General features: G+C 50.6%; 89 protein-coding genes and 2 pseudogenes (1 of these 91 running past the window's edge). 28 read left to right on the forward strand and 63 right to left on the reverse strand.

The window, feature by feature from the left end; all coding sequences use genetic code 11:
- A pseudogene (locus PsAD46_RS28750) lies at nt 1–1,079 on the forward strand (hypothetical protein); the annotation flags it as partial.
- Between the two features lie 400 nt (nt 1,080–1,479).
- Here the strand turns inward: PsAD46_RS28750 and PsAD46_RS18590 are convergent.
- Nucleotides 1,480–2,730 (reverse strand): site-specific integrase, encoded by a 1,251-nt coding sequence (locus PsAD46_RS18590; protein ID WP_063307583.1) that lies wholly within the window; start codon nt 2,728–2,730, stop codon nt 1,480–1,482.
- A gap of 875 nt (nt 2,731–3,605) precedes the next feature.
- Between PsAD46_RS18590 and PsAD46_RS18595 the strand changes: the two genes are divergently transcribed.
- The 4 genes from PsAD46_RS18595 to PsAD46_RS18610 all read left to right on the forward strand — a co-directional run bounded on the left by PsAD46_RS18595 (nt 3,606) and on the right by PsAD46_RS18610 (nt 8,858).
- Nucleotides 3,606–4,919 (forward strand): phosphatidylserine decarboxylase family protein, encoded by a 1,314-nt coding sequence (locus PsAD46_RS18595; RefSeq protein ID WP_153040784.1) that lies wholly within the window; start codon nt 3,606–3,608, stop codon nt 4,917–4,919.
- 84 nt (nt 4,920–5,003) lie between these two features.
- The gene (locus tag PsAD46_RS18600; RefSeq protein ID WP_208981916.1) at nt 5,004–7,049 is read left to right on the forward strand and encodes a ferritin-like domain-containing protein; all 2,046 of its coding nucleotides are present in this window, start codon (nt 5,004–5,006) and stop codon (nt 7,047–7,049) included.
- A 64-nt stretch (nt 7,050–7,113) separates the two neighbouring features.
- Nucleotides 7,114–8,007 carry a DUF692 domain-containing protein gene (locus tag PsAD46_RS18605; protein WP_084404483.1) on the forward strand — a complete coding sequence of 298 codons (894 nt, stop codon included), beginning with the start codon at nt 7,114–7,116 and terminating at the stop codon, nt 8,005–8,007.
- Nucleotides 8,007–8,858, forward strand: a complete 852-nt coding sequence (locus tag PsAD46_RS18610; RefSeq protein ID WP_063292503.1) for a DNA-binding domain-containing protein — start codon at nt 8,007–8,009, stop codon at nt 8,856–8,858. Before PsAD46_RS18605 ends, PsAD46_RS18610 begins: the two co-directional genes overlap by 1 nt.
- Before the next feature lie 11 nt (nt 8,859–8,869).
- Here PsAD46_RS18610 and PsAD46_RS18615 read toward each other — a convergent pair whose 3' ends face one another.
- From PsAD46_RS18615 to PsAD46_RS18640, 7 genes are read right to left on the reverse strand one after another with little or no spacing between them, the layout of a single operon-like run.
- Nucleotides 8,870–9,790, reverse strand: a complete 921-nt coding sequence (locus tag PsAD46_RS18615) for a hypothetical protein (protein WP_063307584.1) — start codon at nt 9,788–9,790, stop codon at nt 8,870–8,872.
- Between the two features lie 12 nt (nt 9,791–9,802).
- On the reverse strand, nt 9,803–11,311 hold the full coding sequence (locus PsAD46_RS18620; protein ID WP_193776971.1) for a metallophosphoesterase: 1,509 nt from the start codon (nt 11,309–11,311) through the stop codon (nt 9,803–9,805).
- Nucleotides 11,311–12,060 carry a hypothetical protein gene (locus PsAD46_RS18625; RefSeq protein ID WP_063307585.1) on the reverse strand — a complete coding sequence of 250 codons (750 nt, stop codon included), beginning with the start codon at nt 12,058–12,060 and terminating at the stop codon, nt 11,311–11,313. Before PsAD46_RS18625 ends, PsAD46_RS18620 begins: the two co-directional genes overlap by 1 nt.
- Nucleotides 12,053–12,793, reverse strand: a complete 741-nt coding sequence (locus tag PsAD46_RS18630; RefSeq protein WP_063292499.1) for a hypothetical protein — start codon at nt 12,791–12,793, stop codon at nt 12,053–12,055. Before PsAD46_RS18630 ends, PsAD46_RS18625 begins: the two co-directional genes overlap by 8 nt.
- Nucleotides 12,794–12,796: 3 nt before the next feature.
- Nucleotides 12,797–14,518, reverse strand: a complete 1,722-nt coding sequence (locus tag PsAD46_RS27720; RefSeq protein ID WP_084404473.1) for a hypothetical protein — start codon at nt 14,516–14,518, stop codon at nt 12,797–12,799.
- Complete coding sequence (locus PsAD46_RS27725) at nt 14,518–15,681, reverse strand: hypothetical protein (protein WP_084404474.1); 1,164 nt, start codon at nt 15,679–15,681, stop codon at nt 14,518–14,520. Before PsAD46_RS27725 ends, PsAD46_RS27720 begins: the two co-directional genes overlap by 1 nt.
- Nucleotides 15,682–15,693: 12 nt before the next feature.
- Nucleotides 15,694–16,857, reverse strand: coding sequence for a ferritin-like protein (locus PsAD46_RS18640; RefSeq protein WP_206599635.1), 1,164 nt, complete (start codon nt 16,855–16,857; stop codon nt 15,694–15,696).
- Nucleotides 16,858–17,631: 774 nt separating this feature from the next.
- Here PsAD46_RS18640 and PsAD46_RS18645 point away from each other — a divergent pair.
- Nucleotides 17,632–17,946, forward strand: a complete 315-nt coding sequence (locus PsAD46_RS18645; protein WP_063292498.1) for a hypothetical protein — start codon at nt 17,632–17,634, stop codon at nt 17,944–17,946.
- Nucleotides 17,947–18,477: 531 nt separating this feature from the next.
- Here PsAD46_RS18645 and PsAD46_RS18650 read toward each other — a convergent pair.
- A complete protein-coding gene (locus PsAD46_RS18650) occupies nt 18,478–21,138 on the reverse strand; it encodes a molybdopterin-dependent oxidoreductase (protein WP_063292497.1) in 2,661 nt (886 codons plus the stop codon).
- A gap of 152 nt (nt 21,139–21,290) precedes the next feature.
- On the opposite strand from PsAD46_RS18650, the gene PsAD46_RS18655 reads away from it, so the two are divergent.
- On the forward strand, nt 21,291–22,004 hold the full coding sequence (locus tag PsAD46_RS18655; protein WP_063307586.1) for a response regulator: 714 nt from the start codon (nt 21,291–21,293) through the stop codon (nt 22,002–22,004).
- A gap of 12 nt (nt 22,005–22,016) precedes the next feature.
- Here PsAD46_RS18655 and PsAD46_RS18660 read toward each other — a convergent pair whose 3' ends face one another.
- The gene (locus PsAD46_RS18660) at nt 22,017–24,863 is read right to left on the reverse strand and encodes an ATP-binding protein (RefSeq protein ID WP_063292495.1); all 2,847 of its coding nucleotides are present in this window, start codon (nt 24,861–24,863) and stop codon (nt 22,017–22,019) included.
- Nucleotides 24,864–24,882: 19 nt separating this feature from the next.
- Between PsAD46_RS18660 and torT the strand changes: the two genes are divergently transcribed.
- A complete protein-coding gene (gene torT / locus PsAD46_RS18665; RefSeq protein WP_084404475.1) occupies nt 24,883–25,956 on the forward strand; it encodes a TMAO reductase system periplasmic protein TorT in 1,074 nt (357 codons plus the stop codon).
- A 425-nt stretch (nt 25,957–26,381) separates the two neighbouring features.
- On the opposite strand, the pseudogene PsAD46_RS28430 reads toward torT, so the two are convergent.
- The 7 genes and pseudogenes from PsAD46_RS28430 to PsAD46_RS18705 all read right to left on the reverse strand — a co-directional run.
- A pseudogene (locus tag PsAD46_RS28430) lies at nt 26,382–26,636 on the reverse strand (transposase); the annotation flags it as partial.
- 1,768 nt (nt 26,637–28,404) lie between these two features.
- On the reverse strand, nt 28,405–29,733 hold the full coding sequence (locus tag PsAD46_RS18680; protein ID WP_153040785.1) for a hypothetical protein: 1,329 nt from the start codon (nt 29,731–29,733) through the stop codon (nt 28,405–28,407).
- Between the two features lies 1 nt (nt 29,734).
- The gene (locus tag PsAD46_RS18685; protein WP_063307587.1) at nt 29,735–30,292 is read right to left on the reverse strand and encodes a hypothetical protein; all 558 of its coding nucleotides are present in this window, start codon (nt 30,290–30,292) and stop codon (nt 29,735–29,737) included.
- 10 nt (nt 30,293–30,302) lie between these two features.
- Entirely contained in the window at nt 30,303–31,694 is a 1,392-nt protein-coding gene (locus PsAD46_RS18690; protein ID WP_063307588.1) for an FAD-dependent oxidoreductase, read from the reverse strand.
- A complete protein-coding gene (locus tag PsAD46_RS18695; protein WP_063292490.1) occupies nt 31,678–32,496 on the reverse strand; it encodes an FTR1 family protein in 819 nt (272 codons plus the stop codon). Before PsAD46_RS18695 ends, PsAD46_RS18690 begins: the two co-directional genes overlap by 17 nt.
- A complete protein-coding gene (locus PsAD46_RS18700; RefSeq protein ID WP_084404476.1) occupies nt 32,496–35,906 on the reverse strand; it encodes a multiheme c-type cytochrome in 3,411 nt (1,136 codons plus the stop codon). The genes PsAD46_RS18695 and PsAD46_RS18700 overlap by 1 nt, the downstream gene beginning before the upstream one ends.
- A gap of 142 nt (nt 35,907–36,048) precedes the next feature.
- Nucleotides 36,049–38,082 (reverse strand): hypothetical protein, encoded by a 2,034-nt coding sequence (locus PsAD46_RS18705; RefSeq protein WP_063307589.1) that lies wholly within the window; start codon nt 38,080–38,082, stop codon nt 36,049–36,051.
- Between the two features lie 507 nt (nt 38,083–38,589).
- On the opposite strand from PsAD46_RS18705, the gene PsAD46_RS18710 reads away from it, so the two are divergent.
- Both PsAD46_RS18710 and PsAD46_RS18715 read left to right on the forward strand, forming a co-directional pair.
- Nucleotides 38,590–39,738 (forward strand): iron-containing alcohol dehydrogenase, encoded by a 1,149-nt coding sequence (locus PsAD46_RS18710; protein WP_063292488.1) that lies wholly within the window; start codon nt 38,590–38,592, stop codon nt 39,736–39,738.
- Between the two features lie 149 nt (nt 39,739–39,887).
- Nucleotides 39,888–40,844, forward strand: coding sequence for an ornithine cyclodeaminase family protein (locus PsAD46_RS18715; protein ID WP_063307590.1), 957 nt, complete (start codon nt 39,888–39,890; stop codon nt 40,842–40,844).
- A gap of 21 nt (nt 40,845–40,865) precedes the next feature.
- Here PsAD46_RS18715 and PsAD46_RS18720 read toward each other — a convergent pair whose 3' ends face one another.
- The gene (locus tag PsAD46_RS18720; RefSeq protein ID WP_208981917.1) at nt 40,866–41,702 is read right to left on the reverse strand and encodes a transglutaminase-like cysteine peptidase; all 837 of its coding nucleotides are present in this window, start codon (nt 41,700–41,702) and stop codon (nt 40,866–40,868) included.
- A 6-nt stretch (nt 41,703–41,708) separates the two neighbouring features.
- A complete protein-coding gene (locus tag PsAD46_RS18725; RefSeq protein ID WP_208981918.1) occupies nt 41,709–43,052 on the reverse strand; it encodes an HlyD family type I secretion periplasmic adaptor subunit in 1,344 nt (447 codons plus the stop codon).
- Between the two features lie 171 nt (nt 43,053–43,223).
- Here PsAD46_RS18725 and PsAD46_RS18730 point away from each other — a divergent pair, with 171 nt between their 5' ends.
- Nucleotides 43,224–45,563, forward strand: coding sequence for a type I secretion system permease/ATPase (locus PsAD46_RS18730; RefSeq protein ID WP_063307591.1), 2,340 nt, complete (start codon nt 43,224–43,226; stop codon nt 45,561–45,563).
- A 9-nt stretch (nt 45,564–45,572) separates the two neighbouring features.
- Here PsAD46_RS18730 and PsAD46_RS18735 read toward each other — a convergent pair whose 3' ends face one another.
- Both PsAD46_RS18735 and PsAD46_RS18740 read right to left on the reverse strand, forming a co-directional pair.
- Nucleotides 45,573–45,971, reverse strand: coding sequence for a hypothetical protein (locus tag PsAD46_RS18735; protein ID WP_208981919.1), 399 nt, complete (start codon nt 45,969–45,971; stop codon nt 45,573–45,575).
- 11 nt (nt 45,972–45,982) lie between these two features.
- Nucleotides 45,983–47,410 (reverse strand): TolC family outer membrane protein, encoded by a 1,428-nt coding sequence (locus tag PsAD46_RS18740; protein WP_057462377.1) that lies wholly within the window; start codon nt 47,408–47,410, stop codon nt 45,983–45,985.
- A gap of 305 nt (nt 47,411–47,715) precedes the next feature.
- On the opposite strand from PsAD46_RS18740, the gene PsAD46_RS18745 reads away from it, so the two are divergent.
- Entirely contained in the window at nt 47,716–52,143 is a 4,428-nt protein-coding gene (locus PsAD46_RS18745; RefSeq protein ID WP_063307593.1) for a hypothetical protein, read from the forward strand.
- A 59-nt stretch (nt 52,144–52,202) separates the two neighbouring features.
- Here the strand turns inward: PsAD46_RS18745 and PsAD46_RS18750 are convergent, their stop codons facing one another.
- The 4 genes from PsAD46_RS18750 to tpiA all read right to left on the reverse strand — a co-directional run bounded on the left by PsAD46_RS18750 (nt 52,203) and on the right by tpiA (nt 56,126).
- Nucleotides 52,203–53,057 (reverse strand): VOC family protein, encoded by an 855-nt coding sequence (locus PsAD46_RS18750; RefSeq protein ID WP_208981920.1) that lies wholly within the window; start codon nt 53,055–53,057, stop codon nt 52,203–52,205.
- Between the two features lie 23 nt (nt 53,058–53,080).
- The gene (locus tag PsAD46_RS18755) at nt 53,081–54,709 is read right to left on the reverse strand and encodes a CTP synthase (RefSeq protein ID WP_057465503.1); all 1,629 of its coding nucleotides are present in this window, start codon (nt 54,707–54,709) and stop codon (nt 53,081–53,083) included.
- A 179-nt stretch (nt 54,710–54,888) separates the two neighbouring features.
- Nucleotides 54,889–55,254 carry a preprotein translocase subunit SecG gene (gene secG / locus PsAD46_RS18760; protein ID WP_063288990.1) on the reverse strand — a complete coding sequence of 122 codons (366 nt, stop codon included), beginning with the start codon at nt 55,252–55,254 and terminating at the stop codon, nt 54,889–54,891.
- Nucleotides 55,255–55,376: 122 nt separating this feature from the next.
- Nucleotides 55,377–56,126 (reverse strand): triose-phosphate isomerase, encoded by a 750-nt coding sequence (gene tpiA, locus PsAD46_RS18765; RefSeq protein WP_063292482.1) that lies wholly within the window; start codon nt 56,124–56,126, stop codon nt 55,377–55,379.
- 245 nt (nt 56,127–56,371) lie between these two features.
- On the opposite strand from tpiA, the gene PsAD46_RS18770 reads away from it, so the two are divergent.
- The 6 genes from PsAD46_RS18770 (at nt 56,372) to lexA (ending at nt 62,990) form a co-directional block, all read left to right on the forward strand.
- Nucleotides 56,372–58,258, forward strand: coding sequence for a SurA N-terminal domain-containing protein (locus PsAD46_RS18770; protein WP_063292481.1), 1,887 nt, complete (start codon nt 56,372–56,374; stop codon nt 58,256–58,258).
- 145 nt (nt 58,259–58,403) lie between these two features.
- Nucleotides 58,404–59,441: an anthranilate phosphoribosyltransferase gene (gene trpD, locus PsAD46_RS18775; RefSeq protein ID WP_063307594.1), complete on the forward strand. Its 1,038-nt coding sequence runs from the start codon at nt 58,404–58,406 to the stop codon at nt 59,439–59,441.
- A 13-nt stretch (nt 59,442–59,454) separates the two neighbouring features.
- Nucleotides 59,455–60,246 carry an indole-3-glycerol phosphate synthase TrpC gene (gene trpC / locus PsAD46_RS18780; protein ID WP_063292480.1) on the forward strand — a complete coding sequence of 264 codons (792 nt, stop codon included), beginning with the start codon at nt 59,455–59,457 and terminating at the stop codon, nt 60,244–60,246.
- 57 nt (nt 60,247–60,303) lie between these two features.
- On the forward strand, nt 60,304–60,807 hold the full coding sequence (gene moaC, locus PsAD46_RS18785; RefSeq protein ID WP_057465509.1) for a cyclic pyranopterin monophosphate synthase MoaC: 504 nt from the start codon (nt 60,304–60,306) through the stop codon (nt 60,805–60,807).
- Nucleotides 60,804–62,018, forward strand: a complete 1,215-nt coding sequence (gene glp / locus PsAD46_RS18790) for a gephyrin-like molybdotransferase Glp (protein ID WP_063305277.1) — start codon at nt 60,804–60,806, stop codon at nt 62,016–62,018. Before moaC ends, glp begins: the two co-directional genes overlap by 4 nt.
- Nucleotides 62,019–62,267: 249 nt before the next feature.
- Nucleotides 62,268–62,990 (forward strand): transcriptional repressor LexA, encoded by a 723-nt coding sequence (gene lexA / locus PsAD46_RS18795; protein ID WP_063288996.1) that lies wholly within the window; start codon nt 62,268–62,270, stop codon nt 62,988–62,990.
- Here the strand turns inward: lexA and PsAD46_RS18800 are convergent.
- On the reverse strand, nt 62,886–65,438 hold the full coding sequence (locus tag PsAD46_RS18800; protein ID WP_063307595.1) for a ComEC/Rec2 family competence protein: 2,553 nt from the start codon (nt 65,436–65,438) through the stop codon (nt 62,886–62,888). The genes lexA and PsAD46_RS18800 overlap by 105 nt on opposite strands.
- A 125-nt stretch (nt 65,439–65,563) precedes the next feature.
- Between PsAD46_RS18800 and gltX the strand changes: the two genes are divergently transcribed.
- The 5 genes from gltX (at nt 65,564) to PsAD46_RS18825 (ending at nt 70,628) form a co-directional block, all read left to right on the forward strand.
- Nucleotides 65,564–66,988, forward strand: coding sequence for a glutamate--tRNA ligase (gene gltX, locus PsAD46_RS18805; RefSeq protein ID WP_063307596.1), 1,425 nt, complete (start codon nt 65,564–65,566; stop codon nt 66,986–66,988).
- A gap of 231 nt (nt 66,989–67,219) precedes the next feature.
- Nucleotides 67,220–68,512 carry a citrate synthase gene (gene gltA / locus PsAD46_RS18810; protein WP_057465514.1) on the forward strand — a complete coding sequence of 431 codons (1,293 nt, stop codon included), beginning with the start codon at nt 67,220–67,222 and terminating at the stop codon, nt 68,510–68,512.
- 240 nt (nt 68,513–68,752) lie between these two features.
- Nucleotides 68,753–69,205 carry a hypothetical protein gene (locus PsAD46_RS18815; RefSeq protein ID WP_208981921.1) on the forward strand — a complete coding sequence of 151 codons (453 nt, stop codon included), beginning with the start codon at nt 68,753–68,755 and terminating at the stop codon, nt 69,203–69,205.
- A gap of 189 nt (nt 69,206–69,394) precedes the next feature.
- Nucleotides 69,395–69,880, forward strand: coding sequence for a hypothetical protein (locus PsAD46_RS18820; protein WP_063307597.1), 486 nt, complete (start codon nt 69,395–69,397; stop codon nt 69,878–69,880).
- Between the two features lie 262 nt (nt 69,881–70,142).
- Complete coding sequence (locus PsAD46_RS18825) at nt 70,143–70,628, forward strand: hypothetical protein (RefSeq protein ID WP_063307598.1); 486 nt, start codon at nt 70,143–70,145, stop codon at nt 70,626–70,628.
- Here the strand turns inward: PsAD46_RS18825 and PsAD46_RS18830 are convergent, their stop codons facing one another.
- Nucleotides 70,629–71,114 carry a GNAT family N-acetyltransferase gene (locus tag PsAD46_RS18830; protein WP_063307599.1) on the reverse strand — a complete coding sequence of 162 codons (486 nt, stop codon included), beginning with the start codon at nt 71,112–71,114 and terminating at the stop codon, nt 70,629–70,631.
- A 318-nt stretch (nt 71,115–71,432) separates the two neighbouring features.
- On the opposite strand from PsAD46_RS18830, the gene PsAD46_RS18835 reads away from it, so the two are divergent.
- From PsAD46_RS18835 to PsAD46_RS18850, 4 genes are read left to right on the forward strand one after another with little or no spacing between them, the layout of a single operon-like run.
- Nucleotides 71,433–71,888 carry a hypothetical protein gene (locus PsAD46_RS18835; RefSeq protein ID WP_063307600.1) on the forward strand — a complete coding sequence of 152 codons (456 nt, stop codon included), beginning with the start codon at nt 71,433–71,435 and terminating at the stop codon, nt 71,886–71,888.
- A gap of 12 nt (nt 71,889–71,900) precedes the next feature.
- Nucleotides 71,901–72,368 (forward strand): hypothetical protein, encoded by a 468-nt coding sequence (locus PsAD46_RS18840; RefSeq protein ID WP_063307601.1) that lies wholly within the window; start codon nt 71,901–71,903, stop codon nt 72,366–72,368.
- A gap of 46 nt (nt 72,369–72,414) precedes the next feature.
- On the forward strand, nt 72,415–72,870 hold the full coding sequence (locus PsAD46_RS18845; protein ID WP_063292470.1) for a hypothetical protein: 456 nt from the start codon (nt 72,415–72,417) through the stop codon (nt 72,868–72,870).
- A gap of 54 nt (nt 72,871–72,924) precedes the next feature.
- Nucleotides 72,925–73,374, forward strand: coding sequence for a hypothetical protein (locus PsAD46_RS18850; RefSeq protein ID WP_208981922.1), 450 nt, complete (start codon nt 72,925–72,927; stop codon nt 73,372–73,374).
- A 176-nt stretch (nt 73,375–73,550) separates the two neighbouring features.
- Here the strand turns inward: PsAD46_RS18850 and lpxB are convergent, their stop codons facing one another.
- The 14 genes from lpxB to rpsB all read right to left on the reverse strand — a co-directional run bounded on the left by lpxB (nt 73,551) and on the right by rpsB (nt 88,160).
- On the reverse strand, nt 73,551–74,747 hold the full coding sequence (gene lpxB, locus PsAD46_RS18855; RefSeq protein WP_063307602.1) for a lipid-A-disaccharide synthase: 1,197 nt from the start codon (nt 74,745–74,747) through the stop codon (nt 73,551–73,553).
- A 3-nt stretch (nt 74,748–74,750) separates the two neighbouring features.
- A complete protein-coding gene (gene lpxI / locus PsAD46_RS18860) occupies nt 74,751–75,620 on the reverse strand; it encodes a UDP-2,3-diacylglucosamine diphosphatase LpxI (protein ID WP_063292468.1) in 870 nt (289 codons plus the stop codon).
- A 17-nt stretch (nt 75,621–75,637) separates the two neighbouring features.
- A complete protein-coding gene (lpxA, locus tag PsAD46_RS18865; protein ID WP_057465522.1) occupies nt 75,638–76,438 on the reverse strand; it encodes an acyl-ACP--UDP-N-acetylglucosamine O-acyltransferase in 801 nt (266 codons plus the stop codon).
- An 8-nt stretch (nt 76,439–76,446) separates the two neighbouring features.
- Nucleotides 76,447–76,923, reverse strand: a complete 477-nt coding sequence (gene fabZ, locus PsAD46_RS18870) for a 3-hydroxyacyl-ACP dehydratase FabZ (protein ID WP_063289006.1) — start codon at nt 76,921–76,923, stop codon at nt 76,447–76,449.
- Nucleotides 76,924–77,046: 123 nt separating this feature from the next.
- Nucleotides 77,047–78,111, reverse strand: a complete 1,065-nt coding sequence (gene lpxD, locus PsAD46_RS18875; RefSeq protein WP_063307603.1) for a UDP-3-O-(3-hydroxymyristoyl)glucosamine N-acyltransferase — start codon at nt 78,109–78,111, stop codon at nt 77,047–77,049.
- A gap of 65 nt (nt 78,112–78,176) precedes the next feature.
- Nucleotides 78,177–80,534 (reverse strand): outer membrane protein assembly factor BamA, encoded by a 2,358-nt coding sequence (gene bamA / locus PsAD46_RS18880; protein WP_063292465.1) that lies wholly within the window; start codon nt 80,532–80,534, stop codon nt 78,177–78,179.
- Nucleotides 80,535–80,735: 201 nt separating this feature from the next.
- Nucleotides 80,736–81,872 carry an RIP metalloprotease RseP gene (gene rseP / locus PsAD46_RS18885; protein WP_063292464.1) on the reverse strand — a complete coding sequence of 379 codons (1,137 nt, stop codon included), beginning with the start codon at nt 81,870–81,872 and terminating at the stop codon, nt 80,736–80,738.
- Nucleotides 81,873–81,911: 39 nt separating this feature from the next.
- On the reverse strand, nt 81,912–83,084 hold the full coding sequence (gene dxr, locus PsAD46_RS18890) for a 1-deoxy-D-xylulose-5-phosphate reductoisomerase (RefSeq protein WP_063307604.1): 1,173 nt from the start codon (nt 83,082–83,084) through the stop codon (nt 81,912–81,914).
- A 56-nt stretch (nt 83,085–83,140) separates the two neighbouring features.
- A complete protein-coding gene (locus PsAD46_RS18895; RefSeq protein ID WP_063305290.1) occupies nt 83,141–84,031 on the reverse strand; it encodes a phosphatidate cytidylyltransferase in 891 nt (296 codons plus the stop codon).
- The gene (locus tag PsAD46_RS18900; RefSeq protein ID WP_063289012.1) at nt 84,031–84,804 is read right to left on the reverse strand and encodes an isoprenyl transferase; all 774 of its coding nucleotides are present in this window, start codon (nt 84,802–84,804) and stop codon (nt 84,031–84,033) included. Before PsAD46_RS18900 ends, PsAD46_RS18895 begins: the two co-directional genes overlap by 1 nt.
- A gap of 23 nt (nt 84,805–84,827) precedes the next feature.
- Nucleotides 84,828–85,385, reverse strand: a complete 558-nt coding sequence (gene frr / locus PsAD46_RS18905) for a ribosome recycling factor (RefSeq protein ID WP_057465533.1) — start codon at nt 85,383–85,385, stop codon at nt 84,828–84,830.
- 97 nt (nt 85,386–85,482) lie between these two features.
- Nucleotides 85,483–86,202, reverse strand: a complete 720-nt coding sequence (gene pyrH / locus PsAD46_RS18910) for a UMP kinase (RefSeq protein WP_057465535.1) — start codon at nt 86,200–86,202, stop codon at nt 85,483–85,485.
- A 65-nt stretch (nt 86,203–86,267) separates the two neighbouring features.
- On the reverse strand, nt 86,268–87,191 hold the full coding sequence (gene tsf, locus PsAD46_RS18915; protein WP_063289013.1) for a translation elongation factor Ts: 924 nt from the start codon (nt 87,189–87,191) through the stop codon (nt 86,268–86,270).
- Between the two features lie 171 nt (nt 87,192–87,362).
- Complete coding sequence (gene rpsB, locus PsAD46_RS18920; protein ID WP_063307605.1) at nt 87,363–88,160, reverse strand: 30S ribosomal protein S2; 798 nt, start codon at nt 88,158–88,160, stop codon at nt 87,363–87,365.
- A gap of 357 nt (nt 88,161–88,517) precedes the next feature.
- Here rpsB and PsAD46_RS18925 point away from each other — a divergent pair, with 357 nt between their 5' ends.
- Nucleotides 88,518–89,204: a hypothetical protein gene (locus PsAD46_RS18925; RefSeq protein WP_063292461.1), complete on the forward strand. Its 687-nt coding sequence runs from the start codon at nt 88,518–88,520 to the stop codon at nt 89,202–89,204.
- Between the two features lie 105 nt (nt 89,205–89,309).
- Here PsAD46_RS18925 and dnaE read toward each other — a convergent pair whose 3' ends face one another.
- The 22 genes from dnaE to PsAD46_RS19035 all read right to left on the reverse strand — a co-directional run.
- The gene (gene dnaE, locus PsAD46_RS18930; RefSeq protein WP_063292460.1) at nt 89,310–92,744 is read right to left on the reverse strand and encodes a DNA polymerase III subunit alpha; all 3,435 of its coding nucleotides are present in this window, start codon (nt 92,742–92,744) and stop codon (nt 89,310–89,312) included.
- A gap of 588 nt (nt 92,745–93,332) precedes the next feature.
- The gene (locus tag PsAD46_RS18935; protein ID WP_063289363.1) at nt 93,333–94,064 is read right to left on the reverse strand and encodes an ABC transporter ATP-binding protein; all 732 of its coding nucleotides are present in this window, start codon (nt 94,062–94,064) and stop codon (nt 93,333–93,335) included.
- Nucleotides 94,064–95,287, reverse strand: a complete 1,224-nt coding sequence (locus tag PsAD46_RS18940) for a lipoprotein-releasing ABC transporter permease subunit (protein WP_082597131.1) — start codon at nt 95,285–95,287, stop codon at nt 94,064–94,066. Before PsAD46_RS18940 ends, PsAD46_RS18935 begins: the two co-directional genes overlap by 1 nt.
- A 224-nt stretch (nt 95,288–95,511) precedes the next feature.
- Complete coding sequence (gene proS, locus PsAD46_RS18945; RefSeq protein WP_063307606.1) at nt 95,512–96,837, reverse strand: proline--tRNA ligase; 1,326 nt, start codon at nt 96,835–96,837, stop codon at nt 95,512–95,514.
- 682 nt (nt 96,838–97,519) lie between these two features.
- Nucleotides 97,520–97,798: a DUF1467 family protein gene (locus PsAD46_RS18950; RefSeq protein ID WP_057465597.1), complete on the reverse strand. Its 279-nt coding sequence runs from the start codon at nt 97,796–97,798 to the stop codon at nt 97,520–97,522.
- Between the two features lie 155 nt (nt 97,799–97,953).
- Nucleotides 97,954–98,358, reverse strand: a complete 405-nt coding sequence (gene mce / locus PsAD46_RS18955; protein ID WP_057465598.1) for a methylmalonyl-CoA epimerase — start codon at nt 98,356–98,358, stop codon at nt 97,954–97,956.
- Between the two features lie 234 nt (nt 98,359–98,592).
- Nucleotides 98,593–100,260: a ribonuclease J gene (locus tag PsAD46_RS18960; RefSeq protein WP_063307607.1), complete on the reverse strand. Its 1,668-nt coding sequence runs from the start codon at nt 100,258–100,260 to the stop codon at nt 98,593–98,595.
- 237 nt (nt 100,261–100,497) lie between these two features.
- The gene (locus PsAD46_RS18965) at nt 100,498–101,238 is read right to left on the reverse strand and encodes a biotin--[acetyl-CoA-carboxylase] ligase (protein WP_208860436.1); all 741 of its coding nucleotides are present in this window, start codon (nt 101,236–101,238) and stop codon (nt 100,498–100,500) included.
- Nucleotides 101,239–101,280: 42 nt separating this feature from the next.
- Nucleotides 101,281–102,723 carry an NADH-quinone oxidoreductase subunit NuoN gene (gene nuoN / locus PsAD46_RS18970; protein WP_057465600.1) on the reverse strand — a complete coding sequence of 481 codons (1,443 nt, stop codon included), beginning with the start codon at nt 102,721–102,723 and terminating at the stop codon, nt 101,281–101,283.
- A gap of 17 nt (nt 102,724–102,740) precedes the next feature.
- A complete protein-coding gene (locus PsAD46_RS18975; protein ID WP_057465601.1) occupies nt 102,741–104,267 on the reverse strand; it encodes an NADH-quinone oxidoreductase subunit M in 1,527 nt (508 codons plus the stop codon).
- Nucleotides 104,267–106,246 carry an NADH-quinone oxidoreductase subunit L gene (gene nuoL / locus PsAD46_RS18980; protein WP_057465602.1) on the reverse strand — a complete coding sequence of 660 codons (1,980 nt, stop codon included), beginning with the start codon at nt 106,244–106,246 and terminating at the stop codon, nt 104,267–104,269. Before nuoL ends, PsAD46_RS18975 begins: the two co-directional genes overlap by 1 nt.
- Nucleotides 106,247–106,253: 7 nt before the next feature.
- Entirely contained in the window at nt 106,254–106,562 is a 309-nt protein-coding gene (gene nuoK / locus PsAD46_RS18985; RefSeq protein WP_057465603.1) for an NADH-quinone oxidoreductase subunit NuoK, read from the reverse strand.
- Between the two features lie 112 nt (nt 106,563–106,674).
- Nucleotides 106,675–107,289 (reverse strand): NADH-quinone oxidoreductase subunit J, encoded by a 615-nt coding sequence (locus PsAD46_RS18990; RefSeq protein WP_057465604.1) that lies wholly within the window; start codon nt 107,287–107,289, stop codon nt 106,675–106,677.
- A gap of 76 nt (nt 107,290–107,365) precedes the next feature.
- Nucleotides 107,366–107,854, reverse strand: coding sequence for an NADH-quinone oxidoreductase subunit NuoI (gene nuoI, locus PsAD46_RS18995; protein WP_063289018.1), 489 nt, complete (start codon nt 107,852–107,854; stop codon nt 107,366–107,368).
- 122 nt (nt 107,855–107,976) lie between these two features.
- On the reverse strand, nt 107,977–108,213 hold the full coding sequence (locus PsAD46_RS19000; protein WP_057465606.1) for a hypothetical protein: 237 nt from the start codon (nt 108,211–108,213) through the stop codon (nt 107,977–107,979).
- Nucleotides 108,210–109,283 (reverse strand): NADH-quinone oxidoreductase subunit NuoH, encoded by a 1,074-nt coding sequence (nuoH, locus tag PsAD46_RS19005; protein WP_057465607.1) that lies wholly within the window; start codon nt 109,281–109,283, stop codon nt 108,210–108,212. The genes PsAD46_RS19000 and nuoH overlap by 4 nt, the downstream gene beginning before the upstream one ends.
- 13 nt (nt 109,284–109,296) lie before the next feature.
- Nucleotides 109,297–111,393, reverse strand: a complete 2,097-nt coding sequence (gene nuoG / locus PsAD46_RS19010) for an NADH-quinone oxidoreductase subunit NuoG (protein WP_063292454.1) — start codon at nt 111,391–111,393, stop codon at nt 109,297–109,299.
- Nucleotides 111,390–111,740 (reverse strand): pentapeptide repeat-containing protein, encoded by a 351-nt coding sequence (locus PsAD46_RS19015; protein ID WP_063307608.1) that lies wholly within the window; start codon nt 111,738–111,740, stop codon nt 111,390–111,392. Before PsAD46_RS19015 ends, nuoG begins: the two co-directional genes overlap by 4 nt.
- A 5-nt stretch (nt 111,741–111,745) precedes the next feature.
- Complete coding sequence (gene nuoF / locus PsAD46_RS19020) at nt 111,746–113,047, reverse strand: NADH-quinone oxidoreductase subunit NuoF (protein ID WP_063307609.1); 1,302 nt, start codon at nt 113,045–113,047, stop codon at nt 111,746–111,748.
- A 3-nt stretch (nt 113,048–113,050) separates the two neighbouring features.
- A complete protein-coding gene (nuoE, locus tag PsAD46_RS19025; RefSeq protein WP_057465611.1) occupies nt 113,051–113,851 on the reverse strand; it encodes an NADH-quinone oxidoreductase subunit NuoE in 801 nt (266 codons plus the stop codon).
- Entirely contained in the window at nt 113,851–115,035 is a 1,185-nt protein-coding gene (locus tag PsAD46_RS19030) for an NADH-quinone oxidoreductase subunit D (RefSeq protein WP_057465612.1), read from the reverse strand. Before PsAD46_RS19030 ends, nuoE begins: the two co-directional genes overlap by 1 nt.
- Before the next feature lie 14 nt (nt 115,036–115,049).
- Nucleotides 115,050–115,343, reverse strand: the end of a protein-coding gene (locus PsAD46_RS19035; RefSeq protein WP_063307610.1) for an NADH-quinone oxidoreductase subunit C. The gene runs 309 nt beyond the window's last position; the window shows 294 of its 603 coding nt (coding positions 310–603); the start codon falls outside the window, past its right edge; the stop codon is at nt 115,050–115,052.

Below are 115,343 nucleotides of genomic sequence, written 5' to 3' on the forward strand. Positions count from 1 at the left end.
GCACTGCAACCGATAAGATCTACATCTTTACGCCGGATGGTTCTGGTGGTTATACGGAAAGTAAGCTGGTTGCTGCGGGAAGTGATGGCTTCGGTGGTACGGTTAGCATCAATGATGACGGTGTTATTTTTGCAGATGGTCCGAGCGCTCTGGCTCGTGTGTTTACGCCGGATGGCTCTGGCGACTACACGGAGTTGCAGCTGACAGCTCCTGATTCCAATGCCAGCTTTGGCATAAGCGGTGCGGTACAGGGTGACGGGACCATTGTGGTTGGAGCCTCAGGCGTATTGTATATCCATGAGCCGGATGGCAGCGGCAATTACAGTGTTTCCAAACTGATCACCGGCCCTGGAGGTACAGGTTCGACACTTGCTGTGAATGAGGCCGGTGTCATCGTTACCGGAGCGACATCTGATAATGGAGCTGCCTATGTTTATGTTCCAGATGGAGCAGGTGGTTACAAGGAAATCGTTCTGACGGCTCATGATGGAGCAAGCGGTGATTACTTTGGACAATCAGTCTCAATCAATGAAGACGGTGTCATCACGATTGGTGCTCATGCTGACGACGATAAGGGGCAAAACTCCGGCTCCGTCTACGTGTTTACACTTGATGCTGACGGTAATTATGTCGGCGCTGACGGCACCGTTTATGAACCGTCAGATACTCCACCGGTGATTGAGAGTTTTGAAACCACATCGCTCACAATCAATGGCAGTGATGCTGCTGAAGTGTTGAATGGCGGGTTGGATGCGGATGTTATCGCCGGGAATGATGGGGACGATGTTCTCTCTGGAGGATCTGGAGATGATCAACTAACGGGAGGTGCTGGCAATGACACCTTTAAGTTTGCAGATGGTGAGAGCGGTCATGATGTGATTGCTGACTTTGAAGCCGGGGCTGGATCGCTTGATGTGATCGAGTTCGAGAGCGCTGTGTTCGCTGATTTTGACGCCTTGAAGGCAGCGGTTGAAGATAGCGGAGCCGATGCAGTCATCACCATTGACGACGACACTTCGATCACTCTGAAAGGTGTAAATTCTGCTGATTTACATCAGGATGATTTCACCTTTGTCTGATTAAACGCGTTCTTTCAGAAGGCTCTCAGAGCCTCCCTCATGAATGACAAAACCCCACTCAATTTGAGTGGGGTTTTTGTTTTGTCATTTGCGGGCAGAGCGGAAACGTTAAACAGGATAGCTGAAATAAGATCTGTCGGGATTACATCATCATCGTGCCCCCCTGCTCAGGGTGACGAAGTAGACCTTCGCTGCAAGTGCAATGAGTAATGCATAAATGATTACTCTTTAGGTGAGCGGGGCCACACTGCGACAAGCTAACTAAAATCGACCTATGGTTGAAACCACGCACCGGCTGTAAACAACTTGATTTAGGTTGAATGGCCGCAAATGGTCACACTACGACATACGGTGTTCGCGAATATTCAAGCAAATACCTCCACATTCATGCCGTCAGTTCTTACCCCCCTCCTTTCAACCCCGCCTCAATCCTCTCCCCAACCGTCTCTGACAACACCCGTATAGGATGTGCATCGTGGTTCACATAGCGGTTGGTGATGGTCACGTTGCGATGGCGTAGAAGGTGGCTGATGAGGAAAGCGTTGCTTCCCGATTGCGCGGCGAAGGTGCCAACCGTATGGCGCAGATCGTGGATGCGCACATCTGGGATGTCGGCATGATGGCGCACGCGTTGCCATGCGTTCTCCACCAGCTCCTTGGTAATATGCCGAGTGGGATCATTGATGCGGGCAAGCACATAAGGCGAGCCATCCAAGCGCGGTATATCGGAGAGGATGTCGAGCACATTCCCACTGACCGGATGAGGCTTGCGGCCATCCCCTTTCTTTGAAGGCAAGGCAATAGCCCCTTCTTCAAAGTCTACATGCTTCCATTCAAGAGAAGCGATCTCCATTAGCCGTGCCCCCGTATAGAGCAGCAATTTGAGACAATAAAGCGCCATGGGGTTCACAGGTGTCCGGCGCTTTTCAATATCGTGGCGCAAGTGCTTGCGGTTCTCTGGGCTAGCCTTGATGATCCATGGAAGCCCCTCTTTCTCTGCAAGCTCCAGCGTCTTACCCAAGCGCTGTAACTCATCACCAGATAAGAACCGGTCGCGCTCATTCTCCTTGTAACGCTTCACCAATCGCACCGGATTGCTGTGCTCAGGCCTCAAGCCCCATATTTCAGCCAGATTGAACGCTTTGGAGATGATTGCCAGCACATGGTTTGCTTGTCGCGGAGTTCTGCGCATGGAGCGATGTAGTTTGGAGATATCCTGCCGTGTAACTGAAGCCAGTTTCGCTTTGCCTAGAGGCTTACGCACACACCGTTCAAGAATGCGCCGTATCTCAACAGCCGACTTTGGGTTGTTGTGCACCTCAACATGTTCGCTCAGATACATGTCCAGCAGATCATCAACCGTTGGCGCATTGCGAATGATCTTGCGATTAACGGTCGGGTCTTCCCCAATACGCACCTTGGCCAGAACATCGACCGCTTGCCCCCTCGCCTGATCTGGTGTCAGCTCACCGTATTTCCCAAGGGTCAGACGGCGAGAACGCCCTTCTAGTGTGCGATATTGAACAATGAACGTTTTGCGCCCGGTTGGCGCCACCTGCAGCCCAAATCCCGAGAGCTTACCATCCCAGACGAAGTACTTCTTCGCCGTTGGCTTAGCTGCATCGACAGTCCGTTTCGTGACATTGGGCATCAGGCAAAACTCTCCCGCTGACGGCCCATAACAAGAACCACCATACGTGCGAAAATTGAAGTTAAAAGTAGTCCCCGATTACTGCTGTTTCTGACGGCCTGACAGCTTGTGACGACCTCTTGGGCTTCTCTTAAGGCCTTGTGTAAAACACAGCCTCATCCCCTTATAGATCGCTTGCTCAATGCCTACCGTTTCTTGTCAGCATATTGTAAGCAAATGTACGAGTTTCACGGCGAAATGCAAGGTAGGCAGAGGCAAATAATTTTCTACAACTCATTGATTCATAGTACTGAATCGTAGTAGAGTGTAAGTGGACGTGAGTTGCAAATTGCAACTTGTAATCAAGGGGTCGCGGGTTCGATCCCCACTGCCGGAATCACCATTTAACCTCGTCGTATATAAAGAGGCTTCGCAAAGCAAAGCTCCCAATTGAGAGCTTTTTGCGTTTAGACCTCGTGTCAGCGCAATGAAAGCAAATGAGAGCATTTGAAAAGCGCAATTTCACACCTCTTTTAGCTCTAGTAATTGTCCTTTCAAATTATGGAAATCAACACTGCAAAGAGAACTTCAATGGTCTGTTTGCTGATGCATTTTTAAATGCCAGTTGGCGCTTTAAAGTAACCCGGTAATTAAATTGGATTAGCTACAGAACTTAATTGAAACACCTAGAATAGCCGATAAAATATTTTACAAAGAAATATACTAAACTATTATATCGACAAAACTCTAAAACCACACATTTAAGTAAATTAAATTAATCCAACTCTGCTGTTGCAGGATTTGCTAAATAGTATTCAGAAGTTGCTCTTCAAAATCTGCTCTACCTATTGTCAGCAAGCATATCTAGTTCATGCATGCTGCGACAGGAGTTACAGATGCCCAAAGGACAGTTTCAATCTCATCATGAAAACAGGCCTGGTGTGATTGCAGGTTTTCTCCCGCGGGACTCAAAGCTTCTGGGGAAGTGGCTGGATCATATCAGTCAAAAATCCATATCAGCATATGGAAAGCAAATTGAACAAGGTTACTCTTTTTTGGAGCCTTCAGTTCAAGCCCTAGCCTTTTTGCTGAATAAAGACGATCACCTTCATGGTCTTGTAAGCGAGATGATTGAGCAAGGCTGGCAAGTTCACCAAGAAGAAGAACCAAAAGTGGCGTATGGAATTAAATCCATCAACGATATGCTATGCGCCCTCAATTACATTATCAAACATGCACCAATCTTTGACCCAGACTTGCCGCATTCAGCATTTCCAATGTCAGGATTGTTTGTCTACATGATGTGGACACCCGCAGGGAATTTTGTCTTTAAAAACAAGCTTTTCAATGATGCCCTGAGAAACATCCTTGATGCCTGGTGTGAGTTTTTAGACCCTCCGACCTCACTCAGTGTCGTTGTTACCTCAAAGGATGGTTGGCTTTCTGAAGCCTCATGGAAAGCGAACAGTCTGGATCAGTTCGTTACGAAAGAACAGATCGAGAAAGACCCTGTGCATTGGGGATACACGTCATTTAATGACTTCTTCCATCGTCAAATCATTACGATCAGCCGACCAATTGATGGGCCGGACAATGATCGAGTGATTACATCTGCTAATGATGGCACCGTTTATCGCATTGCACGTAATGTAAAACTGGACGATGATTTTGAGACGAAAGCCCAAAACTATTCTCTCAAGCAAATGCTTGACGGCAGCCCTCTCACAACGCGCTTTGTTGGCGGAGATATCGTTCAAACATTCCTAAGCGGCAACGACTATCACCGATGGAGAGCTCCTATCGCCGGTAAGGTTGTCGAAGCACGGGTCGTAAACGGATACATGTTCTCTGAGCTTTATTCAGAGGGGTTTGATCCGTCAGCAGGAACTAAGTCTCAAGGATACGAGGCGATGGTAAACACCAGAGCGCTTATCTTTATCGAGAGCGACAATCCTGCAATCGGTTGCGTATGCGTTATGCCCATTGGGATCACAGAGATCTCATCTATCTCAATTCAGGTTAAAGTAGGCGATAGAGTTGAAAAAGGACAAGAACTTGGATGGTTCAGCTACGGGGGATCCTCAATGGCTCTTGTTTTTCAGCCTAAAGCCATCAAGCAGTTTACGATTGTAAATCCTCTTTCAGATAACAACTCCGACAACGGGCCATTTGTCAGAGTTGGGGCACAAATTGCGATCTCAACTATTTAAGTCAGTCGTTGTTTTTCTCTTTAGCGCCTGGCGATAATGAAAATCAACGCCAGGTGTGCTTTCGCCAAACCGAAGGACACCTCAATGAAACACCCTCTCCTGGAACTGAATGATAGCGCCTGCGCGGCTCTGGTCGATGCATGCACAGATCGCAACCCCAAGTACATAGATGACGATCTTTCCTGTGTTAAAGCCATCGCTCAAGCAGCTATCAATGTAGAGTTGTTTACAATCCCCCTCTACATGACGTCGCTGTATTCAGTCCAAGGTACACATCAAATCAATAGTAAGGGCAGTAAGCTCTATGAAGGTCGCTGGTGGCCTGGCTCTGGTCCTGCCGCCGACCCTGACACAACAAACAAGCAAGTCTTCAACAAAGTCTACAGCGTGTTTATTGAAGAGATGCTGCACCTTCAACTCGCTTCAAACATGGCAACTTTGATTGGAGTGCAGCCATGCTTCACAAGTCCAGCCTTACAGAACAAAGAGTTTGGATGGTCCTGCTATAAGCATGGCAACACCATGATTCCACACATTTTGGATTTTAATAATTGGATAGATCACCCCGTCTTATGTTCATATGATCCCGACCTAATGAATTTAAAAGGTATGCAAGTGATCCTGCGCGCCATGAACAAAGATCAGGCAAAACTGTTCATGGCAATTGAAGAGACCGTTGAACTCGCCAAGCTCAATCTGGAAAATTCTGAAGTTCCCATACCTGATCCTCAGCCCGATGGTGATAAGACCCGACCAAAGTACTTTGAACCTGCACCATTTGATTGGTTCAAAGCCAACATGACGGAAGCAGATCTACCTCTGTTCGGCTCAATTGGGCATATGTACTTATGTTACTGGAGCTACCTTGAAATTACCTACTCAGATGGAACCAGTTTGCTTGGGCGTCTCTTAGGCTTGCAGCGAGATCGCTTCAATAAGCCAGTACAAACGGCTTCACAATATCCGTTGATTGATATGAATCTGGAAGAGCTTGATAGCCTGAAGCTCAAGCTCATTAACAACATCAATGCAATCACTGATCAGGGTGAAGGCGGGGATGTTGTCAAAGACATTGTGAGGGTTTGGGGCTTTAAGTCATGGGCCAACTCACTTGCAAAAGGCTCAGAAAATCCTCTAGGTTGCGTGAAAGAAAAGTTCCAGCCTAACAAAGAAGCGTTGATTCAAGATTATCCTCATTACGATGATCAAGGCAAACAGCTCCCAATGCTATCTGGTATAGCTCGCGCCAGATCTGACGCAGCGGATAAAGACCACTTCGAACTGTTTTCGGAAGTGCTTCAACTCGTACAAAAACCCGATTACATGACATGGGATAGGTGGCATGACAATCATATCTGGAAGCCAGACATGCTTGGTACTAATGGAGCCCCTAACGTGCCATGTGTTGAAGACATCGCGACAGCACTCAATAAACTAAAAACCAAATCTAATACCTACCAAATATTAAGCCAAGCTGCGGTTGGGACGATTAAGGGCATCACTACAGTCTTGAACAGTTACTGGAATAATAGCGATAACACCGAATTTCCCTCTCCTGCCATGGATGGGTCTGGTGATCGGGTTTCTATATGCTGGGCTGTGACCGGAAAAGTGCCCGATCTTGTGACTGGCATTGCCTCACAAAAGGAACATGTTCTTTATCATGCTTGTCAGGGTATGGCCTTAAACGGTTCAGATACCGAGACTTGTGCCAGTGTTTTAGCTTACCATAGCTGTAAAGGTTCAAACGAATGCAAGACCCAGGGTGGGTGCGGGTTTGTCCAAAGTGCCAGCGGTGGAGGTAGCTGTGGAGGTTCCGTTGCCAAAGGTCTAAAGAGCGCGCCAGCGGACAATAAATGCGGTGGTTTTGGAGGGTGTGCAGTACCAATTTCAGCCTCTCAGCTTTACCCGAAACAAGACGATGGTTGCTATGAGATGCAACTCTATAAATTTGGACCTGCTCCTGATCATAATTCAGAGGCTTTGAAGCAACATCTCCCCTACTCTGAAGGGGATGCCGTTTACGACATAGCATGGCAAGCTTACTGTCATGCGAAGGGGCTCGACCCTGATGCGCATAAAGCACCAAAAGCCAATGATTTACGGCTGGCGATGCCACCAAGCACATAAACGGGGTCAAATGAGTTCATCTGCTTCATCAAAACAAGGAGTCGCAGATTCAGCGGCTTCCGAATTGAACGAAAATACTGATTATTTAGGATTTGGGGTTGGCCTGCGTTCTCAGCACTTCCCTGAAATTATGGCTTGCGAGAGTTTACCTGTCGACTGGTTTGAGATCATAAGTGAAAACTTCATCGACAACCTCGGATATGGGCGGCATGTCCTAAAGGAACTTCGTAGCCGATGTCCAATTGTGATGCATGGTGTTTCCCTCAATGTAGGATCTTCAGATCCTCTGAACTGGGAGTATCTTCAAAAGCTCAAAGAGCTGGCTGAATTTGTCCAACCATCATGGATCTCTGACCACTTGTGCTGGACCGGTATACTTGGGCACAACACTCATGATCTTCTGCCAATGCCTTTGACGGAAGAGAGCCTCAATCATGTATCCGAGAGGGTGCTGCAAGTTCAGACCTTCCTTGGACAACCGATCCTTCTTGAGAACCCATCCACCTACCTTGAGTTTCGACAAAATGAGCTGAGTGAGTGGGAATTCCTGTCGTTGCTCGTTAAAAAAACAGACTGTCTATTGTTGCTTGATGTAAACAATGTCTTCGTTTCCTCCTTCAATCATGACTATAATCCGCTGGAGTATCTGAGGAACATTCCTCACAGCAGCATCCAACAAGTGCATTTAGCTGGTCCTACACGGGCTGGTAACTGTCTGGTGGATACTCACGATCAACCTGTCCCAGATCAAGTCTGGGAGCTTTACAAGGTGCTCCTGGAGAAAACCGGCCCGGTTTCTACGTTATTGGAATGGGATGCAAACATCCCGGGCTTTTCTGAGGTTGTCGCTGAGTTGAACAAGGCACGACTCATTTTTGAAGGAAAGCCCTACCAGCGACTAGAGAGTGTCGACATCAATCAAGCACCTGGTGCATTCTCGAGCCCGGTTGTTCGATAATGAAGGAAAGTTGTCTAAAGAAAGATACCCAACTAAGGCAACTACAAAACTGGCTACAGGAGGTATTGATAAACCGTGGTGACCTCTATCAAAAACTCTTAGGAGCTCAGCACCAAACAAACCTTACCCTCGAAGAGGCCATAAAAGAAACGGAACAGTTTCCTGCAATCGAACGCATCAACATTTATGCGTCAGGATATATTATTCGCTTGGTCGAAGCGTTAAAGGCAGAGTATCCGCTGCTGTGTAAGTTCATGGGAGATGAAGTCTTTGAGGGATTTGCGAAGGCGTACATTGTCACCCATCCTTCGCGTTATTCCAGTTTATATAAGTTAGGAGCTAAACTCCCTGAGTTTCTAGAGGAAACGCAACCGAAGGGAGCAAACTGCCCTGATCAAGTCGCTCTATTTAAAATCCCAGCTGAGTTGGCGCGATATGAGAGAATGCAGGCTGAGATACTGCTCCATTACGGTCTTGAAGAGTATATTTATTCCACTTCAAAAACGTCCATCGCCTTTCTGACATCAATCCACTCTGAGCTATTACAAGCATCGCCATGCCTAAGAGTTCTCAAGATGGAGTACCCAATCCGCTCGCTCGCCATTTCACTGCGTTTGAACGACACTGTGACAATACCAAAGCGAACTGAGAACTGGGTAGCTCTCACGCGAAAAGACTACAAGATCGTTTCTTTGCAGATCAATGATTGGCAGGCTGAGTTGTTGGAAGCTTTGAAGACTCCAACACCCCTTTATCGAGCGCTGGAAAATGTTAAATCTTCAAATATGGCTGAAGTTTTGCTTTGGCTTCCAACTGCGCTGGATTTTGGATTGGTCTATTACCCAAGATAGACCAATCTCAACTACATAAACAATGCATAGTTTTGCTCACCCAGCCGGTATGGAATAATTTGCGACACACCTGTTGCCGCGGTGACAGTTGCTTCTGTTGTCCAACCGATGCAATCGCCGTGTACGCGATTTAAAGTCACCTCACCATTACTCACCATATACGTCATAAAGTAAGGGTCACCCGGCCCAACCATAAATGGATGTACAATATCCAGCTCTTGGTCATCCTTCAGATGTAAATGTGAGCCAACCTCGTTGGTTCCTTCGCTTAGATCATCTGAAAAATGATCGATATTAACGTTGGGTTTCCATGTATTGGTTTTCAGGAAGAAGTTCTCCTTGCCCCAGGTAAAGAAGGCAAAACGTGTCCAGCCTTTTGCCCATTGGTGAGCCCAGACATTTTCTACAACAAGCGGAGGGCTTTTCCCTCCGGACTTTGCCGTGGCTGATATCGTCCAGGTATTCACGGCGCCATCTGTGTTGTTGTAACCAAATACAAAATTCTGCCCCAGATCGACAGCGCATTTTACTTCGCTCAGGTTCGTCGTATAGGGATAGCGTGTATGATAGAAATGCAATGGATATTCGGATTTTAGATCCTTAGTCAAAGGGAAGAAATACATGTGTCCGTTTTTGGCCTGATAGGCGAGCAGATGAGGCTTGTTCATCATGTAAAACGGCTGAATCGAATCCCAGTCTTTGCCAAGCTCAAATGTATTAGGCACTTGCTTGATCCAAGGTTCTGTTTCAAGAAGCTCGAATGTGTCACAATTTCCGCTGCCCTTATGGTATCCGACGAGGATCATGGTGCCGTAATTGTCGTAGGTCGTCAGCGCGTCATAGGTTTGACTAAAAACGGGCTGCCCGACCTCAGACCATTCCATTACGCCAGTTTGTTGGGTTGGTGTCATTGTATAGAGCGTTGCAGTCATTATTCCCGTCTCCTAGCGTATATCTTCGCTGTAAATTTTGAGGGGAGCCGGATCTGCGCCGGCAATCTGATAGTAAGAGCAATGAGCAGGTTGCCCTGCTCCGTTCAGCTTCAAAATCTCAAACCCTCGATTGTACCATTGCTCGACCATCTGCAGATGCGTACCAGGTATAATCGGGACCGGATACACTTCCTCATAGGGCGTTTCTTTCTGCTGCACCGGAATGGCTGAGTGACCTATGCAACGACCTTTTGCGAGCGTTTTGAGAGGATTATCCGGTTCTGAATTATTGGGAGGCCAGCCAATGGGCCTGAAGTTATCTTCAAATATGCAAAGGTTATGTTCATGCCCCCAGAACCATGCAGCGACCTTATCAAAATATGGTCCAAAGGCTTGCCAAAGAGCGGTGTTTACGCCGGGCCGATTGATGTCACCTTCATAATCTGAGGGCACACCTACAGCAAAACGACCTGAGTAAAGCTGATGGTGCCCGAATAACAATGTACGGCCAGAGAATTGGCTGAGGTGGTGTCGGTGCCAGTCCATTTCATCAGGACGCACATACACCATGGGCGGTGGGTTTTGAGGGTCATATGCATCACTCGGATTGACATGAAGTACACCCAGGGCTTCATCCAGTTTGTCTCCAGCCACCTTCAGATAGTGCCCATGGTACCCCGTATCCATGCCTAGGATCTGCCAGGCCCCGTCCTCTGTGGTTAGACGGAAATAACTGGCTTGCTGCTGCTGACTGGGATGGATTACGAGCCGACCTTCATCAAGACACCTGAAGTACGGAAATGCTCCGCAAAAGTATTCATGATTGCCAGGCAACGTGTAAACGGGAGGACGGTGCCCTGCAGCTGTAAAAGCCACATTAAGGAGCCCAAGGAAGTATGTATCAAACTCCTGTTCTGTACCGGAATAATAAACATCGCCGACGTGCAAGATCACATCTGGCTTGAACGAAAGTGCTGACGCTAGAACAGCAGCTGCCACATCCGTTCCTGTTCCGATATCACCGATCAAAGCAATGGTCGCGTCCGATGGAAGTTGCCAGCTCACGCAACCATAATCATAGCTCCCGCCTCCATACTTGGGATCTCGCCAACTCCGGTAATCCAACTTCCCGCCTGAATGCCCCGGATAGGACCAGAAGTATTTTACATACTCATCAAACATCTGCTGCCAGGCTGGGTTACCAAAGGTGAAGTTGTCCAGCTGCGTCTGCATCTGCGCTTCAATTTGCTTATTCCCGGTAAAAACCGCGTGAGCTTTATGATGTGTCAGATAAGTGAGGTATTCTGCTGCTTCCGGGTCACTGGCATTTCGCGTGGTCGGGATCTCAGGCGCTTTACCTTCCAGTGCTTTATGTGCGTATGCATCCACGCCCTCTAACATAGGATGAGCGACCGGAACCCCTTGGCGCGGGTCATGATCTGTCATTTTTGAAACAACGCTCGCAGCAGCGGATTTCAACCGAGCCAGATCCGCATTCTCATAATTGACAATGGGTTGCATCATATATCCAAAGTTCGATGAAGCTGAATGTTGAGACTGTTAGGTGCTGTCATGGGTATCCCGGTCCAGTCCTCCCACAACCCATGACCAAGTTCAAAATGCTCGGAAGCTCGGTCCAGCCACGTTGTCGTGAAATCCTTCAGCGGAGCAAAGCAGGTTGAGCTGCTTTTTCCCTTAGGCCAAAGTGTCCACGCGACTAGGTAATTCTCGCCAACGCACAACAGTCCCCCCTCTAGCCCACTCATAGGCAGCAGGTTCTTCGCCCATTTCAGGATGTGTGCTCTAAATATTTCTGGTGAGACGTTCTGGTTGCGCGCACCAATATAGTGCACCACGTCACCGGACATCCAATCTGCGGGAGCATTTACAAGGAAATATGGCGTCTCGACTAGCAGGTCTGCCTCAGGCAACAATACTGGGAACCCAGCGGAGCTTCGTGATGTGTCATATAGATCACCATGCAAATTCGTGTAGCAACGCACAGCGACACATTTGAAAGCATCGTGATAAGTTTGTTGCGAGGTCCAGAACATTAAGGCGCTTTGATCTGGCACCGTTGGTGGTTTGCCTTCATTTTGTGGCAAAGACGGTATGTAAGCATGCAAGCCCGCATTGGGTTGTAACAAGGAACATCCTGGCACAAACACAGAGCCTAGAAACTCTTCAAACTGCTGCTGTGTCTTATCTTTGCTTCGAAACCCTCGCCAGACATGTACAGCATCGGGTGGGACCTTACGAATTTCATTCATTTTCGAAAGCCCTTGTGAACTGCATATTGTATGTATCACCAGGCTTTACGTTCATGCCTGGCCAGTCATCCCAAAGGGCTGCTTGCGGTGGCAATGTTGTCGGAACAGGTTCAAAAACGTGAGACCAATCACAGTGTGATTGCAACTGTTCAAGCCCAGGATCAGTGCCGTCACCCAGTTCCCAATACACGATGTAATCTGCTCCGATGCAGACAATGCCACCTTGTATTTTTTCGCGCGCCTGCGTTTCGGCAAGGACACTTTGTATGTTCTGAAACAACTCTGCCGTGTTAGTGCTAGTTGGCAAAGCTCCCACCAGATGCCGTATCTTTCCTTTCATCCAGTCCTGCGGTTTATCGATAAGGTAGTAGCACTGGTTCAACACCAGGTCTCCAGCGAACAAGACCGGAAAGTCTGCACCACTTTCCGGCGTGTAACAACCACCGTGGGTCAAAGTGTAAGTACGACCTGCCAGAGTTTTGAAACCGTCCCAGTAGGTCTGCTGAGAGTTCCAGAACAAGATTGCAGTTTCGTCAGGTACTGTATCTGGCTTGTTGGCCATTCCGCATGGAATGGTCGGAACATATGTGTCCAAGCCATTTTCGATCTGCATCTGCACGGTTGAAGGAATGAATGTTTCTCCAAGTCTTTGAAAAAACTCTTCTTGCGGAAGTGTCGACTGGCGAAATCCTCGCCATATCCGGACTGCATCAGGAGGTATCTGGAAGGACATGGATCACGCTCCTTCCGACAGGATCTGGTCTGTCACCTGATTTAGAAAGCCGATTGGGAGTGGCTTTTCCTCTGGTTTGCCATAGGGGCAACCGAGAGGAAACTTCCAATGTTCATTGACACAGAACTGACATGGGCCTGCTGACCGAGACAGGTAGTCTCGTTTATCATCCCACGTCAACTTGCCTTCTCGGTACATAAATCCGAGCACATCGGCCATGGTGGCATGAGCATCGTAAAAGCACTTTTCTAGATCAGGCCACACTTCAGGCCATTGGGATTTTATTGCCTTCAGTACCTGTGGTGCATTTTCTGCAGAGAACTGGAAGGCATCATACCCATCACCATTACCGGGTACATATGTAATCTCCGGATTGGTCTCAAGATAATGCACAGATTCAGGAGACTTATCTTTCAGTTCAGAAAGCCAGTCAGGGCTGAGTCTGAACTGAGGTAAAAAATTCGTATCATAAGAAAAATGTGGTGTTACAACGATCCGCGTATTGATGGCATAAAGTTCCCCGTCGATCTCAGTAGAGAACTCAAACATTGTCGGATTGTCATTCTCAGTCGTGAGATAAAACAGAGTAAATGCATTATCATAAGGATCTGTCGGTAACTCTGGTGAACGTTTGATGTGTTCCTTAAAAGCATCTCGGAACATGTCCCAGGAACTTTCACCAACCAGAAATAAAACAGCTGGATTTGTCATAACCAACTGCTTTAAGGCCCATGCGTTTTTGGTTACGCAGTTGGAGATGATTGTATCTTCGCTCTTTTCTGTGCCGCCCAAGAAGGCAGGTTTCCAATGGGGGGATGCGCAAGCCACCATATCTAGTTGACAGACATCCTCACCGATCTTGAGATCAGCATTCTTATGGCCCTCCGCTCGCAGATAGTCAGAGAACTCATTCAGGCTTGGAACGAACTGTTCGTAATATGTCTGGAGTTCTTGATAAACTTCTAGATTAACACCGGCAGGCATTTGCATCTTGGAGATGACAATGTCGCCCTTTTCGAACTTGTTGTCCGGACTATCATGATTGAAGAGAAGCACATAACGCGGCGTTCCGGTAGGACGCTCTAATGTAAGCGTAATTTCCGCACCGCTTTCATATTCAATGATCACGTCGTAAGGAGAGCCTGCATGGTCTCTCTCAGCAGATTTAATTATGCCATCTTCAGCTGCGATAATCTGATCAGCTGTAACGGTTGTGTCTGCTGTCGGGGTAACGGAGCTTCCTGCAATCAGATATTTCTTGACCTCTTCAAAGGCAAATCGTTCCTGATACACATTACGGTAGCGATAGTAGTAGGCATACTTGTCATAGCCATCGGTTCCATCTTCACTGGTAAAGTCGGGATAGGCCCAGGACGTTCCAGTAATGCCCGGACTAAACGCAGTCAGGTTCGGGTTGATCCCTAACGTCATGATGGGAGCCTTTCGGCATCCATCCATAATCTCACCATTTGGAAAGCCGGAGTTTCGCGTGACCCCTTTCACCCAGGGATACATCTCGGGTGTTCCGGATGGATCCGCTGTTTTAGGAAAGTCCGACAAAAAGTCATAGGTTGGATAAGGACCGTAAACCTGATCCTTGGGATTTGGAGGCCAAAAGAATGAACAGGTGCCGCACGGGCGAACATTAAAGACCAGCTCTATCTCCATCGGGTTCTTTGGCTGGCGCGGACTGGTTTGCCGCGGTGGCGTATAAGAACTGGTCATCACGTGCCCTTTCCAGTGGCTGTTTGCCCCTTCAAATCACTATCAGCTGCAATGGTTCCCCAAGTGAGCAGAGCACCATTCATGGAAGTGTAGAAGCCGTAATGCTCATAGATTTCGCTGGACCAATTCTCGCGCAGCTCTTGCGGAATTGCTTTACCTGCAGGCGTTTGTGTTGGAATTACGGTGTCAGACATATTGCGAACAAACACATAATCGACATGATACTCCCCGGCAGCATAGCCAACCACAGCGTCATCCATCTCCAGCGCACTGTACTGCGCGGTATCGTCTCCATCTGAGATGAAGTAATAGTCTGTTGTGAGGAGCGGAATCCCCTTCTTGTCGAGACCTTTAGGTGCCCCCAGTTCTTCAAGAGCTGCGTTCATCATATCGGCAACGGTAAACTGTCCTGCCCAGTCTGGATTGCCTTTGTCTGAATCGTAAATTGCCTGACACAGAAGGTATTCAAGATAAGGCTGTGTCACGACAGAACTCAGCTTGAAGAGCAGTTTCTTTTCAATGATTGAGTTCATTGAAAGGTCCGGATACCAGTTGGTGCAGGCAACTGTTTTGTCATTCAATCCGGAACCAGTATTTTCAGACAATTTCAGCTTGATTTTGCCTGTATTTGTAATCGCCGCATCGCCGAGCTTTTCGCTTATGGTCGCTCCGCCAGCGGTGCCAATTGAATAAAGCCGTTGAGGGGATGCTTCTTTCAGTACAAAATGCACCATTGCAATCAACCCATCTGCAAAAGGAGGATGCGACAGGTGCGCATCTGACTTCCAAAGCAGTACCTTCAAGTCTGCTCCTGCAGCATTTCGGATAGATACGACCCGATAGAACCCCCAGAGATTGTAAGCTCCCTTCACGTACTCATCATTGGATCTTAGGAACCACCCTTTTCGGAACTCATCTGATGAGACGTAGGCCTCCTTATCAGAGGACACGAATACATGATCCAGCGCGTTCCACTCAGTGTCTGTCCAGGTCATCACAACGATATCGACTTTAGGCAGTGGTGAATTCTTGTCAGGATTGCCAATATCCACGTTGGTAGGAGCGCTTTGCCCCACTTTCGACCAGTCAATAACGGGAAGTGGAGGCAAAGCTCCCGGGCTTGTGCAAGCTACACTTTTAGCATCCGTATAACGGTTTTTCATAGCAAAGCCTCTCTAAGCGTTTTGATTTATAAAACGGGGACCGTAGAAAACCGGAGCAGACAAATCTGTGTAGCGTGCCATGATTTTGGCTTCATCACCGTACAGCTCTGACAGTCGGGCAATCAGGTTTGCAGGAATCTGAGAGCGCATGATGTTGAAGCAGGAAAGCACACGTAAATCTGTCATCGCAGCAACAGCTTTGCCAAATGTTGGCCAGGACTTGTCTGCTGGACCATTCCACATCAGATCCAGATCAGTCATGATCTCAGTGTATTTGTCATCAAACGCACAGAGGTTGGATTTGACCGATGCTCCCTCTGGATCAAGTTCGAGTAGTTTCTTATAACCATCACGAGGAACCACGAGCACATTGGTCACGTTTGGCCAGGGTATTTGGTGACCCTTGAAAAACTCTGTTTCTGTCTCAGGTGTGAGTTTGGGCTTGGGTGTTGGAACGAGAAGTTGTGCACCGTAGTAGATCTCAGCAAAACGCGCATAATGGCTCCCCTCTCCGTCAAAGTTCTGCGCATAAAGGTCCTGAGCATTACTTCCCTCACCTTGTTCGATGATCTCATCAATGCCATCAAGGAACTGCTGAACAGGTGATCGCTTGTCTTCAATGGAAAAGACAGTGAAACCAATGTTGTCTCCAACCTGGTTTGGATAGGTATTGGCCGGAGCTGAGAGGACTTTTTTCGCGGTGGCATTAATCTCACCTTTATTCGCCGAGATTGCAGCTTTTATTTTTGAATAGAATGCACCAATGGAAGGGTACTTCTCGTCTCTATATTTTGTAGCTAACAGACTGATCGGCGTCTCAAGTCGTAAGAAATTCCGCAACTGGTTCTTACTTAGCTGTGCAAAAACGACTGGAAGATCGGGTTCCACCCCACCAGGCAGTCCCTCAGACGGAGAAAGAGGATCCAACTTCTTTACTGAAGGCTTTTCTCCAAGTGCTGCCAATATATTGCATCCGATGGCCATATGAACCATCTCTTCCATCACGACGGAACGGATCAGGTTGTAAGTTGTGTAGTTTTGAACCTCTAAGGAAAACATCGCCGCCAGATAAAGCGGCAATGTTGCATGCTCCAAAGCAACGGCTGACTGCAGCGAAGCTTTAATCCATTCCAAGTCTCGATCTTGCGGTGGAACTGAAAGCAGTTGTTGATCCACAAGAGGCCTCCCTCTGATAGCAAAAGTAATGCATACGAGAAAAGCCGCACCTTTCCTTCTTGAGGTTGACCAGCAATCCTCATGTAAAGCAAATTTCCTTAAGCTGGGTGCCTTCTCTTCACGTGGCCGGAAATTGTGCTTGCAAAATACGTGACTTCAAAAATATAAATCAATCATGCAATTGGAACGTGGCAGTTATCACAGTTTTATATTTTATTAACTTCAAATAATTCATCTTTAATTTCCACATTAATTATAATATTACTTTAATTAATGATGTTGTTGCATAATACCCAACTTTGATGTGTATGGTTCGGTACTATTTTCAGATCTGTTACTTTTTATGCTATTCAAACCTAACTCCGCACGGCGTGATAAGTTTACTAAAGCAGTGCATCGGGTAATCAACTGGCCAGAGTGTTACGACAAACTGCACCCACGTGGTGATATGACAGTTTAAGTTGATGGTGAAATTGCCAGTTTCTAGCTTGTTGCACCTAGCAAACGCTGTGATCACCCTATCAAGTTTTCTAGCTTTGCGGCTCAAATCTATTTGCAGATGAAGCCAGCGTTCAAGCTCACATTTAGCCTGATCCAGGAATTTTGGCACTCTCTACTTTGCTTGATGGAATTGGAACTGATCGTTCCTGAATTATCAACGCAATCGCACCAAACAGATACTCTATAGCCAACACAACAACGTCAGCCCCTCAATGCCAAACCGATCCACCTCGTGGTCGCCAACTCCGGTTTGAAGATCTTTGGCGCTGGAAAATGACAGGAAACCAAACATGGCAACAAGGTGAAGCGCAAAAATTACGAGAGTTCTATTTTAGTCTAAAGCTTAACACGAGCGAGATTGTGAGCACTGAATTAACCAAAGACAGTGTTGACGAACTGAAAATATTGCGGGATCAGATTGAAGGTCCACTCGCGAAGTTTCTAGGTGATAGAGCCTACGATGGCGCTTCTATCAGACAAGAACTGAAAGATCGCTTTGCCAGATTTCAGGTCAATATGCTAACGCCCAAAACGGTAGTACTTAACCCAGAGATTGTCACCGACGCAATACACTACCGGATATCCTGATCATCGAAAGACGTAGTAAAATAAGATGGCATAAGTCGACTGAGTATGCTCAAAGGCATAGACAGTCCCCCTGACAGGGCGCTTTAAGCAGGTGATTGGCAACAAATTCAGATCACTTAAAATAAATAGTCAGAAAGTAATGGCAGAAATCGACACTTTCATTATTAATAAGATGATTACATACAGCGACCAGCGTTCAGGCGTATTTCATTACACCTAATTATGCGGGGATTAAATCACTATGAGCAGGTTTTGAATTGCGCAACAACACCGTGCAAATCAATTAGGGCAACGCATCAATCAAATTCACAAAGGGGATCAGTCTTGCAATGACTTTCGCTGCGTTTTTGTTATTTTTCAGATCTGTTCACATATCTGCATGTACTGCTAGAAAAATTGAGGCTTTCCTCATCTACATAGACAAGCTTGCTTCCCTAAACGTAATAAACCTCCACTTTGCTGGAAATTTATTACGTTTACTAAAAAGGCCAGAGAAACCCTGCCCCTTCGTTTCTAGATGCCCTCGACAGATTAACTAGCATCCTTTGCATTTTTGAGGAGGAAGTCTAGGACTTGGGCTTTTTCTGTGTCTTCTAGTCCTGCGCGTGGGAACATGGATTGGGTGATGCCTTTCCACTGGAGCTGTGTGAATTGGGATGGGTCACGAGGGCCGTGGCACACGGTGCAGCGTTGATAGAAGAGTTTTTCACCTTCACTCATGTCTGCGTAAAGAGCTTCCACAAGACCATCGATGCGATCAGAATTCACTGCTTCTTCTGTTACCGCGGAGAAAGTCATGTCCTCTAGAATTGCAGGTGGTTCATAGGCACGATTTGGACCTTCAGGATCTTCACATTTGCGCAAGGATACCAGACAGGTGTTTGCTGTGGTTGCCTGACTGAGACCACTTGAGCGCCGGGACGAGGTTACAAAGTTGATCAATCCAGAGTTACAACGACCTTTGGAATCGACTTGCGGCCAGCCACCTTCATAGATTGAGACAACACCCGGCATAATTTCATCGGAAACCACCGCGCCAGCGATCACGGTTCCGCGATCATTGTAAAGCTCTACCAAGTCACCATCAGCAATACCGCGTTCCTCTGCATCCTTAGCGCTAATGCGGACAGGTTCGCGGCCTTGCACCATGTAAAGTTCACGCAGGCGCTCGGAGTTGCCCATCTGTGAGTGCAAGCGATACCATGGGTGCGGGCTCACTACATGCAGCTGGCCTTCCTTGGCGTTGCCAAGATACTCTGCAGGTTCCATCCACACAGGCATGCCAGGGCAGTCATCCAGCTCCATTTCAGCAATGCTCTTACAGAACATTTCTACCTTGCCAGACGTCGTGTGCAGTGGATGTCCTTCTGGATCCTCATAAAAATCGCCATGACGAACCCATTTGCGAGCTTCTACAGGGACATCCATCCGTGCATAGCCTTTTTCCCAGAACTCTTCAAAGCTCTCGGTCGCAGAACTGCGTGCGTAGGCCGCTTTGATGTGATCCATGTATTCAAGGCTCTCAGTAAACTGAGTGTCGAGCACAAAGTTCTCAGCGAGGCGGGCGAAGATCTCGTAATCGCTCAGGCTCTCCCCAAGTGGCTCAATCACCTTTTTCATGGCGTAAACGCGGTCATTTGAATAAGTGCCGCCGGATGTGATGTCATCACGCTCAAGAGACGTAGATGCAGGCAACACAATGTCTGACCAACGTGTGGATGCGCACCACCATGGATCCTGACAAACAACCGTATTCACTGTTTGAAGTGCATTGATCAGTTCGTTTGTATCCTGCTGGTGAGACATGAAGTTGTTACCAGCGTTATAGATCATCTTAACAGTTGGGAACGTGCGCACAGAACCGTTGTGCGTGAACTCCTTGCCTGGGTTCTTCAGCATTTCAGAAATACGAGATGCCGGGCAAATTGCGCTGACCAGATTGCGGCCTTGAGCCAAGCCGGATGGTGTCGATTTACCAGAGGTTGGCATACCGCCATTGCCGTAATGCCAGGAGAAACCTACGCCTTGGCCTGGCTTACCGATTTTGCCAGTCAGCGCTGCAAAGTTAATGATCGCCCAGTGTGTCATTTCACCATGGTGAGCACGCTGGAGTGACCATGCACCGGCAATTTCGACTTTCTTGGAAGCGAAGAGTTCTGCAAGCTCTCTGATTTTATCAGCAGAAATGCCTGTGATCTCGGAAGCCCATTCAGGTGACTTTTCGACACCATCATCCGTACCCATCAGGTAGTGGATGAACTTGTCTGAGCCTTCTGCATATTTTGCAAGATAGGCTTTGTCGTGCAGATCCTTTTTCACCACGTGGTAAGACATGGCGTTGAACAAGGCGACATCTGTGTTTGGAATGATCTTGAGCCATTCCGCATCGAAGAATTCATCAGATGCAGTACGCTGCGGGTTGATGGAGATGAACTTCACACCGTTGTCGCGAATTTCTTCCCAATGTGCATACATGCCATGGTCAGCAACGCGGAATTCAACACGGTTGTTTTTAATCGGATCACAGCCAACAAGCAGGAAGATCTCGGTTTCATCCCGGATGACTTCCCAGGAAGTTTGTGCGGAATACACTTCCATGTCGCCAATAACATGAGGTAGGCTGATCTGAGAGGCTCCGCCGGAGTAATCGCCTGCAGTCATGGAACAACCACCGAACAGATTAAAGAAGCGACCTTGTAATACGTTTGGACGCATCACGCCCGCATGAGACCAACCGCCGTAAGACGAAGAGAAGATACCTTCGTTGCCATAGTGCTCAATGGTGTCAAGAATGGCTTTGGATGTGAGACGGAGCGCCGTGTCCCAATCAACCCGGACAAATTCTTCCTTACCACGCAACTCTGGTTTGATTTCGCCAGTCTCCCAACCCTCCAGATAGGATTTGCGGACCATTGGATAAAGAACACGAGTCTTGTCGTAAGTCCGGTCAATCACGCCGTAAGTCAGCATTTCAGTGGGACGAGCATCCAGTTCGATCATTGGCGCCATGCCAGAGATCTTGCCATCTCTTACAATGGCCTCGAATGGACCGTAGTGCGTTGCATGGAACACGCGGCGGCTGTGAGAATTTGGGTCGATTGAAGCCAATGCGGAACTGCTGAGCAAGCTTGATGCAAACAGAGCAGAACCACCTTTGAGAACTGACCGGCGACTGACGTTGAAAGTAGTCATTTTTCTTCCCTACGATTTGAATGACTGTGTTTTCAAAAGCATCGCAAATTTGATTGAACAGGTCCCACGCAGCTCATGAATGGATGGTTCGTTTTTGTAACAGAATGTAAATCCGCCTATCGTAATCAGGATGAGTTCGGTAAAGTCCTCTCATGAGTGACACTTTTCATATCGTGATTGTTGAAGATGATTTGGTGACCCGCAAGCGCCTGGGCGTGTTGTTACGTCAGCAGCGGTACACTGTAAGCGAAGCAGAAGACGCTGATCAGATGGAAAGGATTATCGAACGAGACAATCCAGACTTGCTGCTTGTTGATATCAATCTTGATGGAAAAGATGGCTTGCAGATTACGCGGGAGCAACGCGCTCAATCTGATATCGCGATAATTTTGCTGACAAGCCGCAGCGATCAGGTCGATCGGATTATCGGACTTGAGATGGGCGCGGATGATTATGTAACCAAGCCATTTGATGCACGCGAGTTGTTGGCCAGAGTGAAAGTGCTGCTTTATCGTGTGGGGCTGCATCGCAAAACACAGGCACAGCAACTTGAGCCATGTACGATGTTTGGTAGCTGGACTTTTGATCCCAAACGCCGGCGGATTGTACAGGAAGATGGAACAGCTGTTGTTCTGACACGCGGTGAGTTTGAGCTGTTAAATGCCTTCACTCAGCATTCCGAGCAAGTCCTCTCCCGGTCACGTCTCCTCCAATCCGTGACGCATCGACAATTCGTGTCTGACACTCGTATCGTTGATGTGCTTGTTGGCCGCTTGAGGCGTAAAATAGAACAAGATCCACCTCACCCAGAGCATATTATTACCGTTCATGGAGAGGGTTACTTGTTCATCGGGGATGATCCATAAGCAATCAGAAGATCAGTCTTCAAAGGGTTTAAGTCCGAGATGTAAAGCCGTCTCCTGTAAATGGCTCAGCTCCTCATCCAGCATTGACAATACCGGAGTAAGCTTGATTTGATCGGCGGGTAGATCTCCGGCCATCACTTCAAGATCTCCAAGTAATTGCACGCTTCGAGTAAGATTGAAGTTGGAGACAGCTCCTTTCAAGCGGTGAGCGAGATGCGCTAACTTCTTCATGTCACCAGCTGCGAAAGCCTGCTTTAGCTCTTCAACATCCTGGGGTGTCTTCGCGAAGAAGTCGGCAAGAATGGCCATAACATTGTCCTCGCCTATGTATCGAATGTCCTCAATCAGACCGGTTTTCACGGCATCGATAGAAGGAGCCGCGTCACCAATATCTTCTGAGAGCAGTTTATCTGAACTGACGTTTTGAAGAGCCGCGACAAGATTGCTCGGAGATATCGGTTTTTGCACAAACTGCGTGATGTTTGCTGCTTCCAGAGCACTCATATCTCTGAGTTTGTGAGCCGTAACCGCAATCAATCGAGGGAGTTTTTGATTGGCGCTTGTAAGCTCATGCATTCTGCGGGCGGTTTCAACACCAGTGATATCAGGCAGGTCCAGATCTAGCAGCACAGCATCAAACTGCTTTTCCTCATAAGCCTTCAAAGCTGCAGCTCCATCTTGCGCTTCGGTGACTTCACATCCCATCTTTTCCAGATAGCCACGAGCAACCATGCGACTGACAGAGTGGTCTTCCACGACCAGCACGCTCAGCCCCAAATTTTGCTCAATCTCATTCTCCTGATCACTGGCAATTTCTGAAAGTGTTCCCTCTTCAACAGGCACGATCAGTTTAAAACAAGACCCGACTTCAGGTTCGCTTTCAACGGTCAGAATACCCGAAAGCGCTTCGGTTAAACGGCGGCAAACTGTGAGCCCTAACCCTGCGCTGAAGCGTTTATTGCCGTAGCTGTTTGGTTTATGCTCATAAACATCGAAGATGTGCTCCAATTGGTCTGCTGCAATGCCGATGCCAGTATCTGTAATTGAGAAGATGAGTAGGAATGTGCCTTCTTCTTCACCGGGTCGTTGATCTATCTCCCAAAAAATCCGGCCAGACTCAGTGTATTTGACTGCATTGGAAAGCAGGTTAATCAATATCTGCCTCAACTTGGATGCATCCCCAAAGACAACGCGTGGGACGAGCGGAGAGATTTTGATATCTAGGTGCAGGCCTTTCTCTATCGCATCCGTTTTTGCCAGATCAGCCACCTGCGCAATAAAGTCATCCAGTGAAAAGTGTAGTTTGTTGATATCAACGCGCTCTTCTCGGTATCGCTCGTAGTTCAGAAGATCATTAGCAATCGCCAGAAGATCTTGCGCAGATTTTCGTGCGATAGTCATGCGACCTTTGATTGGATCAGATACGTCATGTTCGATAAGGCGGAGCATGCCAATCACACCATTCAGCGGTGTTCGGATCTCATGGCTCATCACTGCAAGAAATTCAGATTTAGACCGTGTTGCCTGCTCCGCCTGCGCCCGGGCTTCATCACTTTGTCGAGCTTCCTCTAAGTACTGCTGGGTGCGTTCTTCAACTTTGTCTTCCAGCTCTCGTTTGCTCGTTTGCAGGTCTAACTTCAACTGATGGTTATGACGTACCTTGCCGTAGAGAATTTCCACCGCACGCTCCAGTCCCCCAAGATCATCTCGGGAGGTTCTGTGAATCGCCTGCGTGAAATCATCTCTCGCAAGTGCAACAATTCCAGAAGCGATGGATCGCAAACGAGCAACAATTCTTCTATTGGCAAAAATGAATATGGAAGCTGCGATGCCAAGCACAATCAGCACAAGGCCCGAAAAACCAATCAGGATCCATTCCACCTTATAGCTCAGGCTCTTTTGTTGGCTTTCTGCGTATTCCTGATTGAGAACAATCAGTGATCCCAAACTGCGGGATAGCTCCTGAGACCTGATGCTCACGCTTCTACTTGTATTGAGCGCCTTTTGCCGCAAATCGATCTCACCCATCAGAATCTCTGTAAGTTCAGAGGGAGAGAAAATTTCATTGAGTTCACTCAATCGTCGCTCAACCTGATCGGCCCAATCCGGACCGCGAATGAGCAAGGCGCGCCCTTCAAGTCGCTTCAATTGCGCAGTTGCGTCTCTCAGGAATTGTTCGCGCTCCTCCTTAACAAGGGAAAAGCGTACGGTCTGCAAAAGGCTCTGAAGCGTGATTGCGGCCTGTCTGAATTCGATCATTCGTTCCAAAAGAAAGAAATCTTCATCAACCAGCTTATCAAGTTTCTGTTCTTTTTTTTCCTGACTTTGCTGGTCGTAAAGAGACGTAATGTCGATCGAAACACCCACTCGCGCGTTGGAAACCAGATTATCACCAATGACCGTCAGTTCAGACAGCGCCTCAAGGCCTTCCCGGCTCAAGTTTTGTAACCGGACATCGAATGCTTTGATTTGGCGGGACAATCCAAGAAGGTTTTGTGTTTCTGTAACAAGAGCTAGTGCGTTATCACGAACAACCGTTGTATTGAACTTCGTCGCCTCCAGAACGGAAACCGAAGCCAAATCTTGCTGTATGGTAACAACTTCACTTTCAAGCTCACCGCCAAGGCGAATAATCTCACCTTCATGTCGAGCAAGAGAAAAATCGCGAGACAGTTGGGCCACTGTTTCTGATGAACGCCCCAAAGCGCCACTCGCCGTGGTCAGACGAATATTGCTTTGCATCAACGCCTGATAGGTTTGGCTCAGATACAGTACACTTCCAAAAGCCAGAATGGCGGTAAGAAGGGAGAGGCCTGCAAGTGTTGAGAAGATCAGCTTAATCTGTCTATCAAATCTCACCTTAGGCTCCTGATATTCAATGAAGTTTCCAGTAACTCAATTTGGCCAGTGCATCATCGCGACTGCAACACTATTGCTGTGCCTCCTCTCATTTGTAGGCCAAAGTACAGCACAGGACTTTGATTTACCTATTGAAGCCCACAAAATACCATTTGATTTTTCAAGCCCTGCTCAATCGGCTACATACACTCCCTCCAAGGCTTCTGGAAAAGGCTTCTCCGTTTGCGTTCTCGTCCCTCATATGAAAGATGAATACTGGATAAGCGTTCACTCTGGATTTCAGGAGAAGGCAAAGCAACTACAGCTGAGCTTTGATTGGCATGAAGCAGGTGGCTACCTAAATCTAGACCGTCAGGTAGAACAAATCCGCACCTGTGTTTCCAAAGGACACGATGCAATCGTAATTGGTGCTGTCAGCGCAAATGCGCCTAAACTACTTAAAGCTGTTTCAAAGGCTACGCAGCAAGTACCGGTTATCGCTCTTGTGAATGACCTTGCCTCTCCTGATTTGAGTGCAAAAATAGCTGTCTCCTGGGAGCGTATGGGGCAGATGCTGGGAGAGAAGATCGTCAGCGACTTGCCCAAAGAACCAGACCGTCAGTTTACGGTCAGAATGGTGTCAGGCCCCTCATCTTCTGGTTGGGCTCCAATTTTAGAAAGAGGCCTTAGAGAAGGCTTGAAGTCTGATCGCATCACCGTCATCAAGAACTTTGAGGCAGACAGCGACTACCACAATCAGTTCCAGCAGGTAGAAGCTGCTGTTGCTGAGTGCGGCCCCAACGACATCCTGGTTGGAAGCGCCCCTGCCGCAGAAGCTGCCATGTCCCTCATCAATCTCATCCCCTGTGCATCAAAGCCAAAGATCTACGCAACCTATTACTCTCACGCAGTAAAACGCGGCCTCCGCTCAGGCAAAATCGCCGCATCAGTCGTAGACTTCCCCGTCCTCCAAGGCTGGCTCGCCGCCGACCAAGCAACAAAATTGCTGACTGGCTCTCTAAAAAACAAGCAAGTAGGCCCAACAATTCAAATTACGACACCCAAAACGCTTCCAGCAGACAAGTGGGCCATTGTTTCGGAAGCTTTTAGGTAGGCAATTGATGCATAAACTGATTGGTGATCGCAACATTGTGATGTCGTAATAGGTGATTAATGAGACACGCACTGTTTTCAGTTTGCACAACAAAGGTACTGTCAGAGTCGCGTAATTCGTAAGCACGAACCTCTAGGAATAGCCGCTTCTCTAATCGGGCGCTGAGGTCAAGCTCTTTTTCCATTTCATTCAGATCATATCCATCTCCGGGTCACGTTTCTCTTCACAGTCTGGGTCGTCCTTAATTTTGAGCGGCTGCATGCATATGCCAGAATGGTTGTCGAGAGCTACGCTAATGGATGCGCTTTTATGGTGCAGCAGCCATTTTCGGCTTTATCTACAAACCTCGTCCAGAGAGGACGATCCCATCGTGATTTTGAAGTGCGACTAAATCATGATGCAACCTCCAAGCCATCACGACAGAACTAAGTATCATCACCCCACATACGGCGCACCACAACTGCCAGTTTCCGAGTAACGGCCACGACTGCACGACGCCGCCCCTTGGTACGCATCAAACGCATCCCGCAGCTCATGATGCTGGATCCGCCGGTACAGCAGGTTAGCATCGCATCGGCAGCAGTATAAATGGCAGAGCGGACCCCCATGTCCCCTGATTTGGAGATCTGACCGCGGTTATCGATTTCTCCTGACTGAATCCGCCTTGGCGTTAAGCCGAAATGGGAAGCAACCGTTCACGAACTCCTTAACCGCGCTGGGTCATCTAACGCAGCGACAAATGCCAGCGCGGTCATTGGGCCGTCTCCCTAGATTTCCAGCAGTCCAAGCAAACTGAGTTGGTGTGTGCAGCGTGTTTAACGCGCTTATCTAACTCTTGATACGTTTGCAGTAAAGCAAACCGCGCGTCCAGCAGCGGAACCTGAGCCAGGCTCAAATCTGGATTGGCTTCGATAAACGGTCGGACTGTTGCATCAAAGCGTGGGTATTTAACCTGTTCCGGTAGGCATAGGCCATAAGCCTTTAGGTGCCCGCGTACCTCATTTGCCAGATCTACGCATTTACGCAAGCATACCTTGCGACTACTATGGGCGTGCGCATTGCATGCGAGCAACAGCTCTTCATATGCACTGGGTTATACCAGCCAGAGCGCAAGACTTGCGCTATGCCGCGCGCATCATTCTTGTAGGCCATAGAACAATGGTTGGCTTATTGTTCCCGCTTCAAAAGCCAATACAAGTGATCGGAAGCCATGCTTTTGCCAAACAGCTAGCAATGATATTAACCACACAGCCAACCTGGCATTAAAATACAATGTTACCTTCGCCGTCAATCACACAGATCGAAATAGACCGCAAAGACACATCTAAACCAGCATAGTATTCCATGGTTCTCTCCCATCCTTGTAGCAATATACTGCTATTTAACAGGAGCTAACCTCTCGTGAAGGACGCCCCCGATTATGTATAATATCGGACTAAAAGGCCTTCCGCTTTGAAACACATTTGTACAAGTTCTCACTGGTTTCTTTCCTGGCCTTTATGATCCAAGGCAAACCATCGGTCTCGGCAAATTCAATGCTTTGCATCAGATTTTACATATCTTCTGATAGGAAACTCTTCTTATTATTTTCTCTATAGCGTTTGGCCTATTAAACAGGATTATTGTGCTCAGCCATAATCTTTACACCTCAGCCAAGTTGAATGCCTTCGATAGGATCACTATAATTTATTAAACTTGTTGAAGAAATATACTCAACGAATGGTGCCTTCCTACCGCCCAATAGAGTGAGTTTTATTTGCCTCAGTCGCAAATACACCAATTGATGAAGCGTTCAACGTCTTTCTTCCTTTGGGCTTGTTATGAAGTGACCCATGTTTGCTCATATCCATATCCAAAAAGTATCTACCGCTAGAGTTGTTTGCAGTGTTTCACAACTTACTAATGGATCATCTCCATCACGAACCTTCGCCAAAACAGCCAACACGGCCTTCATATATGCGGTATTGCGCAATAAATTGTACCATTTGGTAAAACTTACAGCCCCTTTTTAAGCTTGCTATCCCGAAGTAAATGCTTTTTGCTGATCTTGCCACACTCACTGTTTGTTTTCTAACATTCAGGCGTAGGCATGCCTCTTCATCTGAAAACCTGACAGATTGCACCAACCTTGGTAGCTCTTTTTTAGGATATGAGCTAGACAACATTCAACTCCTCATAAATTGTAAACTAAATGTCTACTGTTCTGTGTCAGCACATGTAAGTGAGTGCATGATATCAAGCACGAAAAATGTTTCTTCTCAACGCAGTAATTTCTACAATCCTACAATTAGTATTCATAAAACACTTATATCGTAAATCAATGCTCCACAACAACTAAAGAGACATCAAATCAGCAACCCACTGCTCGGTACACATCTTGATACTTAACATTATCAATATTTATCAACTTAAACCTTGTTTCTTTAAGTGCACTTCAATCAACACTTCTTAGTAAATATAATTTTTATTTAACTTTAAATATTCCGCTTGGGCGATTAAAAGACAATAAACATTATCACCCAAAATACGTGTCCTATAGCAACCTTTGATGTCGGGAGGCTCTCCTTTCAAGTTTAAAGAAAACAATCGCCAGTTCGGTTGTGTCGGGGCAATCGATATTTGAGCTTCCGTGCTGGCGATGAAGTAGGCATCAAGAACTTGATGTTGTTTCAAGTGATCTTGCAAAAAAGATACTCCATGATTTGTCACCAGTAGACCGCTAGGTTGGAGAAGAAGGTCATTTGTAACACGTTGTAGTGGGGCTAGTGTTGGTGATTGAAAGAGAAATTGCGACCATAAGCCAAGCTGTAGTAATGAAATAGCTAGCAGGGAAAGAGTGATGGGGCTCAGGTTCGAATTCACCAACCAAATCACCAGCAAAATGGCAGGTAGGAGCACGTGGCGGAGGTTTTCGGGGTTTTGGGCAAGTAGTGTCCAGAGTACGGCAGCTGCTGCTGCTATCAGCAAGGCTGTGAGTTTGGGGCGGGTTATGAAAGCAAGGGCAGCTATGAGGAGAAGAGAGAGCAAGCTTGCAAGAGCAATGGGTTCTTTTTCAAAGGCATCCAACCAGCCTTCACGTTCGAAGGTTTGCTCAAACGACGTGTTACCCCAGACGGTGAAATGACCTTCGGTGAACCGCAGCGCTTCAATCAGGTAAGCCTCGCCTTCTAGCAGGAACACCCCTCCGAAGAATAAGAGCAGCGTGCTGGCACTTGCGATAAAAAGTTTTGTGCGAGCCTCTTTTTTCAAATACCACTCAGTGATTAAGGCCAGAGCAACTGGAACAATGAAAGATGGCCGGCAGGCTAGGGCAAACCCTGCAAAGCACCCTGCCCTGATGTGTTTGCCTCTACCCATAAAAGCCAAGGCTGCAAGAAAGAATGCAATACCTGTTGCATCACTCATCATACTTAATGCGACAAGCGGAAGGAAAGGCTGCGTTAAAACTGCGAAGAAGGCCAGCAGCACACCTCTATGAGATGCTCCCCAGGCTTGGGTAGTCCATGCTGCAAAAGGAGGTAAAGACAGTGCAGAAAATAGGCTCAGGTAGAAGACTGCTTGCTTCGCACTCAAGCCGATCAAAACAAGCAGTTTGCTCAGCACTATAAATCCCGGATACCCCGGAAAATGTGGCCTGAACTCAAGTACACTGAAGCGAACTGTGCCATTAACAAAGAAATAGGCGTCATCACTTGGGATGCTTGGTGTGTGGCGGAGCAACCAAATGGACAAAGTCACGTAGCAAAAGAGAGCTGCGCCCCAGCCAAGTCGCAACATACTAGTTTGCCAACGCCTTTAAGACGTCCTCAACAGCAGCATTGTAAGCGGCAGGATCTGCCTCTCGTTTACCAACTCCAAACACGCCAGGATTCCCAATGGCTTCAAGTGCTTGGCGAAGGCTTTCATCTACAGCTTGACGTCGCTTGCCTGGTAACTCCCCCGCCATGGCATCGAAGAAGCGTTTTGATTTGACAACAAGAACTTTAGCGGTCTGATAGTCTTTCAAGTTTTCGGAACCTGCTTGCAAACGACGGGTAATCTCCGCAACAAAAACGCGATTGATAGCAACTGCGATTGTCGCTGTATCTTGAGAGGCTAAGGCGTTTTCAAATGCTTCAGACAGCCCACTGTCATAATCAGTCGTCAAATAGGCAAGTTCCTCTGAGATCTCGTTGGCAGCTAACTTCGCTGCTTCAAAGTCCCCGGCGTTCACAGCTTTATAGATGGCTTCCCGCGCATCAATCAGAGGCTCCTTGCCAGCAGCAGCATAAGAGTAAGCATGCGCCTGACCAGTAATAAGCAAAGACATAAGCAATGCATAAAATATTCTCACCACGACTGGTCTCCTAAGCCACACTTTCCGTTTCAATAACGGTTCTTTCACTACGATGCTCATAGATGGTAGAGCGCTGATCCTTTTCGCTAATCAACGCATCAGCAGCCATCTGCCCCATCTCCATAGAGGTGTCTGTGAAGATGTAGCGGAAGGTACCTTGCCGCCCACACTGGATCAGATTTTGAAACTGATTGAGGTGGGCAATTGCGTTAGCACGGTTCTTCTCATATCCCACTGTCATCAGCGGATAGGCCTGCCGCTGATAAGTAGAGAAGTATTCACCTGTGGCTGCTGCGCTATTGATGCCAAGCTTATTCAAGACACCACACGCTTGAGCAAACATCTGCTGGTTGTCCATCTCCCACAGTTCGCTCCCCGGGTCGCATGGGATCTCTAACATTGCAGAGGTGTGCCCCTTGGGAGCCATGAACGGTGAGCGTCGTTTTGGCTCCTGCAATCGCGTTGCTATTATGTCGGGATCTGACAGATACTGCCATGTGCAGTCTGAGAGGTTGTCCATTTCAAGAGGCATATTAAAGAACCGCAATCCTCTGAATGCTAACGCACTCTCGCCACCTGTCATGTTAACCATGTAAGGCAAGGAGAGCGTGGAGAGCACAGCATCTGCTGGATAGGAAGAGCCCCCTGCTTTCACGGCACTAATTTTATTTGCTGCGTAGTCAAAGCCATCGACAGCTGCATCAAAGATAATCTCGCCGCCAAGCGCTTCAACCTTTTGGGCCATGCGTTCAAAAATGGCACCAAATCCATACTTAGGGTAGCGATAGCTTCTGGCATAGGTGCGAGGGGTGTCGTTCCCGATTGGCAAAAGTCGTTTGGCAACATCTTTCAAGTCCAACAGACTTATGCGTTGACCAGCCCAGTCTGCGGACAGGTCGACCGGATCCATACCCCAGAGTTTAGCTGTGTATCCTTCAAAGAAGTTTTTATAGAGCGTCTTACCGAACCGACTGGTGATCCATGTTGCGAAGTTATCGTCCATGGGCTTACCGAATGGCAAAAGTGCCAAGTCTTTTACCGCACCAACCAATAATGAGGCTGGCGCCGTTTTCAGGATGTTGCCCATGGCTAATGGATAATCGTAGGTACGATCCTGAAAGCGAATGACGCTTTTGCGTTGGCTGGTCAACAGGTCATCGCCAACCAGCTCTTCAACCAGTTTTAGCAATTGCGCGTTGTGAGTGATAAAGCGGTGGCCGCCGTAGTCAAAGCGATAGGTCCCATGGCGACCTTCAAACGTTGTTGTGCCGCTTTGGCCCCCTTCTTTTGAAGCCTTTTCAAGCACGGTGACCTGAATACCAGCTTCCAGCAAGCGGATTGCTGCTGTCAGACCAGCAGGCCCCGCCCCCAACACCAAAACATGTTCAGGCTTTTTGAGCATAGCCGCGGCTCCAGAAACTCAGGAATAGTCCAAGATAAAGTACCCAGCTCGTAAACTGGATCAGCGTTGGCGACGCGTTGTACCCAAACAGCGCCCGCATGAAAGTGCCAAAGGTGCCCTGATCATCCAAAATAAACGAGATGTTGAAGATCTGCTCCATCAAAATCGGAACAACATCAATCGCCTGCAGCATATTGATGGCAGACGAGAACAATCCGGCTGCGATGATAATGATCAGCAAGCTGGTGTATTTGAAGAACGGAGCAATCGGAACTTCGCGGGTGCCACGCATCATAATCCAAACCAGCAGGATGGATGCAACAAGACCGATAGTTGCCCCAATCAGACCGTTCTCCAATGTCACGCCCTGCCCTGAATACATGAGAGCAGAGAAAAACAATACGGTCTCAAACCCTTCTCGCAGCACCGCAATGAACGCAAGAAACACCATGCCCCACAGGTTGCCCGAGGAGATGTGGAATTCCAGTTTCTTTTTTACATGGTCGACCTGTGCCTTGGCCTGTTTATGCATCCAGATCGCCATGTAGCTCAGCACCAGCGTGGCGAAAAGTAGAATGAAGATCATCAGCAGGTGCTGATAGTGTTGATTGGAAAACTGGTCAATCACCACCTGGAAAACAAAGGCCAACGCCAGTGATACGATCAATCCAAGTACAACACCAAGATAGACGTATTTATTGAAATGCCGCACGCCAAGTTTGTGCATGTAAGACAGGATGATGCCAACCAACAGAAAGGCTTCCAGCCCTTCGCGAAATGTGATCAGAAAACTGGCAAACATTATGGCCGCTCCAGTGTTTGAGTAAGTTCAGCCATAACAACAGCTTCTGGATTTGGTAGATCTGGGTAGGATTGGCGTACTGCATCGGTCACCCACTGCGGATAGATGCGGAACATCATCTTTACTTCCACGCTGAGCGGATAAGTAGCTTCTTTTGGCAATGCAAAGGCTTCATCCCGGTAACCATTCGCTGGGATCTTGGTATCTTTCAGCATTTTTTCATAACGCCAGAAGAGCAGGCCGACGGGCTTGCCATCCTTGTCGCCAAAGACCTTCTGGAACATACGAGCATCGGTTGGTACGACGCCCTTATCATCCATCTTGCCATCTTCCAGAACAACCTTGCCACTTGCGTCTTTCACGGTCACATCCAGCCAAAGCTGACGAAAGTCAGCAACGCCGGTTGGTAAGGCATGCCCTGCTCCGACATTTTTGACACGAACGATCAGTTTCCCGTTTTCGTCGATGTAGCTTTCCAACTCAGCAGCAGTTCGCAAAAGCTCAATGCTCATGTCTGAGAGCTTCTTATTGCGCAGGCCGACAAGATGGTGATTGGCACCCGTGAACTGGTGTGTCACCACATTCTCTTTCACCTTGCCCCCATCTGTAGAAATGCCCGGGACATTCTCACCGATCTTTTGCACGTCAGCCATCATGTGACAGCTGATGCAAGTGCGGTTCTTGGAGGGATCTGCTGGATTGTTGTAGGAGGATTTTTCCCACTCACCGTAGGTGTTCACGATGACACTACCTGTGCCTGGAGCCACCTCATTATGGCAGGTGCTACACAGAGCAGAATCCTTGTAAAATGGCTGAGAGTACGACTTGGCATGCACTTCGGGCTTGGCGTTGATCTGACGGTTACCCACCCAGTGCAGCAGTGCGTTGTCGTTGTCTTCAAAGATATACTTTTCTCTATCTTTCACATTGACGGTAAAGCTGGCGTTGGTGCCTGCCGTCTGCCCCATAGCTGCTTCAATACGAGTGATACGATGGCAGAATAAGCAGCCCGTGCCTTCATCTGAATCCGGTACGCCCGTCTCAAGGGCTTCAAAGAGGCTGGCACCACCCTTCTCAAACATATGTCCTTCTTGCGGAACCGCCTTTGGCTCGGTGAACTGTTCCTGCGGCTCATGACAGCCAAGACACCATTTGCCGAAGTCCTTACCTTCCGTCTGTTCTGCAACGGATTTCACGACCATGAAGTATGGGTTAGATTCTCCCATCAGACGGTGGTTTGAATCTGCCCATTGCTCAAACATGTCAGAATGGCAGGACGCACAGGCGGCTGAGTTCACCCAATCCTTCTCATGTAGAACCTTCCGATCATCATCAAGGCGTATCCAACTTGCATTCAGCGGTAGGTTTCCACGTGATGTGATGAAAGCTTGCAGAGCCTCCATATCGCGTTTGACCGGTTCTGACGGTTCATCCGGATTGATCTGCAAGGCTCCATCACGGTCGTCATGGCCCATACCACCTTGCGTCTTTTGCATGATGCGCAAGTAGTCACCAATGAAGTTACCGGAGATCATATTGTTTAAATTGTCGTGGCCAATTGTGGCGCGATCAAACTTTTTGGTTGGTGTGGATCGATAAAGATAGCCATTGGTGAAGTTGAAGCCATCCACGTGGCAACTCTGACAGCTCATCCAAAAGTCACCAGTGGTCGGCGTTAGTTTTGAATCATCTGTGTTGCCGCTGTTGAAAAGGGTCTTACCTCTGCGTAGCTTGGCCTCAACCGGATCGCTCTGCACCAGTGGAACTGGAGCTTGCTCACTCAGAGTGACGCGCGCAAACGGGCCGTCCCCACCTCTCTTCAGCGCTACAAGATCAAGCGTCATTGCGTTTTGTATGAAGATGTCCTGCCCCGAAACAACCAACCCGCGCGGATTGTTGCCCGGAATGTGGCGAAAGATCTGCATGACTTTTGCCCCACCTTGGTTCAGTTTGCCCTTGCGGCGCGCTCGGCGCTTCTTCTTGCTGGTCAGGGCTGTTCTGCGGGTCAGATCAAAGACCATCAAGTCTTCGCTTCCAGCCAATGTAACGTAAACTTTTTTACCGTCCTCGGAGAATTCAGCATCATGAGGGTTTGAAACAATGCGGGTGCGATTGTTGGTATCAATAATGTTGATTTGCTTGAAGAGGTGCTTGCGGCGCTCAGCAACTTCTGTCTCTTGCCCTTGTTCAAGGCTCAACAATGAGACACTCGGAAACACGGTGGATTGAAACTGGAAAGGATGGTCAAAGTTCCAAAGAACGTGTGGCAACCAGGCCTCGCTCTCATCCGGGCTTACTGCAATATCATCCAGAATGCGCGGAACACCCTGCGAAACAGCTTCGTCGTTGTCCTGAGTTTCAGCCAAACTGATCGTCTTCAAAAATGTAAGCTTAGCCCCTGAGGTATCCCAAATGGAGACCTTGCCAACCATGGCATGCGTTACGATCAGACGACCATCACTGAGCAAAGCAAGACCACGCGGGGTCTCTTCGCTGTCGATTTCCTGAGTGATGCCTTGTCTCGGATCAACTGCAATGATCTTGTGCGCTTCAAACAATGAAACCCAGAACAGGTTGTTGATCTTGTCATAGATAATGCCAAATGGACGATAGTCAGTCTTGAACTCAGAGAGAACTTTGCTTGTGTTCAGATCAATGAAAACCACACGGTCACCCGTGTAGTCCGTTACACCTGCAATATGCTGTTTTTCATCCAACGCGATGCGGCGTAGCTCACCACCGATCTTGATCTCTTGCAGCACTTCGTTAGAGCTGCGGTCAACAACAGCGACACTGCCTGCATCAAAGTTTGCTGAGATGAGTTTTGTGCCCTCACTACTGAGAACAAGGGAGCTACTTTCATCGGCAGCATAGGCTGGCAGCATGAGTGCGGCCAGCGCCAGAAGAAACGGGAAGATCCAAGCTGCAACCTTAACCATCGAATAGCGCTTGGCATGGTGAAACACCAATAACGAAACCGGCAGTGCTGGAACCAGATGGAGCCAATATGCGACCTGCCCCATCATGTTGCCGCGATTGCCAAAAAACGCGAGATAAATGCCGCTGAGAACCAACAGTACCAGGGCAATCTCAATCATCTGGCCTGTTCTACGAAGAAACGGGCGTCCGTTCTTCTTGATCAGGTCACGATGAGAAAACCAAAATGGAAGAACAAACAATGGAAAGAGGATAAGGGAGACAATGAAATGGATGGCAAGTGAAGGTTGGATGAGTTGCCAAGGAAGGCCAACAACATCCCACAGCATCAACCCACTGAGAGTGAGGAAGTAAAGCACAAACTCAGCATGTTTGCTCTTGTAACCGAGACGCTTCCAGAACAATTCTATTGCGCTGGGTTGTGCTGGCTTAGGTCCATTGACTGGTACGCTATTCTTGCTTGCATCATCCATGACTGCGGATCGATTCTTCGTCAGATTATTGTGATTGTTGTCTCTATAGTCAAATGCGAATGCCTCGCATTTGACATAGGTTAACAGGCAGAAGAAGCCGGGATGTTTTACACCCCGGCTGTTTCAAATCGCGGTAAACTACTTATTTTACAGCAAAAACTTTGACCTTACCGGCCATCACCATAGCTGTGCCAGCTTGCACAATCTGCGGAACACCATCTGCATCCGTGTCCAGATCTTCACTACCAGCTACAACGTTTTCGCCACTGTCTCCCAGCCATTCAGCAAGCTGCATGCCCTCGTCCACATTGCGACCGTTAATGACAGTGCGGAACCAGCCTTCATAGCGTTGCGTCAGGCTTGCCAGGTCCAATAGAGGTTCATTCTCCCCTTCACTGTTGCGCAGAATAAGCATTGCACTACGCAGTCCAGCACTGATTGCAGCAGCGGTGTATGGTGTGTGCTCAGTTGGTTGGCCTGGCACAGCAGCGTATGTGCCAATCGTATTGTCATACATCTTCGCTTCAATGGTCAGGAACAGCTTACGTGCTGCTTCTTTGTAGCTCTCATCCTTTGTTGCAAGGAATGCCGAGGTTAACCCATGAACAACAGCGAACTGCGTACCCAGGCTTTGCTCCGTGCTCGCGCCTTTACCAATCTCAAACCCATCAACTGCGAGGCCATTTTCAGAGATCAAATTCTTCAGAATAAAATCTGCCTGCGCTTTAATCAGTTCGAGCGCCCGCTTGCCGCGTGCAGTTTCCAGGCTCTCACCCGCATCAGCGGAGTCATAACCAACGGCTAGTGCATCCTGAGAACGCTGAAAAATGTTCAAGGCCTGAAGAGCGTATGCCGCATCATAAGTGGTAACTTTGGAGCCCTGCTTGCCATCATAACGATCAACCAGAGTGCCCGCTTCTTTGTTGAAGTGCAGCGCATCAAGGTTTTTGAAAGTAGCGTTTGTGAGAACACTTGCAGCGGAGAAGACATCATCAGAAGCAATGTCATTCACTAGATCATTGTCTTTGTTCAGGTCAGCAGCTGCAGCAAATGGTGCACCGTCAAACACGGCGATAAAAGCCGGGTTCTGGTTTGTGTTTGCAGTACGTTGGTCGCTATATGCGTAAATCTCAGAAAGCGGCCACAACATCAACCATGTGTCACGCAGAGTGGATGCTCCGTCAATGACTTCTAAAGACCCGATGGCTTTCACGGCATTCTCGGTCTTTTCAGTCACAGCAACCTTACGTGGGAACCAGATTGGGCCCTGAGCAGGATCATAAGACGCGGTCAGCTTTGCGCCAAGCATCTTACCGTCATAACCAAACTGATCACGAAGTGTTATCATACGGTCATTGAGCATTTCAGTTAGAATAACGCCGTTGAAACCATCTGCCGTGGATACTCCGAGCGCGTGTATGCCATCCAGATCCATGACAGAACTTTCAGCCTCAACTTCCAGATCCTCTGCTATTATGTGCATACCGCCGAGGAAATCCTGTGCCCACATGACATCCTTCAACATGATGCCTGCCGCAGCTCCGGGATTGAAAGACTTGTCCATGCCTTCCTCTTTCCAGGAGAGCGAAGCATAATCTCGGAAGTACGCCGGAATATCGATTTTTACTGTTTTAGATTTTCCGTGAGCAGTCAGAATATCCGCCTCATCGCTGGAGACGACAGAACTGTCAATTGCCTGACCAAATTCAGGAAGCGCTGAGATGTATGGGAAGGTGATCGGGTACATGTTGAGCGGAATTTCTTCCACTGGGAAGGCAACAGATCCGGCCAGTTCAATCACGCGTTTGCCAAGGCTTTCAAGTGAACCGCCACGCGCTTTGTTTAGTGGACCGTTTACGATATGTGGGCCCATCTTGGACTGATAATTGACCGCATACATAGCCTCCTCAGAGTATTCATAACTCTCGATGCCGGCTGTGTAATCAAAAGCGGTTGGCTGATTGACGAGATTTGGGTCCAGAACATCCAAATCCAGCCCCAGACCTTCCGCTAAAGGTTCGCCAGAAAGCTCAAACTCTGTGTAAGCCAGGAAACCACCCGCTGGATCAAAAGTTTTGTCTAAAACCTCGACTTTAACTTCAGTAGAACCTGCAAGAGCTGCAGAGCTGATTGCCACTGCTGATGCGAATGATAGAAGTACCGTTTTATTCAACATGCTTAAACTCGGAATCTCTTTTGAGGGGGATAGCCCAACATGAGCAAACCTCCCCTATCCCCCTCCAATGCAATAGGATCACCAGGGCAAAACTGGCGCCTTCTCGCAATTGAGAATGATTTGCAATCCGAGAAATAGAAAACAGAACACCTTTCGCAAATGACAAAAGTCAAATATGATTTAAATATTCATGTTTTATAATTATTCAAAAAATCAAAGAGTTATATGGAATAGTGACTACGCTGCATATTCTAACTATTTGCACATTTCACCATTCTCAAAGCCGAAACAATTCGTTAAGTCCTAAAGAGCACTGCCTATAAACAATACAGGGCGAAGAGCGGCATTCCATGCATAAGGGAACACAGGAAGGAACTCTCAACAACCTGTCCAGTCTCTTTCATCATTCAACAAATTATTTAAGTGAATTAGTTTCACTTCGGCCCTTCAAACCCGAGAAAAGTGCATTAAGTTCGGTATGCACAATTCAATTGTCCGGGCAATCAAATGAAATTCAATTATCAAAACCCAACTAAACTTTTGTTTGGTCAAGGGAAAATATCGGAAATTAGGGATCAGATCCCGACTGGAAGCCGCATTTTGTTGGCCTATGGTGGTGGATCGATCAAAGCGAACGGTGTTTACGAGCAAGCGTTAAGCGCGCTTGAAGGTTTCACCGTGGTTGAATTTTCTGGCATCGAAGCCAACCCACACTTCGAAACCCTAGAAAAAGCCGTAGAGCTAGTGAAAGAACAAGATCTGGACTTCATCCTCGCAGTTGGGGGAGGATCTGTTGTCGACGGCTGTAAGTTTGTAGCAGCAGCTGCACACTATGACGGAGATCACTGGGACATTCCAAGCGGTAAACATCGCATTCAAAAGGCAACACCGCTCGCGTCTGTATTGACCCTTCCTGCAACAGGCTCTGAATCCAACGGCAACTCAGTCATCACCCGCAAGTCGACAGGTGAAAAACTCGCTTTCGGCTCTCCTCTTGTTTTCCCTGCATTCTCGGTTCTCGATCCAGACACCATGAAAACACTGCCAGAACGCCAACTCAGGAACGGGTTGATCGATGCCTTCGTGCATGTCTGCGAGCAATATTTGACCTTCCCGACCGGCGCATTGGTACAGGATGGATATGCGGAAGCATTACTGCGAACGCTCGTTCAACTGGGCAAGAGCTATCCCGAGCGCGATACTGATGAATGGCGCGCAAATCTGATGTATACAGCAAACCAGGGCTTAAATGGCCTCATCTCATGTGGTGTGCCGCAAGATTGGGCAACACACCAGATTGGACATGAACTGACAGCGTGTTTCGGCATTGACCACGCCCAAACACTGTCCATCATTCAACCAAGCCTCTTGCGCAGTCAGATTGAACTGAAGCGCGCAAAACTGGAGCAAATGGGAACAGCAGTGTTCTCACTGCCTCCATCTGAAGATCTGGCTGAGAAGACGATTGATGCGATCGAAGAGTTTTACCAACAACTGGCCATGCCAATTCGTCTGTCAGATGCCAACATTACGGATCAAAACGACATCGACACGCTCATGCACATCATCGAAAGCCGCGACTTTTTAAAAGCCATCGGTGAGCATGGAAAGATCACGCCGAATGTGATCAAAGACATCGTGTACTCAGCACGCTGAGCCAAAAGACAGCCCGCCGTACAAACGGCGGGCTTCTTTGTGCATACAACCCGTTTCTCGCGAAAACTCAAGTGACAAACACATCCGTCGCCCGCTAGTCCTGTGAGATATCAGAACATCCTTTCGCAAATTATAAGGGAGAAACGGGTATGTTACAGTTATCCGATACCCAAACTAAAAACGCCCTGCCCTTCCGGCCACTGGTCGAGGCTTTGAGAACAATGTTCAAAGAAGGCTGCGAAATGCCGGTTCGGCACCATCACACCATGGGCGTGCCGGATAAAGCAGATGCCACCTTACTGCTCATGCCTGCCTGGCAATCAGGTGCCTATTTCGGCGTAAAACTCGCAAGCGTTTTTCCAAGTAATGCAGATGCCGGTCTTCCTGCAGTCTCCGCCACTTATCTGCTCTCCGACGGCAAGACTGGTGCACCGTTAGCGTTGGTTGATGGCGGCGAGCTTACAGCGCGTCGCACAGCGGCAGCCTCTGCCCTTGCTGCTGATTACCTTGCTCGCAAAAATGCAACATCCCTGACAATGGTCGGCACGGGCCGTCTCTCGGCAAACCTCATTGAGGCGCATTGCACAACAAGGCAGATTGAAACTGTAACCCTCTGGGGCCGGAACTTCGAAAAAGCCAGGGATAATGCGCAAGAACTAAGCGCAAAACTTGGCGTCAAGGTTGTAGCTGAGCAATCCCTTCACAGAGCTGTTGAGCAGGCTGATATCGTTTCCGTTGCAACACTGTCTAATGATCCCCTCATACAAGGTGAATGGTTGTCCGATGGCTGTCATCTTGATCTTGTGGGCGGGTTCACTCCAAACATGCGCGAGGCTGATGATGCGGTGATCTCCCGCTCACGAATTTTTGTCGACACCCGCGCAGGTGCGATGAAAGAAGCCGGGGACCTGACCATCCCGCTTGCGAATGGCACGTTGAAGCCTGAGGATGTTCAAGCTGATCTTTATGATCTCACCAGAGGCAGCAACAATGGCAGAACAAGTGAAACCGAGATTACGTTCTTCAAATCAGTTGGAGCTGCATTAGAGGACTTGGCAGGAGCAATCCTTGCCTATGAGAACTCAAAAGAGTTGCTAAACGCATAGATAAGTCTTCGCTCAGCACGGTTATCCATTCCTGTGCTGAGCCCAAAACCGTTGCCGCATCTCTGCTGTCCTGAAGTGTGTAAAGTGCAGATCCCGCTGCATAGACACCAATGGCTGATAATGAAGCAGGTCGATCTCCTTGGTCGCAACTGGCCTTAAACTATCCAGCACATAACACGCACCTTGAAACTGAACCGTGGTCACTGCATGTATGACTTGTCTTATGCTATCCTTCACCACAACAACTCGCAGATCCGTTTCTTCATAGCCCAGCGCTAACAAACTGAAATACTTAGCAATCGCGTAATCCTCACAATCACCGCGCAAGCCCAGAAACTGCAATGGCGCGCGCCAGACGTCCGCCCGCCCAGCGGCAACCGCTTGAGGATCGTATCCGGCACTTTCATTGATGTAAGAGTTGAGCAGCGAAAGCTGCCGCAGTGATTTATTGTTCCCGACACCCCGGACAATGCGTGACCAATAATCAACGGAGCCTGCACACCGCAGATTTCCGGCAAAGCACTCTTTCAAGGAGGCCAGTTGTTGGTCGCATTCAGGCAGTACGGCCTGCCATTTCCTGAAAGCTTGGCTGTTGCCACCACTAATTTCAACCGAACCAAACAACCCAAAGCTTTCCCTCTTCTTTATAGCGTTTGGCCCCGTAAACCTCATTAGGGAAAACAGACGGCGGCGGCGCACTTTGCTCTGATAGCTAAACCGCAGATTATGAGCTTGCGCAGTGGACATGCTGGCCACAATGCCAGTCAGAAAAGCGGCTTTGACCACCATCCCTACAAAGCTTCGTCGTAACAAACCACGTTTTCTACGGTGCTTGCCCCGGTATTCCGGAAGAGCCATAACGCATTACCGTTCTCTTAGCGCCTCCTCACGTGCACGATTAACTGGCTTAAGAATGTAAGAAAGCACACTCTTTTCTCCAGTGAGTATATCGACGGAGGCGACCATCCCCGGAAGGATGGGAAGACTCTTGTTGCGACTTTCTAACTCAGTTTGTTTCGTTTTGATAATTACGGAGTAAAACTGCTCACGAGTATTTTCGTCGTAAACAGTGTCTGCAGAAATTCCCTCAACTTGCCCATCCAGTCCTCCATAAATGGAAAAATCATAAGCGCTGAGTTTAACAAGCGCCTGCTGTCCTTGGTGAATAAAGGCGATATCCTGAGGTTTCACCTTTGCCTCAACAAGCAAAACATCTTCAACGGGCACGATGGTCATAAGCTGCTGAGAAGGTGAAGCCACGCCGCCAATTGTGCTCACATCAATCGTGTTGACGATGCCATCCATGGGGGCGCGAATATCTGCGCGATCGACTTTATCACCAGCCCCTTTGGAAGCTTCTGCAATAATATCCAACTGAGCCTGCACCTCACTCAGCTCTGCGCGGGCTGCCTGCCGGAACTTGGTGTAAACACCTTCAATTTCCTGTTCAGCCTCCTCAACAGCCGCCTGCAAACGTCCTGCTGTGACCTGAAGCGTATTGACCTGCCCTTCCAGATCACCAATCTCACGCTGAAGTTTGAGCATATCTGTACGCGGAATGATCTGCTTTTCAGCAAGCGGCGCTTTCAACTCTTTTTCTTCATTTGCAAGACGCAATAAATCAAGAACCTTCCGTCGCTGGTTCTCAGAGGCTTCAAGTTCCGCCATACGCTGTGCAACGCGCGAACGGTTGATTGCAACTTGGCCCTTCAATCCTTCCAGATTGGCTTGAAAAAGAGACAACTCCGAAGCAACAATCTGCTGAGCATTCTCGTGATAGTGGTCACTATAAGCTAACTCCTCCCCACGTTCAGGCCAGACGGACTGAAAATCCAACCGTTCACGAGCTATCTCCAATGCTAGCTGCTTTGCCACCAGTTCACCCAGGTTGGAAGAAAAGCCCGTATCATCTAAGCGGATCAGGACATCTCCCTTACTGACGAGGTCACCCATTTTCACGAGCACTTCTTTAACAATCCCACCTTCAAGGCTTTGAATAACCTGTATCTTCGCAGATGGAATGATACGTCCGTCTCCACGGGTAACTTCTTCCAGCTGTGCCCAACCGGCCCAAAGGACGAACGAAATCAAAAGCAATCCAATCATCAGGACCAATAAGCGCGTGCGTGCAAAAACGGCATTTTCCAAACCAATTGACACCTGCGCAGCACCACGCGGAAGCCGTGTGGTTTCAGATCCAAGCCTCATCCAATTTGTGACCCGTTCCATCAGATGCAATAGGCGCAAAGATAATCCCCCTAGAAACTCCCCAACAAGTTCCAGAGGCACGCGACCAGCCGGAATCAAGTTATCCTTACCAAAGGTAACTCTCCTTGGTTTTTCTGAATACTACGGGGATCTATTGCGGAGAATTGCAGGTTGGAACTGACAAAAACGGCCAAGCCGAAAACAAGAAAAGAAAAGACGCCACCTCCCGTAAACGAGGAAGACACTACAACGACTAAAATGTCTTCCACGCATGAAGAGAGTGACCCAGTCATCGAAGCCTCAGTTTCGACTGTTACGTCAGATAAAAATCAAGATGCAAAACGGGAACCTGAAAACACAAAACCTGCAGAGGACGCGACATCAAACGCTCAACTGTCAGATTTAATCGAGATTGATCCACTGCGGGGATGTCTCGAAATTCTGCTGGTTCAACACAACATGCCAGCAAATTCAGAAAACCTCATCGCAGGTCTTCCCCTGGAGAAGGGCAAACTCACTGCTGACTTACTACAAAAAGCTCTCAAACGCGCTGGCTTTTCGACCAAGGCTCTCCATCATAAAGTCACAGATCTCTCCTCACTTTTGTTTCCTGCAATTTTACTCCTCAAGTCCGGTGGTGCATTGGTTGTTCTGGAAAAGTACGATGAGAAATCCTATGCTGTCGCCCTCCCGCATGCAGATGGCGGCGCCGTTCTGGCTAAGGTGGATGAGCTTCAAGCGCTCTGCAGCGGAGAAATCATTGTTGCAAAGCCCTTTTACAAACCAGAGGGTTCACAGGAGCAAACAGCGAAGGAAGACAATTCCCATTGGTTTTTCAGTGGCATTAGAGCCGTTGCACGAGACTACGCCTTCGTTGCACTTGCTGCTGCCTTCATCAACTTGCTAGCGCTGGCCTCACCGCTTTTCACCATGAACGTATATGACCGTGTCTTACCCAACTCGGCCTTCCCTACACTCTGGGTTCTCACTCTTGGCGTAGCGGGCGCGTTACTATTTGACCTACTATTGAAGTCACTGCGTGCGTCCTTAATCTATTTTGCAGGTAAACGAGCTGATCTGATAATTTCCTCCAGACTGTTTGATCAGGCAATGCACTTGAAAATGGCGCATCGCCCTGCGAGCACTGCAGGCTTCCTCAACGAAATGCGTGAGTTTGAAACCATTCGCGAGTTCATGACCTCAGCAACAATCGCTGCCATCACGGACCTTGCCTTCCTCGGTATGTTCCTTGGCCTGATCTGGTATATCGGCGGCCCCATGGTTTATCCGCTTCTTGCAGCAATCATGAGCGTGGTCACAATTGGACTGCTGATGCAGTTCCCTCTCAAAAGAGCCGTGGAAGCAACAGTTGCTGATGCTACGCTGCGAAATGCACTGCTGGTAGAAAGTCTCTACGGCTTGGAGACAATCAAACTCCAACGCGCAGAAGGACAGCTTCTTGGCAAATGGGAGAGTGCCACAGCCGCAGCAGCCTCAGCGCAAAACAAAGTCAGATCGCTTTCTACCTGGGCTTTAAACCTAACGGGCTTTTTGCAGCAACTCACCACAGTCGCACTTCTGGTCACAGGCGCATATCTGTTCTCAGAAAAGCTTATCTCCATGGGCGGCATTGTCGCCTGTGTGATCCTTGGGGGACGAGCTGTTGCCCCACTAGCAACACTTTCCAGCTTTCTCGCACGGTTCCAACAGGTCAAAGCCGCTTACAAAAGACTGGACGCCATCAATCAGTTACCACGAGAAACACCGTGGGCCTCCAGGCACCTGAGCAAAACCATTGATCACGCTCAGGTTTCGCTAAAGAATATGAGTTTCACCTATCCGCAGGCTGCAGAACCAACATTGAAAAACCTGAACCTATCCATTTCTGCAGGAGAGCGCATCGCAATACTCGGGCCTGTCGGTTCGGGCAAATCCACTCTGGGCCGAATATTAAGCGGTCTTTATTCTCCAGAGTCAGGAAGTTACGCCATCGACAATTTGGATCATCAGCAATTTGCACCCACGGAACTGCGAAGATCCATATGTTACATCGGGCAGGATGCTAGCCTTTTCTCTGGATCCATCAGAGACAACATCAAATTAGGTCGCCCTGAAGCCTCAGATGCAGCGCTGGTCAAAGCAAGTGAGCTTTCCGGAGCATTGGAGTTTATCGATGCCCATCCGCACGGATTTGCCAGATTGATTGAGGAAGGTGGCCGTGATCTATCATCCGGGCAAAGACAAAAGCTCATCCTGGCCAGAGCATTCATAGGCACCCCAAAACTATTGTATCTGGATGAACCAACAGGCATGATGGATGGCCAGACCGAACAGCAGTTCATCAATGCCCTCTCATCCTCGGTCACCCCGCAGCAAACTTTAGTCATTGCCACACACCGCACCGCGCCACTTTCTCTGGTTGATAGGCTGATCATTCTGGATAAGGGCCGTATTCTCGCTGATGGCCCAAAGGAAAAAGTCATCCATATCCTTTCAAAAGGAACTGGATGACCTGAAGACTTAGTACTCTCTCATGTATTCGCGAAAACAAAGACAGCGATTGACGGCTTCATCATCCCAAACCGCATCTTTCATGTAGCCAATGGCAACTCCACACCAGTCTCTTGTTTCCAACGCCCAATTAAATCGCAACTGCACGATTGAGCTGCGCTGCGCAGAGACAACAACGGTATTCGCCTCCTCAAAATAATCACGTACCCGAACAGAAATTTCGCTGTGCAGCTCCTCAGGGTGTCGCAGATTGAAGTTGTAGCACACACCACCGCGATAATAATCAGAGGTGGCAACGGCAAGGTCCGCGCTGACAGCATCCCCAGCCCAAACCGAAAGAGACATGGCAGCCCCCCAGATGAGGAGTGCAGGACCGCTCAAGCCCGTTGCAAATTTAAGTCTGCCCAAAGTCCTCTCCCTCATTGTTTCGGTTTAGGCATGGCAACAGGTGTCCCACGCGCCCACTGAGCTGAAACGCCTGGCAACACTTTGCCCGGCAGCCAGCCCTCTGTTTCCTCATCATCCCGTACTTTGCGATAGCCCGCTTCGGCTTGGGCAGGAGGTTGAACATCAAACGATTCCAGCAAACCGCCCATTGCTGCCAGCAATCGGTAGTTGGCAAAGGTTTGCGCATAGCGGGCAGAAATCTCGGAGACTTCAGTAAAAAAGACTGTATTTTGTGTATCCAAAACATCCAGCAGAGTTCGTTGTCCAACGGTGAACTGGCCTTCATATGAAATGAGAAGCTGTTGTGATGCTGAAAGCTGTTTTTTGATGATTGCAAGCTGCTTGGAAAGCTCAACACGCCGGATCCAGGAAGCACGCGTTTCCCGCTCAACTTCACGGAAAGCACGCGCCGTTCTCATCCGTGCCTCACCTGCCCGCTCAACTTGCTCAGCTCGCCTGTTCTTCGTGATATTGCCATTAAAGAGGTTCCAACGCATGACAACCAGTGCTGTTGCCTGATTATTGACGCCAGGAAATCCGTTCAGGTTTTCGCCTACACGCGAGGAAAGCTCCAAATCCAATCTTGGATAATAATCTGCCTCTGCAATCTTAATCTGCGCATTCGCAGCATCTACATCGGCTTTGCGCAACGCAATCAGCGGATTGTTCCGCCGTGCTACATTCAACACATCCGGAAGCGTGCCAGGAATACGCCGAGAGACACTAGGGACGCCCCCCAAGCGTCCTACAGGCTTGCCCACCACCTCAATAAATGTGGCTTCAGCAAGCTCAAGCTCTTCAACAACCTCCTGTAATGCAAGCCGTGCAGCAAACACCCGTTCACTTGCCTGTTGAACGTCTGCAACGGAGACAACCCCGCGAGACAAACCTGCCCGCATATCCGAGGCAACTTTGGAGTGATAAGCAATATTGCGTTGAGCAGACTGTTTCACTTCAAAAAGACGGGAAACTTCCACATAGGCACGCACTGCACTCAGGCCGATGAACTCAGAACGCTCCCAAACTCGGAAAGACGTGGCATCCAGACGAGCTCTCTGACGTTCAATCTCATAGGTCGTCGCAAATCCATCAAAAAGTTTTTGCCGACCTGTCGCTCTCACTTCATAAGGACCATAAAAAAACTGATCCCGCTGACGGGTAAAACTGCGATCAGCCCATTCTGCGCCCCCGCGAAATTCAAGATCAAGACGCGGCAACCATTCGCCTTTAGCTTGTTTCAGCTCAAAGCCAATCGCATTGCGGTCAAAAACCGCTTCTCCAATTTCAGGATTGCTATAGACAGTAAGGTTAACTGCATCTCTGAGAGACATCGCGTGGCCTGCTCCGCTCAACAAGCCAACGGCAGCAACGCCAAGAATAAGTGGCGCAAACAACTTCATACACACGCCCTCTACGCAATACTTGAGACAACCGGGCAACTGAAGCTTTAATTTACTTTATTTTAATATAATGTCATTCCTCACGCAATTAAGTGTAATAAATATCAATAACTCAAAAAGTAATAGCAACATCGACTCAACAGACACGACCTCTAATATTGTCAGTTATGCGTATTGTATAATGTATATATAAATTTGAACTCCATTTGATTTAGAATTAAGCAGCACAATTTCAGCGAGACGTTGTCTTCTCATTCAGAAAAGGTGCGCTTACGCCCTGTTCCAGTTTGCAAAGGGAGTCTTGCATGCCGAATACCAGAACCGGTGAACCTCAAGCGCTTCCAACCAATCAACCAACACCTGAACAGGTCCCCGAGCCGGAGAGTAGGCCTCAACAACAGGCCAGCTCAGCAGCGCCAAACATCAGCCAGCTTATCATCGAACTTCCTGATAACATTGAAACAACGTCAGAAACGCCGTTAGATGGTCAACCACGTGGCATGAACCTGCTTCTTAATGAGATAGAATGGGATCCTGTCAGAGAAATTCTGCTGCTGCCATCAGGCCTGGAGCTTGCAGACATCCAGACCGCCAATGGCACCACCGAAATCACCTTGTCAGATGGCACACGTCTGATCATTGAAGGTCACAGCAACAATCCACCTTCTATTGAGATTGAAAATCAACTCCTCACCGCTCAGGAAATTCAAACAGCATTTGCAGCTGCGCGAAACGCAGAACCAAGTGCAGGTCCAGAGACCTCATCAGGTACATCAAGCGCCTCTGAGCCCTCAAGCGGCAACAATGAGCCTCAGTCTCCATTACCTGCCAACGATGAGCTCATTGGCAGCGGAAATGATTTCGAACCAATCTCAATCGTCGTCCAGCCGGCTTTCCCAATCACACCACTCCTGTTGCCCTCAGAGCGCGATAAAGAGGTTTTAGAACGTGATTTAGGAGATGGCGCATTCGAACCTGACCAACAAACCACATCCACGCCAGACCTATCCGATCCGCAAGTGACACCTGCTTTTTTCGCAGGCAACACTGATGATGTATACGAATCCGGCCTCGCGTCTGGCACCGAAGCTGGACAGACCATCACTCAAACTGCCGGACCGATGAATATCCAGAGTGGCTCTTCCCCGCTCCAGACACTCGAGGTTTGCGATCCCTCACAAAATATCTGGATAGATGTCACCAGCGGCGGTCAGATCACCACGCCCCACGGCACCTACACAATCACAATTAATCCAGACGGAACCTACAGCTGGGCCTACACGCTCAACGCATCAGGTGATCACAGCAACAGCACACCGCAGGATCTGCTGAAAGTCCGCGTGACCAATGAAGAAGGCAATCAGGCAACTGGTGACATCACCATTAACATCATCGATGACGCACCTTTGATCGACATCACAGACACACCAGCCTCAGTCGCAGAGGGCAACACCTTATACGGAACGTGGTCGCTCAACCCCGGTGCTGATGGCGTCACACAGATCACTGTCTCAGTCCCTGGAGAAGTCGACCAGACTATTTCTCTTTCCGGCAACACATCTGCCATATTCACGCTGCCTAAAGGTACGCTCACCGTCAATCCGGATGGTACTTACTCCTTTGAAGCTGCGACCAATCTGGACAACGATGATCCACAAGAGCAAACCTTCACCATCACCGCAACAGATGCTGATGGAGACACCACGTCAGACACACAGACCATCACGATCACCGACGGAGCCTCACCGACACCGCCAGACAACTTGCCCGGTGAAGCGGTAGATCTGATCCTCACGGTCAATGAAGCAGCCCTTGATACAACACAGGATCAAAATGATCTGGCTGTTGGCAGCACCACAGGCTCTGATCCAACCAGCACAACTGAGACAGACATCTCCAGTACCCTCACCTTCACAGCAGGCTCTGATGAGCTCACCACATTCGCTTTTGGTGATCCTTCAGGCATTACAATCACCAATGGAGATGCGGCTCTCGATATCAGTTGGGCAGTCTCAAATGGTCAACTTATCGGCTCAATCAACGGCACGCCTGCAATCATTCTGGCACTGGATGCTTCAGCCATCCCAGCAGGTCAACAAGGCTCGGTTCAGGTCACAGCCACACTGACGGATGCCTTTCCCCATGATGCAAGCGGAAATCCCATCAAGATCAACGGCATCACCATAAACGCTTCAGATCATGACGGAGACACAGTCAACGCTGACATTCAGGTCAACATCATTGACGACGCACCACAACTGGACATCACAGACACACCAGCCTCAGTCGCAGAAGGCAACACACTCAACGGCACGTGGTCGCTTAGCCCTGGTGCCGATGGCGTCACACACATCACTGTCTCAGTGTCTGGAGAAGCCGACCAGACCATCTCTCTTTCGGGCAGCACAACTGCCACCTTCACGCTGCCCAAAGGTACGCTCACCGTCAATCCGGATGGTACCTACTCCTTTGAGGCTGCTACCAATCTGGACAACGATGATCCACAAGAGCAAACCTTCACCATCACCGCAACAGATGCTGATGGAGACACCACGTCAGACACACAGACCATCACGATCACCGACGGAGCCTCACCGACACCGCCAGACAACTTGCCCGGTGAAGCGGTAGATCTGATCCTCACGGTCAATGAAGCAGCCCTTGATACAACACAGGATCAAAATGATCTGGCTGTTGGCAGCACCACAGGCTCTGATCCAACCAGCACAACTGAGACAGACATCTCCAGTACCCTCACCTTCACAGCAGGCTCTGATGAGCTCACCACATTCGCTTTTGGTGATCCTTCAGGCATTACAATCACCAATGGAGATGCGGCTCTCGATATCAGTTGGGCAGTCTCAAATGGTCAACTTATCGGCTCAATCAACGGCACGCCTGCAATCATTCTGGCACTGGATGCTTCAGCCATCCCAGCAGGTCAACAAGGCTCGGTTCAGGTCACAGCCACACTGACGGATGCCTTTCCCCATGATGCAAGCGGAAATCCCATCAAGATCAACGGCATCACCATAAACGCTTCAGATCATGACGGAGACACAGTCAACGCTGACATTCAGGTCAACATCATTGACGACGCACCACAACTGGACATCACAGACACACCAGCCTCAGTCGCAGAAGGCAACACACTCAACGGCACGTGGTCGCTTAGCCCCGGAGCTGATGGCGTCACACAGATCACTGTCTCAGTACCCGGAGAAGCCGACCAGTCCATCTCCCTTTCCACCAACACATCTGCCACGTTCACGCTGCCTAAAGGGACGCTCACCGTCAATCCGGATGGTACCTACTCCTTTGAAGCTGCGACCAATCTCGACAACGATGATCCGCAGCAGCAAACCTTCACCATCACCGCAACAGATGCTGATGGCGACACCACCTCAGACACACAGACCATCACCATCACCGATGGCACAAATCCCTTTGGTGGCGACATTATCGCTTTAAGTCTTGATGAGAGCGCTTTGGGAGATCAGATCAGCAACAATGAGCCGACGGGTGATGTGATTGGCTCAAACCCAGCAAGCACGGCAGAAACACAAAGCGATACCCTGAGTTTCACAGCTGGCTCTGACAATATTGTCAGCTTCACGATTGGAGACACATCCAATATTGAGGTCCGTGATGACAGTGGCGCAGTCGTCAATTCCATCAACTGGGCCCTTTCAGCTGATAAACAGACACTCACAGGCTCAATTAATGGCCAAAACATTATTCAGTTGGCCCTGACAGGCTCATCCATTGCAGCTGGATCCACGGGTTCAGTTCAAGTAACTGCCACACTGCTTGCAGATTTTCCGCATGTGACCAACGGAACCAGCGATTTCACAATATTAGGTGTCTCTATTGTCGCAACGGATACAGATGGCAGCACTGCTCTAGGCATCACCAACATCTCAATCAAAGATGACAATCCAGACATCGACATCTCAGACACACAGAACGTCGTAACTGAGGGAGAGACAATCAGCGATACATTCTCCCTCAGCTCTGGCGCGGATGGGTACGCGCAAGTGACCGTCTACACAGACGTAAACGATCAACACATCGTCAATCTGGCTCCAAACACACAAACCACGCTCTATACGCAGCAAGGTGAACTCACCATCCATTCAGATGGCACATGGGAGTTTACCGCCAACACAGGGCTGGACTTTCCCCAAAACCAAACATTGCAGTTTTTCATTTCAGTTGAAGATGGTGATGGCGATACAGATACGGATAGCCATCTCATTTCCATCAAGCAGGCAGCACCACCTATCCTCGGCACATCTGGGAATGATGTGCTTACGGGAACTCAAACCAGCGAGCTCATCAAAGGGCTCGATGGTGACGATCATATATTCGGCATGGAAGGGCGAGACAAGATTGCAGGAATGGCTGGCAGGGACACACTTGAAGGTGGAGCAGACAGCGATACATTTGTGCTCGATCTCTCCAATCTCACAATTGCAGATCTCATCACGGACTATGATTCATCTGGAGATGACGCTGATCGGTTGGATGTGACAGAATTGATTGGATCAGAACAAGTCACGCAGCAAAATGTGGGAGACTACTTCCAGCTATCAGGAGGCGTTCTAAGTTTTGATCAGGATGGAGCTGGAACAAACCACAACATGGTGCAGGTCATGGAGTTTTCATCTCCACCAGCTCAACTGGAGCTGATCGTGGATGAAAATCAGGCACCACTCGTTGTCACTGCATAACTCATCAGGCTCAACGCAAAGAAAAACCCCGAAAGCGATAGCCCCGGGGTTTAAAAGGATCAGCTGCAGATCACGGCAACACCGGCCATTCGTTCTGGCTCAATCACCCAGAAATCACCGTATTTGCGTCCGCCAAGCGCTTCAGCATATTCCCCAAAGCTCTCAAGATTTGCAGCAGAAAAGCCAAAGGCAGCCAGTTTAAGGCCTGCCCGGTTAGCTGGAGCTTTAACCCCATAAAGGCTCTCATAGGCGCTTGGGGAAAGAACTTTGACCACCCCGCGAGACGTTTCAATCTCAACACCAAGACTGGAAAGCCGTGCAGTACGCTCACCAATAAACGCCTTCAGGAATTCATGATGATCTGCAGGGTCATCTGCAACAAAAATAACTTCACTCAGATCGCGTACAGTGTTCGGATGGGATTGATACTCTGACTTCCAGAAGTTTTCCGGAAATTTGTTATGGCAGGTAAAAAAGCCAAGTTCCGCACTGAGTGGATCTGTCGTGAACGTCAAATCAAAGGCAACCTGACGCTCATCGCCTTCTGGAGAAACAGCAATCCGCTCAAAGGAAAATGGCGCATACTCAGGAAGACCGGCAGCAGTGTATGCTTTACGGTCGTCCGCCGCGCTCGTGCTGTCCATGACGAACATGGAAGCACCTTCTCCCTTCAGCAGGAAGTCGCGATTGAACGCGCCAAAGGAGAAAACACCTTCACTTGGTTCTGACAGCTCAGCACCTTCGCCAATCGCCAAAACCTCAAGAAAACTGCCGTTCAGCTGAACGAGGCGATTTTCCGTGCCCCAAGGATGACGCGCAATTGGCGTCACCTTAAATCCGAGCTGTTCCCAAAGCCCTGCTGCATCCTGCAAAGAGTTTACAGCAAGTACAATGTGGTCGATTCCCTTGGTCAAAGTGTTTCCCCCAAAACAGCAGATTAAACCAGACGGCTATTATCGCGCGCAGCACCTACAAAGGAGGAGAACAGCGGATGCGGTTCAAACGGGCGTGATTTAAGTTCTGGATGGTACTGAACACCGATGAACCAAGGATGGTTATCAATTTCTACCGTTTCAGGCAGAACACCATCAGGAGAGGTGCCAGCAAAGATCAGACCAGCTTCTTCAAGCTTATCACGGTACCCGATGTTCACTTCATATCGGTGACGGTGACGCTCGGAGATCTCAGTGGAATCGTAGATCGCAGCAATCTTACTGTCAGCTTTCAAAACTGCATCATACGCACCAAGACGCATGGTACCGCCCAGATCACCTTCTGCCTGACGCTGTTCTTTTTCGTTACCGCGTGTCCACTCAGTCATCAAGCCAACAACTGGCTCTTTGGCTGGGCCAAACTCGGTGGAGCTCGCATCAGCAATACCCGCAAGGTTACGCGCAGCTTCAACAACAGCCATCTGCATACCAAAACAGATACCGAAGTAAGGAATGTTGTTCACACGCGCATAATGTGCAGCAGCAATCTTGCCTTCAGAGCCGCGCTCACCAAAACCACCAGGAACGAGAATACCATTCACATTGGCAAGGAACTCGCTTGGGTCTTCTTTTTCAAATGTTTCAGATTCAATCCACTCAAGATTGACCTTCACACCATTCGAAATTCCGCCATGCACAAGCGCTTCAATCAAGGACTTATATGCGTCTTTGAGAACGGTGTACTTGCCAACAATCGCAATGGTGACTTCACCCTCTGGATTGAACAGAGAGTTTACAATGCTTTCCCAACGGGAAAGATCTGGAGCCGGAGCACCCGTGATGCCAAATGCATCCAGAACCTGCTCATCAAGACCTTCCTTGTGGTAGGCCAGCGGCACTTCATAAATGCTCTTCGCATCATATGCCGGAATAACAGCTTCTTCGCGTACATTACAGAACTGGGAAAGCTTACGGCGCTCATTCTCAGGGATCTGACGATCACAGCGCACCATAAGAATGTCTGGCTGAATACCGATAGAACGCAGCTCTTTAACAGAGTGCTGTGTCGGCTTGGTTTTCATTTCACCAGCACTTGCAATGTAAGGCAGCAGTGTCAGGTGGATGTAAACAGCCTGTCCGCGTGGCAAATCATTGCCCAGCTGACGAATAGCTTCAAAGAACGGCAGACCTTCAATGTCACCAACGGTGCCACCAATCTCACACAGCACGAAGTCATACCCTTCGTTGCCATCCAGCACGAAGTTCTTGATCGCGTCAGTCACGTGAGGAATCACCTGCACGGTACCGCCAAGGTAATCACCGCGACGTTCCTTCGCAATAATATCCTGATAGATGCGACCAGTGGTAATGTTGTCCTGCTTATTTGCCGGACGCCCCGTGAAACGCTCGTAGTGGCCAAGATCCAGATCGGTCTCTGCGCCATCATCGGTCACATAACACTCACCATGCTGGTAAGGGCTCATGGTACCCGGATCAACGTTCAAATAAGGATCGAGTTTACGGAGCCGAACCTTATATCCGCGCGCCTGTAAAGCCGCACCAAGAGCTGCGGAGGCAAGTCCCTTCCCAAGAGAAGAAACAACACCACCGGTGATGAATATGTACCGTGCCATGGATCGCTACCACGTTTGAAAGGGTGGAATTTATCAAATAGGGAAGCACGCCGTGGTGGGTGCCTGATAATCCAATACCCTGGATAATTGAGTTATGTCTGAACGCACGAATGACGGACACTGCACAAGTGTGCGGTGCCGTCAGACGTATATTTCAACTGTTTCTGCTTTACAGCAGATTACTGAGCAGGTGGAACCTGCGGGCCAGTTGGCTGACTTTGCTGCTGAAGCTGGTCAAGAAGACCATTGCCAGCGCCCCCTTCTGTACCCTGCGTTGCTGAACCGGCAGGAACCTGATCAAGCAGAGAGCCTGGACGCTCGTCATAACGAGCCAACAGAGAAAGAGCGAGTGAAGTAGCAAAGAAGCAGACAGCAAGAATCGCAGTACCGCGAGTCAGCACATTAGCTGTGCCGCGGCTGCTCATCACACCACCGCCGCCACCGCCGCCAATACCCAATGCGCCGCCTTCAGAGCGCTGTAGTAGAACCAGTGCTACCAGCGCCACGACGACCATCAGGTGGATAACAATCAGAACGGTTTCCATAGGTATCCGTAGGTTTAATGAATTCGTTAGTCGGCCTTCTAACCGAATTTGCTGCGCCTTTCTACCCTAAAGGCGCAGCAAATTGGTGGACTGCTAAGAATATTATAAAAAACCGGCTATTATTAGCCGCGATAAGCTTCGGCAATTCCAAGGAAATCCGTAGCTTTCAGGCTTGCGCCGCCAACCAGAGCACCGTCAACGTTTTCAACCGCAAGCAGCTCTTTTGCATTGGTAGGCTTAACAGAGCCACCATAAAGGATGCGCATTTTACCGCCAACATCACCACCAAACTGCTTGATGAGAGTCGCGCGAATAGAAGCATGAACCTCAGCAACGTCTGCTGGAGTTGGCGTCAATCCAGTGCCAATCGCCCAAACAGGCTCATAAGCAATTACAGTGTTTTCGGCAGTTGCGCCTGCTGGTACGGAACCCAGAACCTGTTTGGTAACCACGTCAAGTGTTGTGCCTGCGCGGCGCTCGCTCTCAACTTCACCAACACAAACAATAGCAACAAGGTCAGCGCGGTAAGCAGCTTCAGCCTTCTCACAAACATCCGCATCAGATTCGCCATGATCTTCGCGGCGCTCGGAGTGACCAACAATCACAAACTTGCCGCCAGCATCACGGATCATTTCCGCAGAAATATCGCCAGTATGCGCACCGCTCTCATTTGCGTGGCAGTTCTGTGCGCCAATTGCGATTTTGTCTTGGGAAGCCAGCTGCGCAACCAGCAATGCAGGTGGACAAATCAGAAGCTCTACATTTTCGGCAAGTGCTGAGTCGTATCCCGCGCCCATAGCTTCCAGCTCTGCAGCTGAAGCCTTGGTACCATTCATTTTCCAGTTACCAGCAACAAGTGGCCGATTAGTCATATGATCCGTTCCCCAAATATGAATTCCAAATTCCCAAATGGAATGTGTGCTCACTAGCAGAAAAAACACTTAAGTCCCATAGCGGATTACCGCTAGTACGATGAACTTCGTATCTCCTGTCGAATCTCACAGCCTTTATGGCGTGTAAACTTGCCCCAGGGCGAAAGGAACACTATTATCCGGCGGCCTTGCATGTGTGCGCGGGGAGACTGTCCCTCGCCTTCAACAAGAGAACGGATAAAATTATGCTCGACGCGCTGCGTAATAGCGTAGGTTCCTGGTTTGCAAAACTGCTGATCGGCCTTCTGGTCCTCAGCTTTGCAGTTTGGGGGATCGCTGACGTCTTTACTGGAATCGGCTCCACATCTGTTGCCTCAGTTGGCGACAAAGAAATTTCGGCTCAGGATTTCCAACGAGCTTATTCACGCGAGCTCGACCAGCTGTCACGCCGCGTCGGCCAGCCTGTCACTCAGGAACAGGCCGCTGCATTTGGCGTACCCGCTCAGGTTCTGGGCCGCCTCATCGCCGAAGCTGCGCTTGATTATGAAGCATCTCAGCTGCGCATCGGTGTATCTGATGAAGCTATCGTCAAAACCATTCAGGAAACACCTGCATTTCAGGGTGTAAACGGCTACGATCGTAACCGCCTGAGCCAGGTACTTTATAATCTGGGCATAAGCGAAGATGAATTCGTGATGCAGCAGCAGTTCGTCGCAGAGCGTCAACAGCTTGCAGAAGCAATCATTGGCGGCATTGTTGTCCCAAAGACAATGCTCGAAGCCTTCGACAAATACGCAATGGAAGAGCGCACTGTTGAGTACCTCGTCCTGCCGCAAAGCTCCCTGACAAACGTTCCTGCCCCAACCGACGAAGAGCTCGCTAAGTTCTTTGAAGAAAACAAAGGCAATTACAAAGCGCCTGAATACCGCAGTGCTACCTTGATCGAGCTGACAGCAGACAAGATCGCGAAACCGGAAAATGTGACAGAAGCGGAACTCGCTCAGGAATATGAGCGCACCAAGAACCGTTATCAGTCTCAGGAACAGCGCCGCATCTTCCAGATCTCCTTCCCAACCAAGCAAGAAGCAGAAGCTGCTGTTGTTGAGATGGAGTCCGGCAAAACCTTTGAAGACCTGATGAATGAACGTGATCTGACAGAAAAAGACGTCGATCTCGGTCTCATGAACAAATCCGGCTTCCTTGACCAGAAAATTGCAGATGCAGCCTTTGCCCTCAAAGAAGGTCAGGCAAGCAACGTCGTTGAAGGCCAATTCACCAACGCGGTTCTCTTTGCCAAAGAAGTCAAGGCAGCTGCGGTACAGCCACTGGAAGACGTTAAAGACGAACTACGCGGTATCGTTGCTCAGGCAAACGCAGCCGATGAAGTAGAAGACCTCTTCAACGAAGTCGAAGACGCACGCGCAGGCGGCAGCACCTTTGAAGAAATCGCTGAGCGTTTCGATCTGGCTTTGATCAACACACCTTCATTTGACGCTTCTGGCAAAAACGAAGCGGGTGAAACTGTTGATCTTCCACAAGCAAGCGCACTGACCACGGCAGTCTTTTCAACCGATGTTGGCGTTGAAAATGATCCGCTGGAGATCGGCCGCACGGGTCACCTTTGGTACGAAGTGAAAAATGTCACCCCTTCCCGCGACAGAGAACTCTCTGAAGTGAAAGAAGCCGTGACTGCTGACTGGACTGCTAACCGCACAGCGGAACTGCTGGAAGAAAAAGCTCAAGCTTTGATCGCAGAAGTCGAAGCAGGAAAGCCTCTTTCCGAAGTCGCAACTGCCGAAGGCCTGACAACAGCCACATCTGCACCGTTCACCCGCAACGGCGGCATTGCGGAGCTTTCCGGCTCTGCTGTGACAGCAGCATTTTCCGGACCAAAAGGCACCGCCTCTCAGGTTCCTGGCAACAACGAAGACCGCATTCTTCTTGTCCTCACCGACACGACGTCTCCAGCCTTCATGACAGAATCTGAAAACGTGCAGCGCATTGACACTCAGCTAACAGGCGCACTGGAAAGTTCCTTGCTCAACCAGTTCATCTCTCAGCTGGAGCAAACAGAAGGTGTCCGAGTAAATCAGGCAGTCTTCAACCAGCTGACCGGACTGGATCGCCAGTAGACAAATCCTTGTCGAAAAAAAGCCCGCCACACTTATAAGTGTGGCGGGCTTTTGTTTATCTCCTAGACAGCCCTCCGAAAGCTATCTAATAGTTAGCCCTTGTGTATGCTAAGGAATTACCTGAGAGATTGAGGGGGTTTTCGCCGTGAGCAATTTGAAAAATCTCATTGGAATTGTCGCTGACGGAAACACGTTGGACCGATCTCAGGCCCGTGAGGCCTTCGAGATCATCATGTCAGGCGCTGCAACTCCCGCACAGATCGGCGGCTTCCTCATGGCCTTGCGCTTGCGCGGCGAAACCATCGACGAAATTTCCGCAGCTGTAGAAACCATGCGCGCCAAGATGATCCCGGTGAAAGCACCAGATCACGCCATCGACATTGTTGGCACAGGTGGCGACGCATCCGGCTCCTATAACATTTCAACCTGCACAGCCATTGTTGTGGCAGGCTGTGGCGTGACTGTTGCTAAACATGGCAACCGGTCCCTGTCCTCCAAATCCGGTTCTGCAGAAGCGCTTGCCGAGCTTGGCATCAATCTGGATCTGGATGCGAACGGCATCAGCCATTGCATTCATGAGGCCGGTATCGGCTTCATGTTTGCGCCAAATCACCACAAGGCCATGCGCCATGTCGGCCCGGCCCGCATTGAGCTGGGCACCAGAACAATCTTCAACCTGCTAGGCCCGCTCGCCAACCCGGCAGGCGCAAAGCGCCAGATGACAGGCGTATTCGCACAGCAATGGGTTGAACCACTCGCCAACACCCTTCAGGAAATGGGCACCGAAAAAGCCTGGATCGTCAACGGCTCCGATGGAATGGACGAAATCACCACCACCGGAACCACCTTTGTCGCCGAACTGAAGAACGGAAACATCAACACCTTCACAGTGTCTCCTGAAGAGGCGGGCCTGCCGCTTGCAAAAACAGAAGATCTGAAAGGCGGCGATCCAAAAGAAAACGCTCAGGCATTACGCGAAGTGCTACAAGGAGCAAAAAACGCTTACAGGGATATCGTCCTGCTCAACTCAGCTGCCTCCCTTATCGTCGCAGATAAGGTCTCCACCCTCACTGAGGGTGTCCAGATGGCTGCGCAGGCGATTGACCAAGGTGCAGCCCTTTCCCGACTGGACAAACTTGTTGAAGCCTCCGACGCTGCAACAGCTGCCAATATGAAACTCTAAGACCACGGATCCCATGTCAGATATCCTTAAGAAAATCGAAGCTTACAAACGTGAAGAAATTGCTGCTGCTAAAGCGCAAACTTCATTGGCTGATCTGAATGAGGCGATTAAAGCAGCAACACCAACACGCGGCTTTGCAGATGCTTTGAAAGCCAAGCATGCGAACGGTGAGTACGCCCTGATTGCAGAGGTAAAAAAAGCAAGTCCATCCAAAGGGTTGATCCGTGCTGACTTCAACCCGCCCGCACTCGCCAAAGCCTATGAAAACGGTGGCGCAGCATGTTTGTCCGTATTGACAGACACACCATCCTTTCAGGGCAAACCAGAATATCTCGTCGCAGCTCGCGCTGAAGTCTCTCTGCCTGTTCTGCGCAAGGACTTCCTTTATGACACCTATCAGGTTCATGAAGCACGTGCATGGGGCGCTGACTGTATTTTGATCATTATGGCAGCTGTTGACGACCAACTGGCCAAAGAGTTGGAAGACGCCGCATTTGAACTGGGCATGGATGCGCTTATCGAAGTTCATGACGAAGCTGAGTTGGAACGCGCACTGAAGCTCTCCTCTCCGCTTGTTGGCATCAACAATCGCAATTTAAAAACCTTCGAGACATCTCTGGAAACCAGCGAGCGGCTCGCACCACTGATCCCGCAAGATCGGATCATCGTTGGCGAGAGCGGCCTGTTCACTCCGGAAGACCTCTCCCGAATGGAAAACTCCGGCATCTCCACCTTCCTCATCGGCGAAAGCCTGATGCGTCAGGAAGATGTGGAAACCGCAACCAAAGCTTTGCTTAAACGCTAAAAATCAACTGCTTGGCAAAAGCAGACACCTGAACAAACTGTGTCCAGAGGCAAGAAAATGTCAGAACTTTCTCCAAAACTCACTCACTTAGATGACAGCGGTGCGGCTCATATGGTCGACATTTCGGAGAAAGAGGTTACCTCACGCATTGCCCGTGCAGGCGGTCAGGTAAAAATGCAGCCTGAAACTCTGGACATGATCCTTTCAGGCAACGCCAAGAAAGGCGACGTGCTCGCAACGGCGCGCATTGCTGGCATCATGGCGGCCAAGAGAACTCACGAGCTGATCCCGTTGTGCCATCCTCTGGCGCTTTCCAAGGTTCAGGTGGACTTCACACCCAATCCTGAACTGCCGGGAATTGAGATCGAAGTCTTCGCAAAGGTATCCGGCCAGACTGGCATCGAGATGGAAGCACTTACAGCCGCCTCCGTTGCCTGCCTGACAATTTACGACATGGCAAAAGCCGTTGACCGTTCTATGGAGATCGGTGAAATCCGGTTGCTGGAGAAGAAGGGCGGCAAGTCCGGTCACTATCTGGCTGAGGAGGATAACTCCCAATGAGCTTGATCAGTATTGAAGAAGCGCTGGACCGCCTCCTGAAAGATGTGAAGCCAACCAACACCGAGCAGCTTCCACTACTTGAAGCTGGAAAACGCATTCTGGCAGAAGATGTTGCCGCAACACGAACGCAGCCTCCATTTTCCGCCTCAGCGATGGATGGATATGCCGTCAAAGCTGCTGATACGGTCGATCCAGAGACTGCCTTGAAAGTTATTGGAGAAATTGCTGCCGGGCATAACTTCGATGGCACGCTGCAAGCCGGAGAAGCTCTGCGCATCTTTACAGGTGCACCTGTTCCAGCAGGCGTCGACGCAATTTTGATGCAGGAAAACGCTCGCCGTGACGGGGATAACCTGTTTTGCGAGGAAGCCGTTTCTATTGGTAAGTTCATCCGCCCAGCAGGCCTCGACTTCAAAGAAGGCCAGACCCTCCTGAAGGCGGGCGCACCACTCGGCTTCCGTGAATTGTCTCTTGCAGGCGCCATGAACCACGCAACCTTGCCAGTGCGCAAAAAGCCAGTCGTTGCGATCCTCGCAAATGGTGATGAACTCGTCGAGCCAGGTCAGATACCAGGTCCGAATCAAATCATAGCGTCCAATCAGGTCGGCATCGCAGAATTCGTCAGAAACTGTGGCGGAACGCCAATGATGCTGGGCATTGCACCAGACCAGCCTGAGGAAATCACGGCACGCGTGAAACAGGCTATTGAAGCAAAAGCCGATGTACTGGTGACACTCGGCGGTGCCTCTGTGGGCGACCACGATCTCATTCAGGACGTACTGGGCGCTGAAGGCATGGAGCTAGGCTTCTGGCGCATCGCCATGCGCCCGGGCAAGCCCCTCATGGCCGGAGCCCTTGGCCCCATGAAAGTCCTCGGCCTTCCTGGCAATCCAGTCTCCAGCCTTGTATGCGCACTCCTCTTCCTTGGCCCGCTTCTGGATAAGATGCTAGGCCGCACGGTCTCTGTGACAAATCAAGGCGTTACCAAAGCCACATTGGCAACTGATTTGCCTGCAAATGATATGCGCCAGGACTACCTGCGCGCTAGCCTGAGTACAGATGAACACGGAGATCTGATAGCAACGCCGTTTGGCAAACAGGACTCTTCCATGCTTGCCTTGCTGACAAAAGCAGATGCCCTGATCATTCGCCCACCACACGCACCAGCTGCAAAGGCAGGTGAAAAAGTGGAGCTGCTCAAGCTACGCTAAATCCAGTCATCAGGAGTGGGCAACCCCTGCCCACTCACCCACCAGAAACCAAATCCCCCAGTTCTAGCAGGGCTTAACCTCAACAAACCCATTGCAGAACACAATGAGAACAGGTAGAGTACGTTCGTGTTTTGTCCTTCCAATCGCAGAAGTTGAAGTCTTTCAGCTTCTTGGAATTACAAAACCGCGATTGGTCAGGAATGGCCGCTCACTTTCAATCAGCGCCTTAGGAGCGAACGGGGATAAAAGATGCTTACACAGAAGCAACACGAGCTTTTGATGTTCATCCATCAACGCTTGAAGGAAGCCGGTGTTCCGCCCTCCTTCGATGAGATGAAGGACGCGCTGGACCTCCGTTCCAAATCCGGCATTCACCGGCTGATCACAGCTCTGGAAGAGCGCGGCTTCATTCGCCGCTTGCCGAACAGAGCTCGTGCACTTGAAATCCTCAAACTGCCAGACTCCATTTCTCCGGGCCTGAAGCCTGCCGCCAAGGAAAAAGGCTTTGCACCTGAGGTGATTGAGGGCTCCCTGAGCAAGAAAGTAGCAACGCCGCCACCTCCACGCGCCACATCACCAGACGAAGTGCCAACGCTGGAAATCCCGGTCATGGGCCGCATTGCTGCAGGCGTCCCAATCGAAGCAATCCAGACACAAAGCCATACCATCGCAATGCCTGCTGATCTGATGGGTCGCGGCGAGCATTATGCGCTGGAAGTCAAAGGCGATTCCATGATCGATGCCGGTATCTTCGATGGAGATACCGTGTTGATCAAACGTGGTGACACGGCTGATAACGGCGAGATTGTTGTGGCGCTGATTGATGAAGAAGAAGCAACCTTGAAGCGCCTGCGCAAAAAAGGCGCCTCAGTCGCGCTGGAAGCGGCCAACCCCGCCTACGAAACTCGCATCTTCGGCCCGGGCCGCGTCCACGTGCAAGGCAAGATGATTGCGCTCTTCCGCCGCTATTAAATCATTGGTTGCCTGAGGCAATTTCGGATTCCAAGGCCTGCGCTGAGCATCATATGCCCAGCGCACTTTTTTTATTCTTTCCCCGCCCTCAGCACCAACAGAAAGCCAGATGTAAGCTGAACCGCGCTCTCCGAAAACCTTCTGGTCAATAACCAGCTCAGCCCGGCAAGCCGGAGGCGCCTGAACCTGCGTGATGACGATGGTGGCAAGATGGCAGTCAGCCTCCAAAACATCAGCCACTTTGGACTGTGCCAACAGGATCGGCGCAGAGCTTATCCTCCCTCCCTCTGCAGGCTGCTGAGGGAATATCTCAATCACACAGCCGCGATCATCACAGGACCGATCTGAAGCCCTCACCTTGTGTTGCTTGAACGAACCCGCCGAAACTCCACCAGCGCGCAACAGGCTGTCAGCAGCAAACGACATACGTGAGGACGTCAGTCGAAACGCACCATCCTGCCCATAATAAGCAATGTGCTTGCCCGCATCCGCAATCATCAGATCAGGCGCCTTGCCACCGGCAAACATCAGGACACTCACCGTAAATGCCGGAAGTGAAAGCCATTTCAGGCGCAGCGGCATCACACACAGTACGACAATCGCTAGGATCACGAGCAGATACCCTGGAGCACTGGAAACCCCGAGACTGGTCAGCCCCTCACTGAGTGAGCTCACCCAGTAAGCAGCTTTCAGCACCAGCGCCAACCCAGCCTCCATCCCTTGCAGAAAGAACGCATCCGCACCAAACGGGATCGCCAACAGACTCAATAACCCAAGGGGCATAACCACAAAAGTCACCAATGGCATAGCAAGAATATTCCCCAGAACTCCATAAGGCGCAACCTGCTCAAAATGCATCGCCGCAACTGGCCCCGTGGCAGCACCTGCAATCAACGAGGTCAACGCACAAGCTAGAATCCACTTTAAGATTACACGACTAATCCTATGAAACCATGAGGTATTCCGTCTTCGCGAACTATCTCGATTACCGAGCAACCAATCCTTCCCAAGCATATAGGCTGAGAGCAAGGCGAGCACTGCAATGAAGGACATCTGAAACCCGGGAGCCAGAACCTCCTCCGGCCTCAGGCTTAAAAGCACAAGGCAAGCCAGCGCCAGACCACGCAGACTGAAGGCCCGCCGACCAAGCAGACCCGCGCATAAAATCATCGCCGCCATCAAAAAAGCCCGCTGCGTTGCCACAGAAGCTCCTGACAAACCAAGATAAACAATCGCCGCAATCAGTGCTGCCACGCTGGCATAAACGTGAATATGTCCTTTCAGCGCAAGCGACTGGCTGAGGGATAGGATCAGGCGGGCACCAAGGAAGACCAGAGAGGTCACAAGTCCCATATGCATGCCGGAGATAGCGAGCACATGAGCAAGCCCTGCATTGCGCAAGGCATCCTTGTCAGCGGTGGCAAGATAGTCTCGCTTGCCCACCAGAAGTGCAACAGCAAACGCACTTTCCGGGCTGTTATCCAACACCCGCCGGATCCGCTGTGCTATCCCACTGCGCACACGCTCTATCCCTTGCAGAAAACTTGTGCCCTCTACCTGTGCCACAACAACCGGTTTGGAAAGCGCATAGCCGACCGCACCAATCCCACTGAAAAACGCAGTTCGGGCAAAGTCATACCCACCGGGGCGCACCGCACCTCCCGGCGGCAACAACCGAGCCTTCAGCTGCATCCTGTCCCCCATCACGGGTGCCTCTTTCATCCCCTTGATGCTAATCCGGATGCGATAAGAAAGAAGAGTTACGCCCTTCTGCGAAAGTGTTGTCACATCTGCAAAAATGACGGAGTAAGCCCCTTTGCCAGAATGCTTCACTCCAGCAACCACACCCTCCACTTTGCGTGTAACCGGGCGCTCCAGCGGGTCACCGCGCGCATACTCCACGCGCAAATCAGCAAGGAAGAACCCGGCAGTAAAGAACAAAAGCGCGGTCAGCCCAACCGTCAATCGCCCACCTCTCCAACGGTGAAAAACAAATAATCCCAATAAGATAAAAGGAGTTCCGCTTAAAACACTGTAAGGCTCGGCGGGGAGTGAGAAATAAACCAGCACACCAGCTAAATGGCAGAGCGCATACCAGAGGATGCCATGCCCCTTGTTCCAATCCTGCACGAGAGCAGAGCGGGCATAACTCATGACAGCTGGCCAATCCGGCCTCAGCACGAAACCCAGCAGCTCACGTATCTTTTGGACCACATCACGAAGCCTAAGGCGCTGTTTCTCTTCAACAAAACGCGTGCTTGCGTTGCTATGTGCGTTTTTTGCATTGGTTTGCGTTTTTGTGCGTTGCTGTGTGGCTCGTCCAGCAAGCGCCGTATCGGTCTCAAACAGCACAGAAGAAAACTTATCCTCCTCAAGGCAAAGCTCACCTATTCTGGGAGCACAGCCACCAGATTGCGTCTTGTCTGAGGATGATTGCCCCTCGCGCACCCTTAAGTCCCTTTCTGCCACTTGGGAACTTTTCAATGCTATGGTACACAGCCCGCAGAGGTACGGCGCCCCGCCGTAATTACCCCAAACTATTCGAAGTAACTTGAAACTTTTCCGGAACACCTATGACTAAACCTGTTGTGACGCGCTTTGCGCCTTCTCCTACTGGCTACCTGCATATTGGCGGCGCCCGTACAGCCCTGTTCAACTGGCTTCTGGCAAAACACAGCGGCGGTAAAATGCTGCTGCGCATTGAAGACACCGATCGCTCCCGCTCCACTGAGGAAGCCGTAGATGCGCTGCTGGACGGTCTGTCCTGGCTGGGCATGGACTGGGACGGCGAGCCGATCTCCCAGTATGGCCGCGTTGACCGCCACCGCGAAGTTGCTGAGCAGATGGTCAAGGACGGCACTGCGTACTACTGCTACTGCTCCCCGGAAGAAGTGAACGAGATGCGCGAGAAGGCCCGCGCAGAAGGTCGCCCGCCGCGCTATGACGGCACCTGGCGTGATCGTGACCCATCTGAAGCACCAGAAGGCATCGCCCCTGCCATTCGCCTGAAAGCACCGCTTGAAGGTGACACCATCGTGGAAGATCAGGTTCAGGGCACCGTCAAGTTCGCCAACAAGGATCTGGACGACCTGATCCTCGTGCGTTCTGATGGCAACCCAACCTACATGCTGGCCGTTGTGGTAGACGATCACGACATGGGCGTCACCCACATCGTTCGTGGCGATGACCACCTGACCAACGCAGCACGCCAGTCCCTGATCTACAAGGCTCTGAACTGGGATGTCCCGGTCATGGCGCACATTCCGCTGATCTACGGACCAGATGGCGCAAAGCTCTCCAAGCGCCACGGCGCAGTAGGTGCAGAAGCGTACCGGGCTATGGGCTACTTGCCATCCGCCATGCGCAACTATCTGGCACGCCTCGGCTGGTCCCACGGCGATGACGAGATCTTTTCTACCGATCAGATGATCGAGTGGTTCGGTCTGGACGCTGTAGGCAAATCCCCGTCCCGTTTCGACTTCAAGAAGCTGGAAAACCTGAACGCTCACTACATGCGCTCAGAAAGCGATGAGGAGCTGCTCGGTCACTTCCTCACCTATCTGATGGACGTGGAAGGCGGCGCAGACGTCATGGCGTGGATTGCAGGCGATGGAAACCAGGACAAACTGGTTGAAGCTCTGCCTGGCCTGAAAGAGCGTGCAAAGACCCTTGTCGAACTGCAGGAATCTGCTCGTTACCTCTGGGTTCAGCGTCCGCTGGATCTGGATGCAAAGGCTGAAAAGATCCTCTCTGACGAGGCACGTGCTGTTCTTGGCAAGGTTCTGGTTGCTCTGGAAGCACTGGACGAGTGGACCGTGGAAAGCACCGAGACTGCCGTTAAGGCAGTTGCTGAAGCAGAAGAGCTGAAACTCGGCAAAGTTGCTCAGCCATTGCGCGCTGCACTCACTGGTCGTGGCACATCCCCAGGCATCTTTGACGTGCTCAAAGTGCTCGGAAAAGACGAATCTTGCGCACGCATTCGTGATCTTTCAGCTTAATTCGCTGAATTCTAAAAGAAACTACCGCTGCAAATACTAGTCATTCGTAGCGGTAGTTACACTTATAGCTAAAAGCATTGGTTGCGGGCGCTTGCCCCATCGCGGCAAATGATATAGGCAGTTCCACGACAACACTCTCCTCCGGGCGGAAACGTCAGATCATGCAGTGTATTCATTTGTACACAAATGAAGCAAGTCGCATGAGGAGATACAAAATGGGGGTTGCCTGATATGAGCGACAAAACAGCGAAACTGACTATTGGAGACAACAGCTGGGACTTTAACGTCCACTCTGGCTCCATGGGCCCTGATGTTCTGGACATCGGTTCGCTTTATAAGCAAACTGATCACTTCACACTGGACCCTGGTTTCACATCAACTGCCTCATGCGAATCCAAGATCACTTACATCGACGGTGACGCAGGCGTTCTGCTTTACCGCGGTTACCCGATTGAACAGCTCGCCGAACACGGCGACTTTTTGGAAAGCTGCTATCTGCTGCTGTACGGCGAACTGCCAACACGCGCAGAGAAGGACGATTTTGTTCATCGTGTAACTTATCACACCATGATCCATGATCAGATGAGCTCTTTCTTCAAGGGTTATCGTCGTGACGCCCACCCAATGGCAGTCATGACCGGTACCGTTGGAGCTCTCTCTTCCTTCTATCATGACAGCACCGACATCTCTGATCCACACCTGCGCATGGTTGCATCCCTGCGCATGATCGCAAAGATGCCGACCATTGCTGCAATGGCCTACAAATATCACGTTGGCCAGCCATTCGTTTACCCAAGAAACGATCTGGACTACGCATCCAACTTCCTGCACATGTGCTTTGCAGTTCCATGTGAGGAATATAAAGTAAATCCGGTTCTGGCACGTGCCATGGACCGTATCTTCATCCTGCACGCTGATCACGAGCAGAACGCTTCCACGTCCACCGTACGTCTTGCTGGTTCTTCAGGCGCAAACCCATTTGCATGTATTGCAGCTGGTATTGCATGTCTGTGGGGTCCATCTCATGGCGGTGCGAATGAGGCAGCTCTGAACATGCTCTCCGAAATCGGTTCTGTTGACCGTATTCCTGAGTATGTAGCACGTGCAAAAGACAAGAATGATCCGTTCCGCCTCATGGGCTTCGGTCACCGCGTCTACAAAAACTACGACCCACGCGCGCGCATCATGCAGAAAACCTGTCATGAAGTGCTTGCAGAGCTGGGCCACCAGGACGATCCGCTTCTTGAAGTGGCAATGGAACTGGAAAAAGTTGCTCTCACCGATCCTTACTTCGTTGAGAAGAAGCTTTATCCAAACATTGACTTCTACTCCGGCATCACCCTGCGTGCTCTGGGCTTCCCAACCACCATGTTCACCGTGCTCTTCGCACTGGCTCGTACAGTAGGTTGGATCGCACAGTGGAAGGAAATGATTGAAGATCCTTCCCAGCGTATCGGTCGTCCACGCCAGCTGTACACCGGCTATTCCGAGCGTGATTATCAGCCAATCGACCAGCGCCGCTAAGAACATTCTCCGAAAAACGGATACCGGTTTTCGGGAAGTGTAGCAAAGCTGATTGAGCTGATAGACAGACTTTAGAAAAAGGAGGCATTTTGCCTCCTTTTTTATTTGAATAGCGCCCATTGCGTTCAACACACGCAAACCATGAGGCGGCTTAATCCTGTTCATGCCTCACCACATCCCTATCCTTGATGTTTGACCAAGTGCCCGGCACTGCCACCGGCATCAGAAAAGGATGTATTGATGCGCCTCGTCCCCCTCCCTGTTTTTGCAGCTTTCACGCTCCTCTTTGCTGGTCTGGCAAGCTATTCCTTAGCAAACACCGACACCACACAAGCCTCCAGGGACGTTGTCTTTTCAAACCTGAGCATGCAGGACGGCACATCAGACAATTCCATCTGCGTTGAGCGTTATGGTGACGGGTACACAGTCTCCCCCTCCAAGGAAGCCCCCAAGCGCACCTACATCAGCGATAAGGGGCACACGGTAACGCTGGTAGATACAAACGAGATCCTGGGACACGGCATTTTTGCAGAGCACGACAGGTTCATGATGACATTCCCCGGCAATAAAGAGGAAGAGATCGAGGTCACTCAGTTCGTAACCGGCCTGATTGGCGGCGACAACTACAGTGGCGTATTCACAGACGGCACATGCACCGGAAAGGTTTCTGTTGGCCCATTGGAATACAAATAAAAACCATTCACCACAGTTGAACTGAACACCCTGAACCACACCGCCGGAGATGTTTCTCAAACCTGTAAAGGTTCGGTACAACAACAAACGCAGCATGCCAAGCTTATCATCCAACGCCTTTGGCATCAGCGCCAACGCTAGGAGTTCAGGTACAAGAGGTGGGACAACAGGCCTGAAACAGGAGTGCACATGCGCCTTACAAAACTGAGACACCCCGGTGTGGTTCTCCTCATCACATTCGCAATGCTGGGGGCAGCCAGCAGTCATGTCATCAATCGCGAGAATATAGCCAATCCGTTCTCCGACATGAAACGCGTGCTCCCGTCACGGCAAGTCATAGTTGACAATCTGACAGTCCAGACTGATGCCGTGGGAGTTGAGTTTTGCAAAGAACGTTATGGCAGCGGAACCACCTTTTATCCCGACCAAAACGGGAAACAAGGGCAGTTTATCAGCGACAGGAACGACAAAATCTCCCTCTACGACCGAAGTGAGTGGCGCCAAGACGGCATATATACAGAACACTCAAAACTGCTCATCACCTTCCACTACGACCCGGACGTAGAGGTCGAGGTCACGATCTTCATCACCGGCTTCATCGACTCCAAGCCGTTCAGCGGCGTCTTCTCTGATGGCATCTGCACCGGACACTTTTCCGTCGTCGAAGCTAAGTGATCCCGCAAAACGCTGCTTCGAGAAATTGACTAAATCCGGACAGTCACGCGAAACACATTCTTCATCCTAAAGAAAATCAAATTGAACCCAGAGCATTTACATTAACGCAGCAGGACTATTCTTTGCGGGTCGTGAGGCCTGAACAGCAACGAGTGGAAGCTCCCCATGAAGAAGATTTTCTGTGCAGCAACAAGCCTCAGTCCTGTCGTCGACAGATCCGGGACGAGAGGTCAGGCACAGCAGGTTTGAAATGGGAGTAGACATGCGCCTTACAAAACTGAAACAGTCCGGTGTAGCTCTCATCCTCACCATTGGAATGCTGGGGCAAGCCAACGCTCAGATCACCCACCGCGACAACCGGGGCAATCCCTTCACAGACCTGAAACGCCTTTCTGTATCACGGCAGATCGCCATCCAGAACCTGACAGTCCTGACCGATGCAGTTGGGGTCGAGTTCTGTAAAGAGCGCTATGGCAACGGATACACTGTCTACCCCGATCCAAACGGACGGCGCGGGCAGTTTGTCAGCGACAAAGGACACAAATTCTCCCTCTACGCCCGCAGTGAACTGCGCGGTGACGGCATTTATGCCGAACACTCGCAAGTCCTCATCACGTTCCCCAATGATCCGGATGAAGAAGTCGAGAACACCCAGTTCATAACCGGCTTCGTGAACTCAAAAATCTTCACCGGCGTCTTCTCAGATGGCATCTGCTCCGGAAGGTTCTCTGTCGTCGGCGCCAAATGATCATTTCTGGACAGGCGCAGTTGCCTCAGTCAGATCAAAGCATTTACTGACAGAACTCTCGTTGGTCTTATAGGTGCGAAAGCCAACCGCCTCATAATAACCCAGCCCCTCCGGGTTGGAGGCACCAATCGTGGCATCAATCTTCTCAAGCCCGGCTTGTCTTGCAGCATCAAGCGTTGCAGCAAACAAGGCCCGCCCGACACCGCGGCGCCCTGCACTCGGGCGCACATGGGTGCCGATCATGCCCCAACCCGGCGTCACACCATAAGTGTTGCCCTCTGATGCCCGCTTCAGGACCTGCAGCCCAAGCAGGGTCCCGTCCACATCTTCAACCACAGAACAGCGGATATTATCTGCATGAGCAATGTACTGAGAGATCACATAGGTCTCATCACTCGGCAAACTGCGCTTTCCCAACGCAGCAAGTTCCTGCAAAAAACTGCTGATTTCTTCAACATCGGCCAGAACCGCGTCTCTGACTTTCATAAAAACCTCAAAATCTGTAGCTGACCTGCACACTCATTCTCAAAACAAACACGACAGGCGAAAACCCACGATGCATCAATGCAATGAAGAGCATAGCCTATCATAAGCCCTGGATTTTCCAGCCCCTACACTGCGTAAATCTTCAGTTTTCACGGATGTTTATGCGTAGTGCATTAGAAACTGGCTAAATCCAGCAGTATCCCCAAAACCCATTCTTCATCCTAAAGAAAATCGAAGCTCAGCAAAAACATCTACGTTAACGCAGCAGGACTACTCTTTGCGCGGTTTTAAGCCTGAAAATAACAAGTGGTGGCACCCATGAAGAAATATCTCTGTGCAGCAGCAAGCCTTGGCGCAATTGCCTATGTCAGCAGCACGGCTCTGGCAGACGATCACAGTCTGGGCAGTGACAATGAATCCGTCACATTCTCCGAGCTGACATTGGCAGACGGCACGCCTGACGACGGCACCTGCGCAAAACGCTACGGAACAGGTTACAAAACCGCAGACCATCCCGACACATCTTCACCAAACGCTCAAAAGACGACGACAGAAGGCCACGACATCATCATCTCCTCCACCGGAGGCACCATTGGGGATGGCATCCTGTCCATCGAAAATGAATACGAGATCATCTTCCCCAATGACGAACACAAAGAAACAATTGATGTGAAGATGTTCGCAACCGGTCTGATTGGCAGCGGAACAGCCTCAGGCGTGTTCTCGGATGGCACGTGCCGCGGCAAGGTCACCATTCAATCGGCCCAGCAGTAGGACCCGAGCCCGATGAAAGCCGCCCTTTGCACAGCCATATCCCTGACAGCCCTGACGCTCACAAGCATCAGCGCAGACGCGATGAGCCTGCGATTGGGGCGCGGCGACAAGTTTTCCGCATTCACCGACCCGTCACTGATGGACGGAAGTCCGGACAACGGGATCTGCGCGAAAAGATATGCCAATGGCTTCACGGTTAAGAAACATCCAGGCTCCCTCGCAGAGCTCCGCAATTTCATCACCTATGAGGGGCATGAGATCAAAATGATCCATATAGGCGGCAGCTTGGAAAATGGCCTGTACTCAGAGGAGAATGAATACATCATCACCTTCCCGCAGGACATACAAAGCAAACCTGTCAACTTTCAGCTGATGGCAACAGGGATCACAGGCGAAACGCAAGCGACTGGGGTCTTCTCTGACGGGACGTGTCGCGGCTCAACAGTGATGACACTGCTGAAGAAAACACAACTGCAATGATACAACACCGCGTCATACCACCCAACGATACGGGACGGATAGAACAATGAAAACACTGCTCCTGACCACAATCGCCTTCACGGCACTGGCCATCACCAGCACTGCTGCTCTGGCCGTCGCACAAAGGCTGGGGCCCGGCGATAAAACAATCACCTTCTCCAATCTCTCGATGACAGACGGCAGTCCAGATGATGGAACCTGCGAAAAGCGCTACGGTGAAGGCTTCACAACCAAGGACCATCCGGACTCCACCAATGACACGCTTAAACGCGGCACGGACAAAGGCCACGACATTCTGGTCATCGCCATTGGTGGCAGCGTCAGCGGGGGCATCTTCTCAATCGAGAACGAGTACGAGATCATTTTCCCGGGAGATGAAACCAAAACACCTGTTGACGTGGAACTCGCTGCAACAGGTCTGGTCGGCACTCAGGAAGCGTCCGGCGTTTTCTCCGACGGCACCTGCCGCGGAACACTGCACATCAAGGTATTGGAACCATAAGTGTAATGATACGGGCCATCTCAACTCACCAATAATGACGTAATGGAGCGAACGTTGAAAATACTCTTCCTGGCCACTTTCAACGCACTGGCGCTGATCATCGCAAGCACCTCTGCACAAGCGATAATCGAGAAGCTGCATTTCAATGACAACATAATCACCTTCTCCAATGTCTCTATGATCAATGGAAGCGCGCCAGACGACATCTGTTTGAAACGATACGGTGAGGAGTTAGCAACAAGAGATCACCCCGACTCTACAAAGTTTTCCATCAAACGTATGACCGACAAAGGCCATGACATCACAGTAGCTTCACGAAGCATCAATGTGACCGAAGGCATCTTTTCCATCGAAAGCCGATATGAAGTTCTCTTTCCAGATGACGACAGCCAAACACCCGTTCACCTAACCATAACGACGACCGGACTGATCGGAGACAAAGAAGCGACTGGACTGTTCTCAGATGGCACCTGCAGAGGGGCCATCAAGGTCAAAAATAAATAAATTGATTAATACACTCGAGAAAAACTAGATAAGCCGTTCGAGGTGTACTCTTTCACTGCATTAAACAAGCACTGAGGAGAACACCCTGCGCTTAAAGCATCACTTTAAGCACAACACCAAATGACTCTTGGTTTTCAAAGAGCTACACCCATTTAATGAATCACTTTCAAAAGCACCTAAGCTGAAACTCCAGCCGTTTCCAAAATGATCCGGGCAGCCTTGCCTGCCTGACTTTCGCCTTCAGGCAAACGCATCTTTTCATCAATACGAGAGAACGCGTCCAGCTGCGCCCGCCGCTCTGGACTGTCAGACAGCAGCGCAAGTACAGCCTGACTGAGCACTTCAGGGTCCGCTTCGTCTTCAATATATTCCTTGATGCTGTGATCCCCAAGCACAAGGTTGGGCAGCACAATGGTGTCCACCGCAACAATCTTGACGAACCGGTTGATCTGCTTCAAACGGCGGAAGAACCAGTCCAGCTTGTAAGCTATAACCATAGGCACCCCAGCAATCGCCAGCTCCAAAGACACAGTACCGCTGGCCGCAAGCGCTGCATTTGCCTGTCGCAAAGCCGCAAACTTTTCCGCTTCACCCGTCACAATACGCGGCTGCACCTTCCAGGAAGCCACACCATCGCGAATGCGCTGTTCCTGATGAGGCACTGCTGGAATGATCACATCCACATCCGGGTCTTGCGCACAAATCAAAGCGACTGCTTCACCAAACGGCTCCAGCAACCGCGAAACCTCGCTGGTTCGGGAGCCCGGAAGCACCACCAACTGCTTTCTGCCTGTCCCGAGCTCTGCGCGCTCCCCCGGAGCAGGCCGCAAATCCGCAAGCCGTTCAATCAACGGATGCCCTACATAGTCACAAGGCGGCCCACCAAGGCGCTTGTGGGCCTCAGGCTCAAACGGCAACAGAGCAAGCAGCTGATCCACATATGCCGCCATCTTCTTCGCACGTCCCGGACGCCACGCCCACACAGACGGGCTCACATAGTCCACCACTCGGATATGAGGCGCTTTTTTGCGCACGCGCTTTGCCACATTGTGAGTGAAATCCGGAGAGTCGATGATCAGCAGCAAATCAGGTTGCTCGGCAATAACCGCATCAACGGTTTGATGTACACGTCGAATAATTGTCGGCAAACGTTCCAGCACCGCCGTAATGCCCATCACAGCAATATCATGCAGCGGAAAGATCGACTGCACACCTTGAGCCGCCATGCGCTCACCGCCCAGACCACAGGCTTGTAGACGATCACCAATCGAAGCCCGCAGAGCTTTTATGACTTCCGCGCCGAGCTGATCACCTGATTCCTCGCCAACAACAAAGAAAACCTTGAAGGGTTTGACAGCTTCCAAATCGCTCATACCTTAGCGCTCACCAGATTCAAAATCTTCATCACGTGCGCAGCCATAAAGGAAAACACCAAGTTCATCGCAAAGGCGCTCAACCTCATCACGATGAGCAACCAGCACACGCCCAGCCTCAACACACACGCCTTTTAACTGTGCGACAGAAGCTTTCTGTATGGTTTCTGGCCCAACGGTCGGCATATCAAGGCGCAGATCCTGTTGCGGCTTAGAACACTTTACAAGCACACCCGCAGCCCCCTTGGACCGGACACGGCCATTTGCACGCAAGCCAGCAACTCGCTCAAGCATGGCATCCGTGCCTTCAGCCCCCTCAACAGCCACAACACGCGCGCCAACAGCAACAGCACCCTGCCCGATATCCAATCGGCCCACAGCATCGACAGCCTCAATGGCAAGCTTCATATCACTCAGAGCCTTAGCATCCGGCTTCGGCCCTGCCACGTGGCCTGGGCTGGCGACCAGCCCCGGAGCAACTTCATGAGCACCAACCACGTGCAAACCCTCTCGTTCAAATATCCCGGCTACTTTCACCAGCAAATGATCATCACCACCAACAACAGCCTTGATGATACGCGGCAAACGCCAAATCGTTCCAAAATCACCGAGGATTGATGTGAAATCTGGCCGCTTCCGCACAGCGCCGATCAACACCACATCCTGAACACCGTTAGATTTCAGCGTTGAGAACAGTTTGCCGATCTGCCCCCAGCCAAGTTCAACGGGATTAAACGCAGAAAGGGAGGCATCTGCCTCCCCCTTGATTGCGATGGTCACCACATCGCGACCTTGTTCCATAGCGGACCGAATAACCAGACCGGGCAGATCGCCGCCGCCAGCAATCACAGCAATAGGTGCCTGTTTCACCATGAATTCAAAACAGACCCTTATTCACCGGTGTTGCGCGGCGTACAGAACCGGCGCTTTTCATCTTCCAGCATGAACGACGTCATCGTCTGCACACCTTCAAATTCAGCGTACTTTGTCCGCGCAATGTCCGCACGAGCACGCAACGTACCCTCTTCACTGTTGAAGACTTCCTTATACGCACCGCGCAGGGCGTGGATTTCTTCGCGAGAAAAGTTGCGGCGCTTCAAACCAATTAGATTCAGCCCTGCAAGACGCGCACGATCACCAATCACAGATCCATAAGGGATCACGTCAAACTCAACACCAGTCAGACCACCAATGATGGAATGAGCACCCACACGGCACCACTGACGCACAGCAGACAGTCCGCCAAAGATCACGTGATCTTCAACCTCAACATGCCCGGCAAGCGTTGCGTTGTTGGCCAGAATAACGTTGTTGCCCACAATGCAATCATGCCCGACATGAGTACCCATCATGAACAGGCCACCATTCCCAACGCGCGTCACACCACCACCGCCGGCAGTGCCAGGGTTCATGGTGGAGTGCTCGCGGATCTGATTGTCTTCGCCGATTTCCAGTAGCGTGTCTTCGCCGGAAAACTTCAGATCCTGCGGCTGATGCCCCAAGCTGGCAAACGGGTAGACCTTCGACCGGGCGCCGATCGTTGTCCGTCCAGCGATCACCACATGGGAAACAAGCTCTACATCATCGCCAAGTGTTACCTTGGGACCCACCATGCAGTAAGGACCGATCTTGACATTCTCTCCAAGTACGGCCCCATCCTCGATAATCGCGGTGGGATGAATCTGTTGCATCAATGACCTCAATTCGCCTCGTCAGAATCGACAAGCATTGCGCTGATTTCCGCTTCAGCAACCTTCTGCCCGTCTACCATTGCAACACCTTCAAACTTCCAGATGGTCGCGCGGTTGCGGACTTTTTTCACATGAAAGTGCACCTGGTCACCAGGAACCACAGGCTTGCGGAACTTACACTTATCAATGGTCATGAAGTAAACCAGAGAAGGCACATCTTTCTTTTCACGACCATGGACGCAAAGCGCACCAGCAGTCTGAGCCATCGCTTCGATAAGCAACACACCTGGCATTACAGGCTGGCTTGGAAAATGCCCCTGAAAATGTGGCTCATTGATGGTTACATTCTTAATACCAACACCTGAGTTGTCGCCGTCCATATCAACGATACGGTCAATCATCAAAAACGGATAACGATGGGGCAAAAGCTCCATAACCCGCATGATATCAGCGCTTTCAAGTGTTCTGGTCTCTACATCACTCATAATAATGCCTCAGCAATATCGGTTTGACTGGCATATGTCTCACTTGGAGCATCTGAGGACACGCCCTCCTCATTCACCAGCCAATCTAGTTAACTATCGGGATCAGATCCCGGGTCTAATCTGTTATTTCTTGCCGCCTTGAGCGGTCAGGCGGCGAAGCGCCGTCATTTCCTTGAACCACTCACGGATCGGCCGTGCCGGTACACCACCATAACGCCCACCTGGCGCCAGATCGTCGTGTACAGCACTTACGCCAGCAACTTGCGCGCCCATTCCAATGCGAACGTGCCCGGAAACACCGGTCTGTCCGCCAAGAACCACATAATCCTCAAGGCTGGAACTTCCAGAAATCCCTACCTGAGAAACAATGACGCAATGCTTTCCGATATTAACGTTGTGACCAACCTGAACCTGATTATCAATCTTGGTTCCATCACCCACAGTCGTATCACGGTTTGCACCGCGGTCTATACAGGAGCCAGCGCCAATTTCAACATCATTTCCTAGCACAACTCGGCCCAGCTGGGGAACCTTGATATGTCCACCTGGCCCCATCGCAAACCCAAAACCATCCTGCCCTATGCTAACGTTTGGGTGAATAATGACACGGTCACCAAGCACTGCGTGCTGCAAACTGGAATTTGCTCCAATGGAGCAGTTCTCGCCCAGCTGACAATTGGCAGCGATCACTGCATTGGGACCAACACGAGATCCAGCCCCAATCACCACATGCGCGCCAATGACAGCACCAACTTCAACAACAACACCTTCACCCAGCTGCGCGCTCTCATCAACAAAAGCACGCGGACTGACAGACGTCTCGCTGGTTACCGGAAGTGGCCGCATTGCGGTTGGGTAAAGCTCTGCCAGAACTTTCGCCAGTGAGCGGTACGGTTCCTTGGCGAGCAAAGGCACAACGCCGTCAGGCACCTTGTCGACATGCTTTTTGCTCACGAGACAAGCTGTTGCCTTCGTGCTCTCAAGCTGATCCAGATATTTTGGATTATCGATAAACACAAGCGTTCCGGGAACGCCTTCATCCAGAGGAGCAACACCAGTAATGGCAAGCTCACTATCACCACGAACAATCTCCGCCCCAGCCCATTCAGCTACTTGTTTCACTGTTATTGATCGAGCTTCAGGGAAGAAAACCGGGCTAACTTCAGATTGATTTGATGGTTCTGTCATAGGATCCTACAAAAAAACGGCCGCCGAGGGTATCGACGACCGATTATAATCAAATTTTCGCTAGATCAGAAGCGTGTACCACCACTGAGCTTGAATACCTGCGTTTCATCAACATCGTTTTTGAGCACAGGCCAAGCAAAGTCAGCACGCAGCGGCCCAAACGGCGACTGCCACAACACACCAACACCAACAGAGGCACGAAGATCGAAGTCTTCAGACTGGATACCGCTTCCGATTACAGAAGACAGTTCACTATCCACACCCCAGAGAGAACCCGCATCAGCGAAGACTGCGCCCGACAATCCAAGTTCTTCAGGGAAGACTGGGAATGGGAACTGGCCTTCAACAGTACCTGCAACGTAGTATTTACCACCCAAAGCATCGCCACCGTTTTCATCACGAGGGCCATAACCATTGGTCGCAAAACCACGAATTCTGTCAGGTGAACCCTGGAACTGATCAGTTACACGCAAACGGTTACCGATAGATTCGATGTAACCGGCAGAACCCTTCACAAAGCCAACAAGACCCCATTCAGCGTAGAGCTCTTCAAACGCACTACCCTTAAACTGACCACGCAGATACTGCGACTGACCACCCAAACCAGCAATTTCCTGCTCGTAGGATGCAACATAACCATCACGTGGGTTCAGATTGTTGTCCAGAGTATTGTAGACCAGTGAGAAGCCGGCAAGAGATGTTGTGTACTCACCAAGAGAGTCACAAACACCCAGCGAAACACCATCTGCACAATTACTAATGCCAGTAGAATCGCTACGGGTCAGATCACGCTGGTAGAGCTTGTAGAACAGGTTAAGCGTCAGCTCATCTTCGCGAAGTGGAAGACCGAAGTTAACAGCACCACCAGTTGTCTGCTCTTCATAAGCACGGGAGCTGTTCTGATCGTATACGCGGCGGTACACATCCAGACCTGCAGAGATACGGCGCCCCATGAAGAACGGCTCAACGAATTTGAACTCATACTTCTGGTTGTCGGTACCACCACCAACAGCAGCTTTAACGTACTGACCACGACCAAGGAAGTTGCGCTCGGTGATGGAGATATCACCAATCACACCGTCAGAGGTGGAGTAACCCACACCGAATGAAACTTCACCGGTTGGCTGCTCTTCAACATCCACGTTGATGATCACACGGTCAGGCGCACTGCCCTGCTGACGCGTAATACGCACATTTTGGAAGTAACGCGTGTTGCGCAGACGACGCTCAGCCTTATCCAGAAGGATACGGTTGTAAGCATCACCTTCAGCGAGATCGAATTCGCGGCGGATCACGTACTCACGTGTACGGTCATTACCACGAACGTTGATACGCTCGACATAAACGCGTGGACCTTCTTCGATCAAATAAGTGATCGAGACTGTCTTGTTCTCATAATCACGCTCACCACGAGGGCGAACCTGAGCAAACGCATAGCCTGCCTTGGAAACTTCCAGCGTCAGAGCTTCAAGCGTCTTTTCAACTTCTAAAGAGTTGTAGGTATCACCAGACTGAGTGCGCAGATACTGGCGCATCGCCTCTGGGTCAACAGCAGACAACGATGTATCGATTTCGATATCGCCGAACTCGTACTGCTCACCTTCATCAACAGTGAACGTCACGTAGAAGATGTTTTGCTCACGGTCCAGATCTGCAACAGCAGAAACAACGCGGAAGTCAGCGTAACCCTTCTGGTAGTAGAACTGACGCAAAGATTCTTCATCTACATCGAGACGGTCAGGATCATAAACATCAGTTGTACGCAACCAGCCGAGGAAGCCACTTTCGCGGGTCTGGATCTGCTCACGCAGGTAGCCGTCGGAGAAGGCTTGGTTACCGATGAAGGAAATACGGGCAACACCCGTCTTATCCCCTTCTTCGATTTCAAAAACCAGATCCACACGGTTATTAGCGCGCTCAATAATCTTCGGCTCAACAGACGCACGATAGCGACCGGAGCGACGATAAGCTTCCAGAAGGTTCTGAGCATCAGACTGAACACGCGCACGTGTCAGCATGGACCGTTCAGAAGAACGAACGACTGATTGCAGAGCTTCGTCTTTCAGTCGCTTGTTACCCTCAAAGGAGATTTTGCCGATAACTGGATTTTCTTTAACATCAACAACAAGAGTGCCGCCGCGTTGCTCGATGGAAACATCAGCAAACAGACCGGTCGCATAAAGCGTGGTCAGGCTCTCGTCGATATCAATTGCAGAAAACGATTTCCCTGGACGGATAGTCAGGTAGTTGCGAACTGTTTCGCTTTCGATGCGCGTTGCACCGTTAACGACAATCTTGTTAACCACCGCGGCCTCGGCAACCCCTGCTCCGATAAACGGAACACCAACCGGAGCAACTGTACTAGTAGCTGCAACGGCCATTGCCAAAAGCGACACACGTGACAGGTTCTTAAATGACTGCATAGAACTGCTATGCCTTTTATTTTCAGCCTAAAGTTGCATTAGTCCCCTGATCCTCAGATCACTAATGCGCCTCAGGGTAATGGATAGAATCTGAAACACCTAGGAACTTTGTACAAGGTTTTCAGAGTAAAGCAAGGCGACACAACTGGATTTAATGCAATTTGCCCAATCCTTTGCCCAACCTTTGGTTACGCAACTTACCTAAGAGCCGATTATCGACCGCAGATCATTCCAGGTCGCAAAAACCATTAGAAGCAGAACCAGAGTGATTCCTATCCGGAACCCGAAATCCTGCAGTTTTTCACTCAACGGCTTACCCCTTACGATCTCGATGATGTAGTATAGCAGATGCCCGCCATCCAGCATGGGAACAGGCATAAGGTTGAGTAAACCAATAGAAATTGACAAAACTGCGGTAAGGTTAATTAGCGGTAAAATACCATGGGTCGCAACTTGCCCAGAAATTTGCGCTACGCGAATCGGACCACCTAGTTGGTCCGGATCTTCTTTACCGAGGAAAAGACCGCCAATATAACCTAATGTCCTATCAAGAATGTACCATGTCTCTTTTACCCCTTCACCCACAGCTTCCACCGGGCCAAAACGCTTGACTATGATATCTTCCTGAGAAGTATTTCGCTGAATTCCAAGAATTCCAACCTTCTGCGTATTCCCAAAACCATCACTGATTTCCTGTAGTTCTGGCGTTGCAGTAAGGCGCTCGACAGCATCCCCGCGCTCCACATCGATCTGCATCGGAACGCCCGCACTCGCCGTCACGACCCGCTGCACATCATTGAAACTTTCTACTGGATTGCCATCAATCGAGAGGATCAAATCCCCTGGCAAAATGCCGGCCATTTCAGCCGCACTACCAGGTCGCACCTGATCCACACGCGGCAATGTTTCGAATTTTCCTAAAAATCCAAACATTCCTGCAAAGATAAGAATAGCGAGGATAAAATTGGCAATAGGCCCTGCGGCCACAATTGCGGAGCGCTGCCACGGGTTCTTCGCAAAGAACGCAGTCCGGCGCATCTCCTCATCCATTTTGGCTTGCTCATCACGGTCTGGCACGCTTGCAGCATTCTCATCACCTGAGAACTTCACATAGCCACCCAGCGGAATGGCACAGACCTTCCAGCGCGTCCCATGCTTGTCATTGCGACCCAACAGTTCCGGTCCAAACCCGACTGAGAATGCAAGAACCTTCACCCCGCACCAACGCGCGACGAGGAAATGCCCTAGCTCATGGAAGAAAACAACCACAGTAAGCACAGCCAAGAAGGGAATGATGACTCCGAGCGAACCACCAAGAACTGAACTCAGAACGTCCATGCGAACAGCCTTACCTTATTTTTTAAAGGAAGCGCCGGATTAGGCGGCCATCTTCCCAATAACTTCGTTTGCAACTCGACGCGCTACCTGATCCAACTGAAGAATCTCCTCCAGCTGATCTGAACAATCTAGCATATTTTGCGTATGAAGCCGATTCAGAACATCCTCAAGAAGCTCTGGGATCTGGAGGAAGCCGATCTTCCGTCCAAGGAAGGCTTCCACCGCCACTTCGTCAGCTGCGTTAAAAATCGTCCCTGCCCCATCGCCAAGTTCCATCACTTTACGTGCAAGTGACAGCGCAGGAAAACGCTCAAAATCAGGCTTTTCAAAGTCCAGACGCCCAATCATCCCCAGATCAAGATCCGCAACCGGAGCCGTCTTTCGGGTTGGGTATGCCAGACAATGAGCAATTGGCCCGCACATGTCCGGAACCGCCATATGGGCCAATAATGACCCATCACAATATCTAACCATGCCATGGACAATTGATTGTGGATGGACAACCACATCCAGCTGATCAGCGGTAATAGGGAACAGATGATAGGCTTCAATCAGCTCAAGACCTTTGTTCACCATAGAAGCACTATCAATGGTAATCCGCCGCCCCATGGACCAGTTTGGATGCTTCAGCGCCACCTCAGGCGTGGCAACACGCATCTCATCCAGTGTCGATGTCCGAAACGGTCCACCGGAAGCTGTGACAATCACTTTGTCGACAGCTTTGGGGTCATCCTGCTCAAACACCTGAAAAATAGCGTTATGCTCTGAATCCATCGGCAGCAGTTTGGAGCCATGCTTTTCAGCCAGCTCACACACAATCGTACCTGCACACACCATGGTTTCTTTATTGGCAAGAGCGATATTGCTGCCTGCCTTGATCCCCTCAATGGTCGGCTCCAGCCCTGCGGCTCCCACCATAGCAGAAACCAGCACATCTACCTTCTGGCTAGCCGCCTCCAGCACAGCCTCACGACCTGCAGAAACCTCAACGCCAGTACCGGCGAGTGCTGCTTTAAGATCTTCGTATTTAGAGGCATCACCAATGACCGCATGCTTTGCGCCAGTCTCCCGGCACGCCTTCGCAAGCGCATCAACATTGCGGCCTGCAACAAGTACATTGACTTCATAACGCTCAGGGCTGTGCGCAATAACTTTGAGCGTACTGGCTCCAACCGATCCGGTTGCTCCCAACACAGTGAGAGATTTTGTCATATCAACAACCCTTGCAAATCAACAGAACCGTGGGCGAAGCACAAAAATCAGCAGTATCAGGATGCAAACAGCATCAACCCTGCATTTGGATCAAACAGCTGACCGCCAAACACTACACCAACCACATAGGCAAACACAGCGGCAGCGACAAGGCCATCAACGCGATCAAGCAGCCCACCATGCCCGGGAATAAGGCGACTGGAGTCTTTCACCTTAAAGCGGCGCTTCATGGAGCTTTCAAACAGGTCTCCAAGCTGAGAGACTGCAGAAAGAACAACAGCAAGCCCAAAAGCCCAGACCAGCTGAGAACCACCCGCAACAGCAACAAAGCCCATTCCTAAAAGCGAAGAAAAGACCACGCCGCCAATAGCACCGCTCCAGGTTTTGTTTGGAGAAACAGCAGGCCAAAGCTTAGGTCCGCCAAAGCTGCGACCACACACATAGGCCGCAATATCGGTCCCCCAGACCACAAGGAAGAGATAGATGATGAAGAACAGCCCTTCATCCCCTTCCCGCAGCGCCAGCAATGAAACAAATGTCAGGCCAGCGTAAACGTAGCCCTCACTCACCCAGCGCGCCGTCCGGTCAAAGCCACCAGCACCGTAAAGTACCACAGCACCAGCAATCAGCGCTCCGGCAATCCAGAGCGGCTGCGCCTGAAAGTAACTAAAGCCAATGAAGAGAAGAAACAGGTAGCCCAGCAGCACAACAGGTCGCTGAGCATTTTGCAAAATGATCTTGTACCATTCCCAGTAAACAATCAGCATGCCAACAAGCACGAGGCCAGCAAACCAGAAACCACCTGCCCATGTCAGCGCCAGCGCGACAGGAGCAAGAATAACTGCAGAAAGAGCGCGTACCAGCAAATCAGGATTTGCATTTAGCACGCGCCGGATAATTCCTCCGGAAGCGCCTTCAGAATTGTTCTGATTGTTTTTGTCAGGCATTACGTCCCAGTCGCGTCAGAGCTCAAACCCCCATACCGCCGGTCACGGTTAGAGAACGCCAGCAAAGCATCATCAAAAGCATCTGAGTTAAACTCAGGCCAGGGCGTAGGAGCAAAATAAAATTCGGCATAAGCAGCCTGCCACAACAGGAAGTTGGAAAGTCGCTGCTCTCCCCCTGTGCGGACTATGAGGTCTGGATCCGGAATATCACGGGTATCCAGACAAGTACTGACATCATCCTCCCCAATGTCAGCAGCTCTCAACTCACCAGCTTCCACGCGCTGCGCCAGTTGCCGTGCAGCTCGGACGAACTCGTCCCGCGCTCCGTAGTTAAAAGCAATAACCAGCACCAGCCCGGTACAATGAGCGGTCTCTCGTTCCGCATCATTAAGCAGGGTCAGCATGGATTTATCGAGATTTTCTTTGGACCCGATGACACGAACCCTCACATTAGTCTTAGTGAGTTCCTTAATGTCATCGCGTACAAACCGGCGCAGCAAGGCCAACAGGAAAGAAACTTCCTGTTGCGGGCGCGCCCAGTTCTCAGAAGAAAAGCTAAAAAGCGTCAGGTAGGAGATCCCGCGCTTTTGTGCGTGTTTAACGGCTTCGCGCAGTGTTTTCACACCGCGCCGATGCCCTTCAGTGCGCGGAAGGCCCCGGCGAGTTGCCCAACGGCCATTACCATCCATAATGATGGCGACGTGACGAGGCACACTCAAAAGTCCGATTTCGGAATTTGCATCAACTGCCTCAAATTCAACGCTCGCCGCCATATAGCCCCCGCTTGCAAACAGGATTAAACCTGCTTGATTTCCTGTTCTTTTTTGGCAAGTACAGAATCAACTTCACCAATAATGTCGTCAGTCATCTTCTGAACCCTGTCAGAAGCTGACCGCGCATCGTCTTCCCCCATCTCACCAGCTTTTTCGAGCTTTTTGATGGTTTCCATGCCATCGCGGCGAACATGACGTGCAGCGATCTTCGCTTGCTCGGCAAATTTATGCGCAACTTTGACAAGTTCTTGACGACGCTCTTCATTAAGCTCAGGAATTGGCAAACGCAGCACCATGCCATCCACAACCGGGTTTAGACCAAGGCTGGATTCACGGATAGCTTTTTCAGTGGCCTGCATCATGGAACGATCCCAGACCTGAACAGAAATCATGCGCGGCTCTGGAACACTGACTGTCGCGACCTGGTTGATCGGCATTGGAGCGCCATAAGCCTCCACAGTGATTGTGTCCAGCATACTTGCAGAAGCACGACCAGTACGAAGACCAGCAAATTCATGCTTCAAAGCTGTGATCGCACCATTCATGCGGCGGTCAAGATCGTCATAGTCCAGCTCTGACATAATTTCCTCTTTCACCTATCATTTTAACGGACCGGCATTCCAAAACAAAAACCGGCCCGGGTCAAAATCCGACAGTTAAGACACCAGCTGATGCCCGTTAGTCTTCAATGACCGTAAACAGCCCCTGCCCGCGCAGCACATTAACAAGCGCGCTGGAGGTCTTGATGGAAAAGACAACTACAGGAATAGAGTTGTCCCGGGCAAGTGCAATCGCGGTCGCATCCATGACTTTAAGGTTCTTTTCAAGAACTTCCCCCGGTGTAAGCGTGTCAAAACGCTTTGCATCAGGCTTAAGCTTAGGATCAGCGTCATAAACGCCATCAACACTGGTACCCTTGAGGAACACATCACACTGCATCTCTGCCGCACGCAGTGCCGCACCAGAATCAGTGGTAAAGAACGGATTGCCCGTACCACCGGCAAACAGAATAACGTCCCCGTCTTCCATGTAACGCTCTGCGCCGCGCTGAGTAAAGCTCTCACAAATCGACGGCACAGGAACAGCGGAAAGCACACGCGCCTGAATACCGCGCTGACGAAGCGCATCGGCAAGCGTGAGCGAATTCATAATGGTTGCCAGCATACCCATATGGTCGCCGGTCACACGGTTAGCGCCTTTGGCTGCCAGAGCCACACCGCGGAAGATGTTACCGCCACCAACAACGATGCCGAACTGGGCACCCAGATTTACAGCCTCTGAAATTTCCGCTGCTACCCGTTCAACCACCTTTGGATCGATACCAAAGTCCTGGTCGCCCATCAGCGCTTCCCCTGAAAGTTTCAGAAGAACTCGTTTCCAGCGAACACCCTCAGACATAGTAAACCTCTTTTTATGCATCCAGATACAAAGAGGGCGTCGACTGAGTCGACGCCCTCAATAAATTAGTTACCAGCAGCAGCAGCAACTTCAGCTGCGAAGTCTGATTCTTCTTTTTCAATACCTTCACCAAGGGCGATGCGAACAAAGCCGGTGAGTTTGATTGGAGAACCGATTTCTTTAGCTGTTTCTTCAACGGCCTTCTCTACAGTCAGATCAGGGTTGATAACGAAAGACTGCTTAACCAGCGTAACTTCTTCATAGAACTTACGCAGGCGACCTTCAACCATCTTCTCGATGATGCTTTCAGGCTTACCAGACTCACGAGCCTGTTCCATGTAAACAGTGCGCTCACGTTCAACAGCGTCTGCGTCCAGCTCGTCAGTGTTCAGTGCCATTGGGTTGGTCGCTGCAACGTGCATTGCAATCTGTTTACCCAAAGCTGCCAGCTTGTCTGCATCACCTGCAGATTCAAGAGCAACTAGAACACCGATTTTGCCAAGGCCGTCGCCAGCAGCGTTGTGCATGTAAGAAGCAACAACACCTTCGGAAACAGACAGACCAGCAGAACGACGAAGGGTCATGTTTTCACCGATGGTGCCAACAGCTTCCTTCAGTTCGCCTTCAACGCTCTTGTCAGAACCTGGGTAAGGTGCTGCAGCAAGCTTCTCAACGTCACCATCAACAGTAAGCGCGGTTGCAGCGATATCGCGAACCAGCTTCTGGAAGTTTTCGTTACGAGCAACGAAGTCTGTTTCGGAGTTAACCTCAACAACAACAGCTTTGTTGCCATCTGCAGCAACTGCAACAAGACCTTCAGCCGCAACACGGCCAGCCTTCTTAGCAGCCTTTGCAAGGCCTTTGGTACGCAGCCAGTCAACAGCCGCTTCCATATCACCGCCTGTTTCTTTCAGGGCAGCTTTACAATCCATCATGCCAGCACCGCTTGTTTCGCGGAGCTCTTTTACCATAGCAGCGGTAATGCTCATCGTACGCCTCATGGACGGGAGTGTGTCATAAAAAAATCAGAGGAAGCCGACTTCCCTGCGGATTCATCCGATTTATCGCATAGCGACCGTGATCCTTCGCAGTAAAAACAGACGAAAAATCACATAGAAACTGGAGGGGAAGCGCATAAATGCGCTTCCCGAGAGAAAACCTTAGCCTTCGCTCTTGTCAGCTTCAGCTGCAGGAGTAGCTTCTTCAGCAAGAACAGGCTCTTCAAGGAGTTCTTCAGATTCGCCGAGATCGATACCCATAGAACCGGATGCGCGTGCGATGCCGTCAATAGCAGCGCGTGCGATCAGGTCTGTGTAAAGAGTAATTGCACGACCAGCATCATCGTTACCCGGTACAGGGTAAGTAATGCCATCTGGATCACAGTTGGAATCCAGGATCGCAGCAACCGGAATGCCCAGACGACGAGCTTCCTGAATTGCGTTAGCTTCGCGGTTGGTGTCGATAACAAAGATCAGGTCGGGAATACCGCCCATGTCTTTAATACCACCAAGGTTGCGCTCAAGCTTCTGACGCTCACGGTCAAGGAACAGACGCTCTTTTTTGGTCATGCGGTTTGCATCACCACCGTCGAGCAGTTCTTCAACTTTACGCAGACGCTGGATGGACTGAGAGATCGTCTTCCAGTTGGTCAGCATGCCGCCGAGCCAACGAGCGTTTACGTAGTACTGAGCAGAGTTGCGAGCAGCTTCTGCAACAGCTTCCTGAGCCTGGCGCTTGGTACCAACCAAAAGCACGCGACCACCAGCAGCAACAGTGTCAGACACAGCTTTAAGAGCCTGGTGCAGAAGCGGAACTGTCTGACCAAGATCAAGAATGTGAATGTTGTTGCGAACACCGAAGATGTAGTTGTTCATCTTTGGGTTCCAGCGGTGCTTCTGGTGACCAAAGTGGACGCCTGCTTCAAGAAGCTGACGCATAGTAAAATCAGGCAAAGCCATGCCTTTATTCTCCTTAGTTTTCCGGTTTAATCCTCCGCAGGGCAGCACAACCGTGCAACTCTCTAACCGGATGGAGCTCGCCACAAGGACAAACCCCGCCCTGCGTGCGGGATGGGGCGCTTATAGAACCCCTTTTCAAGAAGATCAAGCACTCAAGGATTAAGATCAACACATAGGCCCGAATTAGTAAAACAGATGCTCTCCAGCCCTGTTTGCACAACTCCAAATTTTATCATCTCTACCACAGCAACCAGACACCAAACCAAACTGTGGGTATGCGCATTACATATTAGTAATTCCGAAAAGTTATAGTTAACAAAACATCAACAAAATGACTCAATTCGGACACATTTTAAAATGGCACCAAACAAACTGATAGTAGCAGCACTTGTGGCTTTGACATTGGGTGGCTGCGCCAAAACCGTCAAGCTCTCGGACATTGATGCAAAGACGATCTCCAAATCCTCAGTAAAGCCCATCAAAAACCGACATGTGAGAGAAGGCCACATCAACACCCATGGCATCCAGCATGGTCTGCTGGGTATTGTTGTGACCACAGCCATGAATGCAGCCTCTGGCGCCTATGGCGAGATGGCCTCCATTCCCGCAGCGAAACACGATCCACAAACCGCCATGCGCGACCGGTTGACCAAATATCTGCAGAGCACCCACAAGTTCCGCTTTAAGGGCACGATCAAGGGCCCATATAGCAAACCGACCATCAGCGAGGAGAAACGCGCAAAAGCTCTCACAAAGCTCGCCAGAGAAACCGGTTACTCTGGTTATTACTTGGATGTATCAACAGTCACCTATCAGTCAGAAATGCAGGGCGCAGGCTGGTTCGCAAATCTCGCTTACCGCTACCGCGGACGCGCACTCCTGGTTTCTGCCAAGGATGGCAAAATCCTCGCTGCCTCAACCTGCAACGTTACTGATCATGCCGATTTAACTGATCTGGCTGAGAAAGGACAAAAGAGCGTAGACCGCTTCGCCAGAAACCTTGGTTACTCCTGCGCTGAACAGGTCATACAGAAAATCTTTTAGTATCGGAGCAGCTGGCATGAACACCAATAAACGCAACATGCTCTAAAATAGAAAACCCCGCCGAACATCTTCCGCGGGGTTCTTTTTTGCATATACCGAAGCATCCTAGGACATCTGGACGTCCATCACGCCCGGTAGGGTTTTCAACGCACCAGACAGTTGCGGTGAAAGCTGATAATTGCCGGGGAGTTTGACCTCCACTTCGCGCTGACCGTTATCCAGCAGCACAACGCAGCTCACTTCACCATCACCGCCGCGGCGGAGTTGGCGCTGCAGGCTCTGGATCGGTTCACTGGACCCGAGGAAAATCCGCAGGGTTCGATGCACCCTGCCCGCCACTTTCTCCAGCGGCTCTACCTGTGAAATGCGAACACTGACTTCCTCATCGCGCATATCTGCCTGCACCAGCAGCACAACAGATTGCCCTGGCTCCAGCAAATCGCGGCATTGGTTCAGCGTCTCAGAGAACATCACCGCTTCATACTGCCCGGTCGGATCAGAAATACGAACGATGCCCATCTGGTTGCCGGTACGGGTTTTGCGCTCCTGCTTTGCCGTGACAGTTCCCGCAAGCCTCCCCGCGGAAGACCCAGCTTTCACAGAGCGCTCAAAATCCTTCCAAAGCTGCACACGCAACTTGGTGAACAGCTCGCGATACTCATCGAGCGGATGGGCTGAAATGTAAAAGCCGACCGCCGCATATTCTTTTTGCAGCCGCTCGGATGGCAGCCACGGATCCGTCGGATTAAGGATCAAAGGCTCAGGCGCATTATCTCCGCCAAAGAAATCATTTTGACCAGATGTCTTATTCTCTTCCGTCCGCTGTGCCATGCCGATGATGCGATCCAGACCGTCAAGCAACTGCGCACGGTTTGGATTAAGTTCATCAAAGGCTCCAGCGGCAATGAGATTCTCGATTGTGCGCTTATTAAGAACCTTCGGACTGATGCGCGTTGCAAAGTCACCCAGATCCTTAAACGGTTCATCTCCACGCACGTCAACAATGTGTTCAACCGCCTGCTCGCCCACACCTTTGATCGCACCCATGGCGTAAACGATCTTGCCGTCAAGCACGCCAAAATGCACACCGGATTTATTGACGGAGGGTGGCACGACCTCGATGCCCATACGCACCGCTTCCTGACGGAAGTCACTCAACTTGTCCGTATTACCCAGATCAAGCGTCATGATGCCGGCAAGGAACTCAACCGGATAGTTCGCTTTCAGCCACGCAGTTTGATAGGCCACAAGCGCATACGCAGCCGCATGGGATTTGTTAAAACCGTAGTTCGCGAACTTGGCCACCAGATCGTAGATCATCCCGGCCTGATTTTTATCGACCTTCTGCTCAACCGCCCCCTCAACAAAGCGGGCGCGCTGGATCTCCATTTCAGCCGCAATCTTCTTACCCATCGCACGGCGCAGCAAATCCGCTTCACCAAGAGAGTAACCAGACAGCACCTGAGCAATCTGCATCACCTGTTCCTGATAAACGATAATGCCGTTTGTCTCGGTCAGAATTGGCTCCAGCAACGGGTGGAGATAATCAGGCTCCTGCTCGCCATGTTTTACCGCGTTGTAGATCGGGATATTGTCCATCGGGCCCGGGCGATAGAGCGCCACCAGAGCAATGATATCCTCAAACCGGTCAGGCCGCATACCAGCAATGGCGCGGCGCATGCCCTGACTTTCCAGCTGGAACACGCCAACCGTCTCACCAGCAGCCAGAAGCTTATAGGTCGCGGGGTCATCAATCGGTATTTCATCGATCTTAACTTCAATGCCACGCTTCTTGATGTGCGAAACCGCAGTATCAATCACTGTCAGCGTTTTCAGACCCAAAAAGTCAAACTTGACCAGACCGGCTGCTTCAACCCACTTCATGTTGAACTGAGCAACAGGCATGTCAGAACGAGGATCTCGGTAAAGCGGCACCAGCTGCTCCAGCGGACGGTCCCCAATCACCACACCCGCTGCGTGGGTAGACGCGTGACGATAAAGTCCTTCCAGCTTCTGCGCCATCTTCAGCAGGCGGTCGACAACTTCTTCCTGCTTGGCTGCTTCACGCAGCCGCGGCTCCTGCTCCAATGCCTCTGGCAGTGTGCACGGATTGGCCGGGTTGCCGGGAACCAGTTTACTTAGGCGGTCCACCTGACCGTATGGCATCTGCAGAACACGGCCCACATCACGCAACACCGCCTTGGCCTGCAACGTTCCATAGGTGATGATTTGTGCCACCTGCTCGCGGCCATACTTGCGCTGTACATACCGGATCACTTCTTCACGACGGTTCTGGCAAAAGTCGATGTCGAAATCCGGCATGGACACGCGGTCCGGATTCAGGAAGCGCTCGAACAGCAATGAGAACCGCATTGGGTCAAGATCGGTGATGGTCAGTGACCAGGCAACAAGCGACCCCGCACCAGAACCACGCCCCGGCCCCACAGGAATGTCCTCGTTCTTCGCCCACTTGATAAAGTCCGCAACGATCAGGAAGTATCCAGGAAACTTCATACGGATAATGATGCCAAGCTCATAATCCAGACGGTCCCAGTAATCTTTCTCTTCAAGGTCGGGTGCCAGACCATGCAGATCGAGACGCGCCTGCAAGCCTTCCTTCGCCTGCCGCGTCAGCTCTTCCGCCTCAGCACGCTCCGCTTCGCCAGCATCAGCATCCGCACCAGCAAAGCGCGGCAGAATAGGATCTCGCTTCAATGGCCGGTAATGACAGCGCCGTGCAATCACCACGGAGTTCTCAAGCGCCTCCGGAAGATCGGAGAACAGCTCCATCATCTGCTCACGGGTTTTGAAGCAATGATCTGGCGTCAGCTGACGGCGATCCGTCTCGACAAGAACACGACCTTCGGAAATCGCGATCAAGGCATCATGCGCTTCATAATCATCCGGATTAGGGAAATAAGCCTCGTTGGTCGCAACAATTGGAATATTCAGATCATAGGCAAGGTTCAGGAGCGCAGGCTCAACATCTTCCTCGCCTTTCATATTGTGGCGCTGCAACTCCACATATAGACGATCGCCAAATGTGGATTGCAAAACCTCTAGGCGAGACTTGGCAAGATCAACATGCCCCTCTCGCAGTTGCGAGTTAATAGGACCATCACTTGCACCGCTCAGAACAATCAGGCCATCGGATTTATCCAACACACGAGAAAGGGGAACATTGGCTTTGAGTCCCGGCTCTGTATCAAGAAAGGCTCTTGATACAAGATCCATGAGGTTCTCATAGCCCCCTTTATTCACGGCGAGAAAAACCAGATCGCTAACGGCTTCATCTCCCACCGCGTCAGGTTGATCGTCAAAGGTCACTGATATCTGACAACCAATGACAGGCTGTATACCCGCGCCAAAAGCTTTTTCAGAAAACTCAAGCGCACCAAACAAGTTCCCGCTGTCAGTAATGGCCAGCGCCGGTTGCTCATCCTTGGAAGCCAGATCAAGCAGCTTTCCAATTGGGAGAGCCCCTTCCAGCAAAGAGTAAGCCGAGTGAACACGGAGATGGACGAAACCTGGAGATGACATCTGGAGCCTTTTGGTTCGCAAGGTATGTGCGACAGTAGCACCTCATTTGGAGGACCCAAAAGCAAAATGCAATTGCCTGGCAAATCGCACCACCGGTTATCCCGAGTTTCCCAACCTCTCTTCCTCAGTATTTTCTAAGGAAGCATCCGGGTCAGCGCATCACCCCACATCAGGCAGCTGCTTGCAAAAAGAACGATAGAACCGAATGCTGCTGCTTCACGAAGTACAAATGACATAACAAACACCCTTAATTTGAACCCTATTTGTATCCGTTATGTTCTATCAATGTTCTCATTGTTTCAACCCTTAATTTGGCTGGATCAAACTCATAGTTAATGAGTGGTATACGCATTCCTCCTCCAACATCACCGCTCAAACACAGCAAGGTATTTCCCTCAGTAACTCAACAAGTTGCTGAATCTATCAGCGTTAACGCCGCAGGTAAGTATCGCGGAACACCAGCCTTGCTTGAGCACTCAGACAGAGAGAAGAACAGACATCAAAACAAGAACATCCCCTCAAAACAAAAATGCCAGCGAACAGGTCGCTGGCATTTGATTCTCAATGGAACGCACTCTCATTTCCAACTTAAGGAAGCTCGACCACCTTGCCTTCGCGCAGTGTAATCCGTCGGTCCATCTGTTTTGCAATTTCCAGATTGTGGGTTGCCAGCAAGGCCGCCACACCGGAGGCACGAACCAGCGCGGTCAGCGCCTCAAACACATACTGCGAGGTGTTCGGATCAAGGTTCCCCGTTGGCTCGTCTGCCAACAGAACTCGCGGTGCATTTGCAACCGCACGCGCAATCGCAACACGCTGCTGCTCACCACCGGAAAGCTCCGCCGGACGATGAGTTTCTCGCTCAGATAGACGCATGTAAGAAAGCAGCTGGCGTGCGCGTTCTTCCGCATCCTGACGTTTCAGTCCGCAAATCATCTGCGGCAACGCAATGTTTTCCAGCGCAGTAAACTCTGGCAGCAACTGATGGAACTGGTAGACAAAGCCCACCTCAGTCCGCCGAATGGCTGTGCGCGCATCATCATTGAGCTTGGAACATTCCCGCCCGCCAATCAGCACCTCACCGCTCTGCGGCATTTCCAAAAGGCCAGCCAGATGCATCAGCGTAGACTTACCTGCGCCAGAGGGAGCCACGAGCGCAACCATTTCCCCCTCATAGAGGTTAAGGTCAGCGCCCTTCAGAATTTCCAGTTTGCTGTTGCCCTCGACATAACCGCGGACAACATTCTTCAAACTCAGAACAGGAACGCGTTCCTCACCCTTAAGCGAAACACCAGCAACCGGTTTTGTTGGTTTATTCATCATTCGTAGCGCAAAGCCTCAACAGGATCGAGCCGGGCTGCGCGCCAGGCAGGATAAATCGTAGCAAGCAGGCTCAATACCAAAGCCATAATAACAACACTGGTCGTCTCACTTGGATTCATTTCAGCCGGCAGCTTTGAAAGGAAGTAAAGCTCAGGCGAGAACAGCTCGGTCGAGGTCAACCAGGAAATCCCCTGACGAATGCTCTCAATGTTCCAGCACACCACAGTACCCAGAATAAACCCGGCAAACGTACCAATGGTTCCAATGCTGGCTCCCGTGATGATGAAGATCCGCATCACCGCGCCGCGAGTTGCACCCATCGTGCGCAACACGGCGATATCACGGCCCTTATCTTTCACAAGCATGGTCATGCCGGAAATGATATTCAAAGCGGCCACAAGAACAATCAGCGTGAGGATCAGGAACATCACGTTACGCTCAACCTCAAGCGCTGAGAAGAACGTCATATTGCGCTGGCGCCAGTCAGAAACGAACACAGGCCGTCCGGCCTCTTCTTCAATGACAGGTCGCAGCGGACCAACAGCATCCGGGTCATCAGCATAGACCTCAATGCCCGTCGCTAGGCCTTCCTTATTGAAGTACAGCTGTGCTTCATTAAACGGCATGAAGGCAATCGTGCCATCATATTCGCTCATGCCAATCTGGAAGATCGCGGAAACCGGATAACCCTTCACGCGCGGGGTCATCCCCATCGGCGTGATGCTGCCACGCGGGGTAATCACGCGAACCGTATCACCAACAGTAACACCCAGCTGACGCGCAAGACGGGAGCCAATGGCAACACCTTCGCCATCATCAAACCCATCCAGCGTTCCAAGCAGAACATTCCCGGACACCAGATCCAGCTTATCAAGATCAGCCTTATGAACACCGCGGAACAAAGCGCCCAGATCAGCGCTTGGTCCGGAGATCATCGCCTGCCCTTCAACAAACGGCATAGCAAAATCAACACCGTCAATGCCAGCCAGTTTGACCGAGGTCGCCTCATAGTCATTGAGCGGGCTATCTATGGGCTGCACAAGTACATGTCCGTTGATGCCAAGAATTTTGGTCAGCAGCTCCGTGCGGAACCCGTTCATCACCGCCATAACGATAATCAGAGTTGCAACGCCCAAAGTGATGCCCAAAAAGGACAGACCGGCAATAATTGAAATGAAAGTTTCTTTGCGTCTGGAGCGCAGATAACGCCCTGCCAGCATCCACTCAAAGGGTGCAAACCACCGGTTCTTTCCGGGATGAGCCGCCTGAATCTCTGCCGTCATACTAGACTATTCTCCGTTTCCGCCTGTTCAACTACCCCGTGGAATATAGGGAGCATGAAGAGCAAGTGCCATAAGCTCTGGCAAAAAGGCCCGGCAGCAGAAAGGCCGCCGGCACCTAGCATACCATTGAAGCTACTGAGTTACCCCAAGCTTCGCTGATATCAGCCTTTTAAGGCAGAAATCAGTTTGTTGACAGCCGCTTCCGGGGTCAACATTTCGCGATCACCAGTTGCACGGTCTTTGACTTCCACTTCACCAGTCTTCAGACCACGTGGGCCAACAACCAGCTGATACGGCAGACCAATTAGATCCATGCTTGCAAATTTCTGGCCTGCACTGGTCTTGCGGTCATCATAAAGAACCTCAACGCCCGCCTTTTCCAGCTCCGCGTAAACGCTCTCACAAACGTCATCGCACTCAGAACCAACCTTCATGTTGATCAAACCAACATGGAACGGCGCAACTTCTTTTGGCCAGACAATGCCATCATCATCATGGCACGCTTCAATGATCGCACCCAGCAGGCGGGACACACCAATGCCGTAGGAACCCATGTGAACAGGCTGTTCCTTGCCTTCAGCAGTCATCACTTTCGCGCCCATAGGCTCGGAGTATTTGGTGCCGAAGTAGAAGATGTGGCCAACTTCAATACCGCGTGCAGAAACTTTCTTGTCTTCTGCAACAGCCTCAAAGGCAGCTTCGTCATGCATCTCATCAGTTGCAGCATAAGGCGTGGTCCACTGCTCAATAATGCCGGAAAGGTCACCATTGAAATCAATGTCTTCCGCCGGAGTTGGCAGGCCAAGAATATCCTTATCAAGGAACACTTCGCTCTCACCGGTAGACGCCAGCACGATGAACTCGTGAGACAGGTCGCCGCCGATTGGGCCAGTGTCCGCCTTCATAGGAATTGCAGTCAGACCCATGCGGGCGAAGGTGCGCAAATAAGCGACAAACATGCGGCGGTAGGCTTCTGTTGCCCGCTCTTTGTCCAGGTCGAAGGAATAAGCATCCTTCATCAGGAACTCACGACCGCGCATCACGCCGAAACGAGGACGCACTTCATCGCGGAACTTCCACTGTATGTGATAAAGGTTCAGCGGCAGGTCCTTGTAGGAGCGCACATAGCTGCGGAAGATGTCAGTGATCATCTCTTCATTGGTTGGACCAAAGAGCATTTCCCGTTCATGACGGTCTTCAATGCGCAGCATTTCTTTGCCGTATGCATCATAGCGGCCACTTTCGCGCCACAGGTCAGCTGGCTGAATGGTTGGCATAAGCAGCTGCACAGCACCGGAGCGGTTCTGCTCTTCTTCAACAATACGCTGAATCTTGTTGAGCACACGGTGGCCAAGCGGCAGCCATGCATAAATCCCGGCTGACTGCTGACAGACCATACCCGCACGCAACATCAGGCGGTGCGATACGATCTCGGCTTCTTTCGGAGTTTCCTTCAAAATAGGCAGGAAATATCGGGACAAACGCATTAGTTTAACTCTTCAGGTTTAAAGGCACGCAAGCTTTGGCTCACCACCAAACATCATTTCTACGTCTTCTTAGCAAGCAGAACGCCTGTTGTAACTGCCAACATGGCTATATGCCAATTTTCTAAGACATATTTCCCCATACACGCAGCTTTTTGCCTACACCTTTGGGTTCAACTCACGGAATCTCCGAAAAATTATAGCTAAAATTTTAGGCAAGCAAAAAATTGCGGCGAATTGATACAAAATGATGACAAACTAATGTGATTACGTTAGTGTCTGTTCAACAACAAAAACAACACCCTTAAGCGGTGTTGCAAGGTATCGCGATCTTTAGTCTTGGGAGGAAGGTTCTCGGGCGCCCGTTTGGTTGCAGCCGGCACTCTACGCAAGTGCAAAGAGAACATTTAGACGCGGAACTCGTTCTAACAGCAAGGCTTCGGCCTTGCTTTTTTTTCGCCATTTTCTGCCGTTTCACTCCATGAAATTCTATGAATGCCGCATTCAGTTTTCTCATATCGGCATACTCACCAGAACCTGAACACAGCGGAGACAAGTGCCTCCCAAACAACCCCCCTCTAAACGCAAAAAAAAGCGATTCCAGAGAATCGCTTTTTTGACACTTGATGGATTTGCTCTGTAACTCGCTGATTTTACGCCACACAATTGATGTGCAAAACCAAAATCAGGAAGGAGCATTGCCCATTAATTGATCAACAAGTGGAAACAGATGCGCGCCAAGGCCGGACTCAAGGAACCAATAGAAGGCAACGAACACAATTGTCGTTACAATCGTGTTGATGATCACCTTCTTCAGCATCTGAGGATTTTTGGGCGCGCTTTCAGTCGTTCCCGGAACCACTTCGCCCTCTTCCGCCTGAGTGCGAACACCAAACGGTAAAATGGCCAGGAACAAAATCCACCACATCATAAAGTAGAGTGCAACGAGTAGCGGCGTAGCCATAAATGTGCTCCTGGAACGTTCTTGTTTTTCTGCGGCTGGTCACCTTACTGTTGTATCACAAAGCAACCAGCACACTACAGGTTTTTACCTACAAGAATTAGGCCCGGACCGAAAGCCTTCCAGTTTCCTCAAACCACAAGTCTTTCAAGTCAAACTTAAGCCTGTTCCAACTCGGTCAATGTTCCAAGGAAGTCTTTTGGGTGCAAGAACAGTACCGGCTTGCCATGTGCACCAATCTTCGGCTCACCATCACCCAGAATCCGGGCTCCGTTAGCAACCAGCTGATCGCGCGCTGCAAGAATGTCATCAACTTCATAACAGATGTGATGGATACCACCTTGCGTGTTACGCTCCAGAAACTTGGAGATCGGAGAATTCTCGCCAAGCGGCTCCAGCAGTTCGATCTTCGTGTTTGGAAGCTCGATAAACACGGTCGAAACACCATGATCCGGCTGTGCCACTTTTTCTGAGGCAATGCCGCCGAGTGCATCACGATACACCTTCAGGCCTTCTTCCATATCCAAAACGGCAATCGCGACGTGGTTCAATCGTCCAATCATGACGGTCCTCCCAATAACTCTTTGTTCTAGAGCGCGTTCCATTCGATTGCACACAATCAAATGACAAGAAGCTGCCCAAACAAAATGTCAGAGCACAGCACCTATCTGCAGATGAACGCCTATGAGTTCTAAGGAACAGATTTCATTCACAAAGTCCATTGGATCAAAAGTCAAAGGCCGCAGATGATATGCTCATTTGCGGCCTTTGATTATCTCGAAAAATGTGTCTGAGGATCAGACGCGTTGCACCAATGCCTTACAAAGAGGTTTCTTGCCCCAGTGCTCTACAACAGCATAGCGCCCTGCCCGCCTGGCGGCTTCACGCACCAGTTCCACATCACGGCGGCGGCTCTTTGGAATGGAAATCACAGCACCATAAACGGCATCACGAACGGCATCCTCAAACGGTGTCCCGTTTTCAGTTTCATCCGGCATCCCGAACAGAACCACATCGATGTCGCCAAGCAACTCTCCGCGACCATCCACGATCAGAGAGACCGTCACGCAGCCGCCATAAGAAAGCTTCCGGCGTTCCTGAACACCAGTTTCCTCAGGCGCTGCAATCAAATGGCCATCGCGAACCAGAATACCGGCAGGTGCTTCATCAATAACCTCAAGCCCACCCGGATGTAGGCGCACCATGTCGCCATCACGGATGATCTTAACGTCCTTCACGCCTTTACTGATCGCAAAGTCCTTATGACACTGCAGGTGCAGCGGCTCACCGTGAACAGGCAAAACCTTCTTCGGGCGCACAAGATTGTAAACCTGATCCAGCTCACCACGACGCGGGTGGCCGGATACATGCACCAGCGCATCACGGTCTGTTACCACTTTCAACCCTTCGTGGGTCAGCTGGTTGATGATGTTGGAAACAGCCTTTTCATTACCGGGAATAGTACGACTGGAGAAGATAACCATATCACCAGCAGACAGCGCGACCTGACGGTGCTGATCACCTGCAATACGGGCCATCGCAGCGCGCGCTTCGCCTTGCGAACCAGTGCAAAGAGCAACAACCTTATCACGCGGCAAAGATCCATAGGTCTCTTCATCACGAAATGGCGCCAATCCATCAAGATAGCCCAGATCACGCGCAATCTCGACGGTGCGCTGCATGCTCCGGCCAATCACAACAATCTCACGCTCTGCCGCCATTGCCGCTTCTGCAACCGCGCGCATACGCGCAACGTTGGAGGCAAACGTGGTCACAGCAACGCGGTTCGGTGCCTCTTTGATAATCCGTGTCAGCTCTTCCTTAACATCCGCTTCACTCGGGCTGACCCCGTCACGGACTGCATTGGTGCTGTCACAGACAAAGACATCCACGCCTTCATCTCCCAGTTCACGCAAACGCTGAAGGTCGATCGCCTTACCAATACCCGGTGTCAGATCGATCTTCCAGTCACCGGAATGCAACACCAGCTGACCGCCAATACGAATAGCCAGAGCACACGGCTCCGGGATCGAGTGGGTCATAGTCACCATCTCAATATCAAAGACACCGGCTTTGAAACGATCTCCCTGATTAACAACGGTCACCGGGATTTCATAATCCGCACCATCGCCAATCAGCTTGGCTTCCAGAAGGCGAGCAGTAAACTCGGTCGCGTAAACCGGTAGTTCCAGCCGCTTCCACAGATAGGACAATGCGCCGTAATGATCTTCGTGAGCATGCGTGATGACGATGCCATCAATGCGAGAACGCTCTTCTTCCAGAAAACGAATATCTGGCAGAACAAGGTCCACACCCGGTAATTCCGGTCCGGCAAATGAGACACCAAAATCAACAATCAGCCAGCGACGGTCGTCCTCAGGTCCATATCCATAAAGACCAAGATTCATTCCAATTTCGCCAACACCGCCCAAAGGCAGGAATACGAGCTCTTGAGTGCTCGACATCTAAGACTCCTTCAAAGCATATCCCCAATAAATGGTTCCGGTTCCCGGAATGAGAATATGCGTATAAACTCTAGAGCGCGTTCCGTTTGATTGGGAACAATCAAGCGACAAGAACTAGCTCAAACAAAAGAACTAAAAGCGAGATGCGTGAATGCTAATGAACGCAACTTGCTCTATGTCCTGACAGACGTGTGGCCTTAGTATTCAAAAAGCCAGCAGAACACGCTTTGCACGTCTTCAGGAAAAGAAAACATCTCCGGCTGTCACCAGCCGCTCGCCACCATGATCCATCTTGACGATCAGGCGGCCCATTTGGTCGATGTCCATAAAGACACCGGAAAACTCTTCATTGCTCAGGCGGACACGGATCGGTTTCCCGCGCCCCACGGCGCGTCGCAGCCATGCAGATCTGATCTCTTCAAACCCACTGGCAGCTTTCCACGTTTCCAGCCATCGTGCAAAACTTTGCGCAAGAGCGTCAAAGACCTGTTGCGGCTCACACATGTATCCCATGCTGCGTAAATCTGTAACAGCATAATCACCCAGATCCGGGTGATGAGACACGTTGACGCCAAAACCGCACACAAGGCACAGCTCACCATTAGGCCCACTTTCGCTCTCAAGCAATATGCCAGAGACTTTTTGTCCGTCGATGAGCACATCATTCGGCCACTTCAGCTGCACCAGATTGTGCGCACCTGTTGCCCGTTCAATGGCCTCTCCAAGAGCAAGAGCAGCTACAAAGGGCAGCTGAACGATCTTCTCGTTCTGTACACCCACCCGCAGCAACACTGAGGCAAACAGATTGCCGGTCTCCGAAGTCCACGCCCGTCCACGACGTCCGCGCCCGCTCAGTTGAATATCGGAGCGGACCCACAGATTACCCGGATGCCCTTCCCGTGCCTTGTGCAGGCCGTGGGTGTTGGTGGACCCGATCTGGTCGTAGTACTCAAAACAAAAGCCCGGTGCAGATCGCACCGGGCCTTCGTCTTTTAATTGTCCAAGGTTCATCATAGGAAACTAGAACAGAACGCCAGCCGCATTGGCAGCCGCATTCATAATTGGTTCCGGCATGATGAAGAACAGTCCGACAACTGCGCTGGAAAGACCAAGCACAATTTTCATTTCACCAGACATTGGCAGGAACTCGCCAGTTGCATCATCAAAGAACATGACCTTGATCACACGCAGGTAATAGTAAGCAGCCACAACGCTGGTCACCAGACCAATCACGACCAATGGAGCAAGACCTGCATCCATCGCAGCGATGAACACGTAGAACTTACCAAAGAAGCCAATGAGTGGTGGCAGACCGGTCAGGGAGAACATGATCACTGCAAGCAACACTGCCATTGGCAGGTTGGTCTTGGAAAGACCAGCAAGATCGGAGATCTCTTCAACCATACCTTCCTTGCGGCGCATCGACAGAATGCATGCAAACGCACCCAGTGTCATCGCAAGGTAAGCAGTCATGAACACGATCAGACCGTGGACACCAGCTTCAGTACCAGCTGCCAGACCAACCAGAGCGTAACCCATGTTACCAATGGAAGAGTATGCCATCAGACGTTTGATGTTCTTCTGACCAATCGCAGCAAAGGCACCAAGACCCATAGACGCGATAGCAATGAACACAACGATCTGCTGCCAGTCCGTGGTCACATTGCCCAAAGGCTCAACCAGCACACGGATCAGCATACCGAACGCAGCAATTTTAGGCGCTGCTGCAAAGAACGCAGTAACCGGTGTTGGTGCACCCTCATAAACGTCCGGGGTCCACATATGGAATGGAACCGCAGAGATCTTGAAGGCAATACCTGCCAGCATGAACACGATACCGAACACCAGACCAAGGGATGCACGATCGTCTGTCAGAGCCGCCGCGATGCCAGTAAAGTCAGTGTGGCCGGTAAAGCCGTAGATGAAGGACATACCGTAAAGCAGCATACCGGAAGACAACGCACCAAGGACGAAGTACTTCAGGCCAGCCTCAGTAGAGCGAACAGAGTCACGGTTAATCGCAGCCACCACGTAAAGCGCCAGAGACTGCAGCTCAACACCCAGATACATGGAGATCAGATCGTTGGCTGAAAGCATCAGCATCATACCAACGGTCGCGATCACGATGAGGATCGGGTATTCAAAGCGGTCAAAGTTCTGAGAACGTGCATAAGCAACGGACATCGCAATCGCAAAGCCGGACCCGATCAGCACCAGTATTTTCATATACTGGGAGAACGCGTCCTGTACGAATGCGCCGTCAAATGTTGTGCCGTAATGCGGGCTCACCAGCAGGATTAGACCCGCAACAGTGAGCAACGCAACACAGATACCCGTTACCAGCGGAGTGGATTTCTCTCCACCAAAAGCTCCAACCATCAGCAGGACCATTGCGCCGAGAACCAGAAGGATCTCGGGCAATACCGGCATTAGATCAGGAATAGCTAGAAGCTCAGCATTCATGAGTGCACGGTCCCCTGTTAATGGCTAGACACTGCAGCGGCTGCATGGGCAAGACCCCCTGCATCAAGCGCGGCATTGTAGTTTTCGATAAGGGCACCAACGGACGCGGACGTCACATCCAGCACTGCTGCTGGGTAGAACCCGAAGAAGATAGTCAAAATGATCAGCGGAGCGAGGATCAGCTTCTCACGGCCTGTCAGGTCCAGCATGGACTTGAGGCTTTCCTTCTCCAGCGCACCAAACACGACGCGGCGGTAAAGGAACAGAGCGTAAGCAGCAGATAGGATCACACCAGTCGCAGCGAAGAACGCCACCCACGTGTTCACCTGGAACACACCAATCATAGTCAGGAATTCACCCACAAAGCCAGCTGTACCTGGCAGACCAACGTTTGCCATGGTGAAGATCATGAACGCCACCGCATAACGAGGCATGTTGTTCACGAGACCACCATAAGCCGTAATCTGACGGGTGTGCATCCGGTCATAAATCACACCAACACACAGGAACAGTGCGCCAGAGATCAGACCGTGAGCCAACATCATGAAGATCGCGCCTTCGATACCCTGCGCGTTGGCAGAGAAGATACCCATGGTCACGAAGCCCATATGAGCAACGGATGAGTAGGCAATCAGCTTCTTGATGTCTTCCTGTGCCAGCGCCACCAGTGAGGTGTAGATGATCGCAACGACAGACAGTGTAAAGATGAACGGTGCGAACATATCACTGGCGATTGGGAACATTGGCAATGAGAACCGAAGGAACCCATAACCACCCATCTTCAGCAGGATCGCAGCCAGAACAACAGAACCAGCCGTCGGCGCTTCCACGTGAGCATCTGGCAACCAGGTGTGAACAGGCCACATTGGCATCTTCACTGCAAAGCTTGCGAAGAAGGCCAGCCACAACCACGTCTGCATCGCAGCCGGGAATTCGCTCTCATTAAGCAGAGTTGGAATATCCAGCGTACCAGCCTGCCAGTACATGGCCATGATAGCCGCCAGCATCAGCACGGAGCCGAGCAAGGTGTACAGGAAGAACTTGTAGCTTGCATAAACGCGGCGCGGACCACCCCAAACACCGATGATCAGGAACATCGGAATAAGGCCAGCTTCAAAGAACACGTAGAACAGAACCAGATCCAGCGAACAGAACACACCGATCATCAGTGTTTCCAGTACGAGGAAAGCGATCATGTATTCCTTGACGCGGGTTTGAATGCTTTCCCAGCTCGCCAGAATACACAGCGGCATAAGGAAAGTAGTCAGGATCACGAACAGCATGGAAATGCCGTCAACGCCCATGTGGTAGGTGAAGGTGTCACCAAACCAGTTGTGCTTCTCCACCATCTGAAAGCCAGGGTTCTCATTGGTGAACCCGCCCCAGATGAACAAGGAGACGATAAATGTGAAACTCGTCGTAATCAGCGCAACACGCCGAATATTCGTTTTCGCATCTGGGTCATCTCCCCGCACCAGCAGGATGAAGAACACACCGACCAGTGGGAGAAATGTTGTGATGGAAAGGATGGACCAGTCGTTCATTAATGAACTCCCCCACCGGAGAACATGGCCAGGGTCACGAAGAAGGCAACCCCGATCAACATGGCGAATGCGTAGTGATAGATGTAGCCAGACTGCAGGCGAACAACCCAACCGGTAACCTGCTGAACGCGTGAAGCAACACCGTCAGGACCAAGTCCGTCAATCACAGTGCCGTCACCGCGCTTCCACAGGAAGCGGCCAAGAGCCAGGGAAGGTTTTACGAACAGGAAGTCATAAAGCTCATCGAAGTACCACTTGTTCAGGAGGAATAGGTACAGAGGCTTATGACGCTCTGCCAGAGCCTTCGGCATGTCTGGTTTAGCGATGTAGAAGAGGTAAGCGATGATGAAACCGCCAGCCATTGCGAGCCATGGGGAAAGCTTCACGAGCCAATGGACGTGATGCATTTCTTCAATGACTGCGAGCTCACTGTTCGTACCGCCAAAGACATTCTTCCAGAAGCTGAGATAGTCAGCACCAATAAAGGCATCCTTGAACACCATACCGGCAAAAGCAGCACCAAGTGCAAGCAACAGCAGCGGTACAAGCATAACCCATGGGCTCTCATGGATGTGTTTCATCACATCAACAGAAGCTCGAGTCTTGCCGTGGAAGGTCATGAACACCAAACGCCAGCTGTAGAAACTGGTCAGCGCAGCTGCAAGCACCGTTGCCCAGAAGGCATAGGACGCAAACATGTTGTGACCAACATAAGCAGCTTCAATGATCGCATCTTTGGAGATGAAGCCAGCTGTACCGATGTAGGTAAACGGAATACCGAAACCAGTCAGTGCCAGCGTACCAATCATCATGGTCCAGTAGGTCCATGGAATGTGCTTACGCAGACCACCCATTTTACGCATGTCCTGCTCGTCAGACACAGAGTGAATAACGGAGCCAGCGCATAAGAACAGCAGCGCTTTAAAGAACGCGTGTGTGAACAGGTGGAAGATACCAACACCGAATGCACCAACACCCAGCGCCACGAACATGTACCCCAACTGAGAACAGGTGGAATAGGCAATCACGCGCTTGATATCGTTCTGCACACAGCCAATGGTCGCTGCAAAGAAGGCAGTCGTCGCACCAAAGAAGGTCACAACAGTCAGGGCCGTTGGCGCAAGTTCAAAGATTGGCGCAAGACGCGCAACCATGAACACACCAGCCGTCACCATGGTCGCAGCGTGGATTAGCGCGGAAACAGGCGTTGGGCCTTCCATCGCATCCGGCAACCAGGTGTGAAGCAGGAACTGAGCTGATTTACCCATGGCACCCATGAAGAGCAGCAGACAGACAACTGTCAGCGCCGCTTCAGGCATCAACTCATAACCAAGGAAGTTCAGGACTGGCTCTTTATTCTCAAGAAGAGAAGGACCGCTGCTGAAAATCGTTGCGAAGTCGATGGAACCGTACAGGTAGAAAACACCGAAGATACCCAGAGCGAAACCAAAATCACCCACACGGTTGACGATGAATGCTTTCATCGCAGCCGCATTGGCAGAAGGTTTCTTGTACCAGAACCCGATCAACAGATAGGATGCCAGACCAACGCCTTCCCAACCAAAGAACATTTGCAGCAAGTCATCAGAGGTGACCAGTGCCAACATTGAGAAGGTAAAGAAGGAAAGGTATGCAAAGAACCGCGGACGATGCGGATCGTGGTGCATGTACCCGATAGAGTAAATGTGAACCAGACAGGAAACGGAGTTCACAACCACCAGCATCACTGCGGTGAGTGTATCAACACGAATTGTCCAGTTAACCGATAGATCCCCAGAGGTGATCCAGCGGAAAATTGTCACAATCTGCGTGCTCTCCGACCCAAGGCCGTATTGAAAAAACACCACCCATGACAAAAGGGCTGCGACAATCATGAAGCCGCTGGTGATGTACTCGCTGGCTTTGACCCCAAGCCGATTGCCGAACATTCCGACAATCAGGAAGCCAAGCAACGGCAGAAAAACGATTGCTGAAAACATCCGCCCCTCAGCCTTTCATCATATTGATGTCTTCCACGGCAATAGAGCCGCGGTTACGGAAGTAAACAACCAGAATAGCAAGACCAATGGCCGCCTCTGCTGCTGCAACGGTAAGGACCAGGAGCGCAAAGATCTGACCAACCATGTCCTGCATGAAGTAGGAAAATGCCACCAGGTTGATATTAACTGCGAGCAATAAGAGCTCGATAGACATCAGGATCACGATGACGTTCTTTCGGTTGAGAAAGATGCCAAAGATCCCGATGGTGAATAGGATCGCTGCGACCCCGAGATAGTGCGCTATGCCAATTTCCATGGGCGCCTCTCAGTGCTCCCCGTGTTCTATTCAAATTCCGGAGAAGGAACCTTCAGGAGGAAGGCCTTTTCTCCGGCACGAATTAGTGATGAAGACCCGTTACAAACGCGTCTTACAACCCCTTGCCTCTTTCAACTTTGACCACTTCGATCGAAGTTTCAGGACGACGGGCAACCTGCTCAGAGATGTTCTGACGGCGTACGCCCGGCTTATGGCGGAGGGTCAATACAATCGCACCGATCATTGCAACCAGCAGCACCAGACCAGAAACCTGGAACCAGTAAATGTAGCGGGTGTAAAGCAATTCACCGATAGCGGCGATATTTTGTGTCTGCTCAACAGGAGGTGTCGGGGCGGACCCTTCACCTAACATGCCAGGAGCGATGTACCAGCCACTGGCAACCATCAAAAGTTCAGCCAGCAGAATTGCACCAATCAGCGCGCCGATTGGCAAATACTGCAAGAACCCCTGACGCATTTCGGCAAAGTCAACATCCAGCATCATGACCACGAACAGGAACAGCACCATGACCGCACCCACGTAGACAACAACCAGAAGCATCGCCAGATACTCGGCACCAATCAGTACAAACAACCCGGCTGCATTAAAGAAGCACAGGATGAGGAACAGCACTGAGTGAACCGGATTGCGAGAAGCAATCACCATGAAGGCAGAGGCCACCGCAAGTGCGGCAAACAGATAGAAAAACAGGGCCTGCAAAACCATTTTTAGGTTGCCTTTGTCCTATTGTCTCGCCCGGTCAGTGCAAAGCCCCAACCGGACACAATCCACTCCCGTTACCTTAACGGTACGGAGCATCCAATTCGATATTGTGAGCGATCTCACGCTCCCAACGCTCCCCATTCGCAAGCAGCTTGTCCTTGTCGTAGAACAGCTCTTCCCGCGTCTCGGTCGCAAATTCAAAGTTCGGGCCTTCCACGATCGCATCCACCGGACACGCTTCCTGACAGAACCCGCAGTAAATGCATTTGGTCATGTCAATGTCGTAGCGAGTGGTACGGCGTGTCCCGTCATTACGACGAGGTCCAGCTTCAATCGTAATGGCCTGCGCAGGGCAGATCGCTTCACACAGCTTACAAGCAATGCAGCGCTCTTCTCCATTCGGATACCGGCGCAAGGCGTGTTCACCGCGAAAACGCGGGCTTACAGCACCCTTCTCAAAGGGATAGTTAATCGTCGGCTTTGGCTTGAAGAAATAACGCATGGCAAGAAAAAACGCCGATACGAACTCCTTCAAAAGCAACGACTTTGCGGCCTGTCCCAGTCCCATAGCCTTTACAGCCCTTTCTTGATCGAACATACCACCGGCATGAAAGATCGATTACAATCCAAGAGAACGTAGGAGCACTTCCAAGAAGTCATACTAGGTTCTCGTTACCCTTTCCTCTCGAATTAAGGAGCAATGCTAGCTCCGGCGAGATATCCGATAATCGGAATCCCGATTATCGTCAGGGTAAAAATGACTTTGCGGATCGTCGGTTCCGCCAGCTCAACCCAACCTTTTTCAGCTGGGTTGCGCTCTTTTCCTTTGTTGATGGCTGCCTCCATAAATCCAAGAAGGAGACGGTAATTCAGCCATCCAAGGTAAATTCCCATGACACCGCCGATTAACCCGGCGATGGAAATCATGCTCCGAACCCACCCACTGGCGGGGTCCAGCCCATGAACATCAGCACGAAGGCCACGATGAACACCATTGCCAGTGACAGCGGCAGGAAGACTTTCCAACCCAGGCGCATCAGCTGGTCATAGCGATACCGTGGGACCATTGCTTTGGCCATGGAGATGAAGAAGAACACCAACAGACACTTGAGCAGGAACCAGACGATACCAGGCACCCATGTGAATGGTGCGATATCCAATGGAGGCAACCAGCCACCCATGAACAGGATGGTCATCAGACCACACATCAAGGAGATCGCCACATACTCACCCAACATGAACATCATGTAAGGGGTAGAGCCGTACTCAACCATGAAGCCTGCAACCAGTTCAGATTCTGCTTCTGCCAGATCGAATGGCGGACGGTTTGTTTCAGCAAGTGCGGAAACAAAGAACACCACGAACATCGGGAACAGCGGCAACCAATACCAGTTCAAGATGGACAACCATGGAACGCCCAGCACGTGAGCAAGCCCGCGAGCCTGCTGCGCATAAACGATCTCGGTCAGGTTCAACGAACCAACGCAAAGCAGAACAGTCACGATCACGAAGCCGATAGACACTTCGTAAGAAACCATCTGAGCTGCAGAACGCAGAGCTGACAGGAACGGGTATTTGGAGTTGGAAGCCCAACCGCCGATGATCACGCCGTAAACTCCAAGGGAGCTGATCGCGAACACATACAAAATACCGACGTTGATGTTTGCAATCACCCAGCCATCCGCAACAGGCATAACCACCCATGCAGCGAGAGAGAGAACCACTGTAATCAGCGGCGCAAACAAAAACAGGAACTTATCAGATCCCGATGGGATCACTGGCTCTTTCAAAACAAATTTCAAAAGATCCGCAAAACTCTGCAGCAAGCCCCAGGGGCCAACAACGTTAGGACCACGACGGATCTGGACAGCAGCCCAGATCTTACGGTCAGCGTATAGAATGTAAGCAACGATCAGCAGCAGCACGACCATCAACAACACGCTCTGGAAGAGCATGATGATCAGCGGCCAGCCATAATCCCAGAAAAAAGCTTCCATGCTCACCGTCCCCTTATTCCGCCGCCTCAGCTCGGCGCTGCATGGCAAGTGCGGAACACTCGGCCATCACCGCTGAAGCTCGGGCAATCGGGTTGGTTAGATAAAAATCATTGAATGCCTGTGCGAAACCGGCACCATTCATGTCACCACCGCGTGCGGTAAGCTTGGAAACATCCGAAGCAACACCGGTCGCGATGCAATTTACATTCGCCATATGAGGAACTGCCTCAACAACAGCACCGCGCAACTGCGCAAAGCTGTTGAAGGAAAGCGGCTTACCAAGTGCGCCGGAAAGCGCACGAATGATCGCCCAGTCCTCACGAGCATCACCAGGAGGGAATGCAGCACGGTTTGCCAGCTGTACACGGCCTTCCAGGTTCACAAAGGTCCCTGGTTTTTCGGTGTAAGCAGCACCTGGCAGAATAACGTCAGCGCGGTGTGCACCGCGGTCACCGTGGGTACCGATGTAAACAACAAACGCATCACCGAAGGAAGACATGTCCAGTTCATCTGCGCCAAGCAGGAACACAACATCAAGGTCGCCTTTGGCAGCTGCGTCTTGAATACCACCAGTATCCAGACCGCCCTCACCCGGAACAAGTCCGATATCCAGACCACCAACGCGGCTGGCAGCAGTGTGCAGAACGTTAAAGCCGTTCCACTCATCGCTAACAGCACCAACGCTTTCAGCAAGTTTGGCAGCAGCAGCCAGCACAGCAGCACCGTCTTCACGGGCAATCGCGCCTTCACCAACGATAATCATTGGATTCTTCGCGTTCTTCAGGACGTCTGCAAATGCATTCTTGCCAGAAGCAAGATCCGCCAGAGTGTCCGGACCAGCACCGAGGTAATCCACATCATAAGTCAGGTCTGCAGGCTGGCCAATCAGACCAACTTTTGCACCGCTATGACGCCACACCTTGCGGATGCGAGCATTGAGAACAGGCGCTTCAACACGTGGATTAGCACCCACGAGAAGAATTACGTCAGCGTCTTCAATACCTTCCACGGAAGAGTTAAACAGATAGGTTGTCCGACCAAGCGATGGATCAAGCTGTGCACCATCCTGACGGCAATCCATGTTGGCGGAACCAACACTCTCCATCAAAGCCTTCAGAGCAAACATCTCTTCAACAGTTGCAAGGTCACCAGCGATCGCAGCAGTTTTAGAACCACCAGCCGCTTTCACCTTGGCCGCAACCGCGTTCAGAGCGTCAGTCCAGCTCGCAGGAGCCAGCTTACCCCCCTGCTTCACATACGGGCGATCCAGACGCTGTGTCTTCAGACCGTCCCAGATGAAGCGGGTTTTATCGGAGATCCATTCCTCGTTCACCTCTTCGTTGAGGCGAGGCATGATGCGCATGACTTCTTTACCGCGTGTATCAACACGGATAGCGGAACCAAGAGCGTCCATCACATCAACGCTTTCTGTCTTCACCAGTTCCCATGGACGAGCATTGAACTCGTATGGGCGGGAAGTCAGAGCACCAACCGGGCAAAGGTCAATCACGTTGCCCTGCAGCTCGGAGGAAAGCGCTTCTTCAAGATAAGTGGTAATCTCGGCATCTTCACCGCGGCCAATCAGACCCAGCTCAGAAACACCGGCAACCTCGGTCGTAAAGCGAACACAGCGCGTGCAGTGAATGCAGCGTGTCATGATCGTCTTCACAAGCGGACCGACATATTTATTTTCAACTGCGCGCTTGTTTTCCGCATAACGGGAACTATCTACACCGTAAGCCATGGCCTGATCCTGAAGATCACACTCACCGCCTTGGTCACAGATAGGGCAGTCCAGCGGGTGATTGATCAGGAGAAACTCCATCACACCTTCACGCGCTTTTTTCACCATAGGAGATTTTGTAAAAATCTCTGGTGGCTGGCCTTCTGGTCCCGGACGCAGATCGCGCACGCCCATTGCACAAGAGGCAACCGGTTTTGGCGGTCCGCCTTTTACTTCTACAAGGCACATGCGGCAGTTGCCGGCTACTGACAGCCGGTCATGAAAACAGAACCGAGGAATTTCCGCGCCGGCCTCTTCACAGGCCTGCATAACGGTATATTCCGCAGGAACTTCAATTTCTTTGCCGTCGACGACAAGCTTGGTCATGCGTTGGCATCCTCACCCTTAGCTTCTTTAGCCCGATAAGCTTCAAGAAGCTCAGTCACTTCAATTCCATCGATGGTCATGCCCTCAAGCCGGCAGCTTTTGAGTTTAGCGCCAGCCAGATTGGCATTTTCAAGGATCAGCCCAGAAAGATTGACTTTCTCGACTGACCAACCAGAAAGGTTTGCATCAAGGATAGACCAGCCTGAGAGATTAACGTCGTTGATGCGGCCACCAGACATGTTCACGTTATTAAAGGAGCATCCGGAAAGGACACAGTCATCAAACACGGAACCTGAAAGGTCGCTCTCATTCACATTCAGACGTTTTTTCTCATTGCTGATCTTCATATCCCCTACTCCGCTGCAATCTTGTCGGTCGCTGTGCGCTGCGTAGCAACGTATTGATCGATCCGATCTTCAATCACAGGGCGGAAGTTTTTGATCAAACCCTGAATAGGCCATGCAGCCGCATCACCAAGCGCGCAGATCGTATGACCTTCCACCTGCTTGGTTACTTTGAACAGCATGTCGATTTCTTCATAAGAGCTCTCGCCCTTGACCATCCGCTCCATCACGCGCCACATCCAGCCCGTACCTTCACGGCACGGCGTACACTGACCGCAGCTCTCGTGTTTGTAGAAGTAGGACAGACGGGCAATCGCTTTGATGATGTCCGTGGAGTTGTCCATCACGATCACAGCAGCTGTACCCAGAGAAGAGCCAACTTCGCGCAGACCGTCAAAGTCCATCTTGGCGTCGCGGATCTCTTCGCCCTTCACACAAGGAACAGAAGAACCACCCGGAATAACTGCCAGCAGATTGTCCCAGCCGCCGCGGATGCCACCGCAGTGCTTTTCAATCAGCTCTTTGAACGGAATCCCCATGGACTCTTCAACAGTACAAGGTTTGTTCACGTGTCCGGAAACACAGAACAGCTTTGTACCAGCGTTGTTTTCGCGGCCAATACCGGAGAACCATGCACCACCACGACGCAAAATACTCGGGGCAACAGCAATGGATTCCACGTTGTTCACTGTGGTTGGGCAGCCATAGATACCCATGTTCGCAGGGAACGGAGGCTTCAGACGCGGCTGACCTTTTTTACCTTCAAGACTTTCCAGCAATGCAGTTTCTTCACCGCAGATGTAAGCCCCTGCACCGTGGTGCACGTAGATATCAAAGTCGTAGCCGTTCTTGTTGTTCTTGCCGATCAGGCCAGCATCATAAGCCTGATCAATCGCAGCCTGCAGACGCTCACGTTCACGAATGAACTCGCCGCGCACGTAAATGTACGCTGCAATAGCACCCATCGCGAAACCAGCAAGCAAGCAGCCCTCAACCAGATGGTGAGGATCATGACGCATGATTTCACGGTCTTTACAGGTGCCCGGCTCGGACTCATCTGCATTGACCACGAGATAGGCTGGACGACCATCGCTTTCCTTCGGCATGAAGGACCACTTCAGGCCAGTCGGAAAGCCTGCACCACCACGACCACGAAGACCGGAAGTCTTCATTTCGTCGATGATCCAGCTGCGACCTTTTTCAATAATGTCTTTGGTACCAGACCATGATCCGCGCTGACGAGCTCCTTCGAGCCCCCAATCATGCAGACCATAGATATTGGTGAAGATACGATCGGAATCGTTCAGCATCGCTTACCCCTCACCCTTTGCTTTGGCTTCCTGAGCTTTGCGGTGGCTCTCCAAGAACTCCGCAACACCAGCCTCAGCTGGACGAGGAACACCAGTATAACCAGCACCGCCAGTATTCAGAGCAGCACCTGCATGGTGCCGTGACGCTGCATCGGAACCGTCAACAACGATAGCTTCCTGAGGCGCACCCTTTGTGGTGTCCTCAATGTTCAGCAATGTGGTTGGACCACCCTCTGGCGCCGCGAAGATGCGGTCAACACCCTGAGGGCCCGGCAGAACCGGCTTTCCGCCAGCAATGTCATCAAGAAGCTTTTCAAACTTCTCAACATCCAGATCCTCATAGAAGTCTTTGAAGATCTGCACCATCGGCGCATTTACACAAGCACCAAGGCACTCAACCTCTTCCCAGGAGAAGTTTCCGTCTTCGGAAAGAGTATGAGGAGTCTCGGAAATCTTGCTTTTACAAACTTTGATGAGCTCTTCAGAACCACGCAGCTGACAAGGGGTCGTACCACACACCTGAATGTGTGCTTTTTTACCGACCGGCTGCAGCTGGAACATGGTGTAGAAGGTTGCCACTTCCAGAACACGGATGCGAGGCATATCGAGCATTTCAGAGATCGCACGGATCGCTGGCTCGGTCACCCAACCAACCTGCTCTTGCGCACGCCACAGAATTGGTACGACAGCAGATGCCTGACGCCCTTCTGGGTACCGCGCGATAACTTTATTCGCCCATTCCAGATTTTCTGGAGAGAACTCAAAAGACTCTGGCTGTTCGTGATGAAGACGACGCACTGACATTACCGGTCAATCTCCCCAAATACGATATCGATGGAACCGATGACAGCGGCAACGTCAGCCAACATATGGCCGCGGCACAGGTAATCCAACGCCTGCAGGTGAGCAAAGCCAGGAGCCTTGATCTTGCAGCGGTAAGGCTTATTGGTTCCATCAGAAACGAGATACACGCCGAATTCGCCTTTTGGCGCCTCAACGGCTGCATAAATCTCGCCTTCAGGGACTTTATAACCCTCGGTGTAAAGCTTGAAGTGATGGATCAGAGCTTCCATAGAGCGCTTCATTTCACCGCGCTTTGGTGGAACCACTTTACCATCGGTTGAAGAAACAGGGCCAGTTTCCTTACCCAGCATCTCCAGACACTGCTTAATGATGCGAACAGACTGATGCATCTCAAACATGCGGATCAGGTAACGGTCGTAACAGTCGCCGTTCTTACCGATTGCAATGTCGAATTCCATCTCATCGTAGCACTCGTAAGGCTGCGACTTGCGCAAATCCCACTTCGCACCGGAACCACGAACCATCACACCGGAAAAGCCCATAGCCCAGGCTTCATCAAGATCAACAACGCCGATATCAACGTTACGTTGTTTGAAGATACGGTTGTCAGTCAGAAGGCCTTCAATGTCGTCAAGAGTTTTGAGGAACGGATCACACCAGTTCCACATGTCCTCAAGCAACTGAGCAGGAAGATCCTGATGCACACCGCCCGGACGCACATAAGCCGCGTGCATACGAGCACCACAACCGCGCTCATAAAACGCCATAAGCTCTTCGCGAGGCTCAAAGCCCCACAGCGGCGGCGTCAACGCACCAACATCCATCGCCTGCGTCGTCACGTTCAAAAGGTGTGACAGCAAACGTCCAATTTCAGAGTAAAGCACACGGATCAGCTGACCGCGCTTTGGCACCTCAATGCCCAGCAAACGTTCAACTGCAAGAGCAAAAGCATGCTCCTGATTCATTGGTGCCACATAGTCCAACCGGTCGAAGTAAGGCACAGCCTGAAGATAGGTCTTGTGCTCGATCAGTTTTTCAGTACCCCGGTGCAGCAGACCGATGTGCGGGTCAACGCGCGTGACCACCTCACCGTCCAGTTCAAGAACCAGACGAAGCACACCGTGCGCCGCAGGGTGCTGCGGACCAAAGTTAATATTAAAGTTTCGTACCTGAGCCTCAGCCATTCTCTACCCGTGCCTCAGTTCGATGCTTTTTCATCACCAGGAAGCACATAGTCAGTACCTTCCCATGGTGAGAGGAAATCAAAACTACGGAATTCCTGAGTAAGCTGCACAGGCTCATAAACAACACGCTTTTTGGTGTCGTCGTAACGAACCTCTACATAACCTGTCAGAGGGAAATCCTTGCGAAGCGGGAAACCGTCAAAACCGTAGTCAGTCAGCAAGCGCCGCAGATCCGGGTTACCGGTGAACAGAATGCCGTACATATCGTAGGCTTCACGTTCAAACCATTCAGCACCCTTGAAAATGGA

It is taken from the genome of Pseudovibrio sp. Ad46 (assembly GCF_001623065.1).
Lineage (GTDB): Bacteria > Pseudomonadota > Alphaproteobacteria > Rhizobiales > Stappiaceae > Pseudovibrio.

What these genes read in the sequence shown, in the direction of transcription:
- glp (WP_063305277.1), top strand. Translation starts at nt 60,804, where the DNA reads ATGAGCTTGATCAGTATTGAAGAAGCGCTGGACCGCCTCCTGAAAGAT.
- lpxB (WP_063307602.1), bottom strand. Translation starts at nt 74,747, where the DNA reads ATGAGCGATTTGGAAGCTGTCAAACCCTTCAAGGTTTTCTTTGTTGTT.
- PsAD46_RS18705 (WP_063307589.1), bottom strand. Translation starts at nt 38,082, where the DNA reads ATGTTGAATAAAACGGTACTTCTATCATTCGCATCAGCAGTGGCAATC.
- PsAD46_RS18680 (WP_153040785.1), bottom strand. Translation starts at nt 29,733, where the DNA reads ATGTTGCGACTTGGCTGGGGCGCAGCTCTCTTTTGCTACGTGACTTTG.
- PsAD46_RS18895 (WP_063305290.1), bottom strand. Translation starts at nt 84,031, where the DNA reads ATGCCTGACAAAAACAATCAGAACAATTCTGAAGGCGCTTCCGGAGGA.
- PsAD46_RS18960 (WP_063307607.1), bottom strand. Translation starts at nt 100,260, where the DNA reads ATGTCGAGCACTCAAGAGCTCGTATTCCTGCCTTTGGGCGGTGTTGGC.
- tsf (WP_063289013.1), bottom strand. Translation starts at nt 87,191, where the DNA reads ATGAGCATTACCGCTGCTATGGTAAAAGAGCTCCGCGAAACAAGCGGT.
- nuoI (WP_063289018.1), bottom strand. Translation starts at nt 107,854, where the DNA reads ATGGGACTGGGACAGGCCGCAAAGTCGTTGCTTTTGAAGGAGTTCGTA.
- PsAD46_RS18620 (WP_193776971.1), bottom strand. Translation starts at nt 11,311, where the DNA reads ATGCAACCCATTGTCAATTATGAGAATGCGGATCTGGCTCGGTTGAAA.
- PsAD46_RS18630 (WP_063292499.1), bottom strand. Translation starts at nt 12,793, where the DNA reads ATGTCCTTCCAGATACCTCCTGATGCAGTCCGGATATGGCGAGGATTT.
- PsAD46_RS19015 (WP_063307608.1), bottom strand. Translation starts at nt 111,740, where the DNA reads ATGAAGATCAGCAATGAGAAAAAACGTCTGAATGTGAATGAGAGCGAC.
- nuoK (WP_057465603.1), bottom strand. Translation starts at nt 106,562, where the DNA reads ATGGAAATTGGCATAGCGCACTATCTCGGGGTCGCAGCGATCCTATTC.
- moaC (WP_057465509.1), top strand. Translation starts at nt 60,304, where the DNA reads ATGTCAGAACTTTCTCCAAAACTCACTCACTTAGATGACAGCGGTGCG.
- frr (WP_057465533.1), bottom strand. Translation starts at nt 85,385, where the DNA reads ATGTCAGAGCTGGACTATGACGATCTTGACCGCCGCATGAATGGTGCG.
- PsAD46_RS18610 (WP_063292503.1), top strand. Translation starts at nt 8,007, where the DNA reads ATGAAGGAAAGTTGTCTAAAGAAAGATACCCAACTAAGGCAACTACAA.
- PsAD46_RS18700 (WP_084404476.1), bottom strand. Translation starts at nt 35,906, where the DNA reads ATGGATGATGCAAGCAAGAATAGCGTACCAGTCAATGGACCTAAGCCA.
- lpxI (WP_063292468.1), bottom strand. Translation starts at nt 75,620, where the DNA reads ATGGTGAAACAGGCACCTATTGCTGTGATTGCTGGCGGCGGCGATCTG.
- PsAD46_RS18835 (WP_063307600.1), top strand. Translation starts at nt 71,433, where the DNA reads ATGAAGAAATATCTCTGTGCAGCAGCAAGCCTTGGCGCAATTGCCTAT.
- PsAD46_RS18690 (WP_063307588.1), bottom strand. Translation starts at nt 31,694, where the DNA reads ATGCTCAAAAAGCCTGAACATGTTTTGGTGTTGGGGGCGGGGCCTGCT.
- PsAD46_RS18645 (WP_063292498.1), top strand. Translation starts at nt 17,632, where the DNA reads ATGACAGGAAACCAAACATGGCAACAAGGTGAAGCGCAAAAATTACGA.
- PsAD46_RS18840 (WP_063307601.1), top strand. Translation starts at nt 71,901, where the DNA reads ATGAAAGCCGCCCTTTGCACAGCCATATCCCTGACAGCCCTGACGCTC.
- PsAD46_RS27720 (WP_084404473.1), bottom strand. Translation starts at nt 14,518, where the DNA reads ATGACCAGTTCTTATACGCCACCGCGGCAAACCAGTCCGCGCCAGCCA.
- PsAD46_RS18740 (WP_057462377.1), bottom strand. Translation starts at nt 47,410, where the DNA reads ATGAAGTTGTTTGCGCCACTTATTCTTGGCGTTGCTGCCGTTGGCTTG.
- PsAD46_RS18940 (WP_082597131.1), bottom strand. Translation starts at nt 95,287, where the DNA reads ATGCTGGCAGGGCGTTATCTGCGCTCCAGACGCAAAGAAACTTTCATT.
- PsAD46_RS18595 (WP_153040784.1), top strand. Translation starts at nt 3,606, where the DNA reads ATGCCCAAAGGACAGTTTCAATCTCATCATGAAAACAGGCCTGGTGTG.
- lexA (WP_063288996.1), top strand. Translation starts at nt 62,268, where the DNA reads ATGCTTACACAGAAGCAACACGAGCTTTTGATGTTCATCCATCAACGC.
- rseP (WP_063292464.1), bottom strand. Translation starts at nt 81,872, where the DNA reads ATGGACGTTCTGAGTTCAGTTCTTGGTGGTTCGCTCGGAGTCATCATT.
- torT (WP_084404475.1), top strand. Translation starts at nt 24,883, where the DNA reads ATGAAGTTTCCAGTAACTCAATTTGGCCAGTGCATCATCGCGACTGCA.
- PsAD46_RS18590 (WP_063307583.1), bottom strand. Translation starts at nt 2,730, where the DNA reads ATGCCCAATGTCACGAAACGGACTGTCGATGCAGCTAAGCCAACGGCG.
- PsAD46_RS18650 (WP_063292497.1), bottom strand. Translation starts at nt 21,138, where the DNA reads ATGACTACTTTCAACGTCAGTCGCCGGTCAGTTCTCAAAGGTGGTTCT.
- PsAD46_RS18815 (WP_208981921.1), top strand. Translation starts at nt 68,753, where the DNA reads ATGCGCCTCGTCCCCCTCCCTGTTTTTGCAGCTTTCACGCTCCTCTTT.
- PsAD46_RS27725 (WP_084404474.1), bottom strand. Translation starts at nt 15,681, where the DNA reads ATGAAAAACCGTTATACGGATGCTAAAAGTGTAGCTTGCACAAGCCCG.
- PsAD46_RS18990 (WP_057465604.1), bottom strand. Translation starts at nt 107,289, where the DNA reads ATGGTTTTGCAGGCCCTGTTTTTCTATCTGTTTGCCGCACTTGCGGTG.
- PsAD46_RS18755 (WP_057465503.1), bottom strand. Translation starts at nt 54,709, where the DNA reads ATGGCACGGTACATATTCATCACCGGTGGTGTTGTTTCTTCTCTTGGG.
- nuoN (WP_057465600.1), bottom strand. Translation starts at nt 102,723, where the DNA reads ATGAATGCTGAGCTTCTAGCTATTCCTGATCTAATGCCGGTATTGCCC.
- rpsB (WP_063307605.1), bottom strand. Translation starts at nt 88,160, where the DNA reads ATGGCTTTGCCTGATTTTACTATGCGTCAGCTTCTTGAAGCAGGCGTC.
- nuoE (WP_057465611.1), bottom strand. Translation starts at nt 113,851, where the DNA reads ATGTCAGTGCGTCGTCTTCATCACGAACAGCCAGAGTCTTTTGAGTTC.
- PsAD46_RS18900 (WP_063289012.1), bottom strand. Translation starts at nt 84,804, where the DNA reads ATGGCGGCGAGCGTTGAATTTGAGGCAGTTGATGCAAATTCCGAAATC.
- PsAD46_RS18615 (WP_063307584.1), bottom strand. Translation starts at nt 9,790, where the DNA reads ATGACTGCAACGCTCTATACAATGACACCAACCCAACAAACTGGCGTA.
- nuoL (WP_057465602.1), bottom strand. Translation starts at nt 106,246, where the DNA reads ATGTTTTCAGCAATCGTTTTTCTGCCGTTGCTTGGCTTCCTGATTGTC.
- PsAD46_RS18710 (WP_063292488.1), top strand. Translation starts at nt 38,590, where the DNA reads ATGAAATTCAATTATCAAAACCCAACTAAACTTTTGTTTGGTCAAGGG.
- PsAD46_RS19030 (WP_057465612.1), bottom strand. Translation starts at nt 115,035, where the DNA reads ATGGCTGAGGCTCAGGTACGAAACTTTAATATTAACTTTGGTCCGCAG.
- PsAD46_RS18950 (WP_057465597.1), bottom strand. Translation starts at nt 97,798, where the DNA reads ATGGCTACGCCGCTACTCGTTGCACTCTACTTTATGATGTGGTGGATT.
- gltA (WP_057465514.1), top strand. Translation starts at nt 67,220, where the DNA reads ATGAGCGACAAAACAGCGAAACTGACTATTGGAGACAACAGCTGGGAC.
- PsAD46_RS18720 (WP_208981917.1), bottom strand. Translation starts at nt 41,702, where the DNA reads ATGGCTCTTCCGGAATACCGGGGCAAGCACCGTAGAAAACGTGGTTTG.
- nuoH (WP_057465607.1), bottom strand. Translation starts at nt 109,283, where the DNA reads ATGGAAGCTTTTTTCTGGGATTATGGCTGGCCGCTGATCATCATGCTC.
- PsAD46_RS18695 (WP_063292490.1), bottom strand. Translation starts at nt 32,496, where the DNA reads ATGTTTGCCAGTTTTCTGATCACATTTCGCGAAGGGCTGGAAGCCTTT.
- PsAD46_RS18825 (WP_063307598.1), top strand. Translation starts at nt 70,143, where the DNA reads ATGCGCCTTACAAAACTGAAACAGTCCGGTGTAGCTCTCATCCTCACC.
- secG (WP_063288990.1), bottom strand. Translation starts at nt 55,254, where the DNA reads ATGGAAACCGTTCTGATTGTTATCCACCTGATGGTCGTCGTGGCGCTG.
- lpxA (WP_057465522.1), bottom strand. Translation starts at nt 76,438, where the DNA reads ATGCAACAGATTCATCCCACCGCGATTATCGAGGATGGGGCCGTACTT.
- PsAD46_RS18820 (WP_063307597.1), top strand. Translation starts at nt 69,395, where the DNA reads ATGCGCCTTACAAAACTGAGACACCCCGGTGTGGTTCTCCTCATCACA.
- tpiA (WP_063292482.1), bottom strand. Translation starts at nt 56,126, where the DNA reads ATGACTAATCGGCCACTTGTTGCTGGTAACTGGAAAATGAATGGTACC.
- proS (WP_063307606.1), bottom strand. Translation starts at nt 96,837, where the DNA reads ATGCGTTTGTCCCGATATTTCCTGCCTATTTTGAAGGAAACTCCGAAA.
- PsAD46_RS18935 (WP_063289363.1), bottom strand. Translation starts at nt 94,064, where the DNA reads ATGAATAAACCAACAAAACCGGTTGCTGGTGTTTCGCTTAAGGGTGAG.
- PsAD46_RS18725 (WP_208981918.1), bottom strand. Translation starts at nt 43,052, where the DNA reads ATGAGGCTTGGATCTGAAACCACACGGCTTCCGCGTGGTGCTGCGCAG.
- PsAD46_RS18715 (WP_063307590.1), top strand. Translation starts at nt 39,888, where the DNA reads ATGTTACAGTTATCCGATACCCAAACTAAAAACGCCCTGCCCTTCCGG.
- dxr (WP_063307604.1), bottom strand. Translation starts at nt 83,084, where the DNA reads ATGACAAAATCTCTCACTGTGTTGGGAGCAACCGGATCGGTTGGAGCC.
- dnaE (WP_063292460.1), bottom strand. Translation starts at nt 92,744, where the DNA reads ATGTCATCTCCAGGTTTCGTCCATCTCCGTGTTCACTCGGCTTACTCT.
- PsAD46_RS18830 (WP_063307599.1), bottom strand. Translation starts at nt 71,114, where the DNA reads ATGAAAGTCAGAGACGCGGTTCTGGCCGATGTTGAAGAAATCAGCAGT.
- mce (WP_057465598.1), bottom strand. Translation starts at nt 98,358, where the DNA reads ATGATTGGACGATTGAACCACGTCGCGATTGCCGTTTTGGATATGGAA.
- PsAD46_RS18745 (WP_063307593.1), top strand. Translation starts at nt 47,716, where the DNA reads ATGCCGAATACCAGAACCGGTGAACCTCAAGCGCTTCCAACCAATCAA.
- PsAD46_RS18655 (WP_063307586.1), top strand. Translation starts at nt 21,291, where the DNA reads ATGAGTGACACTTTTCATATCGTGATTGTTGAAGATGATTTGGTGACC.
- PsAD46_RS19000 (WP_057465606.1), bottom strand. Translation starts at nt 108,213, where the DNA reads ATGATTTCCATCGCCGGGTTAATCGGCGGTGTCATGGGAATTTACCTT.
- trpC (WP_063292480.1), top strand. Translation starts at nt 59,455, where the DNA reads ATGTCAGATATCCTTAAGAAAATCGAAGCTTACAAACGTGAAGAAATT.
- PsAD46_RS18845 (WP_063292470.1), top strand. Translation starts at nt 72,415, where the DNA reads ATGAAAACACTGCTCCTGACCACAATCGCCTTCACGGCACTGGCCATC.
- gltX (WP_063307596.1), top strand. Translation starts at nt 65,564, where the DNA reads ATGACTAAACCTGTTGTGACGCGCTTTGCGCCTTCTCCTACTGGCTAC.
- PsAD46_RS18770 (WP_063292481.1), top strand. Translation starts at nt 56,372, where the DNA reads ATGCTCGACGCGCTGCGTAATAGCGTAGGTTCCTGGTTTGCAAAACTG.
- PsAD46_RS18925 (WP_063292461.1), top strand. Translation starts at nt 88,518, where the DNA reads ATGGCACCAAACAAACTGATAGTAGCAGCACTTGTGGCTTTGACATTG.
- bamA (WP_063292465.1), bottom strand. Translation starts at nt 80,534, where the DNA reads ATGCAGTCATTTAAGAACCTGTCACGTGTGTCGCTTTTGGCAATGGCC.
- lpxD (WP_063307603.1), bottom strand. Translation starts at nt 78,111, where the DNA reads ATGACAGAACCATCAAATCAATCTGAAGTTAGCCCGGTTTTCTTCCCT.
- PsAD46_RS18600 (WP_208981916.1), top strand. Translation starts at nt 5,004, where the DNA reads ATGAAACACCCTCTCCTGGAACTGAATGATAGCGCCTGCGCGGCTCTG.
- PsAD46_RS18975 (WP_057465601.1), bottom strand. Translation starts at nt 104,267, where the DNA reads ATGAACGACTGGTCCATCCTTTCCATCACAACATTTCTCCCACTGGTC.
- PsAD46_RS18625 (WP_063307585.1), bottom strand. Translation starts at nt 12,060, where the DNA reads ATGAATGAAATTCGTAAGGTCCCACCCGATGCTGTACATGTCTGGCGA.
- pyrH (WP_057465535.1), bottom strand. Translation starts at nt 86,202, where the DNA reads ATGTCTGAGGGTGTTCGCTGGAAACGAGTTCTTCTGAAACTTTCAGGG.
- nuoG (WP_063292454.1), bottom strand. Translation starts at nt 111,393, where the DNA reads ATGACCAAGCTTGTCGTCGACGGCAAAGAAATTGAAGTTCCTGCGGAA.
- fabZ (WP_063289006.1), bottom strand. Translation starts at nt 76,923, where the DNA reads ATGAGTGATGTAGAGACCAGAACACTTGAAAGCGCTGATATCATGCGG.
- nuoF (WP_063307609.1), bottom strand. Translation starts at nt 113,047, where the DNA reads ATGCTGAACGATTCCGATCGTATCTTCACCAATATCTATGGTCTGCAT.